Origin of the sequence: Pseudidiomarina sp. WS423 (assembly GCF_050750165.1) — a bacterium.
In the GTDB taxonomy this organism is placed as follows: Bacteria; Pseudomonadota; Gammaproteobacteria; order Enterobacterales; family Alteromonadaceae; genus Pseudidiomarina; species Pseudidiomarina fusca.
In genome coordinates this window covers 1-115343 of record NZ_JBOJLN010000005.1, presented here as the reverse complement: position 1 = coordinate 115343, position 115343 = coordinate 1, and the positions used below count along the sequence as shown (strand labels likewise).

103 protein-coding genes and 1 tRNA gene (1 of these 104 running past the window's edge) are annotated in these 115343 nt (G+C 47.2%); 63 read left to right on the top strand and 41 right to left on the bottom strand.

What is annotated here, in order from left to right; translation table 11 throughout:
* On the top strand, nt 1-1828 hold the 3' portion of the coding sequence (mrcB, locus tag ACQ661_RS06700; RefSeq protein WP_153826799.1) for a penicillin-binding protein 1B. Its footprint begins 437 nt before the window's first position; 1828 of the gene's 2265 nt are visible here — the last part of the coding sequence; its start codon lies beyond the left edge, outside the window; its stop codon occupies nt 1826-1828.
* Here the strand turns inward: mrcB and hemL are convergent.
* The 3 genes from hemL to ACQ661_RS06685 all read right to left on the bottom strand — a co-directional run bounded on the left by hemL (nt 1820) and on the right by ACQ661_RS06685 (nt 4660).
* Nucleotides 1820-3103 carry a glutamate-1-semialdehyde 2,1-aminomutase gene (hemL, locus tag ACQ661_RS06695; RefSeq protein WP_153826798.1) on the bottom strand — a complete coding sequence of 428 codons (1284 nt, stop codon included), beginning with the start codon at nt 3101-3103 and terminating at the stop codon, nt 1820-1822. The two genes, mrcB and hemL, sit on opposite strands and share 9 nt — an antisense overlap.
* A 32-nt stretch (nt 3104-3135) precedes the next feature.
* Nucleotides 3136-4152 (bottom strand): aspartate carbamoyltransferase, encoded by a 1017-nt coding sequence (locus tag ACQ661_RS06690; protein WP_110075882.1) that lies wholly within the window; start codon nt 4150-4152, stop codon nt 3136-3138.
* A gap of 79 nt (nt 4153-4231) precedes the next feature.
* Nucleotides 4232-4660, bottom strand: coding sequence for a CopD family protein (locus ACQ661_RS06685; protein ID WP_110075881.1), 429 nt, complete (start codon nt 4658-4660; stop codon nt 4232-4234).
* 89 nt (nt 4661-4749) lie between these two features.
* Between ACQ661_RS06685 and ACQ661_RS06680 the strand changes: the two genes are divergently transcribed.
* Genes ACQ661_RS06680 through pepQ form a run of 3 tightly spaced genes read left to right on the top strand, consistent with a single transcriptional unit; the run spans nt 4750 to nt 7276 of the window.
* The gene (locus ACQ661_RS06680) at nt 4750-5496 is read left to right on the top strand and encodes a DUF6776 family protein (RefSeq protein ID WP_153826797.1); all 747 of its coding nucleotides are present in this window, start codon (nt 4750-4752) and stop codon (nt 5494-5496) included.
* A gap of 58 nt (nt 5497-5554) precedes the next feature.
* A complete protein-coding gene (gene erpA / locus ACQ661_RS06675) occupies nt 5555-5899 on the top strand; it encodes an iron-sulfur cluster insertion protein ErpA (protein WP_153826796.1) in 345 nt (114 codons plus the stop codon).
* 60 nt (nt 5900-5959) lie between these two features.
* On the top strand, nt 5960-7276 hold the full coding sequence (gene pepQ / locus ACQ661_RS06670; RefSeq protein WP_153826795.1) for a Xaa-Pro dipeptidase: 1317 nt from the start codon (nt 5960-5962) through the stop codon (nt 7274-7276).
* Here pepQ and ACQ661_RS06665 read toward each other — a convergent pair.
* On the bottom strand, nt 7273-8412 hold the full coding sequence (locus ACQ661_RS06665; RefSeq protein WP_153826794.1) for an anhydro-N-acetylmuramic acid kinase: 1140 nt from the start codon (nt 8410-8412) through the stop codon (nt 7273-7275). The genes pepQ and ACQ661_RS06665 overlap by 4 nt on opposite strands.
* A complete protein-coding gene (locus tag ACQ661_RS06660) occupies nt 8412-9716 on the bottom strand; it encodes a peptidoglycan DD-metalloendopeptidase family protein (protein WP_375152909.1) in 1305 nt (434 codons plus the stop codon). Before ACQ661_RS06660 ends, ACQ661_RS06665 begins: the two co-directional genes overlap by 1 nt.
* A gap of 191 nt (nt 9717-9907) precedes the next feature.
* Between ACQ661_RS06660 and tyrS the strand changes: the two genes are divergently transcribed.
* Nucleotides 9908-11113, top strand: a complete 1206-nt coding sequence (gene tyrS / locus ACQ661_RS06655; protein WP_153826793.1) for a tyrosine--tRNA ligase — start codon at nt 9908-9910, stop codon at nt 11111-11113.
* Between the two features lie 67 nt (nt 11114-11180).
* On the opposite strand, the gene ACQ661_RS06650 is transcribed toward tyrS, so the two are convergent.
* Genes ACQ661_RS06650 through ACQ661_RS06625 form a run of 6 tightly spaced genes read right to left on the bottom strand, consistent with a single transcriptional unit; the run spans nt 11181 to nt 17778 of the window.
* On the bottom strand, nt 11181-12029 hold the full coding sequence (locus tag ACQ661_RS06650; RefSeq protein WP_153826792.1) for a symmetrical bis(5'-nucleosyl)-tetraphosphatase: 849 nt from the start codon (nt 12027-12029) through the stop codon (nt 11181-11183).
* 11 nt (nt 12030-12040) lie between these two features.
* A complete protein-coding gene (gene apaG / locus ACQ661_RS06645; protein WP_153826791.1) occupies nt 12041-12409 on the bottom strand; it encodes a Co2+/Mg2+ efflux protein ApaG in 369 nt (122 codons plus the stop codon).
* Nucleotides 12402-13211, bottom strand: a complete 810-nt coding sequence (rsmA, locus tag ACQ661_RS06640; protein ID WP_110075873.1) for a 16S rRNA (adenine(1518)-N(6)/adenine(1519)-N(6))-dimethyltransferase RsmA — start codon at nt 13209-13211, stop codon at nt 12402-12404. Before rsmA ends, apaG begins: the two co-directional genes overlap by 8 nt.
* Complete coding sequence (gene pdxA / locus ACQ661_RS06635; RefSeq protein ID WP_153826789.1) at nt 13208-14188, bottom strand: 4-hydroxythreonine-4-phosphate dehydrogenase PdxA; 981 nt, start codon at nt 14186-14188, stop codon at nt 13208-13210. The genes rsmA and pdxA overlap by 4 nt, the downstream gene beginning before the upstream one ends.
* Before the next feature lie 4 nt (nt 14189-14192).
* Entirely contained in the window at nt 14193-15485 is a 1293-nt protein-coding gene (gene surA / locus ACQ661_RS06630; RefSeq protein WP_153826788.1) for a peptidylprolyl isomerase SurA, read from the bottom strand.
* Nucleotides 15486-15498: 13 nt separating this feature from the next.
* Nucleotides 15499-17778, bottom strand: a complete 2280-nt coding sequence (locus tag ACQ661_RS06625) for an LPS-assembly protein LptD (RefSeq protein WP_153826787.1) — start codon at nt 17776-17778, stop codon at nt 15499-15501.
* 120 nt (nt 17779-17898) lie between these two features.
* On the opposite strand from ACQ661_RS06625, the gene ACQ661_RS06620 reads away from it, so the two are divergent.
* From ACQ661_RS06620 to djlA, 3 genes are read left to right on the top strand one after another with little or no spacing between them, the layout of a single operon-like run.
* Nucleotides 17899-18906: an aminoglycoside phosphotransferase family protein gene (locus ACQ661_RS06620; RefSeq protein WP_431667993.1), complete on the top strand. Its 1008-nt coding sequence runs from the start codon at nt 17899-17901 to the stop codon at nt 18904-18906.
* 5 nt (nt 18907-18911) lie between these two features.
* Nucleotides 18912-19583, top strand: coding sequence for an N-acetylmuramate alpha-1-phosphate uridylyltransferase MurU (gene murU, locus ACQ661_RS06615; protein ID WP_313932838.1), 672 nt, complete (start codon nt 18912-18914; stop codon nt 19581-19583).
* Nucleotides 19580-20371 carry a co-chaperone DjlA gene (gene djlA, locus ACQ661_RS06610; RefSeq protein WP_431667992.1) on the top strand — a complete coding sequence of 264 codons (792 nt, stop codon included), beginning with the start codon at nt 19580-19582 and terminating at the stop codon, nt 20369-20371. The genes murU and djlA overlap by 4 nt, the downstream gene beginning before the upstream one ends.
* Here the strand turns inward: djlA and ACQ661_RS06605 are convergent.
* Together ACQ661_RS06605 and ACQ661_RS06600 are read right to left on the bottom strand one after the other, a co-directional pair.
* Nucleotides 20349-21017, bottom strand: a complete 669-nt coding sequence (locus ACQ661_RS06605; RefSeq protein WP_431667991.1) for a pseudouridine synthase — start codon at nt 21015-21017, stop codon at nt 20349-20351. The genes djlA and ACQ661_RS06605 overlap by 23 nt on opposite strands.
* Nucleotides 21014-23707: an SNF2-related protein gene (locus ACQ661_RS06600; RefSeq protein ID WP_431667990.1), complete on the bottom strand. Its 2694-nt coding sequence runs from the start codon at nt 23705-23707 to the stop codon at nt 21014-21016. The genes ACQ661_RS06605 and ACQ661_RS06600 overlap by 4 nt, the downstream gene beginning before the upstream one ends.
* A gap of 173 nt (nt 23708-23880) precedes the next feature.
* Here ACQ661_RS06600 and ACQ661_RS06595 point away from each other — a divergent pair, with 173 nt between their 5' ends.
* Nucleotides 23881-25266: a PhoH family protein gene (locus ACQ661_RS06595; protein ID WP_153826815.1), complete on the top strand. Its 1386-nt coding sequence runs from the start codon at nt 23881-23883 to the stop codon at nt 25264-25266.
* 57 nt (nt 25267-25323) lie between these two features.
* Here the strand turns inward: ACQ661_RS06595 and ruvX are convergent, their stop codons facing one another.
* Genes ruvX through ACQ661_RS06575 form a run of 4 tightly spaced genes read right to left on the bottom strand, consistent with a single transcriptional unit; the run spans nt 25324 to nt 28031 of the window.
* The gene (gene ruvX / locus ACQ661_RS06590; protein ID WP_153826783.1) at nt 25324-25737 is read right to left on the bottom strand and encodes a Holliday junction resolvase RuvX; all 414 of its coding nucleotides are present in this window, start codon (nt 25735-25737) and stop codon (nt 25324-25326) included.
* Nucleotides 25734-26300, bottom strand: coding sequence for a YqgE/AlgH family protein (locus ACQ661_RS06585; RefSeq protein WP_110075863.1), 567 nt, complete (start codon nt 26298-26300; stop codon nt 25734-25736). The genes ruvX and ACQ661_RS06585 overlap by 4 nt, the downstream gene beginning before the upstream one ends.
* 14 nt (nt 26301-26314) lie before the next feature.
* A complete protein-coding gene (gene gshB, locus ACQ661_RS06580) occupies nt 26315-27262 on the bottom strand; it encodes a glutathione synthase (protein ID WP_153826782.1) in 948 nt (315 codons plus the stop codon).
* Between the two features lie 28 nt (nt 27263-27290).
* The gene (locus tag ACQ661_RS06575; protein ID WP_153826781.1) at nt 27291-28031 is read right to left on the bottom strand and encodes a 16S rRNA (uracil(1498)-N(3))-methyltransferase; all 741 of its coding nucleotides are present in this window, start codon (nt 28029-28031) and stop codon (nt 27291-27293) included.
* A gap of 146 nt (nt 28032-28177) precedes the next feature.
* Here ACQ661_RS06575 and ACQ661_RS06570 point away from each other — a divergent pair, with 146 nt between their 5' ends.
* The 8 genes from ACQ661_RS06570 to ACQ661_RS06535 all read left to right on the top strand — a co-directional run bounded on the left by ACQ661_RS06570 (nt 28178) and on the right by ACQ661_RS06535 (nt 38684).
* Nucleotides 28178-30019, top strand: coding sequence for a M1 family metallopeptidase (locus ACQ661_RS06570; protein ID WP_153826780.1), 1842 nt, complete (start codon nt 28178-28180; stop codon nt 30017-30019).
* Nucleotides 30020-30028: 9 nt separating this feature from the next.
* A complete protein-coding gene (locus ACQ661_RS06565) occupies nt 30029-31084 on the top strand; it encodes an NAD(P)-dependent alcohol dehydrogenase (protein ID WP_431667989.1) in 1056 nt (351 codons plus the stop codon).
* A 105-nt stretch (nt 31085-31189) separates the two neighbouring features.
* On the top strand, nt 31190-32338 hold the full coding sequence (gene metK, locus ACQ661_RS06560; protein ID WP_153826778.1) for a methionine adenosyltransferase: 1149 nt from the start codon (nt 31190-31192) through the stop codon (nt 32336-32338).
* Between the two features lie 80 nt (nt 32339-32418).
* Complete coding sequence (gene tkt, locus ACQ661_RS06555; protein WP_431667988.1) at nt 32419-34431, top strand: transketolase; 2013 nt, start codon at nt 32419-32421, stop codon at nt 34429-34431.
* Nucleotides 34428-35492, top strand: a complete 1065-nt coding sequence (epd, locus tag ACQ661_RS06550) for an erythrose-4-phosphate dehydrogenase (protein ID WP_110075856.1) — start codon at nt 34428-34430, stop codon at nt 35490-35492. The genes tkt and epd overlap by 4 nt, the downstream gene beginning before the upstream one ends.
* A 17-nt stretch (nt 35493-35509) precedes the next feature.
* The gene (locus ACQ661_RS06545; protein WP_153826775.1) at nt 35510-36694 is read left to right on the top strand and encodes a phosphoglycerate kinase; all 1185 of its coding nucleotides are present in this window, start codon (nt 35510-35512) and stop codon (nt 36692-36694) included.
* 49 nt (nt 36695-36743) lie between these two features.
* Nucleotides 36744-37808, top strand: a complete 1065-nt coding sequence (gene fba / locus ACQ661_RS06540) for a class II fructose-bisphosphate aldolase (RefSeq protein WP_110075854.1) — start codon at nt 36744-36746, stop codon at nt 37806-37808.
* An 84-nt stretch (nt 37809-37892) separates the two neighbouring features.
* On the top strand, nt 37893-38684 hold the full coding sequence (locus ACQ661_RS06535) for a DUF481 domain-containing protein (protein ID WP_228759534.1): 792 nt from the start codon (nt 37893-37895) through the stop codon (nt 38682-38684).
* A 49-nt stretch (nt 38685-38733) separates the two neighbouring features.
* Here the strand turns inward: ACQ661_RS06535 and ACQ661_RS06530 are convergent, their stop codons facing one another.
* Nucleotides 38734-39480, bottom strand: coding sequence for a TerC family protein (locus ACQ661_RS06530; protein WP_110075853.1), 747 nt, complete (start codon nt 39478-39480; stop codon nt 38734-38736).
* 166 nt (nt 39481-39646) lie between these two features.
* Between ACQ661_RS06530 and ACQ661_RS06525 the strand changes: the two genes are divergently transcribed.
* The 4 genes from ACQ661_RS06525 to tgt all read left to right on the top strand — a co-directional run bounded on the left by ACQ661_RS06525 (nt 39647) and on the right by tgt (nt 44131).
* The gene (locus ACQ661_RS06525) at nt 39647-40327 is read left to right on the top strand and encodes a TIGR00153 family protein (RefSeq protein ID WP_110075852.1); all 681 of its coding nucleotides are present in this window, start codon (nt 39647-39649) and stop codon (nt 40325-40327) included.
* 15 nt (nt 40328-40342) lie between these two features.
* Entirely contained in the window at nt 40343-41611 is a 1269-nt protein-coding gene (locus ACQ661_RS06520; protein WP_313932803.1) for an inorganic phosphate transporter, read from the top strand.
* A 300-nt stretch (nt 41612-41911) separates the two neighbouring features.
* The gene (queA, locus tag ACQ661_RS06515; RefSeq protein WP_110075850.1) at nt 41912-42958 is read left to right on the top strand and encodes a tRNA preQ1(34) S-adenosylmethionine ribosyltransferase-isomerase QueA; all 1047 of its coding nucleotides are present in this window, start codon (nt 41912-41914) and stop codon (nt 42956-42958) included.
* A 57-nt stretch (nt 42959-43015) separates the two neighbouring features.
* Nucleotides 43016-44131: a tRNA guanosine(34) transglycosylase Tgt gene (gene tgt, locus ACQ661_RS06510; RefSeq protein ID WP_431667987.1), complete on the top strand. Its 1116-nt coding sequence runs from the start codon at nt 43016-43018 to the stop codon at nt 44129-44131.
* Between the two features lie 93 nt (nt 44132-44224).
* Here tgt and ACQ661_RS06505 read toward each other — a convergent pair whose 3' ends face one another.
* Nucleotides 44225-44854: a MarC family protein gene (locus ACQ661_RS06505; RefSeq protein ID WP_110075848.1), complete on the bottom strand. Its 630-nt coding sequence runs from the start codon at nt 44852-44854 to the stop codon at nt 44225-44227.
* A 361-nt stretch (nt 44855-45215) separates the two neighbouring features.
* Between ACQ661_RS06505 and rpsU the strand changes: the two genes are divergently transcribed.
* The 6 genes from rpsU to ACQ661_RS06475 all read left to right on the top strand — a co-directional run bounded on the left by rpsU (nt 45216) and on the right by ACQ661_RS06475 (nt 51072).
* A complete protein-coding gene (gene rpsU / locus ACQ661_RS06500; protein ID WP_110075847.1) occupies nt 45216-45431 on the top strand; it encodes a 30S ribosomal protein S21 in 216 nt (71 codons plus the stop codon).
* Between the two features lie 261 nt (nt 45432-45692).
* On the top strand, nt 45693-47444 hold the full coding sequence (dnaG, locus tag ACQ661_RS06495; protein WP_110075846.1) for a DNA primase: 1752 nt from the start codon (nt 45693-45695) through the stop codon (nt 47442-47444).
* Nucleotides 47445-47598: 154 nt separating this feature from the next.
* The gene (locus ACQ661_RS06490; RefSeq protein ID WP_110075845.1) at nt 47599-47991 is read left to right on the top strand and encodes a DUF3192 domain-containing protein; all 393 of its coding nucleotides are present in this window, start codon (nt 47599-47601) and stop codon (nt 47989-47991) included.
* A gap of 157 nt (nt 47992-48148) precedes the next feature.
* Nucleotides 48149-49990 (top strand): RNA polymerase sigma factor RpoD, encoded by a 1842-nt coding sequence (rpoD, locus tag ACQ661_RS06485; RefSeq protein WP_110075844.1) that lies wholly within the window; start codon nt 48149-48151, stop codon nt 49988-49990.
* A 119-nt stretch (nt 49991-50109) separates the two neighbouring features.
* Nucleotides 50110-50904 carry an amidohydrolase family protein gene (locus ACQ661_RS06480; RefSeq protein WP_153826772.1) on the top strand — a complete coding sequence of 265 codons (795 nt, stop codon included), beginning with the start codon at nt 50110-50112 and terminating at the stop codon, nt 50902-50904.
* A 92-nt stretch (nt 50905-50996) separates the two neighbouring features.
* Nucleotides 50997-51072: transfer RNA gene (locus ACQ661_RS06475), tRNA-Ile, on the top strand.
* Between the two features lie 251 nt (nt 51073-51323).
* Here ACQ661_RS06475 and ACQ661_RS06470 read toward each other — a convergent pair.
* Nucleotides 51324-51428 (bottom strand): hypothetical protein, encoded by a 105-nt coding sequence (locus ACQ661_RS06470; RefSeq protein WP_238387086.1) that lies wholly within the window; start codon nt 51426-51428, stop codon nt 51324-51326.
* 31 nt (nt 51429-51459) lie between these two features.
* Between ACQ661_RS06470 and ACQ661_RS06465 the strand changes: the two genes are divergently transcribed.
* From ACQ661_RS06465 to ACQ661_RS06450, 4 genes are all read left to right on the top strand, one after another.
* Nucleotides 51460-52638, top strand: coding sequence for an RHS repeat-associated core domain-containing protein (locus ACQ661_RS06465; RefSeq protein WP_431667985.1), 1179 nt, complete (start codon nt 51460-51462; stop codon nt 52636-52638).
* 2 nt (nt 52639-52640) lie between these two features.
* Nucleotides 52641-52868, top strand: coding sequence for a hypothetical protein (locus ACQ661_RS06460; protein WP_153826217.1), 228 nt, complete (start codon nt 52641-52643; stop codon nt 52866-52868).
* A 234-nt stretch (nt 52869-53102) separates the two neighbouring features.
* Entirely contained in the window at nt 53103-53423 is a 321-nt protein-coding gene (locus tag ACQ661_RS06455) for a hypothetical protein (protein WP_431667983.1), read from the top strand.
* A gap of 32 nt (nt 53424-53455) precedes the next feature.
* Nucleotides 53456-55017 (top strand): IS3 family transposase gene (locus tag ACQ661_RS06450; RefSeq protein ID WP_431667982.1). Its coding sequence is split into 2 segments (ribosomal slippage): nt 53456-53909 and nt 53909-55017, totalling 1563 coding nucleotides; the frame shifts between segments, so codons are not numbered across the junction.
* Nucleotides 55018-55221: 204 nt separating this feature from the next.
* Here ACQ661_RS06450 and ACQ661_RS06445 read toward each other — a convergent pair.
* The gene (locus tag ACQ661_RS06445) at nt 55222-55521 is read right to left on the bottom strand and encodes a hypothetical protein (protein ID WP_110075841.1); all 300 of its coding nucleotides are present in this window, start codon (nt 55519-55521) and stop codon (nt 55222-55224) included.
* Nucleotides 55522-56250: 729 nt separating this feature from the next.
* Between ACQ661_RS06445 and ACQ661_RS06440 the strand changes: the two genes are divergently transcribed.
* Together ACQ661_RS06440 and ACQ661_RS06435 are read left to right on the top strand one after the other, a co-directional pair.
* Entirely contained in the window at nt 56251-57597 is a 1347-nt protein-coding gene (locus ACQ661_RS06440) for a sodium-dependent transporter (protein ID WP_431667980.1), read from the top strand.
* Between the two features lie 191 nt (nt 57598-57788).
* Nucleotides 57789-58733 (top strand): tetratricopeptide repeat protein, encoded by a 945-nt coding sequence (locus ACQ661_RS06435; RefSeq protein ID WP_431667979.1) that lies wholly within the window; start codon nt 57789-57791, stop codon nt 58731-58733.
* Here ACQ661_RS06435 and ACQ661_RS06430 read toward each other — a convergent pair.
* The 3 genes from ACQ661_RS06430 to ACQ661_RS06420 all read right to left on the bottom strand — a co-directional run bounded on the left by ACQ661_RS06430 (nt 58730) and on the right by ACQ661_RS06420 (nt 63268).
* Nucleotides 58730-60397 (bottom strand): SulP family inorganic anion transporter, encoded by a 1668-nt coding sequence (locus ACQ661_RS06430; RefSeq protein ID WP_431667977.1) that lies wholly within the window; start codon nt 60395-60397, stop codon nt 58730-58732. The genes ACQ661_RS06435 and ACQ661_RS06430 overlap by 4 nt on opposite strands.
* 33 nt (nt 60398-60430) lie before the next feature.
* Complete coding sequence (locus ACQ661_RS06425) at nt 60431-62623, bottom strand: OsmC domain/YcaO domain-containing protein (RefSeq protein WP_313932808.1); 2193 nt, start codon at nt 62621-62623, stop codon at nt 60431-60433.
* 93 nt (nt 62624-62716) lie between these two features.
* Nucleotides 62717-63268, bottom strand: a complete 552-nt coding sequence (locus ACQ661_RS06420) for a DUF3750 domain-containing protein (protein WP_153826212.1) — start codon at nt 63266-63268, stop codon at nt 62717-62719.
* An 84-nt stretch (nt 63269-63352) separates the two neighbouring features.
* Here ACQ661_RS06420 and elbB point away from each other — a divergent pair, with 84 nt between their 5' ends.
* Together elbB and ACQ661_RS06410 are read left to right on the top strand one after the other, a co-directional pair.
* A complete protein-coding gene (elbB, locus tag ACQ661_RS06415) occupies nt 63353-64003 on the top strand; it encodes an isoprenoid biosynthesis glyoxalase ElbB (RefSeq protein ID WP_110075836.1) in 651 nt (216 codons plus the stop codon).
* A gap of 15 nt (nt 64004-64018) precedes the next feature.
* Nucleotides 64019-66736 (top strand): putative bifunctional diguanylate cyclase/phosphodiesterase, encoded by a 2718-nt coding sequence (locus ACQ661_RS06410; RefSeq protein ID WP_431667975.1) that lies wholly within the window; start codon nt 64019-64021, stop codon nt 66734-66736.
* A gap of 21 nt (nt 66737-66757) precedes the next feature.
* Here ACQ661_RS06410 and ACQ661_RS06405 read toward each other — a convergent pair whose 3' ends face one another.
* Nucleotides 66758-67252, bottom strand: a complete 495-nt coding sequence (locus tag ACQ661_RS06405) for a DUF962 domain-containing protein (protein ID WP_431667973.1) — start codon at nt 67250-67252, stop codon at nt 66758-66760.
* Between the two features lie 65 nt (nt 67253-67317).
* Between ACQ661_RS06405 and ACQ661_RS06400 the strand changes: the two genes are divergently transcribed.
* Nucleotides 67318-68367, top strand: coding sequence for an AI-2E family transporter (locus tag ACQ661_RS06400; RefSeq protein ID WP_153826208.1), 1050 nt, complete (start codon nt 67318-67320; stop codon nt 68365-68367).
* 24 nt (nt 68368-68391) lie between these two features.
* Here ACQ661_RS06400 and ACQ661_RS06395 read toward each other — a convergent pair whose 3' ends face one another.
* Both ACQ661_RS06395 and ACQ661_RS06390 read right to left on the bottom strand, forming a co-directional pair.
* On the bottom strand, nt 68392-69564 hold the full coding sequence (locus tag ACQ661_RS06395) for an ammonium transporter (RefSeq protein ID WP_110075832.1): 1173 nt from the start codon (nt 69562-69564) through the stop codon (nt 68392-68394).
* Between the two features lie 12 nt (nt 69565-69576).
* On the bottom strand, nt 69577-69915 hold the full coding sequence (locus tag ACQ661_RS06390) for a P-II family nitrogen regulator (RefSeq protein WP_110075831.1): 339 nt from the start codon (nt 69913-69915) through the stop codon (nt 69577-69579).
* Between the two features lie 377 nt (nt 69916-70292).
* On the opposite strand from ACQ661_RS06390, the gene rcsF reads away from it, so the two are divergent.
* The 3 genes from rcsF to glpQ are packed head-to-tail and all read left to right on the top strand — an operon-like array spanning nt 70293 to nt 72881.
* Entirely contained in the window at nt 70293-70673 is a 381-nt protein-coding gene (rcsF, locus tag ACQ661_RS06385) for an Rcs stress response system protein RcsF (RefSeq protein WP_431667972.1), read from the top strand.
* A gap of 25 nt (nt 70674-70698) precedes the next feature.
* Nucleotides 70699-71742, top strand: a complete 1044-nt coding sequence (locus ACQ661_RS06380) for a cysteine synthase A (protein WP_153826205.1) — start codon at nt 70699-70701, stop codon at nt 71740-71742.
* Complete coding sequence (gene glpQ, locus ACQ661_RS06375; RefSeq protein ID WP_202912507.1) at nt 71724-72881, top strand: glycerophosphodiester phosphodiesterase; 1158 nt, start codon at nt 71724-71726, stop codon at nt 72879-72881. The genes ACQ661_RS06380 and glpQ overlap by 19 nt, the downstream gene beginning before the upstream one ends.
* Nucleotides 72882-72926: 45 nt before the next feature.
* Here glpQ and ACQ661_RS06370 read toward each other — a convergent pair whose 3' ends face one another.
* Nucleotides 72927-73454, bottom strand: coding sequence for a GNAT family N-acetyltransferase (locus ACQ661_RS06370; RefSeq protein ID WP_431667970.1), 528 nt, complete (start codon nt 73452-73454; stop codon nt 72927-72929).
* On the bottom strand, nt 73444-74907 hold the full coding sequence (locus tag ACQ661_RS06365; RefSeq protein WP_153826203.1) for a RimK family protein: 1464 nt from the start codon (nt 74905-74907) through the stop codon (nt 73444-73446). Before ACQ661_RS06365 ends, ACQ661_RS06370 begins: the two co-directional genes overlap by 11 nt.
* Nucleotides 74908-75067: 160 nt before the next feature.
* Here ACQ661_RS06365 and ACQ661_RS06360 point away from each other — a divergent pair, with 160 nt between their 5' ends.
* Nucleotides 75068-75574, top strand: a complete 507-nt coding sequence (locus tag ACQ661_RS06360; protein WP_313932814.1) for a TIGR03546 family protein — start codon at nt 75068-75070, stop codon at nt 75572-75574.
* Between the two features lie 4 nt (nt 75575-75578).
* Complete coding sequence (locus ACQ661_RS06355) at nt 75579-77363, top strand: TIGR03545 family protein (protein ID WP_431667969.1); 1785 nt, start codon at nt 75579-75581, stop codon at nt 77361-77363.
* An 85-nt stretch (nt 77364-77448) separates the two neighbouring features.
* On the opposite strand, the gene ACQ661_RS06350 is transcribed toward ACQ661_RS06355, so the two are convergent.
* The 3 genes from ACQ661_RS06350 to ACQ661_RS06340 are packed head-to-tail and all read right to left on the bottom strand — an operon-like array spanning nt 77449 to nt 81658.
* The gene (locus tag ACQ661_RS06350; protein WP_228759473.1) at nt 77449-78681 is read right to left on the bottom strand and encodes an E22 family MetX-like putative esterase; all 1233 of its coding nucleotides are present in this window, start codon (nt 78679-78681) and stop codon (nt 77449-77451) included.
* Entirely contained in the window at nt 78678-80345 is a 1668-nt protein-coding gene (locus ACQ661_RS06345) for a long-chain fatty acid--CoA ligase (protein ID WP_313932816.1), read from the bottom strand. The genes ACQ661_RS06350 and ACQ661_RS06345 overlap by 4 nt, the downstream gene beginning before the upstream one ends.
* A 17-nt stretch (nt 80346-80362) precedes the next feature.
* A complete protein-coding gene (locus tag ACQ661_RS06340) occupies nt 80363-81658 on the bottom strand; it encodes a GntP family permease (protein WP_431667967.1) in 1296 nt (431 codons plus the stop codon).
* A gap of 282 nt (nt 81659-81940) precedes the next feature.
* Here ACQ661_RS06340 and ACQ661_RS06335 point away from each other — a divergent pair, with 282 nt between their 5' ends.
* The gene (locus tag ACQ661_RS06335) at nt 81941-84169 is read left to right on the top strand and encodes a TonB-dependent receptor (RefSeq protein ID WP_313932818.1); all 2229 of its coding nucleotides are present in this window, start codon (nt 81941-81943) and stop codon (nt 84167-84169) included.
* A 67-nt stretch (nt 84170-84236) separates the two neighbouring features.
* Entirely contained in the window at nt 84237-84926 is a 690-nt protein-coding gene (locus ACQ661_RS06330; protein ID WP_431667966.1) for a response regulator, read from the top strand.
* Here the strand turns inward: ACQ661_RS06330 and ACQ661_RS06325 are convergent.
* Both ACQ661_RS06325 and ACQ661_RS06320 read right to left on the bottom strand, forming a co-directional pair.
* On the bottom strand, nt 84923-88297 hold the full coding sequence (locus ACQ661_RS06325) for a hybrid sensor histidine kinase/response regulator (RefSeq protein WP_153826199.1): 3375 nt from the start codon (nt 88295-88297) through the stop codon (nt 84923-84925). The two genes, ACQ661_RS06330 and ACQ661_RS06325, sit on opposite strands and share 4 nt — an antisense overlap.
* Before the next feature lie 2 nt (nt 88298-88299).
* Nucleotides 88300-88920 (bottom strand): trimeric intracellular cation channel family protein, encoded by a 621-nt coding sequence (locus ACQ661_RS06320; protein WP_431667997.1) that lies wholly within the window; start codon nt 88918-88920, stop codon nt 88300-88302.
* A gap of 197 nt (nt 88921-89117) precedes the next feature.
* Here ACQ661_RS06320 and yajC point away from each other — a divergent pair, with 197 nt between their 5' ends.
* From yajC to ACQ661_RS06270, 10 genes are all read left to right on the top strand, one after another.
* Nucleotides 89118-89453, top strand: coding sequence for a preprotein translocase subunit YajC (gene yajC / locus ACQ661_RS06315; protein ID WP_110075821.1), 336 nt, complete (start codon nt 89118-89120; stop codon nt 89451-89453).
* Nucleotides 89454-89473: 20 nt separating this feature from the next.
* Complete coding sequence (gene secD / locus ACQ661_RS06310; protein ID WP_162014554.1) at nt 89474-91321, top strand: protein translocase subunit SecD; 1848 nt, start codon at nt 89474-89476, stop codon at nt 91319-91321.
* 40 nt (nt 91322-91361) lie between these two features.
* Nucleotides 91362-92309 carry a protein translocase subunit SecF gene (gene secF / locus ACQ661_RS06305; RefSeq protein ID WP_110075819.1) on the top strand — a complete coding sequence of 316 codons (948 nt, stop codon included), beginning with the start codon at nt 91362-91364 and terminating at the stop codon, nt 92307-92309.
* Between the two features lie 55 nt (nt 92310-92364).
* A complete protein-coding gene (yaaA, locus tag ACQ661_RS06300; protein WP_153826196.1) occupies nt 92365-93147 on the top strand; it encodes a peroxide stress protein YaaA in 783 nt (260 codons plus the stop codon).
* 33 nt (nt 93148-93180) lie between these two features.
* Nucleotides 93181-94032 (top strand): DUF3014 domain-containing protein, encoded by an 852-nt coding sequence (locus ACQ661_RS06295; RefSeq protein WP_431667965.1) that lies wholly within the window; start codon nt 93181-93183, stop codon nt 94030-94032.
* A gap of 15 nt (nt 94033-94047) precedes the next feature.
* Nucleotides 94048-94686, top strand: a complete 639-nt coding sequence (locus ACQ661_RS06290; RefSeq protein ID WP_431667963.1) for a 1-acyl-sn-glycerol-3-phosphate acyltransferase — start codon at nt 94048-94050, stop codon at nt 94684-94686.
* A 51-nt stretch (nt 94687-94737) separates the two neighbouring features.
* The gene (ribH, locus tag ACQ661_RS06285; protein ID WP_110075815.1) at nt 94738-95202 is read left to right on the top strand and encodes a 6,7-dimethyl-8-ribityllumazine synthase; all 465 of its coding nucleotides are present in this window, start codon (nt 94738-94740) and stop codon (nt 95200-95202) included.
* 85 nt (nt 95203-95287) lie between these two features.
* The gene (gene nusB, locus ACQ661_RS06280) at nt 95288-95707 is read left to right on the top strand and encodes a transcription antitermination factor NusB (protein ID WP_153826193.1); all 420 of its coding nucleotides are present in this window, start codon (nt 95288-95290) and stop codon (nt 95705-95707) included.
* An 8-nt stretch (nt 95708-95715) separates the two neighbouring features.
* A complete protein-coding gene (gene thiL, locus ACQ661_RS06275) occupies nt 95716-96711 on the top strand; it encodes a thiamine-phosphate kinase (protein WP_431667962.1) in 996 nt (331 codons plus the stop codon).
* Nucleotides 96712-96716: 5 nt separating this feature from the next.
* Entirely contained in the window at nt 96717-97205 is a 489-nt protein-coding gene (locus tag ACQ661_RS06270; RefSeq protein WP_313932825.1) for a phosphatidylglycerophosphatase A family protein, read from the top strand.
* 7 nt (nt 97206-97212) lie between these two features.
* Here the strand turns inward: ACQ661_RS06270 and dxs are convergent, their stop codons facing one another.
* From dxs to ACQ661_RS06255, 3 genes are read right to left on the bottom strand one after another with little or no spacing between them, the layout of a single operon-like run.
* Nucleotides 97213-99135 carry a 1-deoxy-D-xylulose-5-phosphate synthase gene (dxs, locus tag ACQ661_RS06265; protein ID WP_431667961.1) on the bottom strand — a complete coding sequence of 641 codons (1923 nt, stop codon included), beginning with the start codon at nt 99133-99135 and terminating at the stop codon, nt 97213-97215.
* Nucleotides 99136-99139: 4 nt separating this feature from the next.
* On the bottom strand, nt 99140-100027 hold the full coding sequence (ispA, locus tag ACQ661_RS06260; RefSeq protein ID WP_431667960.1) for a (2E,6E)-farnesyl diphosphate synthase: 888 nt from the start codon (nt 100025-100027) through the stop codon (nt 99140-99142).
* Nucleotides 100024-100257, bottom strand: coding sequence for an exodeoxyribonuclease VII small subunit (locus tag ACQ661_RS06255; RefSeq protein ID WP_110075809.1), 234 nt, complete (start codon nt 100255-100257; stop codon nt 100024-100026). The genes ispA and ACQ661_RS06255 overlap by 4 nt, the downstream gene beginning before the upstream one ends.
* Before the next feature lie 116 nt (nt 100258-100373).
* On the opposite strand from ACQ661_RS06255, the gene thiI reads away from it, so the two are divergent.
* Together thiI and ACQ661_RS06245 are read left to right on the top strand one after the other, a co-directional pair.
* Nucleotides 100374-101864 carry a tRNA uracil 4-sulfurtransferase ThiI gene (gene thiI / locus ACQ661_RS06250; protein ID WP_431667959.1) on the top strand — a complete coding sequence of 497 codons (1491 nt, stop codon included), beginning with the start codon at nt 100374-100376 and terminating at the stop codon, nt 101862-101864.
* A 19-nt stretch (nt 101865-101883) separates the two neighbouring features.
* Nucleotides 101884-102255 (top strand): VanZ family protein, encoded by a 372-nt coding sequence (locus ACQ661_RS06245; protein WP_313932829.1) that lies wholly within the window; start codon nt 101884-101886, stop codon nt 102253-102255.
* A gap of 41 nt (nt 102256-102296) precedes the next feature.
* Here the strand turns inward: ACQ661_RS06245 and srmB are convergent, their stop codons facing one another.
* On the bottom strand, nt 102297-103511 hold the full coding sequence (gene srmB / locus ACQ661_RS06240) for an ATP-dependent RNA helicase SrmB (RefSeq protein WP_110075807.1): 1215 nt from the start codon (nt 103509-103511) through the stop codon (nt 102297-102299).
* Nucleotides 103512-103557: 46 nt separating this feature from the next.
* On the opposite strand from srmB, the gene ACQ661_RS06235 reads away from it, so the two are divergent.
* On the top strand, nt 103558-104307 hold the full coding sequence (locus tag ACQ661_RS06235) for a tRNA1(Val) (adenine(37)-N6)-methyltransferase (protein WP_431667957.1): 750 nt from the start codon (nt 103558-103560) through the stop codon (nt 104305-104307).
* On the opposite strand, the gene ACQ661_RS06230 is transcribed toward ACQ661_RS06235, so the two are convergent.
* Genes ACQ661_RS06230 through ACQ661_RS06220 form a run of 3 tightly spaced genes read right to left on the bottom strand, consistent with a single transcriptional unit; the run spans nt 104304 to nt 108650 of the window.
* Nucleotides 104304-105980: a dipeptidyl-peptidase 3 family protein gene (locus tag ACQ661_RS06230; protein ID WP_431667956.1), complete on the bottom strand. Its 1677-nt coding sequence runs from the start codon at nt 105978-105980 to the stop codon at nt 104304-104306. The genes ACQ661_RS06235 and ACQ661_RS06230 overlap by 4 nt on opposite strands.
* Nucleotides 105981-105999: 19 nt before the next feature.
* The gene (gene rdgC / locus ACQ661_RS06225; protein ID WP_110075804.1) at nt 106000-106884 is read right to left on the bottom strand and encodes a recombination-associated protein RdgC; all 885 of its coding nucleotides are present in this window, start codon (nt 106882-106884) and stop codon (nt 106000-106002) included.
* Between the two features lie 23 nt (nt 106885-106907).
* A complete protein-coding gene (locus ACQ661_RS06220; RefSeq protein WP_431667955.1) occupies nt 106908-108650 on the bottom strand; it encodes a sensor histidine kinase in 1743 nt (580 codons plus the stop codon).
* A 182-nt stretch (nt 108651-108832) separates the two neighbouring features.
* Between ACQ661_RS06220 and ACQ661_RS06215 the strand changes: the two genes are divergently transcribed.
* The 7 genes from ACQ661_RS06215 to ACQ661_RS06185 all read left to right on the top strand — a co-directional run bounded on the left by ACQ661_RS06215 (nt 108833) and on the right by ACQ661_RS06185 (nt 115176).
* Nucleotides 108833-110095: a mechanosensitive ion channel family protein gene (locus ACQ661_RS06215; protein ID WP_431667954.1), complete on the top strand. Its 1263-nt coding sequence runs from the start codon at nt 108833-108835 to the stop codon at nt 110093-110095.
* Between the two features lie 80 nt (nt 110096-110175).
* Entirely contained in the window at nt 110176-110949 is a 774-nt protein-coding gene (locus ACQ661_RS06210) for a DUF3450 domain-containing protein (RefSeq protein WP_153826187.1), read from the top strand.
* 3 nt (nt 110950-110952) lie between these two features.
* A complete protein-coding gene (locus tag ACQ661_RS06205; protein WP_431667953.1) occupies nt 110953-112320 on the top strand; it encodes a MotA/TolQ/ExbB proton channel family protein in 1368 nt (455 codons plus the stop codon).
* A gap of 8 nt (nt 112321-112328) precedes the next feature.
* Nucleotides 112329-112850, top strand: a complete 522-nt coding sequence (locus tag ACQ661_RS06200) for a MotA/TolQ/ExbB proton channel family protein (RefSeq protein ID WP_153826222.1) — start codon at nt 112329-112331, stop codon at nt 112848-112850.
* Nucleotides 112851-112862: 12 nt separating this feature from the next.
* Nucleotides 112863-113270: an ExbD/TolR family protein gene (locus ACQ661_RS06195; protein WP_110075798.1), complete on the top strand. Its 408-nt coding sequence runs from the start codon at nt 112863-112865 to the stop codon at nt 113268-113270.
* Nucleotides 113271-113272: 2 nt separating this feature from the next.
* Nucleotides 113273-113881, top strand: a complete 609-nt coding sequence (locus ACQ661_RS06190; protein ID WP_431667952.1) for an energy transducer TonB — start codon at nt 113273-113275, stop codon at nt 113879-113881.
* 26 nt (nt 113882-113907) lie between these two features.
* Entirely contained in the window at nt 113908-115176 is a 1269-nt protein-coding gene (locus ACQ661_RS06185) for a tetratricopeptide repeat protein (protein WP_431667951.1), read from the top strand.
* Nucleotides 115177-115343 lie beyond the last annotated feature (167 nt).

Here is a 115343-nt window from a genome sequence, read left to right as displayed (position 1 = left end):
GCTACTCGGGCGTTTAGCTGGTGGCAGTGATGAAGATCGGTTGTTGGTAGGGTTAGAGTTGGTGCCAAACTTACTGATTGAAACTCTCCTGTTAGTTGAAGACCGAGATTTTTATCATCATGCTGGTATCTCAGTCTCTTCGATTGCGCGTGCAGCGGTAGCCAATCTGATAGCGATGCGGACGGTACAAGGTGGCAGCACACTCACTCAGCAGCTGGTTAAAAATTTATACTTAACCCGCGAGCGTAGTTTGTGGCGCAAAGCAAATGAAGCGCTGATGGCGCTTATTATTGATTATCGCTTTAGTAAAAATGAAATCTTAGAAACCTATTTGAATGAGGTTTATTTTGGGCAAGACCGAGGCTCGGCGATTCATGGAATTGGCTTAGCCAGTCGCCTGTATTTTGGTAAACAAGTTCAAGAACTAACAGCTTCCGATATCGCGTTATTGGTTGGAGTCATTAAAGGTCCTTCTTATTATGACCCAAGGCGCTATCCAGAACGAGCGCTAGAGCGCCGAGATATGATCCTCCAATTAATGCTTGAGCATAATTTGCTAGACCCCAACAGCTATCAGATGGCAGTAGCAGCTAAGCTGATGCCAACTGGTTCAGGACAATTAGTTAAGGCCAGACTGCCTCATTATTTAGAACGCGTTCAGCAAGAACTGAGCCAAATTGCGTTACCTCATAATTGGCAGCAACAGGGTTTGCGAGTGTTCACTTACTTTGACCCCAATGCACAGCAAGCGGCTGAACAAGCACTGCAACAGCAACTGGCACAGGTCAGTAAAGATCCACTATTGCAAGGAGCTGTGGTGGTGGTTAACCATCAGCAAGCGGGGATAGCTGCGGTGGTGGGGGATCGGCAGCCTCGAGCGGTAGGATTTAACCGCGCCCTAAATGCGATGCGTCCTGTCGGTTCCCTGGTTAAACCACTGATTTATGCTGCCGCGTTTGAGCATCAAGGTCTAGAACTAGGGCAAGTGATTCGCGATGAGCCGATTGTGGTGCCACGTCAAGGACAAGCCGATTGGCAACCACAAAACTATGACGAAACTTTTTTGGGTGATTTATCGGTTTATGATGCCTTGGTGCAATCACGTAATGTGCCCGCCGTAAAGCTAGCTCAACAAGTAGGTATTAAGCAATTGGTGGCGATGTTGCAGGCAACCGGTGTGGACACCCCAATACCTGAGGTACCTGCCCTAGCGTTGGGGTCGGTGGCACTGTCGCCGCTGCAAGTGAGTGAAATCTATGCCATGTTGGCGCAGTCAGGCAAACATCGACCGGTGGCCGCGATTGCCGCTATGACGGATCACCAAGGGTTGAATTTATACCAACGTTCGCCGCAAACAGCCCAACAGGTGTTCAGTGCTGAGGTTGGCTATTTAATCAATTATGGTCTGCGGGGGGTGATCAACGAAGGCACCGGCAAAACCTTAGCGCAGCTTGTTGGTTCGCAACAGCTCGCTGGTAAAAGCGGTACTACCAATGATTATCGTGATAGTTGGTTTGTCGCCTACGATCAGCAGCATGTGTTTAGTGTCTGGGTAGGGCGAGATGATAATCAGCCGGTAGGACTTACAGGTAGTCGAGGCGCGTTACCTGTGGTAGCAGCCTTATTACAGCAATTTAAACCACAACCGCTGCAGTTAGAGATGCCAGCTACAGTGACTGTGGTGAATTTTCATCGCCAGCTTGGGGTGCCAATTCCCGACGATTGTGAGGCTGGCTTACGCGTACCTGCGCGCTTTAAAACAATGCCGGAAGACCAAGGGTGTTCCGGCACAGTAGAAAAGAAAAGCTGGTGGCAACGCTTATTTTAATTCAGCGAAAGCGACCTTAGCGGCTGCTAGTGTGGCCTCGATATCAGCGTCCGTGTGAGCTGCTGACATGAAACCAGCCTCAAACGCTGATGGCGCTAAGTAAACACCTTGGCGCAACATACTATGGTAGAACTTGCGGAAATGCTCAATGTTGCATTCGGTAGCTTGCTGGTAACTTGTTACTTGCGCTTCTTTGCTAAAGAAAAAGCCAAACATCGAGCCAGCGCGGTTGGTGGTAAATGGAATACCAGCCTCGTCAGCTAAGGCTTGCAAGCCATTCACTAATTGTTCAACTTTGGCTGTTAACCCAGGATACAGCTGTTCGTCATCCAATTGGTTTAAGGCAGCTAAGCCGGCCGCCATAGCCACTGGGTTGCCTGATAAGGTGCCAGCTTGGTAGACGGGACCAACAGGAGCAATGTAATCCATGATTTCACGTTTACCGCCAAAGGCACCTACTGGCATGCCACCGCCAATAACCTTACCTAGGGTGGTTAAATCTGGGATAACTTGGTAGTACTCTTGCGCACCGCCACGAGCCACACGGAAGCCTGTCATTACTTCATCAAAAATCAGCACGCTACCGTATTGATCACAGATCTCACGTAAGCCTTCAAGAAAACCTGGTACCGGTGGAATGCAGTTCATGTTGCCGGCTACGGGCTCAACGATGATGGTTGCGATTTGGTCGCCAACTTCGGCGAAAATCTGTTTCACCGAAGCTAAATCATTGTAGGTTACCGTTAAGGTATGCTTAGCAAAGTCCTCAGGGATCCCAGGTGAGTTAGGTACGCCCAGCGTTAATGCACCCGAGCCAGCTTTCACTAATAACGCGTCAGCATGACCGTGATAACAGCCTTCAAATTTCAAGATTTTATCGCGACCAGTATAACCACGGGCTAAACGAATAGCTGTCATGGTAGCTTCGGTACCGGAATTCACCATGCGCACCTTCTCAATCGATGGCACGATTTGCTTGATGCGCTCAGCCATAGTGATTTCGTTAGGGGTAGGGGTGCCAAAACTTAAACCACGATCGACAGCAGCATGAGTCGCTTCGCGAATTGCAGTGTTGTTATGGCCAAGAATCATCGGCCCCCAAGAGCCCACATAATCAATGTATTTGTTGCCATCAGCATCAAACATATAGGCGCCATCGGCACTTTCAATAAAGATTGGAGAGCCACCTACGCCATTAAAGGCACGTACCGGCGAGTTCACGCCACCGGGAATACTTTGTTGAGCTTGAGCAAATAATTCATCAGAACGAGACATGAGTTTCCTCTTATTTAACAGCTAATAGCGAATTAGTACGAGTTGCGTTTATCGCTGTACCAATTCACCTCGCAATCGTATTTTTCAACCTGCTCGGCTACCCCTAGCGTTAGTGCAAAGAGCGCCATACGAATCAGCACGCCGTTGTCCGCTTGGCGGAAAATAGCAAGGTTAGGATGTTGATTTAAATCGTTATCTAGTTCGTTTGCTTCTGCGCGTGAATCGCGCGGCAAAGGATGCATGATAACGGTATTAGGTTTGTAGTGCTTGGTATAGATTTCGCTATTTAAACGAAACTTACCGCGATATTGATCAGCCTCTTGAGGCGTAGTAAACCGCTCTTGCTGAATCCGGGTTTGATAAACAATATCAGCATCTGAACTACCACTGACTTGATCCGTGATAGTGACACGGTGACCGGCTTGGTCTAACACGGCTAACACACTATCAGGCATGGCCAATTCTTGGGGCGAAATCAAGGTGAAACGAATATTTTTATAGAGTGCGAGTAAGCGTGACAGCGAGTGCACGGTGCGCCCGTATTTTAAATCACCCATCATGCAAATATGCATCCCATCAATAAGATGACCATGGTAAGCCAGCTCTTTTTTAATAGTGTAGAGATCTAGCAAGGCTTGGGTAGGATGCTCGTTGGCTCCATCACCGCCGTTGATAACAGGCACCCGACTGCCTTGCGCAAACTCGGCAACAGAACCTGATTTAGGATGGCGCATGGCAATCACATCGCTGTAACTACTCAGCACTCGGGCGGTATCGTATAAAGATTCGCCTTTGGCCAGCGCTGAGCTTTCCATACCAGTGGTTTCACGAACTTCACCACCGAGCAGGTTAAACGCAGTACCAAAACTCACCCTAGTACGGGTTGAAGCTTCAAAAAATAAATTACCTAAGATGGCACCATCGAGAACTTTGGTACGTTTTTGCCTACGTGCGTATGGCTGCATGCGATCGGCCGTGGCAAAAATCTGCTGAATACTGTCGAGGTCAAACTGCTCGACTGAAAGGATATTAGAACCGGTAAAATTCATGATGGGTAGCCCTGCAGTGAAGGTAAACACTGGAGGGCTACTCTAGCAGATTTTGTGGTTAAAAAGAATGCTGGAGCGCTTAAAAGGGCTTCATCACCGCCAAAATAATAATGGCAAACAGAGCTAACACGGGCACTTCGTTAAAAACCCGATAAAAGCGATGGCTGCGAGTGTTCCGTTGGTGTTTAAAGTCAGCCAAAATCTTAAAACAGTAGCCATGGTAAACGTACAGTAAGGTAACGATCACGAGCTTAACGTGTAACCATCCCGAAGCTTTGAGCCAAGCACCACCATAAATCCACATCAACCATAAGCCAAAAATCAGCGTTAACAATGCAAATGGCGTGACAAAATAAAGCAACCGTCGTTCCATAATCTTAAACTGCTGATTAACCTCTTCAGAGGTATTCTGGGCATGATAGACGAAGAGGCGCGGCAGATAAAAAATGCCAGCAAACCAAGCCACCATAAAGGCAATGTGTAGTGCTTTAATGAGTAAAATAGACATCTAATCCTCGTTCAACTGCGATGATTTTTGGTTGCGCCACAAGCGCGGCCTGCGTAGCATGGCGAAGTTCCATCATAAGAAGTGTCACTATGAAAGAGAAGCAGAATATTATTATTGCCAGCCTTTTGCACCGATTTGGCGGTTGGTTGGTGCTAGCTGTGGTCCTTGGCCTTGGCGTTGCGGCTGGTTATTGGGGCGGCAATTGGCATCTAGTGCAGTTACAGCAGCAACTACAACAACAGCAAACAACCATAGCTGAGCTCTATGAACGCACCGAACGGTTTGATTATCAGCAACATATTGCACAAGTAGAATTGGGCATTGAGCAGGCTGCCAGTAAAGGTCTGCAGCAAGAACTGTTGATGGCGCAAGACGAGAACTTTGCGCTTCGGCGTGAGTTAGCCTTTTATCAAAAAATTATGGCACCTGAATTAGAGGCCAGTGGGGTGATGGTTGATTCGTTTGAATTACAGCCTAACCGCAGCCCCGGCCATTTTCATTTCAGGCTCGCCCTTGTACAAATGGACCGTCTACGTAATTTAACCAAAGGCTCAATTGAAATTAGATTAAGTGGACGCCTTCAAGATCAAGCACAGAGTTACGACCTATTGGAACTGGCGCACGTGGAAGCTAAAGACCGCCAATTCAGCATGCGCTACTTTACCGTTCAAGCCGGCGATTTCGTGGTGCCCGAGGGCTTTCTTCCCGAACGGATTGATGTGGTGGTGAACGTTAGCGGTAGCAAACAAAACTTAAGTCGTAGCTTTTATTGGGCCGACTTGTTGGCTGCGCGACCAACGGCTAGCAAAGCTGGCGATAGCAGCGACAATACTTGACCCTTTTACTCAGGTAAGCGAAAATAGCGGTCAGAATTTCTAAGAGGTACACAACATCATGAGTGACACAGCAGCAATGCCTATTCAGTTCACTGAATCTGCGGCCAACAAAGTAAAGAAACTTATTGCTGAAGAAGAAAATCCAGCCTTAAAATTGCGCGTCTATGTAACTGGTGGTGGTTGCTCTGGTTTCCAGTACGGTTTTACCTTTGATGAAAAGAGCAATCCTGGTGATACTGAAATCGAACGTAACGGTGTGACCTTAGTGGTTGATCCTATGAGTCTGCAGTATTTAGTTGGTGGTGTGGTTAATTATGAAGAAGGCTTGCAGGGCGCGCGATTCTTCGTTGATAACCCAAATGCGACCACTACCTGTGGTTGTGGGTCAAGTTTCTCCATCTGAGGATGAGATACACCTCGCTTTGCGGTAAGATGTTGCGACATTTTACAGGCGAGGTGTGTTATGAGTTCATACGCAAACCATATTGCGACCGTCCAAGCACGATTTGATGCAGCTTTAACTGCAACAGGTTTCGATTCGGTATTGATTTATGCGGGCCAACCGCGTGTAGCATTTCTTGACGACAATGCTGCTCCCTACAAAGTTAATCCTCTGTTCAAATACTGGATACCCGTACTAGAAAGTCCTAAAAGCGCGATTTATTACAAAGTGGGTGAAAAGCCAGTCGTGTTTTTATTTCAACCACGTGATTTTTGGCATGCTCAAGCTGAAGTTCCTCATGAAGAGTGGCAACAGCACGTTGAGTTAGTCGTGATTGATGAGCAAGAAAAAATGACGGCTTGGCTAGGCGACAAATTAGCAGCGGCCGCTTTCATTGGTGAGGATTTTGCTGAGCCAGTGGCAAGTTGGCAGGTAAAGGCACGTAACCCTCAAGCTTTGATCGATCATTTACACTTCCACCGTGCTATTAAAACCAGCTGGGAAATCGAGAATATGCGAGCAGCCAATAAATTGGCAGCTACCGCTCACTTAGCCGCTCGTGATGCATTTTTTGCTGGCGCCAGTGAGTTAGAAATTCATCATGCCTATCTAGCTGCGATTGCCGCCCGCGAAACCCAGTTGCCATACAATAGTATTGTGGCTCTGAACGAGCATGGAGCGATCTTACATTACGATATGTATCAAACAAAAGCCCCCGCACAAGCGCGCTCATTCCTGATTGATGCTGGCGCCCTCTATAAAGGCTACTGTGCTGATATTACCCGAACCTATGCCCGTGAGAGCGGCTTCTTTGCGGATCTGATTGCCGCGATGGATGATGCACAGCAAGCCTTGCTGAGTGAAATTAAACCGGGTATTAGCTATTACCAACTTCACGTATCTCAACACTTAAAGATTGCCCAAGTATTAAGTGAGTTTGGCTTTGTGAAAGGCTCAGCTGAAAGTATTTACGAGCAAGGTTATAGCAGTGCTTTCTTCCCGCATGGGTTGGGCCACTTTATCGGCCTACAAGTGCATGATGTCGGCGGTTTCTTAGCCAATGATCGTGGTGATGCTATTGCTCGTGATCCACGCCATCCGTTTTTACGCTTACTACGTGAAGTAGAGGCTGGCCAAGTATTTACAATTGAACCGGGTTTATACGTGGTCGATCAGTTGCTGGAAGCCCATGCTGGTAACAACGACTTTAATTGGCAGCGGATTGACGAGCTACGCCCATACGGCGGCGTGCGCATTGAAGATAGCATTGTTGTTGGCGAAGACGGCAATAACGAAAACCTAACTCGTGATGCTTTCGCTAGCTTAGCTAACCATTAAGGTAAGAAGAGACCGCCCAAAATAGTTGGGCGGCTAGCACCGGTAACAGCTGGGAGATTTCCCGGCTGTTTTTTTAGGTAGCAACGAGCTAACCAAGCAAAAGCCATAGCCTCTACATGTTGAGGGTTTACTCCTAACACAGCTGTCGAGTGCCAATGACACTGAGGTAAAGCGGCGGTTAGGGCACTCATTAGTAACGGGTTGTAAGCTCCCCCACCACAAACAAATAAGGTTTCTGGTAAGTTCGGCAGCCAGCTGTTTATTGCTTGGGCGACGGAGCGTGCGGTTAACTCAATCAGGGTTGCTTGCACATCGGCAGGCTTGAATTCAGATAATTGTCGTCCTGTTAACTGCGCCCGCGTAGCTAACCACGTGAGATTAAAATCGTCACGGCCGGTGCTTTTCGGTGGTTGCTTGGCAAAATAGTCATCAGCCAAACAGTGATCCAGTAAATCCTGCTGAACCTTGCCTTGGGCGGCAAAAGCGCCATGGCGATCAAAGCTATCAGGAGCCTCTGGATGGCAACGTCTAAACCAGCCATCAAGTAGTGTATTTGCTGGCCCCGTATCAAAGCCCATGACCCCATTAGCAGGGCCTGGCAGCCAAGTTACGTTGGCTATACCCCCCAAATTTAATATCGCCCGCGGTTGCTCAGAACTACTGAACAAAGCCTGATGAAATGCTGGTACTAAAGGAGCACCTTGCCCGCCTAAGGCAATATCTTTACGTCTAAAATCAGCAACCACGGGAATACCAGTTAACGCAGCTAAGGTATTAGCATCACCCAGTTGTAAGGTGTAACTTGGTTGTGCGGAGGGAGCATGACGCACGGTTTGTCCGTGACTGCCGATAGCGCAAATATCAGTGTGTGCTAGTTGCAGGTCAGCGAGAAATTGGTTTACGGCGGCTGCGCAGAATTCAGCGAAGGCTCTATCGGCAAGGGCATAGTGATGTAATTCATCGGCTAGTGCCTGCGGTTGACACAATAAGCTTAAACGTTCAACAAGCTCTTTTGGCAGTGGGCATTGGCGATGATGTAGAAGCTCAATCTGGTGCTCCTCAAAAGCCACCACGACCATGTCTAGGCCATCCATACTGGTACCTGACATAAGCCCAAGATAAAGATCTGCGGCCATTAGCGCATCGCCAAATAGAACCGCTTATTATCATTAAGTATGGCCAATCGCTCACCCACCAGATTCTTGAAGATAGGCAATTCATTCTTAGCCAAGGATTCCGCTTGAGGGAATTTGACTGTACGCGGATTGCGGTGCACACCATCGACCAAAAACTCATAGTGTAAATGAGCACCAGTAACACGGCCGGTAGCACCTACACGACCAATCAATTCACCCTGTTTGACGCGCTGCCCGGTTTTCACCAAGCGTTTGCTTAGATGTAGGTACTTGGTGACATAGCGTTCACCATGCTGAATAAATACATAGTGACCGTTGAGATTGTTGTAGGCACTGGCAATAACTTTACCATCCCCCGAGGACATCACCGGAGTACCGGTAGCTGCAGCATAATCAATCCCATTGTGGGCACGAACTTGGCCTGTGACTGGATGCAGTCGGCGTGGATTAAAGTTAGAGCTGATGTAATTGAATTTTACCGGCGAGCGTAAAAAGGATTTACGCATGGCGCGCCCTTCGGCGGTGTAATATTGGCCATTATCGTGTAGAAAGGCTTGAAAATGTTGGCCGCGGTTTACGAACTCGGCCGCCAAGACTCGGCCAAAACCAACAAAATCACCATCAACGTAGTTCTTTTCGAACAAAATACTGAATTCATCGCCGGCGCGGATATCTAGCGCAAAATCGATGTCCCAACCAAACATGTCAGCAATACTCATAATCTGGCCATCGGTAAGGCCGGCGTCTATACCTGCGTTCCAGAAGCTGCTAGAAATGGTCGCGTGGGCAAAGCTGGTTCTAACCTCAACACTTTTGCTCTCGATGCTACTTACATAGCCTTGCTCTTGCTGGGTGACAACTAAGGTATCGGTTTCGTTTAACTGGTAAGCAATTTGCACCAACTGATCTTGACTATCGCGGGCAAACCGCACGGTATCACCCGGGTGTAAATTAGTCAGGATTTTGGCGGCTTGTTGATCTTGGGTGACCCGATACAATTGCTGTGGGCTTAGTCCCATACGATCAAAAATACGCGCTAAACTATCACCGCTACGCACTTCATAACCGCTCCAACGAATATCGTCGTAGCTAGGAGCTACGTTGCTACTCGCTTCATTTAGCTGTAACTGCAATGGATAACGCTGGCCGAGAATCAACTCTGCTTGGCCTAGTTGGGGCTCACTGACATGCCGCGAAGCCGTGGCCGGCTCTGAGGGTAATAGCATAGCTAGCAGGGTTACACCGCCAGCAACGGATAGCATAACTTGATGACGCCTAGGCAGGCGCGCAAGCAGGGCTGTGATTCGCTTTGCAAGTGATGTCATAGAGTCTCGAACTGTTAGCGCAATTTTATTTTTGTCAATCATTATCGGCAGAATAATACGAAGAGCGACGTTTTTCCAGCTACTTTACGGTTAATTGCGCTTAAAACACTGCATTAAATAGCATACAATGCGGTGATTATCGGTCGAATCATCCTGTCAGGAGAAAGTTAATGAAGGCAGTATCTGCTGCAGAAGCCTTTGCTGAAATTGCACGAGGCACCGAAGAAATTCTTTTAGCTGAAGAACTTAAAGAAAAATTAGCCAGTGGTAAACCCTTAGTGGTTAAAGCTGGATTTGACCCAACCGCACCGGATTTACACTTAGGTCACACGGTACTCATTAATAAAATGCGGTTATTGCAAGATTTAGGTCATCAAATTATTTTCTTGATTGGTGACTTTACCGGCATGATTGGTGACCCTACCGGTAAAAACGTCACACGTAAGCCACTATCGCGCGAAGATGTGCTGGCGAACGCAGAAACCTATAAAGAACAAGTATTCAAGATCCTCGACCCAGCTAAAACCATCATTCGCTTTAATTCTGAGTGGATGAATGATTTAGGCGCAGCGGGCATGATTCGATTAGCTGCCCAACAAACGGTGGCACGGATGCTAGAGCGTGATGATTTTAAAAAGCGTTATGCCGGCGGACAGCCGATTGCTATTCATGAATTTTTATATCCGTTAGTACAAGGCTGGGATTCCGTTGCCCTGAAAGCCGATATTGAATTAGGTGGTACCGACCAGCGCTTTAATCTACTGATGGGGCGTGAGCTACAAAAAGCAGAAGGTATGGCGCCGCAAACAGTGATCATGATGCCATTATTAGAAGGCTTAGACGGCGTTCAAAAGATGTCGAAGTCACTCGGTAACTATATTGGTATTACTGAGCCTGCCAACGATATGTTCGGCAAAATGATGTCAATTTCTGATGAGTTAATGTGGCGTTACTATCAGCTATTAAGTTTCCGTCCTTTGGAAGAGATTGCGGGCTTTAAGCAGGCGATTGCTGATGGTGCTAACCCACGTGATTATAAAGTCTTGTTAGCTAAAGAAATCATCACTCGATTTCATGATGCTGCTGCGGCAGATGCAGCCGAGCAAGACTTTGTGCAGCGGTTCAGTAAAAATGCGATTCCTGATGACCTGCCTGAGCTAGAGTTAGTGGCTGCTGAAGGCAGTATCGCCATTGCTAATTTACTCCGTGAAGCTGACCTAGTAGCCTCCACCTCTGAAGCGATGCGGATGATCAAACAGGGTGGGGTGAAGATAGACGGCGCGAAAGTGGAAGATACCAAATTCGTTGTGACCGCTGGTAGCACCGCAGTTTATCAAGTAGGCAAACGCAAGTTCGCGCGTATTAGCGTGAAGTAATGGGTGTGCCAGGTCGTGCCGTAAGGTTCGGCCTGGCGTGTGTTTTGTGCAAGCCTCGCTGTGGCTGTTAGCAGTCACTTTGACAAGGCAAGCTAACGATCTCCCCCGTCGGCCAGCGCAGCAGCGTAAGCTGATTGCCCCAGACACAACCCGTATCTAAACCAATCACATCATCGCGCTGGGTCTGCCCCATGAGCGCCGCCCAATGGCCAAACACCAAGCAGTTATCGGTGACCTCGGTCAGCTCGTACCAAGGGACTAAATCGCTAGGATGTCGCTGTTGCTGTGGTGCGGTCTTACAAGTCAGCTCAAGTTCACCGTAATCATAGCTGGGGGTCACACGACAATACCGCATCCGAGTAAGCGCATTGATGATAAAACGATGTCGGTCCGCACCGCTTAGATCCGGATGCCAGCGATTTGGCTCATTCCCATACATACTCGCCAACCACTCGCCAAGTTGTTGCTGTTGCCAGGCTTGTTGTAACGCGGAGCTAGTTTCATCAGCATAATCCTGTGCTTCAGCCAAGGACCACCACGGATAGATACCGGCGTGACTCATCACTAAACCATCGTTACTGGTGAGCATTAAGGGCTGTTGCACTAGCCAAGCGAGCCAGTGCTGTTGTTCAAGCTGGGGAAGCGCCACGATGGCGTCGAGTTTATCGCTAGGATGAGCTGCGCGTACCCCCGCTAAAATCGCCATCAGGTTCAGATCGTGATTACCTAAGACGACCTTGGCACTGCTACCTAAATCGTGAAGAAATTGCAGACAAGCGAGAGAATCTGGGCCACGCCCAACCAAATCACCAACACACCAAAGCTGGTCGAAGCTAGGATCAAAGCCTACTTGCTGTAACAACAACTTCAGCTCGGTTGCACAGCCTTGGATGTCACCAACAATGTAGCGGCTCATCGGCGACTTACTTAATGGATGATATTGGGGATGGCAAGGCGAAACGAAGGGATCTGTACGTCGAATAACTCACCCTTGCTACCTTTCATGGTGTAAAAGCCTTCCATGGTACCAATCGGAGTCGCCAGCACAGTACCACTGGTGTAACTAAAGCTTTCACCTGGCGCCAATTGTGGTTGTTGCCCTACCACGCCATCACCAGCTACTCGAGTGATTTTATGTTCGGCATCGGTAATCTTCCAGGAGCGTTTTAGTAGTTGCACCGTCTCGGTCGATTGATTCTCTATAGTAATGGTGTAAGCAAACATATATTGCTCATCGGCAGCTACCGATTGTGCTGCTAAATATTGCGTGGTTACAGAAATAAGAATCTTACTCATGGGCTTGTTGTTGCTCCGTATACCAGTTAGCTAAGCGACAGTAATCTGCCACGCTGAGTGTTTCTGGGCGAGCATTAGGGTCGATGCCAAGTTGCTCTAATTGCTCGTCAGTGCAAAGCTGCTTGAGATTATTGCGGATGGTTTTGCGGCGCATGTTAAATGCCATCAAGCAGACTTTTTGTAGGTCGCTACGGCTGTGGACCGGGTAAGGCGACTCAGTGTAAGGAGTAAGACGCACCACGGCAGACTCTACCTTAGGAGGCGGAATAAAGGCTCCTGGCGGCACCATCAGCACCGGCTCTACGGCACAGGCTTGCTGAATAGCAACGCTAATACGTCCGTAGGCTTTACTATTGGGCTCTGCCGCTAGCCGCTCTACCACTTCTTTTTGTAGCATAAAATGCATATCGCCAATCACTTCTAGATGCTCTAGCAAATGAAAAATAATCGGCGTAGAAATGTTGTAGGGTAAGTTACCAAAGACGCGTAGCGGTTGGCCTTGATAGAACTGACGGAAATCGGTTTTTAATGCATCACCACGAAATACGTTAAGCTTACTGGCCAAAAACGGATGTTGTTCAAGCCGATCGGCAAGGTCACGGTCGAGCTCCACCACGGTCAAGTGTTGACTGCGCTCCACTACCGGTTCAGTGAGAGCTGCAAGGCCCGGACCGATTTCAATCAGGGCTTGGCCTGGCTGTGGATTAATGGCATCTACAATGTCATTAATCACAAACTCATCGTGTAAAAAGTTTTGTCCAAAACGCTTACGAGCGCGGTGTCCTAAATGTGTCTTTGTCATCGATTTACCATGTCAATAGCCGTCGTTAAAGCGAGTTTGGCGCTACTGATATCTACGTTTGCTGTTGCCGCTCGATCTAAGGCCGTGCCATGATCAACCGACGTTCGAATAAAGGGTAAGCCTAACGTAATGTTTATGGCGTTACCAAAGCCTTGGTATTTTAGCACGGGCAAACCTTGATCGTGGTACATCGCTAATACGGTATCGGCATGCGCTAAGTAACTGGGCTGAAATACGGTGTCGGCAGGGTAGGGGCCACTCGCGGCAATACCTTGCTGCTGTGCTGCGGCAATCGCAGGAATAATGTGGTCTAATTCTTCACGCCCTAGATGGCCTTGTTCACCGGCATGTGGATTAAGCCCACAGACTAAAATGCGTGGTTGCGCTAAGCCCCATTTTTGCTTCATGTCGGCATCAATGATTTCGATAACGCGCAATACTTTGTCATAAGTGATTGCCTCAGCAACCTCTTTTAAAGGTAAGTGCGTGGTTACTAAGCTAACCCGTAAGCCTTCAGTTGCTAGCATCATGACTACTTGCGGCGTCTGGCTTAGTTCTGCAAAAAACTCCGTGTGGCCACTAAAGGCTATACCAGCGTCATTAATTACGCCTTTGTGGACGGGGCCGGTTACAACAGCCGCAAACTCGCCGGTCATACAGCCCTGTCCAGCGCGAGCTAGGGTAGCCAACACATAGTCGGCATTAGCATTATTAAGCTGCTGTGGGATCACCTTAGCAGCGCAGGCAAGATGACAGACGGTTAGTGTTCCTGCGGCTTGTGGCTGGGGAGCTTGGTGAGGGTCGTAAGGAATAATCTGTAGCGGTAGTCCCAATGCCGCAGCCCGTTGTTGCAGCATGTTGCTATCAGCAATGGCTATCCAAGCCACGGGCCATTCGTATTGCGCTAACCGCACGGCTAAATCAGGGCCAATCCCGGCCGGTTCGCCTGGAGTAAACGCAATACGAGGCACAGACATAGCTCTAACCTTCTTGGTCAACTACTTCAATATAGGCTTGATCACGAATTTCTTGTTGCCAGTTTTCTAATTCTTCTTGGTACTTACGGCTAAAGAGTAACTGATAGGCGCGGTTTTCTTGGCTGCGCTTAGTAGCATCCTGTACGCGTCTATCTACTACTTCCATAATGTGCCAACCAAACTGAGTTTTAAATGGAGCACTTAGTTCGCCAACCGGCAGGGTGCGCGCTCGGTAAGCAAACTCTTCGGCATAAATACTTGGCTCACTCCAGTCTAGCTCGCCACCGTTAGCGGCAGAACCTGGATCGGCAGAATGCTCACGAGCAAGGTCGGCAAATTCAGCCTCGCCAGCCAGAATTTGCTCACGAAACTCAGCGAGCATTTCTTCAGTACGTCGCTCAGATAAGATAATCGATGGCTGAACTAGAATATGACGAACTTTCACTTCTTCAATTTCAACAGCTTCAACACCGCGCACATCGGTTACTTTGAGGATATGAAAGCCAACACCACTACGCAGCGGGCCCACCAATTCGCCTTTCTTTTTACCACGTACAACTTCAGCAAATAGGGTCGGCATAGCGTTGATGTTCATCCAGCCCAAGTCTCCGCCTTCTAATGCCCGTGAACCTGATGACGAGGTGATAGCTGCTTGGGCAAAATCCGCACCATCATTGAGTAACTTCAGGAGTTGCTCGGCGCGGTCGCGAGTTTCTTGAACTTCGTCAGCATTAGCACCATCGCGAATACCTACTAAGATGTGGCCTAAACGGTATTCCACTTCTTCTTCGCTGGCTTCAGTTAATAAATTAACCAAACCACTGATTTCTTGTGGTGAGATGTACACGCGACGTTGAACCGCAGCACGCTGTACTTCACCGGTGATGATTTCTTTACGAACACTTTCACGGTAATCATCCCAAGGAGTGCCCGATGCGGTGATCCGGCCACGCATCTCATCAACACTCATGCCTTCGTCACGGGCAATATTTTGGATAGTCTGTTGTAATTGCGTATCAGAAATAGTGATACCCATCCGGCTCGCCATTTGTAATTGCAACTGCTGCATCACCAGACGGTCGGTGGCTTGAACTCGCAAGACGCTGTCTTCTGGTAACTGCGCATCTCTGTTTGCAGCGTTATTTTTAACTTCGCGAAGGAGTTGTTGCACTTCGCTTTCTAATACGACGCCTTCGTTGACGATCACAGCAACACGGTCAAGTACCTGTTGTGCTACAGCCATGGATGTAACAGCTGTGAATGCTACTGCGACGACTAATTTAACCAGTTTACTCATGAATACTTACTACCTAGTTGCTTAAGTGGAATGGTTGACGATAACCAAACAAGCTCTGCTCGAGCAGATCTAGCAGACTTTGATTATCACTACCCAGCCCTTTTATTATGAATTGGAAACTCACGCCGGTATCAAATTCCGGTTCGCCAATTACCGGTTGCCCATTAAAAAATTCAAAACTGCGGTCGATGCGGCGATAGGCGCTAACACGCATGGCCCAACAGCAATCACTGTACTGTAACGCAATCAGCGCGTCGTTGGTACGGTTGTGATGCAAGTCGTAGTACCAATTTGAGGCTAACTGCCAACGCGGGCTCAGTTCAACCACACCTAACATACCAAATTGCTCGATGTTATCGTCAAGAATACTGGTGACGGTGCGATGACTTACTTGCATCAAGTTTTTCGAGTCTTTACGGTATTCTACCGAGGTCTGACTCTTACGAGTGCTATTCAGTTCCATGTCGTATTGAATTGCACTATCAACATACCAGCGATTGTTTAATCTAAAGCGAGTTTCTATGGCTAAATCTGAACGATCGGCGGCGATGGCGCCTTGTTGTTCGAGCAATTGGGTTTCGCTGTCCGAAAAATAGTAAATTTGCGCCAGGCTCAAGCGAGCAAGCTCACGCGCTTGGCTATCGAATAGGCTGGTAGAAGCACCCACGGCGACTTGGTTCGCATCGGCGATCCGGTCTAGTCCGGAAAAGCGCCGGGCTCTAAATAAGCCTTGGTAGTCGTCTTGCATCAGCGTCGAATCATAAATACCGATCCCCGCTTGGTCTCGATAAGGGGTGTATAAGTATTGAATCTGCGGTTGCAAGGTTTGTTGATAACTGGCGCCGTTAATTTCTAGTTGGCGTTCAAAATTCAAACGTCCGCGCCAGCGGAAATTCATCATGCCACGGCTTGGGTTTTCTAGCAGGCCTCGATCGAGATCTTCATTCTGGTCATAATAAGTGTAAGCATAGCCAAGCTCTGCCAGCCAATCAAAACCCGGTTGCTCAAGTGAAAAACGAACTTGCGGCTCTAAATGCAGCCGAGTGGCGTAATCTGAACTGAGTTCCTGATTGCGAAAGTGGCTAAGCTCAGAGAAGACGTCAAAATCAAGACCAAAGGGGCCCGTGTAGGTGTAGTAACTGCTTATTTGCGGCAGAGTTCGATAGGGTGAACGAAAGTTACCTAGTAGCTCAAAGTCTTCGCTGCGTAGCGTTACCTGCCATTGCTCCGATAAATAATCCACTTGCACGTGCCGATATAATTGTGCATCGGCGCGGCCAGCAAAATCACTACCGAAGTCGTTGAGGTAATCATCGTCGCTGATAAAGGTACCATTGGCATAGGCACGCCAATTTTCACCCCAAGTATGTTCTTGTTCTACGCGCCATAAGAAACGCGAATTATCACCAGTACGACTGCTATCATTCTCCAGCAAAGCTAGATTATATTGGCCGCGACTGCTTGCTGTAAGAAAGCGAAATTCGCCCTGCATTTGCAAGCCGCGTTCGGCCATGTAGCGCGGCGTGATGGTTGCATCCATATGCGGAGCAATATTGATGTAATAAGGTACTTCTAATTCAAAGCCATTTTTTTGCGATGAACGCACGGTTGGAAATAGAAAACCAGATTTACGTTCATCGGTAATCGGAAAGCTCATGTAAGGTATGTACACAACAGGTACGCCAAATAATTCAAATTTGGCATGCCAAGCTTCCCCAAAAGCTTCGTCTTCATTTAAAGAAATGGTCCGAGCGCTTAACTGCCAGGCCGGGTCCGTGGTTGGACAGGTGGTGAAAGTAGAGCCTTCTAATCGTACCGATTGTGGCGATAATGATAAAATATCGGCTTTGCCACGCGCCCCAGATGCTACTAATTGATATTGAGCGCCGCTAATATAAGCTTGGTTTTCAGCTGAGTTTAGGCGAAAATTTTCTGATTCTACTTGCACGTAACCATTGGTGTAGCGCGTGCGGCCACTGGCGTTAATAGCACCACTTTGCTGATTAATTTGCGCTTGTTCGGTACGCAGTTGTTGGTTATCCAACTGTACTTCAACATCACCAAAGAATGAGGCAACCTCGGTGCGATAATCTAGATCAGAACGCTCTGAGCGTACGCCGATAGCGCCTTTGGGCAAGTTTGCAATCGGCTCTATGGGGGGTTGAAATAACTCGGTCGGCAACGGACAGACACCCATCGGCAAGGGTTGCTTGGGTTGCGCCGATTGCGCCCATACTGGCGCAATGCTGCATAGGCCTATCGCCCAAACCCATGTCTGTAACAATTTACTCATGTAACTTTGATTCCGAGTTATCCTTCACAATGTGCAGGGTATGATAAAGCAATTTTTATTCGGCCGCCATTTGCTACACTTGATATTCTGTAAAAACCAATCAGTTGCCATGAGGTTCATGTGGAAAACCAACGAGAAATAGCACTGCAAGCTTGGTGTGAGTCTATCACCGGGCATGCGCAAAGACGTTTACAACCGGTATCAGGGGATGCCAGTTTTCGACGCTACTTTAGAACCAGTGATGGTCAGCGTAGCTTAATTGCGGTGGATGCACCGCCGCCGCAAGAATCATTGCAGCCATTTATGGCGATAGCAGCCAGTTATGCAGCCGCAGGTGTGACGGTACCCGAGGTGATTGCAGCAAATCAAGAGCAGGGTTTTATGTTGCTCTCGGATCTTGGTTCAACGTTACTGCTCTCGGAGTTAACAGAAACCAACATGAGCGTGTGGTATCAGCGGGCATTGCAGGATTTAATAGCCTTGATGCCAGTCACTAGCACTGAACTTGGGCCCTTACCTTGTTACGATGAAGCGCTATTACGGCGCGAATTAGCGCTATTTCATGACTGGCTAGTGAGTGAACACCTGCAACTAAAACTAAGCCGCGAAGAACAGCTTTTATGGCAAGAGTTTTGCGATAGCTTGGTTACCAATGCGTTAGAGCAGCCACAAGTGGGTGTGCATCGCGATTTTCATGCCCGCAACATCATGGTCGTGGGGCCACAACATCTGGCCTTTATCGACTTTCAAGATGCGGTAGTAGGGCCTATCACCTACGATGCTGTGAGCCTTTTGCGTGACTGCTATGTGCGCTGGCCGCTGGCGCAAGTGCGAGAATTGAGCCAGTACTTATACTTGCATTTGCAGCAACAAGGCCTTATTTCTCAACAAGTGTCGGCAGCTCAATGGCAACGTTGGTTCGATTTGATGGGACTGCAGCGACATACCAAAGCCGCTGGGATATTTGCACGACTTTATCACCGTGACGGTAAAGCCGGGTATTTAGCCGATATTCCGCGTACCGTGGGTTATCTGCATGATATTGCAGGCTTGTATCCAGAGTTTAGCGAGTATCAACGCTGGTTGGCGCGAGCCATACAACCCGCGTTACAGGAGTTATCAGCTTGAAAGCAATGATTTTGGCTGCCGGTCGTGGTAAACGGATGCAGCCATTAACGGATACAATACCTAAACCGCTGTTAGCAGTACGAGGTAAACCTCTGATTCAGTACCACCTCGAGAAACTAGCAGCATTAGGAGTTGAACAGGTAGTGATTAACCATGCCTGGTTAGGGCATCTGTTACAACAGCAGTTGGGAGATGGCAGCCAGTTTGGTTTACGTCTTTGTTACTCGGCTGAGCCACCGGGCGGTCTTGAAACTGCCGGAGGCATTATCAAAGCGCTGCCATGGTTAGGCGATGAACCTTTTTGGGTGATCAATGGCGATGTTTTTACGGACTTAGATTTCGGCAATTTACCGCGGCAGCTAGAGGCTGATGCGGACGCGCATTTGTTGTTAGTAGCAAACCCCGTACATCATCCGCGAGGGGATTTTGCGCTAGCTAGCTCAGGGTTATTAAGCACTGACGCACATGCATCAAATAGGTTAACCTACAGCGGTGTGGGCTTGTTTCATCCGCGTTTGTTTGCAGCTTATCCAGCCGGTAGTGAGCAGGTGCTCGCACTGCGCTCGTTATTTGAACAAGCGATTCAGCGACAAGCCTTATATGGTAGTTACATAACGGCGGCATGGACCGATGTGGGTACCCCCGAACGTTTAGCACAATTACAGGAGCCAGTATGATTTGGGGTAAAGTTTTAGGTGGTTTTTTCGGCTTTTTGCTGTTGCGCTGGGTCGGTATTGTGATTGGTGTGATGGTCGGCCACTGGTTTGATCAAGCATTACAAAAGAATATGAAGCAAGGGGGTAACCCTGCCAATCATCAGCAGTTTTTGGATACTTTGTTTGCGGTACTTGGGCATCTTGCAAAGTCGAAAGGCCGAGTTACTGAGCAAGATATTGGCTATATAAGCCAGTTGATGGCGCATTTGCGCCTATCCGAAGATGCTAAAGTGCGCGCACAAGCTGCGTTTCGCGAAGGTAAACAAGCTGACTACCCGTTAAACGAGCGGGTGCAGCAGTTTAAGCAACAGTTTGCTTGGCGCCGCGATGTACTTCAGTTCTTTTTGGAACAAGTACTAACGGTAGCCTTGATTGACGGTCAAGTAGACCAAGCAGAGTATCAAGTACTACAGCGGATAACCCAAAGCCTTGGCTTTCATAAAGCGCAACTTGATATGTTGTTGCAGATGGCGCAAGCCGGTCAACGCTTTCGTGGTGGGCGGCAAGGAGCAGCAGGCAACGCTCGCAGTAGTGCTAGCCAACTTGACGATGCTTATGCCGTACTGGGGGTACCACGCAGCGCCAATGCCGCTGAAGTGAAAAAGGCTTATCGCAAACTCATGTCGAAACATCATCCAGACAAGCTGGCGGCGCAAGGGTTGCCACCAGAAATGCGAGAGTCAGCGCAGGCAAAAGCCCAAGAAATTCAAGCGGCTTATGAGCTGATTAAAAGTCAGCAGAGGCAGTAAAACTCAGCCATTGCTGACTACTTGGCTGAAAAAAGCCGAGCTGTTGCGCATGCAGGAATAAGCGTTCAGCAGCTGCGTAGGCCTGCTCATGAGCGTAGAATTTATCTCCCAGAATAGGGGTGCCCAAGGCCTGCATGTGCACCCTTAATTGATGTGACCGCCCAGTAAAAGGTTCCAACTCTACCCGGCTAATCAGCTGCTGTTGCTGCTGGCGCTGGGCCAGCAATCGGTAGAAAGTTAAGGCTGGTTTACCAAGACTTAAATCAACCATTTGCCGGGGGCGATTGGGCCAGTCACAACGCATGGCAAGATCGATAGCCCCGGCCATGGCTGGTAAGGCTCCCCAGACTTCGGCAAGGTAGCGTTTGTAGACTCGACGTTGTTCAAATTGACGCTGTAAATGAGCTTGGGCTGTTTTATGCAAAGCAAACACCAGTAAGCCCGAAGTCGCCATATCCAACCTATGTACGACTCTAATATCGGGAAACACCCAAGCCAGCCGCGCCCAGCTTGAATCGCGATGAGCTGGGTCTTTGCCAGGTACACTCAATAATCCACTTGGCTTGTTAATAACCACCACATCATCGTCTCGATAGACAATGTCTAGAAAAGGGTGCTGTGGCGGGTTATAGGTAAGCAAAGTCATGCTGGAATATTCACCATAACTCGCACTGCATCTAATTGTAATACAGGCTGTGTCAGTGCTTGCAGTAATTGCTCGCGACGCTCTCGCACTGCATTAATTTCTGAGTCACGCACCAATGGGTTGTGTTGTTGCAACTGCTCTAAGCGGGCCAGCTGTTGCGCTAATTGCTGTTCGACAGCGGTTGCCGCGGCAGCAACAAAGCTAGATTGTGCTTGTTCGGCTGGTGACCAAGCCGTTTTGATTGCTTGCTGACAAGGGCCGCGCAATTGCTTCAATAGCCCTCGAGCTTGCTTTTTATCTAGCGGCAATAACTGTTTGTCTAGGCCTGCGGCGGCAACCTTAGCAGTCAAGTCGCGGCCTTGACTGTCTAAGAGCACGCGAATTCGCTGTTGCGGATAAAACTCATGGGCTTGTAGCGCTTTTGGTGCCATTAAAGTGCTGACAAACTGCAGTTCAATAAACCAAGTGCCGGCAGGTAGAGCACGGTTTTTGAGTTGTGCAACACAGGTACTGCCGTAACTATCGAAACTTAGCAACTCCAGTGCTTGTTGAACAAACGGGTGGTCCCAACTTAAGAACTCCACGTCTTCGTGCTGTAACGCATAACCGCGCGCAAAAGTAACGGTCACGCCCTCTTCTGGTAATCCCGCGATAGGCACACGCAGCTGTTCAGTGGGACGTAACCAACCGCTACTGTCGTTGAGCGCATCATAGTCGATACCAAACCGGTCCCAGAATTGCTCCATGAATGCCTGTAAGGCTTGATAGTCATCAGCAGCGCAAATGGCATCTAGCACGGGTTGTACTTGATGCGGTCGGCAGGCATTCAGTTCTTGCAGGCGATCGCGACCTGCTTGCACTTGTTCGCGCAAATCTGCCGCCATAGTCTCGGTGGCAATGATGAGCTCATCTAATAGCTGATTATCCTCACCTTCTGCATCAGTCATAGTGCTAGCTGCTAGCACTTGGTCGTGTAGCTGGTCATAGATGGCAGCTCCGACCGCATTCGGTTGGTTAAAAGCATCCATGGCTTGATACCAAGCAAAGAGTGCGGCTTCGGCGCTATCGGCAACAATAGGCACATGAAGATGAATGGTATCTTGCTGGCCAATCCTATCCAAACGGCCAATTCGTTGCTCCAGCAGATCAGGATGGTTAGGTAAATCAAACAAAATCAAATGCTGAGCACATTGGAAATTTCGTCCTTCGCTACCGATTTCAGAGCATATTAATAAGGGGCAGCCTTCTTCAGGGCTCGCAAAATAGGCTGCGGCTCGATCGCGTTCTAGTAACGTGAGTTGTTCATGAAACACAGCTGCATGGATGCCAGTTTTTACTCGCAATTGTTCTTGTAATAACAAGACCTGATCTGTGTGACGACAAATAAGCACAAACTTTTGCTGTTTGTGCTGCTTCAGTAGCTCGATTAACCAGTCTAGCTTGTTCTGCTCGGGCGTGAGTCGCTGTGGGTGCAAGACGCGTTGCGGAAACTGTCCAACATGACTGCGGCTATTACGAAACATGACCCGGCCGGTACCGTAGTGATCTAATAATTGGTCCAGCTCGGCATCTTTGCCAGCGACCGCTAAGGCAGCGGCTTGGGGGGCCAGTGTTTGGTAATGCTGCTGCTCTTGCTGAAAACTAGCGAAATCACTAAAACGATCCGGATCAAGTAATTGTAACCGAGCAAAATGAGCTTCGGCTCCCGCTTGTTCAGGGGTGGCGGTTAGCAAAATGACCGAACCAATCGCTTCGCAAAGCTCACTTAATTTGCTAAACGCAGGGGTAGCTGGGGTCAGTTGATGAGCCTCATCAACAAGCAGTAAATCCCAGTTTACCTCCAATAACTCTAAGCTCCAGAACTTATGGGTAAGTAGGGATTGCGGTACGATAACTAATTGCTCAGTGGCAAACACGCTATCGGCATCTAGCGCTGCCTGTTCACAGCGCTCTTGATCAAACAAGCTAAAACGCAAATTAAAGCGCCGTAACAGTTCGACAATCCACTGATGAGCTAAGCTATCAGGTACCACAATCAATACTCGCTCGCTGCGACCTGTCAGCAAACGGCGCTGCAAAATCAAGCCGGCTTCAATGGTTTTGCCAAGGCCCACTTCATCAGCTAAGAGCACTCGTGGATTGAAGCGATCGGCAACAGTTGCCGCAATAAAAATCTGATGGGCAAGAACATCAGCACGGGCCCCGAGTAACCCCGCAGCTGGATTTTGCTGCCATTGCTGTAAATACTGTTGTGCTTGGTGACGTAGCCGATACAAATCGAGCCGATCGACCTTACCAGCCAAGATCCGAGTTAAAGGGTGATTGGCCGCCACTTGGGCCGCTAGGTGCACTTCGGCGATAACCACAGTGTCACCGTTATCTTCACGTTGCGCCTGATAGTTGATGACACCATCTTGCACAGTCACCTCGGTTACCCGAAAGTACCAACCATCGGCGTGTTGACCGCGTTCATCAACCAGCAAGTGGTAGCGCGCTAGTGGCGCATCGCGGCGGGCATAGTGGCGCATTTCGCCGGTGGCAGGAAACAGTACCGCGACGGTGCGGTCTTGCACTTGGGTGATCACTCCCAAGCCTTGTTCCATTTCGGTTTCACTTAACCAGCGTTGACCCATTGCAAAATCGGCGGTTGTCACATCAGTTACCACATCAGTTACCACATCAGTTACCATAGTGTTGAAAGACCTTTACAGCATAGCGGAATATTGACCGCATAAAAAAGGGCGCACATGGTAACTAAAATTATTTGAATGTTCACATGATTTTCATAAAAGATGCGCTAATCTTAGAAAAGCAAGCTCGTGGTGATAGTACTTACCTTGATAACATCAACGCAGAGGTGCGCATGACCGAAACCCCCGCTAAATATTACCTACTCGACACAAATATTCTGCTACATGAACCCCTTGCCTTTTTAAACTTTGAAGAGCATCACGTGATTATTCCGATGGTGGTGCTAGAAGAGCTCGATAACATCAAAGATCGTCATAAAGATGTCAGTCGTGAAGCGCGGTTAGCTATTCGGTCGTTAGAAGATGCGTTAAAAGCAGCTACGCCTGAACAGATCTTAGCTGGGGTGCCGTTGAATCGAATGCAAGGTGCTCATCATGCCCAAGGCACGTTAGCTATCTATCCGGATTACCAATTAAAGCAACAAGATGCGGTATTAAACCTAAAAGAGAACGACCACCGCATTATTCAGTCTGCATTAGCGTTGCAAGCGCTGCATCAGCACACCAAAGTAGTGCTCGTGACCAAAGATATCAACATGCGCTTAAAGGCTAAGGGGGCCGGAGTTAATTATGTCGAAGACTATCGTACCGACCAGTTGATTGATGATATTCGTTTCTTATCCAAAGGTTTTGTTGAAATAGACGGTGATTTTTGGCAATCCGTAGGCGAGGTCACGAGCGTTCAGCAGGGGCGAGAAACATTTCATGAAATAGACCGTAAGTTATTGCCACATGTGTTTAGAAACCAATATTTAATTGATGATAGCGAGCACTTTGCCGCCAAGGTCGTAGCCTATGATACGGACCGTGTACGGCTGCAAGATCTGGGTTTTGAACGCATGATGAGTTATCGCGCCTGGGGCATTCATCCGAAGAACATTTATCAAGCGATGGCTTTGAATGCACTGTTAGATCCTCACATTGACTTGGTGATTTTAACTGGGCCTGCCGGCAGTGGAAAAACCTTGTTGGCACTGGCCGCTGCTCTAGAACTTGTGGTCGAGCAGGGCACCTATGAGAAAATCATCGTGACCAGAAATACCCCAGAAATTGCTGAATCTATTGGTTATTTGCCAGGTACAGAAGAAGAGAAAATGGCCCCGTGGCTAGCAGCTATTACAGATTCGTTAGAGGTCTTGCACAAACATGATGAAAGCATGGAAGCCAGCATGAACTACATCATGAACAAAGCGAACATTCAGTTTAAATCTTTGAATTTTATGCGTGGTCGCAGTATTCAAAATGCAATTGTAATACTCGACGAATCGCAAAATCTAACAGCTTCACAATTAAAGACCTTGCTAACTAGGTGTGGTACGGGCACTAAAATTGTATGTACTGGTAATTTGGCGCAGATTGATAGTTATTATCTGACCGCAGTAACCTCGGGCTTAACCTATATTGTAGAGCGTTTTAAAGATTACCCGGGCAGCGCGACGATTAATTTAAATGGGGTTGTAAGAAGCTCCTTAGCACAATACGCAGAAGAAAATCTGTAATGGCAGGAATGCATCTTTCGCGACTAGGTTTAGCTTTGATGACTTAGCTTGGATGACTCAGCTTTGATGACTAAGATAGTCTTCTAAAATTAACTGGGCGGCGGCGCTGTCAATTTTATCTTTTTGTAATTGCCGGTAGCCGCCACGCGCAAAGAGTTCCTCTTTGGCTGCGACCGTGGTTAGCCGTTCATCTTGCAGCTCTACCGGCAAGCCAAAGCGACCATGCAGGCGGTTAGCAAACTTACGAGCTAGATCCGTCAGCGGCTGTTCGCTGCCATCCATATTTAATGGCAGGCCAACCACTAGGAGTTTTGGTTGCCAAGTTTGGATCAACTTGGCAACCAAATCCCAATTAGGTTGACCATCTTTGGCTTTCAGGGCTGCCAGTGGTGAGGCTGTTCCTGTGATGGCTTGGCCAACTGCCACGCCAATGCTGTGGGTGCCAAAATCAAAACCAAGAACCTGGCTCATGCGTGGCCTACATCCGGACCTAATTGCCACAAATCGATGCCAAGTTTGGCCACCGCTTTTTGCCAACGCTCTTTGCTGGGAGTGTTGAACAAAATATCTGGGTCGGCAGGAATCGTTAACCAGCTATTACTGGCTAGTTCTTCTTCAAGCTGACCCGCATCCCAACCAGCATAGCCCAGTGTCATCAGGAACTTTTCAGGGGGGAACCCCTTTCCCATCGCCTCTAAAATATCCTTAGAGGTAGTAATACTCAACTCGTCACTGAGCTTAATTGAGCTACGCCAGTCATGATCTGGACTATGCAGCACAAAGCCGCGATCTTGGGCTAAGGGACCGCCAGAATATACGGGGCGTTGCAACGAGGGGCTATTATCAGGCACCACGATTTCTAGTTTGGTGAGTAAATCTTCCACACTAAGTTCAACCGGCTGATTAATCACCAAACCCATAGCCCCGTCTTTATTGTGCTCGCAAATATAAGTCACTGAGCGGGCAAAGAAAGGGTCGTCCATGGTTGGCATGGCAATTAAAAAGTGATTCTGTAAACTCTCTAGTGTTTCCATGAACTCACTACTCCTCAACACAAACCTAGCTGGCGCTCAATAGCATCAAATACTTTGGCGGCGATGTTAATAGAATATGCGTCCTCAATTTCGCGCATACAAGTGGGGCTGGTGACATTTATTTCTGTAATACGGTCGCCAATCACATCTAGCCCAACCAGCAATAAGCCACGGCGTTTTAGTTCAGGCCCCACGGCTTTGGCTAGTTCCCAATCGGATTCACTCAAAGGTTGTGGTCGACCGCTACCTCCGGCGGCAAGATTACCGCGAGTTTCGCCGGCTGATGGAATCCGAGCTAATGCGTATGGCATAGGCTCGCCATCAATGATAAGGATGCGCTTGTCGCCATCTTTAATAGCCGGTAAATAACGTTGCACCATGGCAAAGCGTTTGCCGTGGTCGGTGAGGGTTTCGATAATGACCCCAAGATTATTACCGTCAGCACCGACTCGGAAAATAGAGGCTCCACCCATGCCGTCCAGTGGTTTCAGGATGATATCTTGATGTTGCTGATGGAAGGCCCGAATCTGCTCCGCTCGCCGGGTGACTATCGTAGGAGGAGTTAACTCATTAAACCAAGCTGTGAATAGCTTTTCGTTACAATCGCGCAAGCTTTGTGGTTTGTTGGCAACCAATACGCCACGTCGCTCAGCCAGTTCTAGAATGTAAGTAGCGTACACATATTCGGTATCAAAGGGCGGATCTTTGCGCATCAAAATGATATCAAACTCAGCCAACGGCACCTCTTTAGCTGGTTCAAGATCGTAAAAATCTTCGGCTTGGTCGCGCACCGTCACTTGTCGAACAGTGGCCATGGGCTCGCCGGCCACAATCGATAGGTCACTCATTTCTAAATAAAAGCACTCATACTCACGAGCTTGAGCCTCCAGCAAGAGCCGAAAGCTGGTGTCTTTATATGTCTTGACCTGGGCGATTGGGTCCATAATCATGGCTAGTTTCATAAAACCTCCATTAACAGCAACACCGGCGTTAGGCCAGGTCACCAAATTGGTATTGAATAACGGTGATGGCAGCTAAGGCTGCGGTTTCAGTACGTAAAATTCGTGGTCCTAGTTTTACCGGTTGGAATGTATAAGCTTGTGCGACACCAACTTCCGTTTCTGTGAGCCCGCCTTCGGGACCTATCAGCAAACTCACATCAGTCGTTGCTGTCGGATTTAACTGCGCTAACGGAGTCGTAGCGTAGGGGTCTAAAGTTAACCTAAGGCCAGCGGTAAGTTGCTCACACCACTGCGCTAGTGACAGCGGTAAACACACCTCGGGTATGCTACTACGGCCACTTTGTTCGCAGGCAGCGATAACGATCTTTTGCCATTGCTGGCGCTTTTTTTCCAAACGCTCGCCACTGAGCTTAACACCGCAACGCTCGGTAAACAGTGGCGTGATTTTAGTCACTCCCAGTTCGACTGATTTTTGTAGCACAAAATCCATCCGGTCGCCGCGTGAAATACCTTGCCCTAGATGGATCGAAACCGCCGACTCGCTAGGATTGGGCTGCACCGCCTGGATTTCTGCCTGTACTTCTTTTTTGCTTACCAAAGTGAGAGCAGCCAGGTAGTTATTGCCATCGCCATTAAAGAGCTGCAACTGCTGGCCTACGGTCATGCGCAGGACTTTACCTACATGATGAGCCGCATCTTCTGCTAAGGTAATAGCGTTGCCAACCGTCCACGGCTGCTCGCTAGAAGTATAAATTCGCGGAATGCGCATAGGTCGCTGGTATCCTAAACTATCAAAATAAAATCATCTGGCGGTTATCTTAGCACTGCAAAAGCGCCATTGGCAGCGGGAAAATATTTGATTTTGTTGGCTGCGCAGTCGATCATGAAGCACGTGTGATTATTGGAGAGTTATCTATGTTGTTTAGTAAGCAATGGTTTTTGTTCATAGCTATGGCTATTGTCGGGCTATTTTCAAGCACTGCAGCAGCCGAAGATGCGCACAGTTATGCGCGTTTAGATGAAGTATCGACCCCACATTTAGAACTTGATTTAGCGATAGATTTTGATCGTAAACAGCTACGTGGTTTTGCTGAGTATAGTCTGCAACGTCATAGTAACAGTAACTTGCTGTATTTAGATTCGAGCCAGCTCACTATCGACAAAGCAGAAATTTGGCAACATGATCAGTGGCAGCCAACCAAGTTTAGTTTGGGCGACGTTCATCCAAGCCTAGGACAAGAATTGATCGTTGATATCGGTAGCACTGCCACTAAGGTTAGAATTCACTATCACACAGCAACCACTGCCAGTGGTCTACAGTGGCTAACGCCAGCACAAACGGCTGGGAAAAAACATCCGTTTATGTTTAGCCAATCTCAGCCGATTCACTCACGTAGCTGGATTCCTATTCAAGATACTCCAGCGCTGCGACTCACCTACAATGCCCGCTTAACAACGCCAGCAGGTTTGCTAGCAGTGATGAGTGCAGACAATAGTTTGAGTGATAATCGCGACGGTGAGTACTTTTTTAGTATGCCGCAAGCTATTCCGCCTTATTTGATTGCGATTGCTGCCGGTGATCTTGCTATTCAAGCCATTAGCGACAAAGTCGCGGTGTTTGCAGAGCAATACATTGTCGACCAAGCTGCATGGGAATTTGCTGACACCCCTGCCATGATTGAAGCTACTGAAGCCATGTACGGTCCGTACCGCTGGGATCGCTATGATTTATTGATTCTACCGCCAAGTTTTCCCTTCGGCGGGATGGAAAACCCACGCTTATCTTTCATAACACCCACGGTAGTTTCTGGCGATCGTAGCCTCATCAACCTGATTGCGCACGAATTGGCCCATTCTTGGTCAGGTAATTTAGTGACGAACGCTAGCTGGCGCGACTTATGGATTAACGAAGGTTTTACCAGCTACGTTGAAAACCGCATTATGGAAGCTTTATTCGGTACTGAGCGAGCAGTGATGGAACAGGCTTTAGGATACCAAGACTTGTTGGCAAACTTAGAACTGCTGGAGCCGAATGACACCATTCTTAATATCGATTTAGGTACTCGCCATCCAGATGATGTGTTCTCGCAGGTACCCTATGTGAAAGGCCAATTGTTTTTGATGTATTTAGAAGAACAGTTCGGCCGCGAAACCTTTGATAAGTTTTTACGCCAGTATTTTGATGACTTTGCCTTTCAGAGTATTTCTACGGCGCAGTTTAAGGCTTATCTACAACGTGAGCTGCTGGCAAAGCATCCGCAAGTGGTAAGCATGGATAAAATTAATGAATGGATCCATCAGCCAGGGTTACCGGAGGATGCACCTAAACCGCAGTCAGATGCCTTTGCGAAAGTTGAGCAGCAAATGAATCGTTGGCTCAAAGGCGGCGCATTACAAACCGACAGCTGGACCACGCATGAATGGTTACATTTTATCAATAACCTGCCGCTCGATATTTCTGCTGACAATATGGCGCGCTTGGATCGTCAGTTTAATTTAACCAGTATTCAAAATAGTGAAATTGCTCATGCTTGGTTAAAGCTCTCCATCATTAAAAAATATGAACCAGCTCGCGATAGATTGCGTAGTTACTTGCTAACTATTGGGCGCAACAAATTAGTCAGCCCGCTTTACCGTGAGTTAGCCAAAACACCGGATAACTTAAAGTGGGCTAGAGCCGTGTACGAGCAAGCTAAACCGGGTTATCACCCGCTGACGCAAACCGTTAACGAAGCCTTGCTTTACAACAAAGATTAGGAGTTTTACATGCCAAAAGCTATTGGATATGCAGCAAAAGCCGCTGATCAAGCCTTAGAATATTTTGAATTTGAACGCCGTGACCCAACCGCAACTGATGTTGAAATTGACATCTTATACTGTGGCGTTTGTCACTCAGATTTACACCAAGCCCGCAATGAGTGGGGTGGGACAGTTTTTCCGTGTGTACCGGGACACGAAATTGTCGGTAAAGTAACACGGGTGGGTAACCAAGTTAGTAAATTTAAAGTGGGCGATACCGTAGGTGTCGGCTGCATGGTCGATTCTTGCCAAAGTTGTGCCAATTGCGATGCGGGTTACGAGCAGTATTGCGATAACGGGTTTGTAGGTACTTACAATGGTGCAGACAAACATTCCGGTGGGCAAACTTTTGGTGGTTATTCAAATCGCATCACAGTCACCGAGAAGTTTGTGCTTAAAGTAGCTGACAATCTTGATTTAGCCGGTGTTGCACCCTTATTGTGCGCAGGTATCACAACCTACTCACCGTTGCGCCACTGGGGCGTAACTGAAGGCCATCGGGTTGGCGTAGTGGGCTTAGGTGGCTTAGGCCATATGGCTGTTAAAATTGCCAAAGCCATGGGTGCAGAAGTGGTGTTGTTCACCACGTCGCCAAGCAAGATTGATGATGGCAAGCGCCTAGGTGCCGATCATGTGGTGATTTCCAAGGATGCAGAGCAAATGCAGGCTTGGACCAATCAACTTGATTTTATTCTTAATACAGTAGCGGCGCCCCATGACTTAGACGCGTATCTAAGTTTATTACGCTTAAATGGCACCATGACTTTAGTTGGGGTTCCAGCTGAAGCGCACCCGTCACCAGCCGTTTACAATTTAATTGCGAAACGTCGTAGCTTAGCCGGTTCGTTAATTGGCGGCATCGCGGAAACTCAGGAGATGCTGGATTTTTGTGCCGAGCACAACATCATTTCTGATATTGAAATGATTGATATTGATAACATCAACGAAGCTTATGAACGGATGTTGAAAAGCGACGTGAAGTATCGTTTTGTTATCGACATGGCAAGTTTGAAACAGAAATAAAGACTTTTAGACGTCTAAATGTGGAAAAGTGGGCGAAGCTTAGGTAAACTACGCCCACTTTTTTGTTCAGTTTTGTATATCGTCCACTTATAGAGAAACGTAGCAATGGCACAGCACTTATTTACATCAGAATCAGTTTCTGAAGGTCATCCAGATAAAATCGCAGATCAAATTTCAGATGCGGTATTAGACGCGATTTTAACGCAAGATCCGCGTGCACGCGTGGCCTGCGAAACCTTCGTTAAAACCGGTATGGTGTTAGTGGGTGGTGAAATTACGACCAGTGCCTGGGTGGATATTGAAGAAATTACTCGTAATACCGTACGTGAGATTGGCTATGTTCACTCAGATATGGGATTTGATGGCTCATCTTGTGCTGTATTAAATGCCATTGGTAAACAGTCACCTGATATCAATCAAGGTGTTGACCGTGCGAACCCAGAAGAGCAGGGCGCTGGTGACCAAGGTTTAATGTTTGGTTATGCATCCAACGAGACGGATGTGTTGATGCCAGCACCTATTACTTACGCACACCGATTGGTACAACGCCAAGCAGAAGTTCGCAAAAGTGGTGAGCTTAGCTGGCTACGTCCGGATGCTAAAAGCCAGTTAACCTTTATTTACGAAGACGGCCGCCCAGTAGGTATCGATACCGTGGTGTTGTCTACTCAGCATGACGAACAAATCAGTCAAGCTGAGTTACGCGAAGCGGTGATTGAAACTATCATTAAGCCGGTGTTGCCCGTCGAATGGTTCCCAGCCAGCCAAGAACGAATTTTTATCAACCCCACGGGTAAATTTGTGATTGGTGGCCCGATGGGTGATTGTGGTCTTACAGGGCGCAAGATTATTGTTGATACCTACGGTGGTATGGCACGCCATGGAGGTGGTGCGTTCTCGGGTAAAGATCCTTCTAAAGTGGATCGTAGTGCCGCTTACGCCGCTCGTTACGTGGCGAAAAATATTGTCGCAGCAGGCTTGGCTGAGCGTTGCGAAATCCAGATTTCTTATGCTATCGGTGTGGCTGAACCAACCTCTATTAGTTTGGAGACCTTTGGTACCAGTCCTTACAGCGAAGAGAAACTGATTGCCTTAGTGCGTAAGCATTTTGATTTACGTCCGTATGGGTTGATTCAGATGTTAGATTTAGAGCGTCCGATTTACCAAGCTACCGCTGCATATGGACATTTTGGCCGCGCGGAGTTCCCGTGGGAGAAAACCGACCGCGCTGAAGCCTTACGCGCTGATATCTAATTTGCTTACAAGCCCCGAATTGTGGACAATACGCGCACCTTTTGTGCAAATATTCTTACCAGCTAATTCGGGGTTTTGTTATGACTACAGCAGTATCTGAGCGTAAGCACCTTGCCAATGCTATCCGTGCCCTTAGTATGGATGCGGTTCAGCAAGCAAATTCAGGCCATCCTGGCGCACCTATGGGTATGGCCGATATTGCTGAAGTTCTATGGCGCGACTTCCTTAAACATAATCCAGCCAACCCCAATTGGGCCGACCGTGACCGCTTTGTGCTGTCTAACGGCCATGGCTCGATGCTGATCTACTCGTTGTTACACCTCAGTGGCTACGATCTCAGCATTGACGATCTTAAGCAGTTCCGTCAGTTACATTCAAAAACGCCGGGCCATCCTGAGTACGGTTATGCGCCTGGAGTTGAGACCACAACAGGGCCACTGGGACAAGGGATTACCAACGCGGTAGGTATGGCTTTAGCTGAAAAAGTTTTAGCGGCACAATTCAATCGTCCACAGCACCACATTGTCGACCACTACACCTATACCTTTTTAGGTGACGGTTGTTTAATGGAAGGTATTTCACACGAAGCCTGCTCGTTAGCTGGTACTCTCGGCCTGGGTAAGTTGATTGCTTTTTATGATGATAATGGCATTTCTATTGATGGCGAAGTTGAAGGCTGGTTTACGGATAATACCGAGCAACGTTTTCATGCGTACAACTGGCATGTGATTGCCGATGTTGATGGTCACGATGCCGAAGCTATCAAAGCGGCTATTCATGCTGCCCAAGCGGTAACAGATAAACCTACGCTAATTATTTGCAAAACCATTATTGGTTTTGGTGCGCCCAACAAACAAGGCACAGAAAGCTGCCACGGCGCGCCATTAGGTGCCGATGAAATTACTGCGGCACGGGAGCAATTAGGTTGGTCGTACGGGCCGTTTGAAATTCCCGCCGATGTGTATGCTGCATGGTCTGCTAAAGCATCAGGTGCGGCCGCCGAACAACAATGGCAACAAGCCTTTGCTGCGTATGCACAAGCCTACCCTGAGCTGGCGGCAGAACTAGAACGTCGTTTAGCGGGCGAGTTACCGGCCGATTTTGCCGCCCAAGCGGATGCCTATATTGCTAGTTTACAAGCGGAGCCAGCTGCTATCGCTAGTCGTAAAGCTTCGCAGAATGCATTGAATGCCTATGGCCCTATGCTGCCAGAATTGCTTGGTGGTTCAGCAGATTTAGCTGGGTCAAACCTGACGCTTTGGAGCGGCGCTAAAGGTGTGAGCGCTGATGATGCCGTGGGTAACTATGTCTATTACGGGGTCCGTGAGTTTGGCATGTCGGCAATCATGAATGGGATTGCGTTACATGGTGGTTTTGTACCTTATGGCGCTACCTTCTTGATGTTTATGGAATATGCACGTAATGCGGTGCGTATGGCTGCGCTAATGAAGCAACGCAGTATTTTTGTTTACACTCACGATTCAATTGGTTTAGGCGAAGATGGCCCAACGCACCAACCGGTAGAGCAAACAGCGAGTTTGCGCATGACCCCAAACATGAGTACCTGGCGCCCGTGTGACCAAGTTGAGTCTGCGGTTGCTTGGAAAGCGGCTTTATTGCGTACCGATGGCCCTAGCGCTTTGATTTTTAGTCGTCAAAATTTAGCTCAGCAAATTCGTACCGAGGAGCAGGTTGCGGCGATCGAGAAAGGCGGTTATATCCTCCTTGATAGCGCTGGTCCGGCTGATTTGATTTTGCTGGCAACGGGCTCAGAAGTTGAACTAGCGATGCAAGCAGCACAGCAATTACAACAGCAAGGAACACAGGTACGCGTAGTATCTATGCCTTGTACCGACCTGTTTGACGCACAAAGTGCCGATTACAAAGAGTCGGTGTTACCTGCTCGGGTAACCCGTAGAATTGCTATTGAGGCAGGTATTGCTGATTACTGGTACAAGTATGTAGGGCTGCAAGGCCGCGTGGTTGGCATGACCAGCTTTGGCGAATCTGCTCCAGCCGGTGATTTGTTTAAGTTCTTCGGTTTCACGGTAGAGAATATTGTGAACCAAGCACAAGAGCTATTATCAGCATGAGCCAACCCCTAACCGAGCTGTTGAGCGCATCGGCAAGCCAGCCTAAACGTATTGCTATCAATGGGTTTGGGCGTATTGGCCGCAGTGTGTTGCGAGCCTTGTACGAACGCGGCTATCGTGACCAACTGCAGGTGGTTGCCATCAATGAATTAGCACCAGTTGCCAGTATGGCTCATTTACTCAAATATGATACCAGCCATGGCCGGTTCAGCGAGCAGGTTAGTGTTGCAGAAGATCAAAGTTTGCAGGTGGCCAAGGATCGAATTGTGGTTTCTTCTGCAGCTCAGTTAGAACAGCTCGAGTGGCAAGCGCTGCAGTTAGATGCCGTGCTTGATTGTACTGGCGTATTTGGTACTCGAGGCGATGGTGCTGCGTATCAACAGCAAGGCATTCCGCGGGTACTGTTTTCACAGCCTGGTGCTGCAGATCTCGATTTTACTGCTATTTATGGCGTGAATCATCAAGCCATCAAGGCTGACCATCAGTGGGTCTCGAACGGTTCTTGTACGACCAATTGTATTGTGCCGGTCATTGCTGTTTTAGATCAGGCCTTTGGTATCGACAGTGGTGCAATTACCACCATTCACGCAGCCATGCATGATCAGCAAGTGATTGATGCTTACCATACTGATCCGCGTTTAGCTCGAGCTGCTGGGCGCTCGATTATTCCTGTCGATACTCGATTAGCGCGCGGCATTGAACGGATCTTGCCGAAATTTGCCGGACGGTTTGAGGCTATTCAGGTACGGGTGCCAACCACTAACGTAACAGCTATGGATTTGAGTGTAACTGTGCATGCTGAGGTGAGTATAGAGCAGGTTAATCAAGTATTAGCAGAGGCCGCACAGGGCGCTTATGCTAACGTGCTAGGTTACACCGATGAGCCGCTGGTATCGATCGATTTTAATCACGACCCGCGCTCAAGCATTGTTGATGGCACCCAAACTCGGGTCGCCGATAAACGTTTAATTAAAGTGTTGTGCTGGTGCGACAACGAGTGGGGCTTTGCCAACCGCATGTTAGATACAGTGCAAGTGATGTTAGCAACAGATTCAAAATAATTAAGAAGGATTTTTTTATGGCTGCAGTCATTACTATGTCAGATTTAGATTTAGCCGGTTTACGGGTACTGATTAGAGAAGATCTGAATGTTCCAATTCAAGCTGGCAAAGTTAGTTCAGATGCACGTTTGCGTGCTGCGTTACCAACCATTCAAGCAGCCGTAGCGGCTGGCGCAAAGGTGATGGTGATGTCGCACTTAGGGCGCCCGGAAGAAGGTGTCTACGACGCCGAGTTTTCATTGCAGCCGGTGGTAGATTGGTTAAACGAACATCTTGATGTACCGGTTCGTTTAGCCACTGATTATCTGAACGGCGTAGACGTGGCTGTAAATGAAGTTGTGGTGTTTGAAAATATTCGCTTTAATGTAGGTGAGAAGAAAAACGATGATGCTTTAGCACAAAAGTTAGCCGCTTTGTGCGATGTCTTTGTGATGGATGCATTTGGTACCGCGCACCGTGCTCAAGCATCTACTCACGGTGTTGCTAAATACGCTGATGTGGCTTGCGCCGGACCGTTACTTGCAGCCGAATTAGATGCGCTAGGTAAAGCATTAGCAAATCCTGCGCGGCCGTTAGTGGCTATTGTTGGTGGCTCGAAGGTTTCGACCAAGTTGACGGTATTAGAATCGTTATCTACGGTAGTAGATCAATTGATTGTCGGTGGTGGTATTGCCAATACCTTTATTGCCGCAGCCGGACACGGGGTTGGCAAATCTCTGTATGAAGCCGATTTACAAGCAGAAGCTAGTCGCTTAGTAGCTGCGGCACAATCCAAAGGTGGTGATATTCCACTTCCTTCAGATGTGGTTACCGGTAAAGAATTTAGTGCCACTGCAACAGCAGAAACCAAGCCGGTAACAGCTATTGCAACGGACGACATGGTGTTTGATATTGGTCCGGATACCGCTCAAGCTTTTGCCAAGATGTTAGAACAGGCTGGTACCATTGTTTGGAATGGCCCCGTTGGCGTATTTGAGTTCGACCAGTTTGGTGAAGGTACGCGAGTTTTAGCTGAAGCTATTGCTAACAGTAAGGCATTTTCGATTGCTGGCGGTGGTGATACTCTAGCTGCCATTGATAAATACGGAATTGCCGACAAAATCAGCTATATTTCTACGGGTGGCGGCGCATTTTTAGAATTTTTAGAAGGTAAAGAACTGCCGGCTGTGGCGATTTTGGAAGAACGCGCACAACACGGCTAAGCAGCTATCTATAAGCCAAATTACACAAAAATATTAGGAGAGATATTACATGGCTTTGATTTCATTACGTCAGTTGCTCGACCATGCAGCTGAGCAAGGCTACGGGGTACCGGCCTTTAACGTCAACAACTTAGAACAAATGCGGGCCATTATGATGGCAGCTGATGCTACCGATAGCCCGGTAATTGTACAAGCGTCTGCCGGTGCTCGCAGCTACGCTGGTGCACCTTTTTTGCGTCACTTGATTTTAGCCGCAATTGAAGAATGGCCACATATTCCTGTTGTTATGCACCAAGATCACGGCACCTCACCGGCGGTTTGTCAGCGTTCGATTCAATTGGGTTTTAGCTCAGTAATGATGGATGGCTCATTGCGCGAAGACGGTAAGACTCCGGCGGATTACGACTATAACGTACAAGTTACTCAGCAAACGGTAGCTATGGCGCATGCCTGTGGCGTATCGGTTGAAGGTGAGTTGGGTGTATTGGGTAGTTTAGAAACTGGTGAAGCTGGTGAAGAAGATGGCGTAGGTGCTGAAGGCAAGCTCACACACGACCAGCTGTTAACGGACCCAGAAGAAGCAGCACAGTTCGTTCGTGCCACTAATGTAGATGCGTTAGCTATTGCTTGTGGTACGTCGCACGGTGCCTATAAGTTTTCACGCCCACCAACCGGTGATATTTTAGCGATTGATCGAATTAAAGAAATCCACAAACGGATTCCAAATACCCACTTGGTCATGCACGGTTCGTCGTCAGTACCGCAAGAATGGTTAAAAGTTATCAATGAATTTGGTGGTGAAATCCCAGAAACTTATGGGGTTCCGGTTGAGCAAATCGTTGAAGGTATCAAACACGGCGTACGTAAAGTAAATATTGATACCGATTTACGTTTGGCATCAACGGGTGCTATCCGTCGCCACTTGGCACAGAACACCAGCAATTTTGACCCACGTAAATATTTAAAAGCTTCGACCGATGCTATGTACGAGATTTGTAAAGCTCGCTATGAAGCCTTTGGTTGTGCCGGTCAAGCAAGCAAAATCAAGGTTATTTCGCTAGAAGATATGTTCGGGCGCTACGAACGGGGCGAATTAGACGCTAAAGTAAATTAATCCAGGGTTTAGAATGCCATATCAAGAGGTTATACTAAGGGTATGGCTTTCTTTAGGATTGAAGTACTACCAAAAGGGGAAAATATGCGCTTAACTCAAGCTACTATTGCGATAATTAGTTTATTTGCCGTTGCTGGAACTGCACAGGCAAGTATTTTTATGTACGATGATGCCAGTGATTTAGATACCACGGCAAAAAAAGAGTGGGATGCAAGTGCTGAGTTAGGTCTGTTATTCACCTCTGGTAACACCGAAACTGAAACACTAAAGGCTAAATTGAATTTAGCCCGCGATTTTGAGAACTGGCGTCATAAAGGCGTGATTGATTATTATCGCTCGGAGCAAGTTGATCAAAATACTGGCGATACCATCACGACGGGTGATAAAACCTTTTTGTCCGGCCAAAGTAACTATAAATTTAGTCCTGAAAGCCGTTCTTCGTTATTTGTGTTCGGCTCTTACGAAGAAGACAAGTTCAGTGGTTATGAATACCAAGGCACGTTAGCTATTGGTTACGGTGCTCGTTATCGTTACAACGAAAAAATTTATGCCGACTACGAGGTAGGTCCTGGTTACTCGATGAGCAAGCCTATTGTTGGCGGCTTACCACAAGAACAAGAAACCAGCGCAATTTTGCGTTTGGCTGGTAACTTGGTGTGGGATGTGAGCAAAAACTCTAAATTCAATGCATTGGCTTCTACGGAAGTGGGTTCTGATAATACTAAAACCCGTGCCGAGGCTTCTATTTCTGCCAATATTAATAGCTCGTTGGCACTGAAGCTTTCTATCGCAGGTACTCATAACTCATTTTTAGAAGACTCTACGAAAGAAAAATTAGATACCGAAACCGCTGTTACTTTGGTTTATACCTTCTAACTTAGTTGTACTAAGTGATTATAATGGCGTGAATAAGACTGGGCCTTGATTAACTATCATCGCCCAGTCTTTTTTTGAGGTGAACCGGCTCTCGCGCTTTTCTTATTTTAAGGTTAAGTAGCTCCACCACCAAACTGAATGCCATAGCAAAGTAAACATAGCCTTTAGGAACATGAAAGCCGAGTCCTTCCCCCATGAGCGTGAAGCCAATTAAGATCAGGAAGCTTAGTGCTAACATTTTTATGGTTGGATGATTATCCACAAAATCACCGATAGCTTTGGCGGCCACCATCATTACTAACACCGCAATAATAATAGCAATAATCATCACGGTCACGTAATCAACTAAACCGACCGCAGTAATGACTGAATCAAGTGAAAAAACGATATCAATCAGTGCAATTTGCACAATAATGGCACTGAAAGTAGCAGCTTTCGGAGTTTTTGTTTGATCGTGAGTGCCTTCTAGCGAGTGATGTATCTCAAGGGTACTTTTGGCTAATAAAAATAGGCCGCCACCAAACAAAATAAGATCTCTTCCTGAAAAACTTTGCCCGATGAGGCTGAACAGAGGTTCAGTTAACCCCATCACCCATACAATAGCTAGGAGCAAGGCAATACGCATGCCCATGGCCAGCATAAGTCCTAATTGCCTCGCGCGTTGTCGCTGCGCTGGCGGCAATCGACCGACCAAAATTGAAATAAAAATGATGTTATCTATGCCCAGAACTATCTCTAAAGCTGTGAGCGTGATTAGGGCGAGCCATGCCTCAGGTAGTAAAATCCATTCGAACATGATGAATTCTCTTTGTTGATTTGTTTTTAAATTACCATAAATCGGTTACTCTTTAAGCACAACTTTAATTTTTGCTTTGCGTGTACGAATAATCTTCGTTAGTATTCGCGCACCTCAATGAGGTTGTATAAAGCGTTTATTTCAGCAGCAACAAAGGCGAACTTTTATGTCTGCAAATTCGTTTCTTGGTATGTTTGCCAAGTCTCCGATCAAACCTATGATCGATCATATTGAGCAAGTGCACGATTGTGCCATGACGCTTAAACCCTTCTTTCAAGCCGTGTACTCAGGAAACTGGGACGAAGCAGAAATTCATCGCAAAGAAATCGTCAAAAAAGAGAAAGCAGCTGACGATATGAAGCGTGATATTCGCTTAAACCTTCCTAGCGGTTTGTTTATGCCGGTGGAACGTACCGATTTACTTGAGTTGGTATCGCAACAAGACCGCATTGCTAACAAAGCAAAAGATATCTCAGGCCTTATGACCGGCCGTGAAATGCAAATCCCTGCAGCTATGATAGAAGGCTTTGATGCTTATTTATCACGTTGTCTAGATGCTACTGATAAAGCAAAAGAAACCATTGGTGAATTTGACGATTTATTAGAAGTAGGCTTTAAAGGTCGTGAACGTCAAATCGTCGATAAAATGATTTCTGAGCTTGACGAAATTGAACAAGATACGGATGCCTTACAGGTGAAGTTACGTCGTCAATTACGTGCTCTCGAAAATGAAATGAGCCCATTAGATGCGATGTTCTTGTATCAAATTTTGGATTGGGTCGGTGACCTTGCAGATCTTGCTGAGCGCGTGGGTGCTCGCTTTGAATTGATGCTAGCCCGCGTCTAAGCCGGAGAATAATCAATGGATATTTTAACAACGTATAGCACGACGTTGATCTTGCTCGCCGCCGGTTTCGGCTTTTTTATGGCGTGGGGGATTGGTGCCAACGATGTCGCAAATGCGATGGGTACCTCGGTAGGTTCTAAAGCTTTAACCATCAAGCAAGCCATCATTGTAGCTATGATTTTTGAATTTGCTGGGGCTTACTTAGCTGGTGGTGAGGTTACCTCAACCATTCGTAAAGGTATTATCGACTCCGGTTATTTTGTCGATACACCAGAACTTTTGGTGTTTGGTATGATCGGCTCTTTGCTGGCAGCGGGAACCTGGCTACTTATCGCCTCTTGGGCCGGTTGGCCTGTATCAACCACTCATTCTATTATTGGCGCTATTGTTGGCTTCGCCGCAGTAGGTGTTGGCGTAGATTCAGTCTCTTGGGGCTCGGTGGTTGGTATTATCGGTAGTTGGGTTATTACCCCGATGATTGCCGGTTTAATTGCATACTTTGTATTCTTGAGTGCGCAAAAGCTTATCTTTGACCAAGAAAATCCGTTAGCTATGGCAAAACGCTATGTGCCTTTCTATATGGCTCTCACCGGCTTTATGATTTCGTTGGTGACGATCAAAAAAGGTTTAAAGCACGTTGGTATTGAAATGACCAGCACCGAAGGCTACTTAACGGCAATAGCCGTGGCAGTAGTGGTCGGGGTGCTAGGTAAAGTTGCCATTAGCCGCTTGAAATTTGATCCTGCTGCAGACCGCAACATGCATTACACCAACGTTGAGAAAGTCTTTGCGTTGTTAATGGTTGTTACTGCCTGTGCTATGGCCTTTGCCCACGGCTCAAACGATGTAGCCAATGCTATTGGTCCTGTTGCTGCAGTAGTAAGTATTGTTTCTAGTGGTGGCGAGATCTCCTCAAAAGCTGCATTAGCTTGGTGGGTGCTGCCGGTAGGTGCTGTAGGTATCGTGCTAGGCTTGGCCATGCTGGGGCGCCGTGTTATTGCGACTATTGGTAAAGGGATCACCCATTTAACCCCAAGTCGTGGCTTTGCGGCTGAGTTAGCTGCAGCTACCACCGTGGTCATCGCATCGGGTACTGGCTTACCTATTTCTACTACGCAAACTTTAGTTGGCGCAGTATTAGGGGTAGGCATGGCGCGTGGTATTGCGGCACTTAATTTAGGTGTGGTGCGCAATATCGTGGTGTCATGGGTAGTGACGCTACCTGCTGGTGCTATTATGTCGATTATTTTCTTCTATATTATTAAAGCTGCATTCGGCGCTTAATACTATTTTGAAAATAAACTGATAATCAGGTGATCTAATTGAATTGCCGTGAGCGTAATTAAAGCAACCGGTCTTGTATCGGTTGTCATCTCGTTTTAGCGCATCCTTAGTGATGCGCTTTTTTTTGCCCTGTTTGCAATGGCTAATAGTATGTCGTTCAGCCAAGGTTTGTGCGCGCTAAGTACCCGCCCGAGTTTTTTTTCTGCGATAAAAACGGTAAAGTACGCGCAATCTTAAACCGCCGTTCTTGATTGACGACGTATCGCCAAGGGTTTGGCCTAACTTAAATAAGTAACAGCTATGAATGTAAAAGATTTTGCCTTTGAATTACCCGATGAGCTAATCGCACGCTATCCACAACCCGAACGCAGTGCCAGCCGTTTGTTATGTTTAGATGGTCCTACGGGGCAAGTGCAGCACCAGCAGTTCAAGCAGATTGTAGAGCAACTGCAAGCCGGAGATTTACTGGTTTTCAATGATACTCGAGTTATTCCGGCACGGTTACTGGGCGAAAAAGTTTCGGGTGGCAAAGTTGAAGTCTTGGTTGAGCGCATTATCGATGAGCATCGAGCCTGGGTGCATTTGCGAAGTAATAGGTCACCGAAAGCGGGCGCACGAATGATTTTAGAAGGTGCGGTAGAAGTAGAAATGCTAGGGCGCAACGATGCCTTATTTGAATTGTACTTTCACACCGAGCAGCCGTTGTTAGAAGTGCTTGAGCAGTTCGGTCATATGCCCTTGCCACCTTATATTGATCGGCCTGACGAAGCGAGTGATAAAGAGCGCTATCAAACGGTCTACAATAAAAAGCCAGGAGCGGTGGCGGCGCCTACGGCTGGCTTACATTTTGATGAGACCATATTGCAGCAACTACGTGCTAAGGGAGTCGAGTTTGCTTATGTGACTTTGCACGTTGGGGCCGGAACTTTTCAGCCAGTACGAGTAGACAATATCACTGAACACCATATGCATAGTGAGTATGCCGAAGTGCCAGAGCAAACAGTGGCAGCGATTGCTGCTACCCGAGCTCGTGGTGGCCGTGTGATTGCCGTAGGTACCACCTCGGTACGGTCCTTAGAATCGGCAGCGCAAGCAGCAAAACAAGCGGGTACAGAGTTAGCGCCATTTTTTGCGGATACCGATATTTTTATCTATCCAGGTTATGAATTCCAACTAGTAGACGCCATGATTACGAATTTCCATTTACCGGAATCGACCCTGATCATGTTGGTTTCGGCATTTGCTGGGCAAGCTCAGGTGATGGCCGCTTACGCCGCAGCAGTAGCGGAAAAATATCGCTTCTTTAGCTACGGTGATGCAATGTTTGTGACCCGTCGCACCAGCTAAGGTATACTAAGCGCCTCGGACTGTTTTTCCGTGAACTACATAGATAGCGGTGATTAAATGAAATTTGAATTGTTAACAACCTCGGGCAAAGCGCGTCGTGGGCGTATGGTGTTTGAACGTGGCGTGGTGGAAACCCCAGCTTTTATGCCAGTAGGTACTGCCGGTACCGTTAAAGGTATGACCCCAGAAGAAGTTAAAGCAACAGGGGCCCAAATCTGTTTGGGTAATACCTTTCACTTAATGTTAAGACCAGGTACCTCAATCATCAAACAGCATGGTGATTTGCACGATTTTATGAATTGGGACAAACCGATTCTGACCGATTCTGGCGGCTTTCAGGTATTTAGCTTAGGTGAATTGCGCAAAATTACTGAAGAAGGCGTTACCTTCCGTTCGCCCATTAACGGCGAAAAGATATTGCTGACTCCAGAAAAGTCGATGGAAGTACAGCGTGATCTAGGCTCGGATATTGTCATGATCTTTGACGAATGTACTCCGTACCCAGCTACCCAAGCCGAAGCCCGTTCTTCGATGGAGCTGTCATTGCGCTGGGCTGAGCGCTCAAAAGCTGCGCACGGTGATAATCCTTCGGCGTTATTTGGCATCATTCAAGGTGGTATGTACGAAGAGTTACGTACCATTTCACTTGAGGGGCTTGCTGATATCGGTTTTGATGGCTATGCCATTGGCGGGCTATCGGTTGGTGAGCCGAAAGAAGATATGATGCGGGTGTTAGATTATATTACTCCTGCGATGCCGATTGATAAGCCTCGTTATTTGATGGGTGTTGGTAAGCCTGAAGATTTAGTTGAAGCTGTTCGTCGTGGTGTCGACATGTTTGATTGCGTGATGCCAACCCGTAACGCTCGTAACGGTCATTTATTTATCAGTACCGGAGTGGTAAAAATTCGTAACGCAGTGCATCGCACCGATACCGGGCCATTAGACCCTGAGTGCGATTGCTACACCTGTAAGAATTATTCTCGCGCCTACTTGCATCATTTGGATCGTTCTAATGAAATGCTAGGTGGTCGTTTGAATACCATTCACAACCTGCATTTTTATCAAAAAGTAATGCAGGATTTACGTGATGCTATAGAAGCCGATCGTCTAGAAGAACATGTCGCTGAATTTTATGCTAAGCGTGGTCTACCTGTCCCAGAGCTCAAGTAAGTTGGTTTTGTAACGGCTGCTTGTAAGCTAGAAGAAAGCCCCGCCAGTGTCACCACTGCGGGGCTTTTTAGTTGGTGCTTCGCGCATCAAGCACTAGATAGCGCGCGCAATATCTAAGATATAAGGCTTGATACCGGCAAAGAAGAATTCAACAGCAATCAGCATCACAATCAGGCCCATCAATCGCATCAAAATCTTACTGCCACTGCGTCCGAGTTTTGCCATAAATTGACGCCCACTAGCTAGAACGAAAGCAGTGAGAATACAAACTGCAACGATAGCAGCGAATAAGCTAATGGTGTTGCTAGTTGCGGGACTTTCCTGAATAAATAGAATCACCATGGTAATGGCGCCCGGGCCAGCAACCATGGGAATGCCGATTGGAGTTACCGCAACGTCAGAACCAAAATCAGCTTCGCTTTCACCATCAACGCGTTTAGGTACAGTGCGCCCACGCAACATTTCAAAGCCCATCACAAAGAATAAAATACCGCCGGCTACGCGCAATCCGTTAACAGATATATTAAAAAAGCTAAAAATAGCTTCGCCCACTAAGGCAAAAGTACAAAGTGCGATACAGGCTGTTATTGAGGCGCGCATGGCTACCCACCTAGCAGCCTTAGGTGTCATGGCTTCAGTTAAAGCAATATAAATGGGAATCGCCGCTATGGGATTGATCATGGTAAATAGCGAGGTAAACTGAAAGAGAAAGGTTTCTAGCATGGTGGCACTCCGGCAAATGGGTTGAGCTATTCTACCTGTTGCTCACAAAGTTAACAAAAAAATCATTCAATTCAGCAGGATTATCTTTGCTCCGACATTGTGTGTCGTAAGCTGATGGCATACTAACACGCAAGTCAGTTCTTTGGAGGTGGTAGGTTAAACTTCACCAGCTTTGTTCAGCCTTCGCTGATGAAACTACCACTTCCAATCCTCCCAAACGGTCAGCTGTGATTTAAATGCCAGATAGGCTTTACATCGCGATCTTAACTCGCTACAATTCAGCACCAATTTTGATCATCGTGGTTATATTTTAACCAGTACCGATAACCAACAACCGAATTTTCATTGAGGTGAGATTTTAATGCCAGTTGTTAAAGTAAAAGAAAACGAGCCGTTTGACGTAGCTTTACGTCGTTTTAAGCGCTCTTGCGAGAAAGCAGGTGTATTGTCTGAAGTACGTAGCCGTGAATTCTACGAGAAGCCTACTTCAGAGCGTAAGCGCAAGAAAGCCGCTGCGGTTAAGCGTCACGCGAAGAAATTATCTCGCGAGAACGCACGTCGTACTCGTCTGTACTAAGTAACTGGTACCGTAGCGGCGCAGCCGACGGCGGTGTCACTACAGCACAGACCTCAAAAGCCGGATTGAGTCTTCTCAGTTCGGTTTTTTTGTGGGCGTCATTCTCGAAGCTCTAACATCTAGATAAAGCGATTCAACCGTTACAACGAGTTCGTAGTTGGGGTACACTGACGCCATGATCTGAACTACCTCCACAGCAATGGTGTGCAGTACTTTTTACCTACTATGCTGTGCTTTAGGTGATGCCCAAATGGAACCTTTATGGCTGGTCTGATTCCCAAAAGCTTTATCCATGATCTATTGGATCGCGCTGATATTGTCGAGATTGTCGATAGCCGAGTGCCACTTAAGCGGGCTGGTAGAAATTACCAGGCCTGTTGTCCCTTTCATAGTGAAAAAAGCCCCAGTTTTACGGTGGCTCCAGATAAACAGTTCTATCACTGTTTTGGCTGTGGTGAACACGGTAATGCCATTGATTTTTTGATGAAATTTGATGGTCTCGAGTTTCCTGAAGCGGTTGAAGAATTAGCTGGAATCATGGGGGTTGAAGTGCCTCGCGAAACCAGCGCTAATCCACAAGCTGATGCCCGCCAACGAGCGCAAGCCGCTGATGATTATCAGCAAATGGAACAGGCGGCAAAGTATTTTGCGCATCAGTTACGTCATCATGCCAAGAGCAGCCAAGTTATCGACTACTTGAAAGGTCGTGGTTTAAGCGGTGCTGTGGTGAAAGACTTTCAGATCGGTTATGCCCCTGATGGCTGGGATGGACTACTACTCAGTTTGGCGAAAAATCACAAAGATCGTCAGCAGCTATTTGATCTTAAATTAGTGAATCGTAATGAAAACCAGCGCTACTACGACTTTTTTCGGGACCGCATTATGTTTCCGATCCGCGATCGTCGTGGTCGGGTGGTCGGTTTTGGTGGACGGATCATCACGGGTGATGGCCCAAAATATTTAAACTCGCCAGAAACACGAATTTTTCATAAAGGACGCGAACTCTATGGCTTTTATGAAGCCAAGAAAGCGCACAAACAATTAGCTCAGGTGGTCATAGTTGAGGGTTATATGGATGTGGTTGCCTTGGCTCAAGCCGGAATCACTTACGCGGTAGCATCCCTCGGTACGGCCACAACAGCAGACCAGTTACAGCTGTTATTTCGTGCCACCACACAAGTCACCTGTTGTTATGACGGTGATAGAGCTGGCCGAGATGCTGCTTGGCGGGCGCTAGAAAATGCACTGCCATTATTAAACGATGGATTAGCGTTAAACTTTTTGTTTTTACCCGATGGTGAAGACCCCGACACTATTGTGCGTAAAGAGGGAGCGGAGGCATTTAGCGCACGCTTGCAACAAGCACAGAGCTTCATAGACTACTTTTTTAGTCACCTCACAGAAACTATTGATGTGAGTAGTGATGCCGGCAAATCAATGCTATTGAAGCAAGCAACACCGTTGATAGAAAGAGTAGCAAGCGAATTTTATCGGGAAGAATTACTGAATCGATTGGCACGTTTGTTACGCCGCGAAACCTCGCAGCTTAAACAACAAATAAAAGCACCTACCAGCCAACACCGCCGCCCCGAGCAGCTTAAAATGACGCCTATGCGGCGCGCTATCGGGTTATTGGTACAGCACCCGCAGCTAGGGCGAGAGATTCCTTTGCATAAAGAGCTGATTGAATTAAAGCAACCAGGTATTGAATTGTTATTAGCCCTGCATGAACAGACACAGCAGCAACAGTTAACTACTGCGCAGTTACTCGAGTTGTGGCGCGATCAGCCCGAAGAAAAAGCATTGCGACAATTAGCAAGTTGGGAACATCACCTAGATGAAGAGCACGTTGCGCAAGAATTCTTTGATACCTTTCTCTATTTTATTGATCAATATATGGAACAGCGTGCTAGTGAGTTACTGGCCAAAGAGCAACAAGCACCGCTAAGCAAAGAAGAAAAGCAAGAGTACATGGTGTTATTGCAATACCGTTCGGATCGTGGAAAACGCTAATAAGTGGTGGAATAGCCTATTCCATGGCTCTTGATTTTAAACAAAAACGATGAAAAACAAAATGTTATTAGAGTTGGCACAAGCTTTGCTTTAGTTATCAAGTCAGTTTGACTTACTCACTTTATTAATAAAAAACAGATTACTAGGAGATGTTATGAGATCTTTTGTGGCACCTAAGCAGGTCGTTGCTTTGATGACTGTCGCGGCACTAAGCCTTGGTTTAAGTGGTTGTATTATCGTGACTGAAACCGAGCACCGGCAAAGCTCATCTGAAGTTGCAGATAAAGAGCAGCGCAATCGCCAGATTATTGCTTCATTGCAAGAAAGTACCAGCGTGGCTACCGTAGAAGCTGAGCTAGGTGTACCGGAATTTTCAGATCTAGTCACTCGTGATGGTAAGCGCTATCGAGTCCTTTACTATCGTACTCAACGGGTTCATGCCGATGGTAATACCACCCGCGATGAGTGCACTCCACTGGTATTTAAAGATGGCCAATTAATAGGCACTGGGGAACTCGCTGTCGCACAAATCCCCACAAACAACTGATTAATTTCTGGCTCAAAACGACAGTATCTGCTACAATTTCCGGTCTTGAATTTTACACCTCACGCACTTATTTAATTAAGGTAGTGGTCATACATTAATTAAGTCGCCGAAGTGAAGACCGGTTACTTTTCTATTTAATAACAGGTGGTAGATCTGTATGCAGCAGAGTCGTCAATCACAACTCAGACTTCTTATTGCCAAAGGCAAAGAGCAAGGGTATCTCACTTTTTCAGAAGTGAATGATCACCTTCCTTCTGAGATCGTTGATTCGGATCAAATCGAAGACATCATCGGCATGATCAATGATATGGGTATTCAGGTGTTCGAAAGTGCCCCTGATGCCGATGAATTGATGATGAGCGAAGATACCGCCGACGAAGATGCGGCAGAGGCTGCTGCGCAAGCTTTAGCAAGCGTTGACGGCGAGCTTGGTCGCACCACTGACCCCGTACGTATGTACATGCGTGAGATGGGTACCGTTGAGCTGTTAACTCGTGAAGGCGAGATTGACATTGCTAAGCGTATTGAAGATGGGATTAACCAAGTTCAGTGCTCAGTAGCAGAATATCCTGAAGCCATCAACTTCTTGCTAGAGCAATGGGATTCGTGTGAAGCGGAAGAAATGCGCTTAACCGATATTATCTCTGGTTTTATCGATCCTAACGAAGTGGATGCAGCGCCGGTTAGTGCTACTCACATCGGCTCAGAATTAAGCGAAGACGAGCTTGAAGACGATGATGATGATGCCGATGAAGACGACGATAGCGATGACGATAGCTCTGATAGCGGTATAGATCCTGAGTTTGCTCGTCAAAAGTTTGCCGAATTACGTGAACAGTACGAAAAAACTCGTACTGCTATCAGCAAGCATGGTCGTGAGCACGCCAAGGCCCGCACTGAAATTGAAGCCTTAAGTGAATTGTTTAAGCAGTTCCGCTTAGTACCTAAGCAGTTTGATCGCTTAGTTAAAGACATGCGTGACATGATGCATCGAGTGCGAGTGCAAGAGCGCTTGATCATGAAGATGTGTGTAGAGCAAGCGGCTATGCCAAAACGCTCATTCATGAAGGTTTTTGCCGGTAACGAAAATAGTACCAGCTGGTTAACAGCAGCGATTGCAGAAGGTGAGGCCTACTCGGCCGTCTTACAAGAGCTACAACCAGAGGTAGAACGTTGTATTCATAAGTTAGCCGAAGTTGAAGTTGAAACTGGGTTAACTATTGCCAAAGTAAAAGATATTAATCGTCGCATGTCGATTGGCGAAGCCAAAGCGCGTCGTGCTAAAAAGGAAATGGTTGAAGCTAACTTACGTTTGGTTATTTCCATCGCGAAAAAATACACCAACCGCGGTTTGCAGTTCCTTGATCTCATTCAGGAAGGGAACATCGGTTTGATGAAGGCCGTTGACAAGTTTGAATATCGCCGTGGTTATAAGTTCTCAACTTACGCTACATGGTGGATTCGTCAGGCGATTACTCGTTCAATTGCTGACCAAGCCCGTACCATCCGTATTCCTGTGCATATGATTGAGACTATCAATAAACTCAATCGTATTTCACGTCAAATGTTGCAAGAGATGGGGCGTGAGCCAAGTCCGGAAGAGCTTGCCGAACGTATGGTGATGCCTGAGGATAAGATTCGCAAAGTTCTGAAAATTGCGAAAGAGCCGATCTCAATGGAAACTCCTATCGGTGATGATGAAGATTCACATTTAGGTGATTTCATCGAGGATACTACCCTTGATTTACCAGTGGACTCGGCTACTTCAGAAAGCTTACGTAATGCCGTTCGCGAGGTGCTAGGTGGTTTAACTCAGCGCGAAGCGAAAGTTCTACGGATGCGTTTTGGGATTGATATGAATACCGATCATACCTTGGAAGAGGTAGGTAAGCAGTTTGACGTAACTCGTGAGAGGATTCGTCAAATAGAAGCTAAGGCGCTTCGTAAATTGCGTCATCCAAGTCGTTCAGAACAGTTGAAATCCTTCTTGGACGAATAACACGGAACGACTGAGATTTATATCGGTCATAAGAAGCTCTAGAGCTAGCTCTAGGGCTTTTTTTATTTTTGCGGCTAAATTTGCTAAAATAGCGGCAACTTCGCTGAAAAGGATGAATCATGATCGATATAGATCAGAGTAAAACCGTAACCCAGCAACCAGGACGCATTGTTGATGCGCACTTTCATATCTACAATGACGCATTTCCTTTAATCGAGAATCAAGGTTTTTTGCCATCGCAGTTTTTGATTGAAGACTACCTGCATCGTACTAAGCATTTTAACATCGTAGGTGGGGTGATTGTCTCTGGCTCGGTGCAAGGTTTTGACCAGAATTACTTGAAGGCCGCTTTAGCAGCCATGGGACCGAATTTTGTGGGTATCACTAATTTACCGAGTTCAGTCTCCGATGCCGAAATTTTGAAACTGCGTGAGCATCGTATTCGCGGTATCCGTGTTAATTTAAAACGTGGCGTGGTCAGTGGTTTAGATAATCTAGTAGATTTTGGGAAGAGGATATGGGATCTCGCTGGCTGGCATCTTGAAATGTATGTTGATAGCCGCGAACTCGATGAAGTGGTGCCGAAATTGATCAAATTGCCGAAGGCCTCGATAGACCATTTAGGTATGGCTCGGTCAGGTTTGTCGCAAGTGCAAAAGCTCGCCGAGCATGGGGTTAAGATTAAAGCGAGTGGTTTTGGTCGCACTGAAGTAGACGTAGCCAAAGCTGTTAAGGCTATTTATAGCGTTAATCCAGACAGTTTAATGTTTGGTACAGATTTGCCTTCAACCCGAGCAGAACGGCCATTTAATGTGCGCGATATTGAGACTGTGTGTGAAGCCCTAGGCGATACGAAAGCTATCGACAAAGTCTTTGCTCAAAACGCAGCTGATTTCTACCATTTAACCTTATAAAAAACTCGGCAAGGGTCATGACAAGCGGGTCGAAATTTCATATACTTGCGCCCGCTTTGTTAATCGCATAGGTTAACAACCATGTCTCGTATGGCCCCTTAGCTCAGTGGTTAGAGCAGCCGACTCATAATCGGTTGGTCCCCAGTTCAAATCTGGGAGGGGCCACCATCTTTAAAGCCTTTATGGCTGATGTTATCCGCGTACTTCAAATGCCCAGACTACTTTCGTACCGCAATGGTGCTGTAACCATTTGTGCATGGCCGCGCTAACGAATAGTGGATTTAGCGTTGCAAACTCAAATGCGTCCATTCATTCGGCGGCGGGAGGCCAAGTAGGAGGGTGTTCAATATTCTGTGTCAGCGAAGTTTTCATACCCGAACCTCACCGGGCAAGATAATTGTCGCTGAGGTGAACCTGTTTTACTCCGTTGCCACCGTATTCATGCTTAACGAGATATTCCACGGTAGTAGGTGCTCAAGATCATCTCCATCGCTTATCAGTGGTAATTGCTTGAATAGAGCCATAAGGTAATCTACCAGTATCAGGCCGTTGGCTTTGGCGGTTTCTAGTACGCTGGAAAGCGAAACCTTGACCGTACCGGGGCGCAGTGAACCGTTCACCGTTGATTATCGCTATAACAACGGCCTTGACCGACTCATTGGTACGTCGGGCAACCGTAAGGCGGGTAATGCATCAGTTGACTATGATGCACTGGGCAACATCACCAACAACAGCCATGTTGAGATGAGTTACAACCTAGCCAACCAGATGACCGCAGCGCTTGGCAAGAGCTATACCTACGACGGCCACAACCGCCGCGTTAAGGTGGCGGGCGATGGTGATACCCGCTACTATCTCTACAGCCAGTCGGGGCAGCTGTTATTGAGCGAAGATAACGGCGTTCAAACGAACTACATTTACCTTGGTAGCAAGCTTATCGCTGAGGACCGCCAGGCAACAACCACCTTTATCCATACAGATAGGTTGGGCAGCCCGGTGGCACGAACCAACAGCACAGGAAGGGTAGAGAGTCGCCGGCATTACCAACCTTTTGGTGACACTTACGAAGCGCCAAGCGACGACATCGGATACACTGGCCATAAGTACGATAATGACTCAGGCCTGAGTTATATGCAGGCACGATACTATGATCCAGTTATAGGGCGGTTTTATTCGAATGATCCGGTTGGATTTGATCCTAACAATATCGATAGCTTTGGCAGATATACCTATGGGAATAATAATCCCTATAAGTACAATGATCCTGATGGAAGAACTGCACACCCCGTAATTGAATTACCTGACTTAAGTACGATGATGGCTAAAGCATTTGGTTATGAGTCTACTACACAAGGGAACCAAAATTTTGCGAAAGATATGGGAAATGCTGCACAGCAAATAGGAATGGATGTTGCACACGGAACTACTGATATTTTAACTAGTAAACCTGTCCAGAATCTGGGTGATAAACTAGGCTATGTACCAATACCTCAAGCGCAAGCAGTTTCAACGGCTATTAACACTGCGGCTCTAGTTTTTGATGGAGATGCGGCTGGTTTATCGGGTGATTTGGCTGGTAATGCTGCTGGTGTTCAGGCTGAAAAGACTCACGCAGGTAGAGGCGGGAGCCTCAAAGCTCAAGCGTACAATTATGTTGTCGATAAAGCTGTCGGGACTGTTGTTAGTTCAGGGGTTGAAGTACTTCAAAACAATGACGACGAAAGGCAAAAATAGTTATGAGCTCAAAAAAATGGGTTTCACTAATAGCTTCAATTGTATTAGTAGGCCATGCAATTTTAGGACTTATTAATGGCGAGTTAATGCTTAAAGGTGGAGAAACCATTGAGTTTGATGCTGAACCATTATCGTTTTTGGCAATTGTAGCAATAGAAATCGCTGTTTCAATATATGTAGTGTGGGCATTTTTAATCGCAAAAGACGATAGTAGTAAAGAAAAAGAGTAGAGCGCAACATTAAAGTTAAAACATTTGAATCCAAAGCCTCGCCTCGCGGGGCAGGCAAAGTACCAAGTTTACAATTGGACATGAATCTTTGCACAATGCTGGATTAACACACCCTAAACATATCGGATTTGTGCCTTATCGGTTTGGTAGTTTTGGTCAAAGAATGTCCTACAAAAACCTACCAAAACACAAACAAGTTACAAATCCAGATCACGTTATGAGTCAGGTATTCCCATGATTAAGCTTACTTTTCTAATTTTAGTTAGCCTTATTAGTTTCGGCTGCAATGCAACAAATTGTGTAATTAGTGAGAAGTCTGTTTTCGAACAAAGCAAAAAGTACAAGAGTCTTGTTCAAATAGAAATTACTAAGAATGACGCTTTGCTAACCGTCGTTTTAAATGCGCCCCGTGAAATTGAGGGGGAAAGACTAGAAAGTGTTATCTTGCACAAGGAAATAAGTGACGACGGCGATGCTGTTTTTTCTATTCCGTTAAGAGCCACAGTTGAAGAGAGCAAAGCAGCCCCCTCTGGCAGGATAGTTGACACTACTTAAAAATTAACCAGTTGGGGCGTTAAGGTTTGATTGTGCCACGCTATTCAGAAGAACGTAAGCAAGCAGTTCTCAGTAAATTATTACCGCCGTTAAATATGACGGTAGCAGAAGTATCTCGAGTTGAGGGCATTGGCCAGCAAACTTTGTATAATTGGCGCGATAAAGCCAAATTACAGGGTCGACCCGTGCCAGGAAACAAACCAACACCAGACCAATGGTCACCAGAAGCAAAGCTTGCTGTCGTTATCGAAACAGGCGCTTTGAATGAAGCAGAGCTCAGTGAATACTGCCGTGCTAAAGGACTTTATGTCGAGCAAGTCAAAGCGTGGAAAGCAGACTCACTAAAAGGCTTTGCAAGTTCACGCGAGCAAGAGCTCGAAGCTAGGCAGCAACGCAAAGCAGATCGCAAAGAGATTAAACAACTTAAGCGCGAGCTTCGCCATAAAGAAAAAGCATTGGCTGAGACCGCAGCATTACTAGTATTGCGAAAAAAGCTGGATGCGCTTTGGGAGAACGACAGCGAGGACGATTGACCTCGGTCTCAGAGCGCACACAATATGTAACGTGGATACGTGAAGCAAAAGAATCAGGTGCTCGGTTGCCGTTGGCCTGCGAAGAAGCCGGTATCAGTTTACGTACTTATAAGCGTTGGTATCAGGATGGCAAAGTGCTTGCGGACAAACGTCCGGATGCTGTTCGTCCGGAGCCATCGAACAAACTCTCGGTGGCTGAGCAGGCGATTATATTAAACGTCAGCAATGAGAAGCGCTTTGCCAGTTTGCCGCCGACGCAGATTGTACCAACGTTGCTTGATGAGGGCCTTTATTATGGCTCCGAATCAACTTTTTACCGGGTGCTGAAGCTACATGGTCAATTGCATCATCGCGGTCGCAGTGCAGCGCCTAAGGGCCATAAAGCGCCGGAGACATTTGAAGCTACGGGACCTGGGCAAGTGTTCTGCTGGGACATCACCTATTTACCGAGCGCTGTACGTGGGCACTTTTATTATTGGTACATGCTCGAAGACTTGTTTAGTCGCAAAATCGTTGGTGATGAAGTTCACGAGCAGGAGTCCGGCGAGCTCGCGGCTGAACTCTTACAACGCACATTGTTGCGTGAAAACTGCTTACACACAGGCTTAGTGTTGCACTCTGATAATGGTGCGCCGATGAAGTCACAGACGATGCGGGCTAAAGCATATGAGCTAGGTGTGACCACCTCATACAGCCGCCCGCGAGTAAGTAATGACAACCCGTTTGCAGAGTCGCTATTTAGAACCTGCAAATACCGGCCAGAATGGCCATCAAGTGGCTTTAAGAGCCTCGATGAAGCACGACAGTGGGTGTTAAAGTTCACACGCTGGTACAACTACGAGCACAAACACAGTCAATTAAACTTTGTGACGCCTCATCAACGTCACACCGGCCAAGACAAAGCCATCTTGGCTCAACGGAAACGGTGCATGGAGGCTGCAAAAGCAGCAAATCCAAGTCGATGGGGTAAGCGCGATATACGCAATTGTGAGCCAGTCGGGCCAACAACATTAAACCCTGAGAAAAAGCCAGTTAAGCAGGAAGAAAAACAGGCTGCTTAAACGAGAAAAAAGTGTCAACTACCTTGAAAAACGCCGGCAGTGGCTTGGTTTAACATTGATGAAAAAACGGCAAATCATACTTTTTTGTCATTAGATTATGGCGAAGGGTGTGGGACATCAATACGGTACAATATTTCCAATTAATTTAAATCCAAAGCTTCGCCCTCGTGGAGCTTTTTTTCTCACATCAAGACAAGTAGCAGATCAATATTCAGATGAAATGATGCAAGGTTTGGTGTCAATGCCATGCTTGGTGGCAAAAGCCATCAGTTTCTTATCGTAAAAGTTCATATCCCGTTGGTAGCGGCAAAAAAATTTAACGACGGTGTTTTCTTGGTCATAGATAGCCCGAATATCATTTTCCCCGGCATCAATGGAGTAAGAGCCATCGTCTAGCTGATAAGCTGCACGGCCACCGACAAAGCATTCTCTCGTGAAAGTAGACAGCACGTTTTTAACCTGCTCTGGCTTCACAAGCTTAAATTCGGTGCGGCAGTAAGGCATGACTCAGGTCTCTTTTTATACTTATACTTGAGTATAGCAGAAGGAAATATTGCTCGGTGGGTATGCGGAGCTTTTGGAACATTCTGTGAGCGAGACGGAACGCGCCAATGAGTTTTGCCGGAACATTTGAAGAGTTCAGGTGAACGTTTTCATGAGCGTAATCATGTGAGTAGGCTTCTCGTTTGTCCCGTCTGGGCTTTTTTTCATACGCCACCAGACTTTTTTGTACGTTCCGTTTAAATTCTGAAATGTTCCACGTCTGCTATGGTTAGTGGCGGTGATAAGTAGCGATTAAGCCCAATTCGATAGATTGCCTTTGGGAAGAGAGCGTGATGAGTTGGAAACAGATACTTGGCCCTTTCCTGTTTGAAGTCTTATACCGTTACCCGTTGCCGCAAGTAGTGCGAGTAATCCTGACTTGCTCTGGAAATCGTGTGAATCCCTCATTCCGTAAACAAAATCAAGATCCGCTATTAGCTCGCTCATATCGACAAAAAATAAGCTCAGGCGAAGGCAATTAACCTATGAGCTGGAACGCTCTATTGATTACGCACCCGACAGGATTTTAACGGTTATTGACAGCACTTAGCCGTTGCTCATCTTTTTTTCTTTGATAACTATCAAACAAGTCTATTCATTCGTGCAAAAAATCTCTAAAGTGTAGCCTCAATAAAGCGCAGTAAGCACTGCCATACACATAATAAATACAATAACAAAGAGTTGATAGCTATGTCGGTAATGACTGATAACCGCGGATCTTGGGGATCAAAAATAGGATTTATCTTTGCTGCAGCGGGGTCTGCGGTGGGCCTAGGCGCCATTTGGAAGTTTCCATACATTGCCGGCCAAAATGGTGGCGGGGTGTTCTTATTGGTCTATTTGGCCTGCGTCTTTACCGTGGGTGCCGTGATGATGCTCTCGGAGATGATGATTGGCCGTCGCGCTAACAAATCAGCGACCTCAGCCTATCGAGCTTTAGGCGGCGGTTATTGGCATGTAGCAGGGTGGATCTCGGTACTCTGTGTCTTTTTGATTCTTGGCTTTTATTCAGTAGTCGGTGGTTGGACCATTGCTTACGTTTTTGAAGCCGTGCGAGGCGATGTACTGACAACTGACGGGGCTGCACTTGAAGCCGCCTTTGGACAATTTATTGGCGACCCTTTGCCTGCACTAGTTTATACCTTCTTATTCCTATCTATTACAGCTGGTATTGTTATTGCTGGGGTACAATCTGGTATCGAACGAATTTGTAAGATATTGATGCCAACGTTGTTTGTATTGATGTTGTTTTTGGTGGTGCGCAGTTTAACATTGCCCGGCGCTATTGACGGGTTACTCTATTTAATTACACCTGACTGGAGCAAACTGAGCATCCGGATGGTGTTAGACGCCCTCGGTTTGGCGGTATTCTCATTATCGGTAGGAGCTGGCTTAATGATAGCTTATGGCTCTTATTTAAATACAGAAACACGGGTGATCAACTCAGGCCTGTGGATTGCTTTTTTAGCTATCTTAGCATCGGTTTTAGCGGGCTTGATGATTTTGCCGGCGGTCTTCGCCTTTGACGTTGACCCGGCTGCGGGCCCCGGCTTAACTTTTATTACTATGCCAGCATTATTTGCACAGATGGCAGGTGGGCAGTTCCTTGCCATCATTTTCTTCTTATTGTTGTTATTTGCAGCAATCACCTCAGCTATTTCTATTCTAGAGCCGGTAGTGGCGTTTTTGATTGATGAATACAAGGTGTCGCGTAAGAAAGCCACTCTATGGGTTGCTGCCGTTAACTTCCTTCTGCTTGGGGTGCCGGCGGCGTTGAGTTTTGGTGGCGCAGCAGATAACTTAAGTCTGTTTGGCAAAACGCCGTTTGATTTAATGGATTTTATTGCATCGAATTTATTGATGCCATTAGGTGGTATGTTAGCTGCGGTGTTTGTTGGCTGGCGTATTTGGCCGGTTATTCGAGCTGAGTTAGAAAAAGAATGCCCGAATTGGTGTATTAAATTATTCCGCTTTGTTGCCGGTATACTGTCGCCGGTACTCATTGCAGCTGTGGCTTATTTCTTGATTTTTTCTTAGCTTAGCAGCTAAGCGATAGCTCTATATGAGTTAACAAGGCCCTTAATCTAAATAGGTTAAGGGCCTTTTTTGTGGTGCTTTCTGTAACAACTTTTACAAATGGTTACCATGCGCACCTGTATGCCTTGTGGCCTAAATGCTACATTGTTGCGTAATCGTTAGCATCATCAGTAACCAAAAGGTTTGCTCCTATGTCTCGTGTGTTATTAGTCACCGTAAGTTCGCTAAGTATCCTAGCTAGTCAATTTTGGTTCAGTGCAGCTTCCGCTGTGCCTCGGGTTGATGGCCAAGCTGCCTCCACTGAAGCTGTTTCTATCTGCAAAAGCGGTGATTGTGATAAAGAGCTCTCGGAACTTGAGCGTTTGGCCCGAAAAGGTAGTGGCGATGCGGCAGCTGTCGTTGCTTTAGCTTATGCCAGTGGTGATGGAGTCGAGCAAGATCTCGGTAAAGCTAAAGAGTTTATCGAGCATAGTGTACGTAAACGGAATCCATTGGCGATGTTTGTGATGGCTGATTGGTATGCGCGTGGTTTTGTGTTACCACAAAATACTGAGCAAGCTCAGCTGTGGTTAGATAGAGCTGCAGAAAAAGGCTATGCACCAGCCCAATATGATAAAGCCGTTAAGCTACTGGGCAGTACTGATAATGCCGAACAATTACAGGCATTACCGCTGTTACAAGCAGCTGCCGAGGCAAATTTAGTGAGTGCTATGTATGCACTGGCAAGGTTGCAGCATACTGGTACGTTGGTTGAGCAAGATCTTCCTGCAGCGGCAGAGCTCTATGCAAAATTAGCGCGCACCGGCCATACGGAAGCGCGTAACCATTTAAAACAAGTGAACCAACAGCTACAAGGCACCGAACTGATGAATTCCGCTAAAGGCAAAAGCTTATTAGCGGCAGAACAAGCTATGGAACGTATTAGCGTCACAGCCGAAGCAAATCGTTATCGTAGTCAGTTAGGTCGTTTGATTGACCAGATTGATGCTTCTGGTAGCTATGACAATCGCTCCATTGGTTCACGCATTAACGGCGTCGGTTGTGGTGACACTGGTAGCCCTTGTGGTATTAGTAAACCTAGCCGTGGCCAAGGTAGCCTCAATGATGTGTTAACGGGCGGCCAAGGTAATAATTAATGACGTGACTCGGCGCTGGTGGGTAATTCTGCCAGCGCTTTAGCTAAAGCCGGTTCAAAATTGCTAAACACCGAAGTAGCTCCTACTAAAGTAACAATCCCAGCTCGTTCAAGTTTTTTAAGCACCCGTTCATTAGCGCCCGAAATGAGTACTTGGGTATGTTGACGTTGAAAGCGCTGAATGACTTCTTCTAAGGTTTGTAGTGCCGTAATATCCATAAAGGGCACCCACTTAAACCGAAGGATCAATATATGTGGGCGTGCATGAATCGCGCCAAGGGTGCGCTCAAAGGTTTCTGCTGCAGCAAAAAAGAACGGTCCTTCAAGGGTATAAACTGAAATTCCTGGGGGTAATTCGGTTAATTGATGCTGCGCCAAAGCGGGTGCCAATTCTGGTTGAGTCTCAGCTTTCACTTCCACACTGCTAGCCATGCGCCGCACAAAATGTAACATGGCAATGATGACTCCAATGTTCACAGCTACCACCAGATCTGCAAACACGGTGAGTGAGAACGTGATTAATAAAATGGCGATATCAGCGCGCGGAGCACGGCGCAGCATTTTAAGAAAGTGAGGAGCATCGCTCATGTTCCATGCCACTACAAACAAGATGGCACTGAGCGCTGCTAAAGGGATAGCATCTGCCAGTGGCGCTAACGCCAGCAAAATGATCACCAACACTAGGCCATGTACAACACCTGCAATCGGACTATTACCGCCGTTACGAATATTAGTTGCCGTACGGGCAATGGCACCCGTTGCAGCAATACCGCCAAACAAGGGAGCAATGATGTTAGCAGCACCTTGGCCCATCAATTCTTGGTTAGAGTGGTGCTTGGTTCCTGCCATGCCATCAGCTACAACCGCTGATAATAGAGATTCAATCGCACCCAACATGGCGATGGCAAATGCTGGCCCAATAAGTGTCACTATCTGGCTGAAACTTAACTGAGGCAAGCTAAATTCTGGTAACCCCTGCGGAATGCCACCAAAGGCGGAGCCAATAGTTCGTACGCTGGCAAAATTGAATATCAGCTGTAGCAGGGTAGCCAGCACCAGAGCGATTAAAGGTCCGGGAATTTTTCTTAAATATGGCATTTTGGGAGTCACCAGTACTGCTAGAAGTGCGGCTATCGCGATACCAGTGGTGGCTAGGTCAAGCTGAGGTAATTGCTGTAGCAAGCCCCAGAACTGTTGATGGAAATGTTCAGCAGATACAGCGGTCACCCCAAAAAACTCTTGCCACTGTCCTACAAAGATAATCACTGCAATACCGCTGGTGAAACCAATAATCACTGGGTTCGGAATATAACGAATGATGCTACCGAGTTTAGCTGCTCCTAAGATGAGCAAGATCACACCAGCCATCATCGTGGCCACTTGTAAGCCAACGATGCCATGTTCAGCGACGATTCCAGCCAAAATAACAATAAAGGCCCCGGTAGGGCCTGCTATTTGTACCCGAGAACCACCGGCTAGGGAGACGATGATGCCGGCAATGATCGCGGTGTAGATACCTTGCTCGGGTTTAACTCCACTAGCGATAGCAAAGGCCATCGCTAGCGGCAACGCCACAATACCAACAATAACCCCAGCCAGAATATTCTGTGGCCAATGTCTAGCTTGCAATAATCCGGCTTGGTAGGCCTCTTTAATCGCGAACATGGGGTATTCCTTTGGTTAATTCCCTTGCTGGCCTCAACTCAGTTTAGCAGCAGCAGCTGCGCGTGCGTTATGCAGTTTTTGATAACTTTCTAGGAGGCGTAAATGACGGTCTAACCCTTCTAATTGAGAATTAGTTGGGGTGAGGCCGTAGAAACGCACGGTGCCATCGACACTACCGACAACCGCAGCCATGGTTTCTTCACCAAACATGCGTTGTAGATTTGGTAAATAATCGGCCAGCTCTAACTCATCATCTAAAGTGATATCTAACACGGCACTTACAGCGCGATAAAAGAGACCGCGGGCCACGGTGTTGTCATTGTATTGCAAAAAGGCTTCAACCAAATCATAAGCTTCTTCTGAACGGCCTAATGCTAAGTAGATCAAGATTTTTAGCTCTAAAATGGTTAATTGACCCCAGACCGTGTTTTCATCAAACTCAACCCCAATCAGGGTAATGATATCCATGTAGTTATCTAGCTGGCTGGCCTCTAAACGATCCACTAAATCGGTTAATTCAGCATCACTTAAACGATGTAGATTTAGAATATCATGACGATAATCTAGCGCTTTATTGGTGTTGTCCCAAATTAAATCTTCAATGGGGTAAACTTCAGAATAACCGGGCACTAAGATGCGACAGACTGGAGCACCAAGATCGGTATGCACCGCCATGTACGCCTCTAGTCCTAATTCAGCTAAAATACCAAATAACGCTGTAACCTCTTCGCTATTGCTGCCAGAAAAATCCCATTCAACAAACTCGTAGTCACTGCGGGCACTGAAGAAGCGCCATGAAATGACCCCAGAAGAATCGATAAAATGCTCGACATAGTTATTGGGTTCAGTTACCGCCATCGAATTGAAGGTAGGAGGCATAAAGTCATTCAGGCCCTCAAAACTACGCCCTTGCAACAACTCGGTAAGGCTGCGTTCTAATGCCACATGCAAACTAGGATGGGCGCCAAAGGAGGCAAACACACCACCAGTGCGGGGGTTCATTAAGGTGACACACATGACCGGGAATTGTCCGCCCAGCGATGCATCTTTCACCAACACAGGAAAGCCTTGTGCTTCTAATGCTTGAATACCTTCAACAATCGCTGGATATTTAGCCAGCACTTCAGCGGGCACATCAGGTAGCGCAATTTCCTCTTCTATAATGTACTTTTTGACCGCCCGTTCAAAAATCTCAGATAAGCATTGTACTTGAGCTTCTGGTAACGTATTGCCGGCGCTCATACCATTACTTAGGTAGAGATTTTCAATTAAGTTTGAAGGAAAATAAACAGTCTCACCATCACTCTGGCGCACATAGGGCAAAGCACAGATACCACGGTCACGGCGTCCTGAGTTTGTGTCAATTAGATGAGAACCAAGGAGTTCATCATCTGGGTTATAAATCGTTAAGCAATACTCATCAAGTAGCCCTTCTGGCAACTCATCGTTTGGTCCAGGCTGAAACCATCGTTCATTGGGATAGTGCACAAAATCTGCGTTAGCAATGGTTTCACCAAAATATTGGTCGTTGTAAAAGAAGTTGCAGTTCAGACGCTCAATAAATTCACCTAAGGCTGAGGCTAGGGCACTTTCTTTGGTGGCGCCTTTACCATTGGTAAAGCACATAGGAGAGGCTGCATCGCGAATATGTAACGACCAAACATGCGGTACTATATTGCGCCACGAAGCGATTTCTATTTTCATACCCAAATTAGCAAGGATCTGGGTCATATTCGCAATGGTTTGCTCTAAAGGTAGATCTTTACCTTCAATATAAGTCAGGCTGCCACCCTCTGGGGCACCCATTAATAAGGCTTGAGCATCTTCATCCAGATTCTCCACCACCTCAATTTGAAACTCAGGCCCAGTTTGCACTACTTTTTTGACGGTGCAACGATCGATAGAGCGTAAAATACCTTGGCGATCTTTGTCTGAGATATCTTCTGGTAGCTCAACTTGGATTTTAAAAATTTGGTTGTAGCGATTCTCAGGGTCAACAATATTGTTCTGTGATAAACGAATGTTATCGGTCGGAATATTGCGGGATAGGCAATAAACTTTCACAAAATAGGCAGCGCACATGGCTGAAGAGGCAAGAAAATAATCAAAGGGGCTAGGAGCTGAACCATCACCTTTGTACCGTATCGGTTGATCGGTCACTACGGTGAAGTCATCAAACTTCGCCTCAAGCCGTAAGTTATCGAGAAAGTTAACTTTAATTTCCATGGGTAGCCACCTAACCAACAAAAGAATGTATTTAGGTGGCTATTATCCCTTATTTAGCAAGTTTTGCTATGTTCAAGCTAGAATTAAGCTGAACTAATCAGCGTTGTTCGGATCCTTGTCGGCATAGCCGCTACCAATGGCACTGAAGGGTAACTGCAAGCCAAGCTCGGGTACTTGTTTCGCAATCCAAGCCGGAAAGGTATTACTATTAGGTCCAGGCACTGCGGTATATTCATTGGCCCATGGATAACGCTGTGCCGCTGCGGCGATTTGCGGTATCAACTGAGCTGCATTAGCACCTCTTAGTTCTAATAATTTTTCTGGCTTAGCACCGTACCAATAACGATCTGGGGTAGGGGTTTGATAGCTGTAGAGTGCCGGTTGCCCCCTATCCACGCGCCAGCCCACCACTTCATGTACGGTATACTCACGGGCATTTTCTGGCTTCACGGCAATCCAGGTATGCACGGCAAACCAGCCGCGCCAACCAAAAGCATCAGCCGCGTAAACTTCGATCACAGCCTCTGGATGTTGAGTTGGGTCGACAGCCAATCCGGCTGGCTCACGTGATGCGGTGCGCCAATCCGACCCAGAACAGCCAGCTAATAGCACAGTCAAAACTAGTAGCGTAATACGTAACAACATGATTCACCCTTGATCTCAGCTTTAATAACAATCAATCTATCAGCTATCTTATACGGTGATAACAGCATAAAGGAGTAGGAGCCGATGAAAAAAGTTGCAGTGATACTAGCTGGTAGCGGTGTTTTTGATGGCAGTGAAATTAATGAAGTGGTGTTAACTTTGCTGCATTTAACGAAAGCTAGCGCCAGCTACCAATGCTTTGCCCCTGATAAACCCCAGCATCATGTATTAAACCATCTGACAGGAGCTACCGAAGCTAGCTCACGGAACGTACTACAAGAATCAGCAAGGATTGCCCGAGGCGAGGTGCAGGCACTGACAGAATTGCAGGCAGAGGAATTTGATGCATTGATTATTCCAGGAGGCTTCGGGGTGGCGAAAAACTTGTGTGATTTTGCGCTGCAAGGCGCTGCTGCAACCCTTGATACTGAGGTAAAACGCGTGTGTACTGAGTTTGCGGAGCAAGGCAAGCCGGCTGGATACATGTGTATTGCCCCTGCGCTGCTTCCTCTAGTTTATCCGGCTGGAATTAAGTTAACGATAGGTAACGATGCTGATACTGCGGCTGCCTTGCAGCAAATGGGAGCTGAACATATTGAATGCACAGTAGATGACATAGTGGTGGATGCGGAACACAAGGTAGTAACGACGCCTGCTTATATGCTGGCGCAATCGGTCGCTGAAGCTGACGTGGGCATTGGTAAATTGGTCACGCAAGTACTGGCTTGGAGCTAATGTAATAGGTCATTTATGAAGATTGATTATTTCAGCCGTACCGCGGCCGCAGCCGTGTATATCACTATTACCAGTTTGTTCTGGATCGTCGGCTTGTTGGGCTTGGTCGAAGCGCTGGTTTATCAATCGGATCTGCTCCTCCATCTTATCCCTTTACCGTTAGCAACAGCTTGTTTATTAGTCTCCTTTGGGTTTTTCTTTACGCTGCTGCAATGGCGTTGGTGGGCGCGTTTGAGTGGTATCTTATTGTTAGCTACTGGCGCTATCAGTTTCTACTTGGTGATTGCGGGAGATAATCAATTATTAGCTAGTGCCCCAATGGGGCTGATCATCAGTTTAATCATGGGGGCAGCAGTGTCCTTTGTGGTGCAAGCAACAAGTGCTAGCGGTCGTATGATTTGGCGCCTTACAGCCGTGGCGGCGATGCTTGGTGGTTGCTACATGCAACTGCAATTGTGGTTTCCTATCCTGGCGCTTAAACCAGCTAATCCAATTACTATCTCGATTCTAAGCGTGGTGGTGCTATTAGGCGGAGTAGCGCTATGGATTCATTCACGATACAAACTATCAAATAAGCAGCAGCGTTTATCCAAAACTGCATTGATAGCAGCCTTGGTGATGCAGGCCGGCTATGCCATTTGGTTTGTGTTAACGCTCTTTAATGTGCAACATGAAACGACCCAAGCCGAGCTGAAAATTGCGACTGTATCGCAAGCCATTGTGGATAGATTAGAGTCAACCACACAGATGTTCCGCCGCGCCCAAGAGCGTTGGCTACAAGCCAGTGCCACTGAATTGCCAGCTATTATCAGCCGTGATGGTGAAGCTCTTAGCAGTGATTATCCTCTAATTGATGGGGTGTTATTACTTCGTCAAAATGGTGAACTAGTGCAAGTTCATGGTTTGAGTGATAGTGCGCTCGAACTGGATATGTTTAAAACCGATATGTTTGTAGGTTGGTTGCAGGATGCTGATAATAGTGTGCAACGAACCCTTCATGGCGGTTCTCTGCAAACTCCCCAGCCGTTGTTATTAATCAAGGTTCCGTTGCCAGCAGTAGCTGCCGAACCGCTGGTGGTGGTGGCGTTGATAAACGTTCAACGGATCACAAATTTAGATTATTTACGCGGTTTTCCTGGGTTAGATACATATGTCCAATTAACTCAAGAGGTGTTGGTTCCTCTTGATGCGGCTAGCTTCAAAACTTTCACTTTAAATGAATTACAGCAACAGTTTCCTTATTATCTGAGTAGGTTAGCCCCCGTCACCTACAACGCCAAACTGAATTTTGTTGCTTTTTTAACAAGCCAAGCAAGCGTGCGTGGCTTTGCCCAACTAAACCAACTAATTTTGTGGGCTAGCTTGGCATTCTGTTTCACTTTTATTTTAGCGGCAGATAGGTCCAAACAATTACGTCATGAAAAAAGTCGGTTTTACCAGTTAGCGCGCTACGACGAAATTACGGGGCTATTACGTCGTGATGCCCTGCGCGAAACTATGAACTCGAGTTTTGCGCAAGCCAACAATCAAAGCATGATTTTATTTATTGATCTTGATGGTTTTAAACCAGTTAATGACAGTTTAGGCCACTCGTTAGGTGATCAAGTATTAAAGATTATCGGCGCTCGGATCAGCCGGCAGTGCCCAATTAACTGTTCTATTGCTCGTTTCAGTAGTGATGAATTTATTGTATTTTCGGACCAGTTAGACGAGCAACAAACTCAACACCTAGCAGAAAATTTACTAGCTGCAGTGCGTCAACAAATTGATGTGGAAGGATTTGAATTACATCTTACCGCGAGTATTGGGATTGCTCATACGGCCATTGCCGCTCAGTCGCAACAACAGCTGATTCAATTAGCCGATGTAGCTATGTCGGCAGCCAAGCAAGCAGGTGGCAACACCTATCGCTTTTTTGTGGAAGAAATGGCAGATAATTATCGCACCATAGTATCCATTCGAAATGAACTTCAGAAAGCCCTGGATAGACGCCAGCTGAAAGTAGTTTATCAACCGATTATTGATCTCCAAACAGGAGCCATCGTTAGTGTTGAAAGTCTAGTTCGTTGGCAAACCGACACCGGTAGCCATATTTCACCCGCTGTATTTATTCCTATTGCAGAACGAACCGGTCAAATCATCCAACTAGGTGAATTAGTGGTACAGCAGGTATTAGCCGATATAGGGAGCCATAGCTGCTTACAATCACTGACTGTGGCGATAAACGTATCATCGCAGCAATTAAAGCGTTATCCATTTGCTGATTTCTTGGAGGTTCAGTTGCAGCGCTATGGAGTTAACGCAAACAAGCTAGTGCTTGAGCTCACAGAAAGTGACTTTATTGAGCACTCGGCAGGTTCGCAAACCAGCTTAGCATCGTTAACCGAGCTGGGATGTAGTATTGCTATTGATGATTTTGGTACCGGTTATTCAAGTCTATCTTATCTGTACCAGCTACCGGCTGATTGTATTAAGTTTGATCGGTCGTTCACGCAAGATGTTCTGGTAGATGCTAAACAGGCGCGAATTGTGACCATGCTGGTTACCATTTGCCAGGAAATTGGCAAACAAGTGGTCATAGAAGGCGTTGAGACGGCGGCTATGGCTAATTACTTTCGTGAGATTGGTTGCAACCGGGCTCAAGGTTATTTTTATGCACGCCCAATGACCATCAACGAACTTGAAGTCTTTTTGCAGAACCATTCAGCAGCAGCCGGGGGATCGTCGAGCTGATGCTGACATTCCCCTTTGCAGTCACGAGCTGAATCTTGCCTCAATGGCCTGATGCAGTGGTTTTTTTAAACCGAGCATGAAAACCACTTCAGCAACGACGAATAAAGGCCCGATAGCTAAGCCCATAATATCGTCTACGAATGCTGGTTTGCGTCCTTCGTAATAATGGCCAATGAACTGAAATACCCAGCCGATCACAAATGAGCCGATGCCCCAGCTGAGCCAAGCACTGGTAGGTAACAAGGCAACATGGCTGCCTAACCATACGGCTAAGCCTAGCAGCAACGTCATCAGTACTCCTAAAAACACATCTAATTTAAGATAGAAGAGTGCAGCTAGGGCACTGACAAGAATAGCAGGGGAGAGTGGTACCCCCATGATGATACCGCTGGGTCGCGACAGTAAGATCTCGATAGCGATAACAATCATCGGAATCCCTACCAAGTGAGTGTATATGTTTCTGCGATCGCGATGGTACGCAGCATAGCCGGCTAAATGGTCTGTTATTGTTTTCATAGCTTGCTCATCTCAAGGAATATTGCCAATATTAACTGTATTCTTTTACCCAACAAGGCGCAACCATGCGAGAAAAATTAGAATTTAGATCCTTTATTATTTTACTCATAGCAGTGACCTTCGCCTTTGGTATTATTCTCGAACCCTTTTGGTCCGCTATTTTTTGGGCTTGTGCCGTTGCTGTTATCTTTTCTCCGTTGCAGTTGCGCTTACGCGCTAAATTTGGTCATTATCCTAATACCCATGCATTTATCACCCTATTGATTTGCATGACCATAGTGGTGTTACCGTTGGTTTTTTTAGCTACTGCGTTTGTACAAGAAGGCCTCAAGTTTTACCAGCAACTAGATTCCGGTGAAATTGACCCGCGTGCTATCTTGCAGCAACTGCGGGATGCTTATCCGTTTGTAGACCAAGCGCTAGAAGAGCTGGGTATTAATCCTAATGATATTCGGGAACAAGTGGTCAGTGCTATCCAAGCGGTAAGCAAGTATCTTGCCAAAGAATCGTTGGTGATTGGGCAAAACACCTTTAGCTTTTTAATCAGTACTGCCTTAATGATGTACTTGGCATTTTTCTTATTACGAGATGGCCGTAAGTTACGGCGTTTGTTAATTAAAGCCTTGCCGCTAGGGGATGAACGTGAGCATCAGTTATTTCAAAAGTTTGTTGAAGTAACGCGAGCAACGGTAAAAGGTAATCTCGTGGTGGCCATCGTACAGGGAGCACTTGGCGGCATCATCTTTTGGATTTTGGATATTCCTGGCCCCTTGTTGTGGGGCGTTATTATGGCGTTTTTATCGCTGATTCCTGCGGTAGGAGCAGCACTTATTTGGCTGCCGGTTAGCCTTTATTTATATGCCACCGGAGCTTGGATAAGCGCCACCATCTTGCTTGCCTATGGCGCCATTATTATTGGCTTAGCGGACAATGTGTTACGCCCCATTTTGGTGGGCCGAGATACCAAGTTACCCGACTACATTGTGTTGTTTTCTACCCTAGGCGGAATTACTCTGTTTGGTATTAATGGGTTTGTGATTGGGCCACTCATTGCTGCTTTGTTTATGGCAACTTGGCAGATTTTTATGCAAGACTATAATAACAATACCCTGTAGGAGAGCTCCTACAGGGCGTTATCGTTACTTGGTTTTGCCGTAAACAAATTCAGGGTAGGCCTCAACTCCGCAATCAGCAATATCGGCGCCGCTGTATTCGTGTTCGGCACTTATTCTAATGCCCATGGTGACCCGCAATAGCCACCAAATAAGTAGGCTTAGGCTAAACACCCAAGCAAAAATCACCGCAATACCGTACAGCTGAGTTAGTAAAGTGGCTTCAGGATGGGTCATGCTGACCATCAGTAGGCCGTAGATGCCGCAAACCCCATGAACAGAAATGGCACCAACGGGGTCATCAATATGAGCTCGGTCAAGCCCAATGATGGCAACCACAACCAACACCCCAGCACCCAAGCCGATGAGGCTAGCGGTTATCGCTGAACTAGCACTTGGCTCAGCAGTGATAGCTACTAACCCAGCGAGAGCACCGTTTAAGATCATAGTCAGGTCTGATTTACGCCAGATGATACGCACCAGCAGAAATGCGGCAAGAGCTCCCGCTGCTGCCGCGGTATTAGTATTCACAAAAATTTGAGCTACCGCAGAGCTGTTGTTTTGGCCGACAATGCTTAGTTGAGAACCACCGTTAAAACCAAACCAGCCTAACCACAAAATCAAGGTTCCAAGGGCTGCAAGAGGCATATTGGCGCCAGGAATGGCATAAATATTGCCGCTGTGTCCGTATTTACCTTTGCGTGGGCCGAGTAGTAACACCCCAGCTAGCGCAGCTGCGGCGCCGGCAAGGTGAACAATACCCGAGCCAGCAAAATCAATAAAGCCAGCGTTAGCTAGAAACCCGCCACCCCAACTCCAAGCCCCTTGAATAGGATAAATGAAGCTAGTCATGACGACTGCAAAGAGTAAAAAACTAGTTAATTTCATTCTCTCGGCAACTGCACCAGATACAATCGACATAGCGGTTGCCACAAAAACGACTTGAAAGAAAAAGTTCGCCTGTGGCGCAAAGTCGGTGACATCTGGGCTGCCGTACATTAGCGTATAACCGATAAGTAAATAGCAGAGGCAGGCAATCGCATAAAGTAAGATGTTTTTAACTAGAATCTCGGTGGTGTTTTTGCTGCGTACGAGACCTGCTTCTAGCATGGCAAATCCAGCTGCCATCCACATGACTAGGGCAGCACTTACCAGTAGATAAAAAGTATTAAGAGCGTAACTTAAATCGGTGACTGTCATTGTCGGTTTCTCCTAAATAGCACTGCGGTCAGTTTCGCCAGTGCGAATACGAATCACATGGGTCAGTGGGCAGACAAAAATTTTGCCGTCGCCAGTATTACCGGTAAAAGCTGCATCACGGATGGTTTCCACCACGTTTTCTAGTTGTTCGTCGGTCACGGCAAGATCAATCCGTAATTTGGGTAAAAAATCGATGCGGTATTCAGCGCCCCGATATAATTCGGTATGCCCTTTTTGCCGACCAAAGCCTCGCACTTCGGTAATGGTCATGCCCTGACAACCAAGCTCAGCTAATGCTTCACGCACGTCGCTTAGCTTAGCGGGCTTGATGATTGCAATAACAAGTTGCATGGTGTAGCTCCTGTTTAGGTGAATAAAGGTTTACTGAGTTCATACATCCTGTTGCAAGCCATGTGCCAAGTTTTAGAAAAAATCAGCGCGTGCTGTTGCGGTGGGGCGTGGCGAGAAATAGTGAGGTGCAGATGAAGATAAAGGAAGATAACGCGTTGCTCACAAATCGAGCACGACTACCCGGAGAATAGGCGAATTCGCACCATGACAGTGCAGCGATCCGCTTGCCAACAGGTCTTTGTTAGTAGTGATTGCACTAAGATATAATCAAATAAACTAGATTAATTTAGCCGCAATGACTGTATGCGCTGCGTAGCTCACGTTATGATAAGTCAACAGATTTGGTTGCAAACTAACTTACTCGTATAGGAGTAGTGATGAATATCATTCATGCCATAGGGTTAAGCTTGATGCTGGCACTAGTCGTTGCCATCAGTGGTTGCGCCGCACCCGTCCCTGATACCACAGCACAGCAGCAACAGCTGCAGGATACGGTTGAGTTTATTCGACCTTACGAGTTATCTCGCACTGATGTTAGTTTTACGAGTTTAGGCGCTGTTGCTGGCGAATCTTGCCAAGCGCATTTTTGGAACCAAGAACCGAGCCAGCAGCAAGCTTTGTTGCAGTTAAAGCAAGCGGCTGCAGAGTTTGGAGCCAATGCACTAGTATTAAAGCAATGCATCAAAGCCGAATCAGCACAGTGTCGCTTGCGTTGGTTGTGTGAGGGTGACGCCTATCAAATGCAGCCACTAAACTAAAAGTGAAAAGAAGTAAGGAGCCATCATGAAAGTAGCAAAACGTAATGCTGATTTGATTGGACAAACCGATATGCTGCGTTTGAATGGTCTATCCGAGTTAACCGGCTGTGAGATTTTAGTGAAATTAGAATCACAAAATCCGGGTGGCTCGATAAAGGATAGAGCGGCATTGCAGATTATTAAAGATGCCCTAGCCAGCGGCGAATTACAGCCGGGTATGACCATTGTTGAAGGTACCGCAGGTAATACCGGAATCGGCTTAGCATTGGTTGCTAGTTCGTTTGGTTTGAAAATGTTGGCAGTGATGCCAAACGACCAGTCGAAAGAAAAAGAACGCATGATTACTCTACACGGCGCCCAGTTAAAAACCGTGGACCCAGTGCCTTTCAAAAATGACAATCACTTTTATCATACGGCGCGTCGCTTAGCTGAAAGCCGTGAGGATTATTGGTGGGCTAATCAGTTCGAAAATACGAGCAACGCCAGAGCGCATTACCTGATGACCGGGCCCGAAATTTGGCAGCAAACTCACGGGCAAGTGGATATTTTTGTTTCGGTAGCCGGTACCGGTGGCACCATTGCAGGTAACTCCATGTACTTAAAAGAGCAAAATCCAGATCTGCAAGTATGGTTAGCGGACCCGGATGGCTCAGGTATCTACAGCTATTTAAAACAAGGTGAGTACATCAGCCAAGGAAGTTCATTTACCGAGGGCATTGGTATCATGCGTTTGGTCGAAAACTTCAAGCAAGCACGAATAGACGCTGCCGTAAACTTACCTGACCAAGACCTCGTGAGCTTATCGCGCTATATTCGGGATACGGAAGGCTTAGTACTGGGTAGTAGCTCTTGTTTGAACGTTGCCGGCGCTTTGCAAGCTGCGGCGTTGCATGGTCCAGGTAAAACCATCGTAACTTTTGCTTGTGATTTGGGTGAGCGTTCAGCGAGTAAGTTGTACAACGATGATTATTTGCAGCAGCGTGGACTCGCGCTGCAGCCTGAACCTATCCATGAGTTGTTAGCTCGCTATCGCGACCAGGGAGATAAGGTATGGTATCGACAAGCGTGAAAGCATTGCCAGCTTTGGCAGTCACTTGGATGGGCCTTCTGAGTCTTTTTATTCTGCCTAGTTATGCCGCGATTTATGAAGCTGAGAATCAACCGCAAGCAGCGGCCGAGTCAGTTAAGAAAGGTGCGCCTTTAACCATCATCGCTCATCGCGGTGCATCTGGTTACGCACCGGAGCATAGTTTGGCTGCGGTTGCCATCGCATTTGCCCAGGGTGCGGACTATATTGAACAAGATGTGGTTTTAACCCGTGATCATGTGCCCGTGGTATTACATGACTTGCAATTAGACGCGGTGAGCAATGTTGCTGAGGTTTTTCCAGATAAAAAGCGCCCTAATGGTCACTACTATGCATTAGATTTTACCTTCGCAGAACTGCAGCAGCTTAATTTTCATGAACGTAGTGAGCATACTAAAGCCGGCGCAAAAGGCTCCGCTAAGCAACAATATCCTGCGCGCTTTCCTCACAATAAAGGGCGCTTTAGGGTGATGTCATTAGCTGAAAGTATTGAATTGGTGCAAGGCTTAAACCATAGTTTTAAGCGCAATACCGGCATCTATGTTGAACTAAAGAATGCGCCTTGGCATCAGCAACAGAACTACGACCTACCCGCGGCAGTGATGCAAGTGCTAGGTAAGTACGGTTATACTGATCCTGTACCCGCAACTCCCATTTATTTACAAAGTTTTGACCCTGAAGTTTTGCGCCGCTTGAAGCGCGAATTTTTGACTGAGATTCCGCTGATTCAATTGATTGCTGACAATCGTTGGAACCAAAGCTCGGTCGATTACAATCTTATGCTAACGGCTGCTGGCCTAGAAACATTGAGTTCGTACGCCGATGGTGTTGGCATATGGCTTGACCATTTGTATCAAGGGCCAGCGGTGCAAAGCACGGATGCGTTAGCACCGGCCGCCACTGCACAATCCTCAACAGCTCAGTCGTCATGGTTAGCAGCTGCCCAACGCTGGCGTTGGCGAGAAGTGGTGCCACACGCTCATCAAGCAGGTTTAAAAGTGCACGTGTATACCTTGCGAGCAGATCAACTGCCATCAGGGTTTGCTTCCTATGAAGAGCTAAAAAAAGCGTTGACTGAACTGGGTGTAGACGGGATTTTTACTGACTTTCCTGATTTATAGACCTATGAAAACTTGGCTGACACAGAATATTGACCACCCTCAGGGTTAATCCGCTAATTCGGCAAAAGTCACTTGCATTCGGTAGCCGTCGTTGCTGGCCTCAGTGCTGTCACCATCATCATAGTATCCCGGCAGCACATCAACGACCGCAAAGTGGTGCGCTTGATAGAGCCCGATAGCTGCATGATTATCGGTACGTACCTCAAGACTCAGCGCACTAGCGCCGGCTTGCTGCGCTAAGTGCATGGCGTGACGGAGCAAGGCTTTGCCAAGACCCGTACCACGTGCAGCTGCCGCAGTGGCAATAGAATAAATGCGCCACTTGCGGCTGTTCTTGCGAGTTAACAACAAATAATATCCCAACAGTTGCTGGCCATCATTGTAAGCAACATAGACTCGAGCGCTAGGGCGCTGAACCAAACGTCGAAAACTAGCTCGACCAATTCTGCTATAGTCAAACACTTGATGTTCTAGGGCGACTAGAGCAGGTACATCAGCCAACAGTGCTTGGCGAATGTGCCAAGCGCTGCTGTTGCGTGTGGTCGCCGCCGCCGCGGTTGATTTATTTTTCATCTAAACGCCGGGCAAAATCGCGCATAATAAGATGATATAACTCATCACCAAGCAGAAGATCCTCAACTCCCGAGTCGATGGACGGGTTATCGTTAATTTCTATTACTACCGGCCCTTTGTTGCTGAGTTTCATATCCACTCCATACAACCCATCCCCAATTAAGCGTGTTGCTTGCAGGGCTGTTTTGACCACATCCCGAGGTACTTGATGCACGCCTACGGTCTCAAAACCACCCGATTTAGCACGACTGGTGCTACTGGCATGGTTGTAAATTTGCCAATGATTACGTGCCATAAAGTATTTGCAAGCATAAATCGGGCGATTGTTGAGGACGCCAATGCGCCAGTCAAAATCGGTTTTGACAAACTCTTGAACCAGCAAGATGGTCGATTTTTTAAACAGCTCTAGCGCTACACGCCTAAATTCTTCAGCATTTTCTGCTTTCTCGACACCAATAGAAAATGACCCATCTGGAATTTTTAACACCACCGGATAGCCCAAGCGCTCACCGATCTTCTCGTAGTCAATCGCTTGTTGGCTCAATAATAGTTCAGTGCGAGGCGTAGGTATCTCGTGCTTATCGAGCAATTCTTTTAAGAACACTTTATTGGCGCACTGCAAGATGGAGTGGGGTGCATCAATAACCACCATGCCATTAGCCTCTGCTTTCTTGGCAAAGTGATAGGTGTAATGGTTGATCCGAGTCGTTTCTCGAATAAACAAAGCATCAAACTCTAATAGCCGATTAAAGTCATTAGCAGTAATCAACTCAGCTTCAATATCGGCATCTTTTGCCGCCCGAATAAACTTTTGCAGCGCCTTTTTATCGCTGGTAGGAATAGGCTCATCAGGATCGTGCAAAATAGCTAAATCGTAGCGATATTCTTTACGTGTGCGGGCTTTGCGCCAGACGCGCTTGCTAAAGCTATCAAGTGAATTACCAAAAAATGTCTGTTGCTGATCACTTAAATCAGCCAAGCTACCGGCATGTAACTGATTAATAAACCAACGGCCCTGATAGCTAAACTCGACCCAAATAATCGGACATGGGTAACGGTCAAATATTTGCCGCGCAAAATTATTAAGCAAGCTATGCTCGCTTTGTCCAAAGCAAATCAATACTTTAAAGGAACTGCTGCTGTCAGCTTTAGCTAAGAACTTATTGAGTTGTTTATCAGTATTGGCCAACAGCAATTGGTAATGAGAAAAGTTCGCTAGGTCGTTAATGGTCATCACTGAAGGTAAGACTCGCTGACCGCGTGCTTCAGCCAATAGACTAACGTAGTAACCGGTTGATAAATAGCTCAGGTCACCACATAAATTTAGAATTTGCGTGCGCGTTTTACTTGACTGTTGAAGTAAGTATTCACTAGCGGTAACAGTTGATTGGCTAGGGTAGTAGGGTTGCCAATCAGTAATATCATCAAGGATGATTAAAGCCGAGTTTTGCATGATAGCTCCAGTGCGAATTTGCTGCGCATATTTAGGCTTAATTTAGCAAAAATACAAGAGGTAAAAATGGGTATTTTTGGTAAATATTGTTTGTTTCCTTAGCTCTTAGATTTTAGTTAAGCTATTCTTGAGATTACCAATATAGCTTGGAGCTTAGATTATGTTGACGTTGTTAGCGAAATTTTTAAAGGCGCTCAACTCTGAATCGGGAGTATGGGCGCTCGCCTTCGCTTTTGTGTTAGGGATGATGATGGGGTTCACACCATTGTGGCGGGTGCATAATTTAGTGATTTTACTGATCGCTTTAATCTTTCGAGTAAACCTCACCGGTTTTATTTTAAGTTTTATCCTGTGTTCAGGCATTGCCTTTTTGCTTGATCCCCTGTTTCACCAATTTGGTTATTATTTACTAGCTCACGAAAGCTGGCAGCCACTTTGGCAAGCCATGTATCAATCGGCCTTTTGGCGGGTCGTACAATTCCAGCACACCATTACCTTGGGTAGCTTGTTACTCAGTTTAGCTTTTGCGCCAATTTTAGCCGTGGTTAGCGCTGTAATTGTGACCCAGTACCGGCATCGTATTCAGACTTGGTTTAATAAGTTACGCATTGTGCAACTGCTTAAAGCAAACAAGTTCTGGACCATTTACGCAAACTTGCGAGGGTAAGCTGATGACGACTAAAACAACTGCCAAACCCGTTCGTAAAAGTGCTATTCGTTGGCCTGGCTTAGCTGCTTTCGTGGTCATTTGTGCGCTGCTGGTGGCCTTTTCGTGGCTGCTGCTAGACACCATTTTACGTTGGACATTGGAACGCACGGTGGGCACTCTCAATGGCGCAGAAGTGAATATTGCTAAGGTCGAACATAGCTGGTCACCGCTCGGTCTAACAATAACTGGGATTGAAGTGACGGATCCTGGTCAGCCAGAGTTCAACCGTCTGCAAATTGGCCAAATCAGTGGCAATTTGAATGTCGAGCAATTGCTGTTGGGGCGGTTTCATTTTGAAGAAGTGGTGAGCAGTGGTATTCGGGTTCATCAACAACGAGCTAGTGCCGGTGAAGTTTACCAAGCACCAAGTAAAGATGAGCTGTCTACGTGGGCGAAACAAGGCTTAGACTCGCTTAATGTGAAATTGCCAGACGTTGACGAGATAGTGGCGCGGGTCGATTTACAGACACCGGCTGCGATTGCTGCAGCCAAGACAAACTTCGCTGAGCAAAAGGAGCGAGTCAAACAGGCGCAAGCTAATATTCCCAGCGAAGAAGACTTAAAGTCTTACCAAGCAGAACTAAAAGCACTTACAGATACCAAGGTTGAGACGCCCCAGCAATTACAACAATTGCGAGATAAATTAAAGGCGTTACAAGCTAAGTTTAAGGCCGATCGTGAGCGCTTGGTAGAGTTCAAAGCGGTAGTTGAGCAATCGGTAGAGGTGTTAAAAGCCGATGTTGAGCGCGTTAAAGATGCACCGGAACAAGATTTAGCGCGGGTTGAGCAACTGATTCAGCTCAATAGCGAAGGGTTGAATGAAATTACCGCAGTGTTATTTGGTGAACAAATGCGTCAGTGGAGCCAATATATTTTATTAGCTTACGAACAGTTGGCGCCGATGTTAGCCAAATCAGCAAATGAAGAATTGGTTAAACCACAACGAGGTGAGGGAATTTGGTTTGAGTTTACGGATAAGTCAGAGCCACCAAGCTTTTTAATCAAAAAAGCTATCACCGAATTTGTCTGGAATGACACCCTACTCGACGTGAATTGGAGCAATATCACGCATCAACATGAACAATTGGGACAGCCTACCACCTTTATTGCTCGAGCTGATAACTCGGCCTTGTGGCAAGCACTTAATCTTAATGGTGAAATGGCCTTTACCGTGGATGGATTAGATGCCAAACAACAATGGCAAGTGCAAGGGATTCAACTGCAGCAATTGGCGCTGAGCGAGCGTAGTGAGTTTGTCGCTTCTATTGCATCAGCGTTGCTTGATAGCGAGGGCTCTATTGGCTTGCGTAATAATCAATTTGATGGCGGCGGGGTAGTCAAGTTAACTCAACTAGAGGTGCTTGCTGAAGCTGATAATCGTTGGACTCAAGTTTTAGCTGATGCACTGAAAGGTCTACAACGGTTGGATATTCGTGCTGATATTGGTGGTGAATTGCTGCAGCCGTCGTTTAACTTAAGCTCAGATTTAGATCGTCAGTTAGGCGATGCGTTAAAGGCGTCCGCCATGGCTGCTGGAAAAGCCCAATTAGCTGAATTTAGTGGTAGCTTGCAGCAGCAAAGTGATGGATTTTTGGGTGAGAATCAGGCGGATCTAGAGCAATTAATAGGCCTGCTTGGTGATGCCGAGCAACGTGACCAGCAACTGCAAGAGATGCTACAGGCCAAAGTGGAAGACAAGCTCAAAGATTCGGTCAAGGATAAGCTAAAGGGCCTGTTTGGAGGCTAATGCCTTAACTAAGCCAGAAGTTAGTGACAATAAAAAGCCAGCTTGCCTGATGAGCTCGCTGGCTTTTTTATTGCGCATCTACTCTTTAGTTGCTAGTTGCGGTTGGAGAATTAATAAACTCAGCGAGCAGGTCTGCTTTACTGCTAATACTGTAAATACCATCTAAGTGTCCCCAAATACCTTCGATTTCAGCATACTGAGGATCTTTGCCTTGGGCTTGTAACAATTTAACGCTCTGCTGTGCCATATACGGCTGTAATAGCAAATCATTTTTGGCCGGTAAGAATAAGGTTTTAGCTTTGATTTTGGCCAGCCCAGTTGCTAAATCTTGCTCGTGCCCAGCTACAAACAATTGGTTAGCTCGTACAAGATAGAGAATATGGTTAGCATCGGCTAAGGGGGCTTGCCCAGCTGCAGCATTAAATAGAAAATCTAAGGCCGGTAAACTGTTGGTTACGCTGGCTAGACCTGCCTCAGGTAACACCGGCTGTTGCGGTGCTCGCATGTTCATACTAAGTGGATGCATGGCTTGCTGAGTGATCATAGCTAAGGTACTGGTGAGTCCTACTAGGGGTTTCTCGCCTTCATAATAGTCGCCTTGGTTCCAGTTTGGGTCCGCTTTGATCGGACGCGCCCAATGTTCAAGGGCTGTTATGGTCCAAGCATCCATAGCTCCGGTACCAATCACCGAAACCATACGTTCAACCATATCTGGATAGGCAGCTGCCCACTCAATCGCCTGCAAAGAGCCCATCGAGGCACCAATTACTGCGTGCAGCGAGGTTACTCCGAGGCTCTCTAATAACGCATGTTGTACATTAACAAAATCACGAATGGTGACCACCGGAAAATCTAAACCATAGGGCTTACCGGTAGCAGGGTTAAGCGAGGCTGGGCCGGTAGTAATCACATGGGGCAAGCCCGGAAAAGCATTGGCTAAAGTATCTGAGCTAACCACATAATACTTATTGGTATCAATGGCTTTGCCTGGGCCTATGATAGCGTCCCAATAACCTGGTAGGGGGTCTTCAGGAGTGTATTTGCCGGCGGCATGACTGTTACCTGAAAAAAAGTGGGTAATAAGAATCACATTGTCTTTGGCTGCATTGAGTTCGCCGTATGCCTCCCAGCCTACGGTTACTTCAGGAATCACCTCACCACTTACTGTAGCAAAATTGCGAGTAGTAAAGCTTTTCTTTTCAACCAGTAATGGCTCTGCAGCATCGGCGTTTGGGCTAACAGCGAGTAGCGCAACGGTTAGTAGCAAACCAACTACCGCAGTTAGGGGGGAACTTACACGTATACTTGCATTCATCATGAAGATTGCTCCATTAAGTAATATTGATACTGTCTGCGTAGCTCATTTTTAACGAGCTTGCCGGTACCGGTATGGGGTAGCTCTGTAACAATCAGAATATCATCAGGCAGCCACCACTTGGCAATGCGGTCTTGTAAGAATTGGTAAATGTCTTGCTTGTTCAACTCAGTATTGGCTTTGGGAACCACCAGCAATAACGGCCGTTCATCCCATTTCGGATGCTTGACGCCGATCACACAGCTTTCGTTGACGGCGGGATGTTGGCTGCAAATGTTTTCAATTTCTAATGAACTGATCCACTCACCGCCACTTTTGATCACATCTTTTTTGCGATCCACTACCTTCATGTAGCCATGCGGATCTATTACTGCGATATCGCCGGTAGCTAACCAGCCATCAACAAACACCTCAGGGTCTTCGCGTTGGTAGTAGCTAGCAGCAATCCAGGGGCCACGCACCCGTAACTCACCGCTACTTTCGCCGTCGTGAGGTAATGGCTTGCCGTCGGCATCGACGATGATCATATCAACCCCAAAACAGGCTCTACCAGCAGTGGTCTGAATGGCATAACGTTGCTCTTTGGGTAATGCCATAAGCTCCGGCTCTGGTGGTGCCGAACAAGCTAATGGACCCGTTTCAGTCATCCCCCAAATAGGTTGCCAGTAAATGTTATACCGCTCTGCGAAGGTTTTTACTAAGCCCAAGGGTGATGCAGCACCACCAACACAAACTCGCTGCAGTGATGGTACCGAGGCTTGCTGCTCGGCAAGGTAATTATGCAAGGTTAACCAAATAGTAGGCACCCCGAGACCAAGCGTAACCTGTTGCTCAGAAATAAGCTCATACATGGCTTCGCCGCTCATGCCAGCGCCAGGGAGGACTAATTTACAGCCGGCTAGCGGAGCTGCGTAGGGCGCACCCCAAGCCCCAGCATGATACATGGCTACCATCGGCATCAGTACGCTGTCACTTCGCAAGTCTAGCAGTTCATGGCTGACGGTAGCTTGGGCATGCAGCACCATAGCGCGATGAGAATTAAGCACGCCTTTGGGATTGCCTGTGGTGCCTGAGGTGTAGCACAACAAAGCAGCACTATCTTCATGCAGCGCTGGCCAGTCAAACTGGTTGGGTTGCGGTTGGATCAGTTGCTCGTAGTTGAGGACCTGTTGCGCTACTTTGGTGAGCGCAGGCTGGTGGGCGCTATCGGCTAACACGATAATCCCTTTGATACTACTAAGCTGGCTGGCTATCTCAGTGATTAAATCGATAAAGCTCAAATCAACAAACAACCAAGTATCTTTAGCATCATTGATAATCCAGCTGATTTGTTCAGCAAACAGGCGTGGGTTAACAGTATGCAAGACGGCACCGATACCACTAACGCCATAATAGAGTTCGACATGCCGATAAGTATTCCATGCGAGGCTGGCAATGTTATCGCCTGGCTGCACACCTAATTCGGTTAAAGCATGAGCCAACTGACAACTACGCTGATAACAGTCGACATAAGTGTAGCTATGAATATCTCCTTCTAATCGGCGCGATACAATCTTTTGCTGCGGATGACGCCGACAAGCGTGCCGGAGTAGATCGATAATAAGCAACTGGCTGCGTTGCATGGCAGCTGGGTGTTGCGGGGTTGCGTGAGTTGTTGTTTCAAACATAGTTATTCCTGCTTATCCTACCACCAAATGAATAAACCAATAGCCACCGCTAGCCCCATCAGCGGCACCACTACAGTGACTGCAGCAACCGACCAATAGGCAGCTTGATGAGTTTCTTTACAGATACCGCGAATGGTCGTGACCACGTAACCGTTGTGTGGCAAAGAGTCGAGTGCGCCAGAAGAAATCGCAACAATCCGGTGGAGTTGATCCGGATTAACGCCAGCGTCGATGTAGTGCGGGCCTAGTACCGGTAACGCAATAACTTGGCCACCAGAGGCAGAGCCTGTTAAGCCAGCGATAACACTGACAGCTACCGCGGCACCCACCAGTTCGTTGCCGGGTAAGTTGGTCATGATGGCAACTGCTTGCTCAAAAGCTGGGGTGATTTTTGCAATGCTACCAAAGCCCACCACAGCTGCCGTGTTACCGATAGCTACCAGAGCGCCGGTTGAAGCTTCACTGATAGCATTGGAAAGGTTCTGGAAGAATTTACGATTGATGATAGCAATGCTTAAGACGCCACCGGTAAGGGCGATGATTAACGCATTTTGTTTAAGCTCATCATGAAAGATAAAGCTTAACGTCAATACCACAATTAAGGGCACTAAACCGCTCAGCGGTGATGGTAATTCACGCTCTTGTTGCTGTGGGTCATCAGCGCGGCTATGAAAGGTTTCACCATTAGCAACGGCTTTGCTGATCAGGCGATTGAGCCACCAATAACCAAAGCTTGCCATCAACACGGCTACTAATAAGCTCACTTCCCAAGCGGCATAGGGAGAGGTGCCAAGGTATTGAATCGGGATCCAGTTTTGAATTTCTGGTGAGCCGGCCGAGGTCATGGTGAAAGTAACCGAGCCAAAAGCTAATGCGGCGGGAATAAATCGGCGCGGCAGATTGGCATCTTTAAACAGTGATAGAGCCATCGGATAAACCGAAAAGGCAACCACGAACACACTCACACCACCGTAAGTTAAAATAGCACAAGCCAGCACCACTGCCAGCATAGCTTGCTTGCGCCCGAGTTTGGTGATGATCCATTTGGCCACACTATCGGCGGCGCCGGTATCTTCCATGAACTTACCGAACATTGAGCCCAATAAAAACATAAAGAACCAAGCAGCGACAAAACTAGCGAAACCACTCATATAGGCGCTAACAAAGTTTACCTCGCCTTGAAACAATGGCACATTGCTGCACAAGGCCACGACCACCGCGCACAAAGGTGCGCTGATAAATAAGTTCATTCCCCGCAGGGTGAGAATAATAAGCAGAGCGAGCCCGCCTACTAAACCGATCATGCTTAACATGCAGTTACCTCGTTATCGAGTGAGCTATCAGGAAGGCCATGACCTGATTGACTTTGCACTTATGTGGCTGATGATGCGATATTGCCTCGCTAAATAACATAGTACTAACGTACAGAATACAAAGCTCAAACTTTAAGCTAGTTTAATCAGGCCATGACCTAACAATGCATACAAGCATCAGGTTGTAGCCAGCTTTCGCTCAACGGAGCCAGCAGCTACCACCGGGTAAATAAAATAACAATCTATCAATACAGCAACATAGACAACCGGGAGATCGACATCATGAGTCAACCCAAGTTTCGCCGCTCATTAGTAGCAATCGCCATTACATCGGTGATGATGATGCCAGCTATGGCACAGCAAGCCGATACCGCTGCTAGTGACGAGTTTAAAGGTTTAGAACGTATAGAAGTAACCGCACGTCGCAAGACAGAGAACCTGCAAGAGGTGCCCGTTTCAGTAAGTTCATTTAGTGCGAACGACTTAGAAGAGGTTGGTGTCGAGGATATTACCGAGCTCCAACAACGAGTTCCGAACGCTACCATACAGGTAAGCCGTGGTACTAACTCCACTCTAACTGCTTACATTCGTGGGGTGGGTCAGCAAGATCCGTTGTGGGGATTTGAGCCTGGTGTTGGCGTCTACATCGACGATGTTTATGTTGCGCGTCCACAAGGTGCGGTGTTAGAAGTGTTCGATCTTGAGCGTATTGAAGTATTGCGCGGTCCCCAAGGCACTTTGTACGGTAAAAACACCATCGGTGGTGCGGTGAAATATGTCACTAAAGAGTTGACTGGCTACAACGAGCTCAGCGTGCAGGGTACTGTGGGTAGCTTCAATCAACGTGACTTAAAACTATCCGGACAAACCGCCCTAAGCGATAATTTCTTTGTTGGTGGCGCACTAGCTTCGTTGCAGCGCGATGGTTTTGGTGAGTTCCGCAATACTGGTGAAGAAAACTATAACAAAGACTTAATGACGGGGCGCTTGAGTGCGAAGTGGCTAGCCACCGAAGATTTGAGTGTGAAGTTTTCTTATGACAAAACCAAAGATGAATCAAATTCTAAAGGCGGCCATCGCCTAGTGACGAGTTTAGTGACCGGGCAAACTCCTTACGATAACGTGTATGATTCAAATACCGCTATGCCTACGGATAACTTGGTTGAAACTGAAGGTTACTCGATGGTTGTTGATTGGGATATCAATGCCAATTGGGGCTTTAAATCAGTGACAGCCCGCCGTGAAGGCTACACCAATACTAATATTGACTTTAACTCTACCGGCGAGCCGATTTTCATGGTGCCTGCCATTTATGAAGATGACCAAACCACGCAAGAGTTTCAGTTAAACTACAGTAACAATGATAATTTTGACTTTGTGGGTGGAGTTTATTTCTACGATGGCGAAGCCTGTGGTGTGTTTGGTACCGTACTCCCCATGTACTTAGCCGCGTTGGGTGGGGTTACCATCGATAACGGCGGTTGTGTACAGACTGATAGTGTGGCGCTGTTTGGTCAAGGTAACTATCGCTTTACCGACCAGTTGACTCTGACCTTGGGTGGCCGTTATACCAAAGATGAGAAAGAGGCTGATGTATCACGGATCACCTACCTAGGTGTGCACTACATTAACCGAGATGACCAAAATATTGGCACACCTTTTGCCGTTAACTCAGACTTTACCACTAAAGCTGACTGGAGCCGTTTTTCACCGCACGTAGCGCTTAATTATAAGCTCAACGACGATATGATGGTGTACGGTAGCTACAGTAATGGCTTTAAGTCTGGTGGTGTTGACATGCGTGCTGACCAATCGCTAAACCCAACCATTTCTGAGCCTTATGATCCAGAAATCGTAGATACCTTTGAAGTAGGTATGAAATCTGAGTTAATGGATGGCATGATGCGCTTGAATGCCTCCGTGTTCTATTCAGATTACCAAGATATGCAAGTGACAGTACAGCGCGTGGTGCCATCAGGGGTATCTTCGCAAGTGCTTAATGCTGGTCAAGCAACGGTGCAAGGTTTTGAAGTGGAGAGTGTGATTGCGCTTTCTGACACCTTCAATATCACTGCTATGTTGGGTCATATCGACGCTGAATTTGATTCAGTCGTCTATACCGAGCCAGCCACGGGTGATACCACCGATGTTACCAATGCTTGGTCATTTGCCAATACGCCTGAATGGACCGGTAGCTTAGGTTTCAACAAGACCTTTGATACGGAAGTGGGCCAGATCGTGTGGTCAGCTAACTATTCTTATCGTGGCAAAACCCAAATGTTTGAAGCGCCATCAATGTTAGACCAAGGCAGTTACAGCTTAGTTAACACCAGCCTAGTTTGGTATCAGAACGGTGGTAACTGGCATGTGGGGCTACACGGTAAGAACCTAACCGATGAAGAATATCGTGTTGGTGGTTACAACTTTGGGCCAACCTTTGGCGATGATGCGATTGTTGCGTATTACGGCGACCCAAGAACAGTCTCCCTGACTGTGGGATACAAATTCTAATCCCACTTGGCGGTTATCAGTAGATAATTACTGGTAACCGCTGACTTTTTTAGCAGGACGCGCTAGCATGAGTGATTGTCTTTTGGTAACTGATAACTTAGCTATGGCTCGCGCAATTATTGCTGATGATCACCCTTTGTTTCGTGCGGCGTTAACTCAAGCCCTGCGTGATACCCTCTCAGATCCTATTTTAGAAGCCGCAAATTTTCAGCAACTACTGGAGTTACTGGCAAAAAACCCACAAATTGAATTGGTATTACTCGATTTAACCATGCCTGGTAACCGTGGTTTAACGGGGTTGGTGTCGTTGCGACATCGTTATCCAGAAGTGCTGGTGGTCGTGGTTTCAGCCAACGAGCAGGTTACCGTGATGCGCCAAGCGATGAATTATGGTGCTAGCGCTTATATCCCCAAATCCTTACCTTTAGTTGAATTACAGCAGGCTGTGCAAGTGGTGCTTGCCGGTGAAACCTGGTTACCAGAACACTTATTAGCTGCTGTGAGTGCTGATGAAACTGATGCCAGTGCTGATTTTGCGCAGCGCCTCGAGCAGCTCACTCCACATCAATACCGGGTGCTAGAATGTTTGGCAGACGGCATGTTGAACAAGCAAATCGCTTATGAACTGAATGTGCAAGAAACGACGATAAAGCAGCATGTGTCAGCCATTTTGCGTAAGCTGAATGTGATTAACCGCACCCAGGCTGGGGTCGTCTTTAAACAAATGCTTTATTCACCCGATGAACAGGATCATTAAGGTAGCAGGCGCTTAATCAGGCGTTTTAGAGCTGCAATCTTGGTTGGTTTACTAATAAAAAAGGCCTGTTCTGCGAAAACTTGCTCACGTAACACGTCATCTGGGTCGGCTGAGTTGATAATTGCCGGCAGGCTAGCATCTCGATAATGCCCTCGTAACCACACCAGTATATCGATTCCGGTATCGCCTTGGTCTAAATGGTAATCAAAAATAACTAAGTCGGGTGCTGTCTGGTTAAGTGGTAGCTCACTACGTTTACTCGCCGCTAAGACAGTAGCCCCCCAACTGCTGAGTAATTGTTGCATTGCGCTTAATACTTGAGGTTCGTTATCAACTAACCAAATATTACGTCCGCGTATAAATTGTTCGTTTAACGAGGCCGGAGTTGCGACTGGATGAATGTTAGCTGGCTGCCAACTTTCTAATGCTAAAGCTAAGCTAAAACACGTGCCTTGCCCCTCGCGCGAGTATAACTGTAACGGGATCTGCAAAAGTCGACACATCCGCTCAACAATCGCTAAACCTAAGCCAATGCCTGGATTATCGCCGGTTTGGTTGCCTTGATGAAACTCTCGAAAAATATCTGCCTGTTGGTCAACAGGAATACCACGACCAGTATCAATTACTTGAATATTGATCTGTGTCCCAGCGCGCTTAATACCCACTAACACCTTTCCCTGATCGGTGTACCGAACCGCGTTTGAGAGTAAATTTTGGAGAATTCGGCTCAGCATTTTACGATCGCTTACCACTACCGCAGAGCTTGGTACGTAACGAACTTCTAATTGTTTGTCGGCAGCAATCACCCGCTGATTATCAATCAGAGGTTGAATGATATCGTGTAATACTACGCGCTGCTTGCTGACCGGCAGGTTACCAGCTTCTAGGCGAGTCATTTCTAACAGCATGGTGAGTAATTCTTCTGCGTTACGCAACGATTGCTGTAGCTGTTGAGCCAACTGAGCCAGCTCAGTTGGAACCCGCTGCGACAACATATCGGCGAATAGGGTGGCCGCATTAAAAGGTTGCATCAGATCATGGCTTACGGCCGTAAAAAACCTTGTCTTACTCTGGTGAGCTCGCTCTTCAGCTTGCTTTGCTTGTAACAACTCAGCAGTACGCTCGTTGACACGCTGCTCTAATTCTTGGTTGGCTTGTTGCAGGGCGCGCTGTGCAGCAACGAGTTCGGTGATATCGGTATAAGTGGTGACAAAACCACCACCGGGCATGGGCGCACCCTGTAATTCAATTACTTGGTCTCCCTGTTCACGCTGGTAGCGATAGGCACTTCCTTGTCTCAAGTAATTCAGGCGTTTTTCTACTTCGTTAGCGATGGCTTGTTCATCTGCAACATTTATCAAGCCTCGTTCGGCGTTGTAGCGCAACAAATCAGCTACTGGCATTCCTGCTTGTAATAACCCCGGTGGGTATTTAAAAACTTCTAAATAACGTCGGTTCCAGGCAACGAGACGCAATTCTTGATCGATAACACTGATCCCTTGCGGAATGTTTTCTACCGAGGCCTGCAATAGTTCACGATTAAATTTATACAGCTGTGAGGCTTGGGTCGCCCAGGTTACCACTTGCGCAATTGGAACGCCCGGTTGTTGTGTTACTGCATCTAACAAAATGCGGCTAGCCGCGCTACCAATAACGGCCGATAGCTCACGTTCAATACGTGCTAATAACGCGCCAGGGACGAGTTCATCAGCAGCTGCCAAGCTTAGATCTTGTTGTAAACGCTCGCTCAAGCGTTCCAGCTCTAGGGCATCAAAAAACCGTGCCAACAGTTGCCGCATTCGACCCCAAGTAATGGGTTGGTGTTGGTATAACTCAGGATGACCGCCAGTAGGGTCGGTAAACTGACGACGTTGTTGGTGCTCAATCGTTGATGCTTTGAAAAGCCACGAGGCCACAACGTAGAGGAGCAAGTTACAGGCTAAACTTAAAAATACGCCATAACTTAGATCGCTATCGCTCAGGCTACGGTGGCTTTGGATGGAGGGTAGCAATAGGGCAAAAGCCCAAACCAGTGTACCTGCCAAAATACCAGCGCCGGCACCGATCCGGTTGCCCCGTTGCCAGAGCATCCCACCTAATAAAGCTGGCGCTAATTGAGCCAGTAAGGCGAGCGATAATAAACCGGCGTTAACTAAGGGCAAATTAGCTTCGGTAAGCTTATGAAATCCATAGGCTAAACTAATAATCACAATGATGGTACTGCGACGAATACGTAACACCCGCGCTGGGGTAAAGCTAAAGTTACGCAAGCGTTGATGAGAAGCCTTCAGCCACAAAGGCATCACCACATCGTTAGACATCATGATACTCAGCGCCAACGTGGCAATAATCACCATGCTGGTTGCTGAGGCTAGGCCACCAATAAAAGCTACCATAGTTATCAAAGGTTGTTCTGCTTGTAATAACAAGCTAATCATAAAGGTATCACTGCGACTCGCTTCTGGCACTAATAAAAGCCCCGCTAGAGCCACCGGTAGAATAAAAAGATTAATTGCGAATAAATACAGCGGAAAAGCCCAGCGAGCAGTACGAAGTTCTTCTGGGTCGGTATTTTCGATGTAGCTGACATGAAATTGTCGGGGTAAACAAAACATCGAGATCGCACCCAACAACACATGGGTAACGTAAACGAAGCCGCCTTCGGGTTGTCCTTGCAGAATAGGTTGAATGGCGGGGCTTTGCGCTGCCTGCATGACGATGTCGCTAACCCCATCAAACATCACATAGCTAACGTAGGCGCCCACGCCCATAAAAGCTAACAGCTTAACCACGGATTCAAACGCCACGGCATCCATGAGCCCCGAATGTTGCTCAGCTAAGCTCATGCGCCGAGTACCAAATAAAATAGCAAAGATCATCATGGCCAATGCCACCAAAGCGGCAACATCGCCAAACCATGGGATCGGCCGTTCTGCCAGACCTGTTACAGCGGCAAAGCTACCAGTAACGGCACGTAATTGCAGTGCAATATAGGGCACAATTCCGATCAATGCGATGCTGGCAACAGTAACTGCCAGCCACGATGACTTGCCGTATCTATGACTGATAACATCGGCAATAGAGGTTAAATTTTGTTGTTTACAGGCATGTAATAAACGCAATTGAAGGCGGTGTGCAAACAAGAACACCAGCATGGCACCGACGTAGGTTGGCGCCATGGCCCAACCAAAATAAGCCGACTGCGTAATGGTGCCGTAAAACGCCCAGGTCGTGCAGTGGATGCCCTGCGCTAAAGCGTAGCGATAAGGTTTAATTTGGTTGGGGGGTTTACGCTCGCCACGGTAGGCAATGCTATACAACACGGCAATATAGGTAATGGCGATTAAGATAGCGACGCTGGTGCTAAGCATGGCTAGCGATGCCCATCATGGTGCTCATGAAACACAACCAACGACCAATGCCAGCGGATGGCGCCTAAGCGTAACAGTAAAGTGGTGAGCAAGCCCAACACAATCGCAATGCTCTGCGAATAATTGGCCACCAGCACAAAGACTGAGCCACCGGCTAAACAGGTGATTGCATAAAGTTCACCTTTTAAAAGCATCGGGACATCGCGGGCAAGGACATCACGTAGCATGCCACCAAAGCACGCACTTACGGTACCCATAATGATGCATATTAAGGGATCAAAGCCGGCTTGCATGGCCTTTTGTGCGCCCATCACAGTAAAAAACGCCAACCCCACCGCATCCGCAATCAGTAAGGTCTTTTGATGAATGTAATCACGAAAACGTAACCACAGAATAGTTAATAATGCGGCCGTTAGAATCGTGTAGAGATAATAGGTATCGTAAACCCAGAACACGGGTAGATCTAAAATCAAATCGCGCGTGGTACCGCCACCGATAGCAGTTACGGCAGCCAAGACAATAACGCCAAAGCCATCCATGTTTTTACGAAAGGCCAATAAGGTTCCAGATACTGCGAAAACAGCAATACCCATGTGGTCTACCCAGTAGAATAATGTGTTGATATCCATTGCTTTAGCGCATAGTAATTGATTAATGAACGAATCTTAGCGATAGAGTGTACGCCAATTTACTCCCTATTTAAGCAGAAATTCGTTAGAATGCCTGCCATTCGTTAAAAATTGCCGAGTAGGGCTTGTTTGCTATACATTTAGCCCCATCTCTAATCAGATTCACTACAACTATAAACAAAGAGGGTTTTATGGATTTCTTGATTCCTACTGCTTATGCACAAGATGGCGCAGCTCCACAAGGTGGCGGCATGGAACTTATCTTCATGTTGGTCATGTTTGGTTTAATCTTCTATTTCATGATCTACCGTCCACAAGCAAAACGCGTAAAACAGCATAAAGAACTAATTAGCAGCATCAGCAAAGGTGATGAAGTACTGATGAATGGTGGTTTTGTTGGCCGTATCAGTAAAATTTCTGACGACAAAGATTTTATGGTGATTAGTGTTGCCGAAGGTATGGAAGTTACCGTACAGAAATCTGCTGTCACAGCTGTGTTGCCAAAAGGTACGATGAAATCTCTGTAAGCAGAGATTAAGGATACAACGTGTTAAATAAGTTTCCGCTCTGGAAAAACCTGCTGGTTGTTGTCATTTTGGCGATAGCCGCAGTGTACGCATTGCCAAACTTGTATGGTGAAGATTATGCCGTACAAATTTCAGCAAGCCGTAATGCCACGGTTGATATGAGCACGCTAAAAGAAGTCGAAGAGACGCTGGCCGAACAAGCTATTAGCCCCAAAGGGGTGGTGCTTGAAGATAGCCAGATTTTAGTACGCTTAAATTCAGACCAAGAACAGTTACAAGCTCGTGATGCTCTACTTAGAGCGTTAGGCACGGATTATATTGTTGCCTTGAACCTAGCGCCGGCGACTCCTGATTGGCTAGAAAGCCTAGGAGCTTCGCCAATGAAGTTAGGTTTGGATTTGCGTGGTGGGGTGCATTTCTTGATGGAAGTAGATATGCAAGAGGCCATGCGCAAAATTCAAGATCAACAACGTGATACCGTGCGGAGCGAGCTGCGCGAAGAGCGGATTCGTTATAGCAGTGTAGTGCGTGATGGTAATGATGTCGTCGTTACCTTACGTACTGCCGATGATTATGCGGCAGCGGAACGCTTTATCAACAATCGTTACCCTGGCTATACGGTACTTGATAACGAAGCGACGCAAGAGCTGCGCTTACGGATGACCGAAGCGAAATTGAAAGAAACGCAAGATTACGCGATTTCACAAAACGTAACTATTTTACGTAACCGGGTTAATGAACTTGGGGTTGCTGAACCGCTGGTACAACGTCAAGGCGCTGAACGGATTGTGGTGCAATTACCTGGGGTACAAGACACTGCTCGAGCCAAAGAAATCTTGGGTGCTACGGCCACTCTAGAGTTCCGGTTTGTTGACGATGAAAACAGCATCCGTGATGCTGAAATGGGTCGTGTACCTTTTGGTAGCGAGCTATTCAGTAACCGCAACGGTGGTAACGCCTTATTAAAACAAGACGTGATTCTTACCGGTGATCATATTATTAATGCCACCTCAGGCTTTGATGAGAACCAGCGTCCGCAAGTGAGCATTTCGCTTGATGGCCCGGGGGGTGACAAGATGTCACTAGCCACCCGCGATAACATTGGTAAACCAATGGCCACGCTGTTTATTGAGTTTAAAGCTACGGGCGAACGCGATGAAAACGGCCGTGCTAAGCTCGAGCGGTATGAAGAAGTTATCAACATTGCGACCATTCAAGCGCGTCTAGGTAGTAATTTCCGCATTACCGGTATTAGTTCGCAACAAGAAGCGCAAAACCTCGCCTTGCTATTGCGCGCAGGGGCGTTGATTGCACCTATTCAAATCGTAGAAGAACGCACCTTGGGCCCAAGTTTGGGTAAAGAAAATATTGCTTTAGGTACTCAAGCTATCGTTTGGGGCTTCCTCTTGGTGGTGTTGTTTATGGTGATCTACTACAAGAAATTCGGCATGGTCGCAAACTTAGCCCTGACCGCAAACTTGGTGTTGATCATTGGGGTTATGTCGATGATCCCAGGCGCTACCTTAACCTTGCCAGGTATGGCCGGTATTGTCTTGACGGTAGGTATGGCGGTAGATGCTAACGTGCTGATCTTCGAGCGAATTCGAGAAGAAATCAAAGACAAACGAAGTCCGCAGCAAGCGATCCATCATGGTTACGATAGTGCGTTCTCGACTATTCTAGACGCTAACATTACCACCTTGATTGTCGCGATTATTTTGTTTGCGGTAGGTACAGGGCCAGTTAAAGGCTTTGCGATTACGCTAGCTATCGGGATTATTACCTCGATGTTTACTGCGATTGTAGGAACCCGTGCTGTGATTAATGCAGTCTGGGGTGGCAAACGAATTGATAAGTTGTCGGTGTAAATTGTCGATGCAACAAGGTCGGCAATAGGAGGCCACACGAATGCATGAATTAATAAAAACTCATAAAACCATACCCTTTATGCGGTATCGTAAACTCAGCTGGTTATTTAGCGGATTGCTGCTGCTAGCGTCGATTTTTTCACTCAGCACCAACTCGCTGAACTGGGGATTGGATTTTACCGGTGGTACCGTAATCGAAGTAGGTTACGACCAGCCTGCTGATTTGTCTTCGATTCGACAAACACTGGATGCCAATGGTTTTGGCGGAGCTGTGGTACAGAACTTTGGCACCCAGCAAGATGTGTTGATTCGGATTGAGCCGCAAGAAGGTGTAAAGGCTCAAGAATTAGGTAGCCAAATACTTAATTTATTGCAAGCCGAGAGCTCGGGTTCGGTAGATATGCGCCGAATTGAATTCGTGGGTCCAAACGTAGGTGATGAGCTTACCGAACAGGGCGGTTTAGCTATGTTAGCGGCCCTACTCTGTATTCTTGTCTATATTGCGTTGCGCTTTGAGTGGCGCTTAGCCTTGGGCGCTGTCGGGGCATTGGCTCACGATGTGATCCTAACCTTAGGATTATTTTCGGTACTTGGATTAGAATTTGATTTAACGGTATTGGCAGCATTGCTAGCGGTTATCGGTTACTCCATTAACGACACCGTGGTGGTCTGTGACCGGATTAGGGAAAACTTTCGTAAATACCGTAATAGCACTTCAGAAGAAACCATTGATGGTGCCTTAACGGATACCATGAGCCGTACTGTGGTGACCTCGTTAACGACCATTTTAGTGCTGTTAGCCTTGTTCTTTATGGGTGGGCAACTGATTCATGGCTTTGCTACTGCATTGCTGTTTGGGGTTGTTGTTGGTACTTATTCATCGATTTACATTGCCAGCTCGTTAGCATTAGCGTTGGGCGTAAGTCGTGAAGATTTGATGCCACCAGAAATCGAGAAAGAAGGTGAAGACCTCGAGCCAATGCCTTAGAGCATTGGCTTTACCCTAGTTGCTGAACGGATAGCAGAAAGCTAAGGAGCTATTTATGCTGGTTGTATTATCGCCCGCTAAAAACCTAGATTATGACAGCGTCTTACCAACGACTGAGCACAGTCAGCCACGCATGCTTGAACGTGCGCAAGAGTTGGTAGATCGTTGCCAAGCACTGTCACCGCAGCAACTGAGTGAGTTAATGAAAATTAGCGATAAATTAGCTGGCTTAAATGCTGCGCGTTTTGCCGAGTGGCACACGCCGTTTAACAGCAGCAATGCACGGCCAGCAATTTATGCGTTTGACGGTGATGTGTACACCGGTTTAGCTGCAGAAAAACTTGATGCTGAGGCAATTGCATACGCTCAGGAACATTTACGTATCTTGTCTGGTCTATATGGAGTATTGCGGCCGTTAGATTTAATGCAACCCTATCGTTTAGAGATGGGGACCAAGTTAGACACCGCCCGGGGTAAGAGTCTTTATGAGTTTTGGGGGGATGAAATTACCGACCAACTCAACGAAGATTTAGCGGCGGCAGGCGATGACGTTTTAATCAACTTAGCTTCGCAAGAATACTTTGGTAGTGTCCAACCCAAGCGCTTGCACGCTCAAGTGATTACCCCAGTATTTAAAGATGAGAAAAACGGCACCTATAAAGTGATTAGTTTTTGGGCGAAGAAAGCACGCGGTATGATGGCGCGATATATTGTGAGTAAGCGTCCGCAATCAGTTGCTGAGCTAAAGCAGTTCAATGAGGCGGGTTACCGTTTTAATGCCGATCAATCTAGCGCTACCGAACTGGTATTTTGCCGCGCCGAGCGTGATCAACTATAACCTGACCATGTTAAAGCCAAATAGGGAAAGTAAATGACAGACACAAACCAACCACCTCAAGATCACAAAGGCAAAATTATTGTCGGTTTGATTATTGCGCTCGTGGTAGCGCTTGTAGTTGTCTTTTGGTTGGTTCGCGATGCTGATCAGCAGACCGTGGTTGCGCCACCGGTGCAACCTCAACCTGTGGTTACCGAGCCGGAAGTAATCACCCCAGTTGAGCCAGAAGTGGAGCCAGAACTCATTCCTGAGCCGAGTGACACGGTAGAATTAGAGCCTGAGCCAGAAACGCCGCCAGCACCGTCTTTACCAGCCTTGGCTGACAGCACTGCTCCGGTAGTTGCTGAATTGTCAGAAGCGGGTGTTGATGTAGCACCACTAAAATCACCACAACTGATTCGTGATGCTGTGGTCTTTATTGATAACTTGCGTAATGGCGCAGTGATTCGTGATAAAGCAGTGATTGAAGGCCCGACAGCCCAGTTCAAAGTGCTAGAGCAGAATGGCAAATTGTATATCGATCCTCGTAGTTATGATCGTTACAACACTCTGGTAGATTGGTTTGTAAGTTTAGACGGTGTGGTACTGACGAATATGATGGAGACTTATGAGCCACTGATTCAAGAGGCGTTGGATGAAATTGGTTACCCGGATCAATACCCACAACAAGTATTGTTAGATGCGATTGATACGTTGCTCGCAACTCCGTCGGTAGGCACTGTGATTGAATTGAATGATGACTCTGTGATGTACCGTTATGCGGACCCAACGCTTGAGGCCCTGCCTGATGCACAAAAACAGATGCTGCGCATGGGGCCTGATAATATCCGTCGGGTTAAGCTCAAGTTAGAGAGCTTACGCACGGCGTTGTTAGCGAAGGATTAAGGCAAAGGCCTTGGCATGACCGACCTGACAGTGACTAAGCCAACTGTGGCTGATGAGCAACAAACTCCAATCCCTGCGTCACTACGTGGGGATTTTCCGTTGCGTGGTAATGGTTTTAGCCGTTGGGTAGGGCGTGTCGGCTTGCGCCTATTGGGGGGATGGCAAGTGATTGGCGATTTACCCCAGGTGCGCAAAGGCATTTTTCCTGTCGCCCCCCATACCTCCAACTGGGATTTTTTTATTGGGGTATTTGGGATGCTGGCGTTAGGTCTAAACTTAAGCTACCTCGGTAAGCATACTATTTTTCGATTTCCTGTGAATGGCTTGCTGCGCTGGCTAGGGGGCATCCCTGTCGATCGCCGAACCGCGCACGGTGTGGTTGGCGAAATGGTCGAACAGTTTCAGCAACGCGAGCATCTGATATTAGCTTTATCCCCAGAGGGAACACGCACCAAAGTCACAGAATGGAAAAAAGGCTTTTTACATATGGCCAAAGCAGCGCAAGTGCCGGTAATCCCTGTGGCCCTAGACTTTTCTCGTAAAGTGATTGAAATCACTCCGGCCTATATGGTGACCGGAGATATCGACAGTGAACTTGCTAAGGTCAAAGCAAAACTTGCTCACGCCGTTGGCAAGAATCCTCAACATGCTTGAAACTGATTTTTGTGCTATTATCGCGCCAAAATTTGTAAAGGACAGCTCCCTATGAAAATCATTGAAGGTGGTATTGCCGCGCCGGGTAAGAAATTCGGTATTGTGGTTTCTCGGTTTAACCATTTTGTTGTTGATAGCCTATTAGAAGGCGCATTAACAACGTTGAAACACTACGGCCAAGTAAGCAGTGATGACATTACTGTCGTTCGCGTACCTGGTGCCTACGAAATTCCTTTAACAGTCAAAAAGTTAGCGAAAAGTGGCAACTTTGATGCAGTTATTGCGATTGGTGCTGTGATTCGCGGTGGTACGCCACACTTTGATTTTGTTGCCGGTGAGAGTAATAGCGGTTTAGGGCGAGTAGCGCTGGAGCATGAAATTCCGGTAGCTTTTGGCATTATTACCACAGATAGCATTGAGCAAGCGATTGAGCGTAGTGGCACCAAGGCTGGTAATAAAGGCTCTGAGGCTGCACTAAGCGCCCTTGAAATGGTCAATGTATTAGACCAGCTTTAAGCTTTACTATAAGCCCACGCAGGCTATTTATTCCTATTTAAAGGTTCAGTTAACGTAACCAGTTAACCCACAGAGAGTTAAAGTAATGAAACCAGCTGCACGCCGTAAAGCCAGAAAACTTGCCATCCAGGCAATTTACTCATGGCAGTTATCACAAAATAGTATGAGTGATATTGAGGCGCAATTTTTAACGGATAACGACACCAGCAAGATAGATGTAGATTATTTTTTAGCATTGGTGCGCGGTGTTGCCGGTCAGTCCAACAGCTTAGATCAAGCCGTTGAGCCCTTCTTAGATCGTCCATTAAAAGACTTAGATCAGGTGGAACGTGCGGTTTTACGTTTAGCTGCGTACGAATTGCGTGAACGTTTGGATGTGCCCTACAAGGTAGCTATTAACGAAGCGATTGAATTAGCTAAGTCCTTCGGTGCTGATGATAGTCATCGCTTTGTTAATGGTGTGCTTGATAAAGCCATTGATAGCCTGCGCCCCGCTCGTAAATAAGATATTTTATGGCCTTTGCTGAGTTTGATCTGATCGATACCTATTTCAGTCAACGCATGGAGCAACGAGATGACGTTGAGCTAGGCATTGGTGACGATGGGGCGGTGGTAACTGTCGATGCCGGCAACCAATTGGTGGTAGTTACCGATACCATGGTGGCCGGTGTGCACTTTGACCAAGATACTCCTGCGCGCGCTATTGGTCATAAAGTGGTAGCGGTGAATCTTAGTGATTTAGCTGCTATGGGGGCTGAGCCTACTTGGATCAGCCTTGCGCTAACCTTACCGTCTATTGATCAAGATTGGTTACAAGGCTTTACCCATGGCTTGCGCGAAATTTGTGAATACTACGGTTGTCAGTTAATCGGCGGTGATACCACTCAAGGCCCATTAGCGGTGACAGTCACTGCTCACGGGGTATTACCTCACGGCAGTGCCATCAAACGAACCGGTGCCAAGCCCGGCGATTGGTTGTATGTGACCGGAACTTTAGGCGATGCTGGCTTAGCCTTAGCTGCACGACAACACCGCCAGCAGGTCTCCGACGCACATTATCGCCGGATTACCGAACGCTTGTATTTTCCGTCGCCACGGGTTGCCTTAGGGCAATCGCTGCGGGGCGTAGCCAGTAGTGCCATTGATGTCTCTGATGGCCTGTTAGCGGATCTAAAGCACATACTCAAAGGCTCCCGCGTGGGTGCCAAAATCAGCTTGGATGAACTCCCTCTGTCGTTAGCTCTCACTGAAACGCTGACGCAAGACCAAGCCTTAGCCTATGCGCTCACCAGCGGTGACGATTATGAGCTTTGTTTTACTGTGCCAGAAAGCCAACGTGGTGTGTTTGATACCTTAGTGGCTCATACTGCAAGTAAACCTGTCTGCATTGGCCGAATCACTAACGAAGCTGAAGCATTGCAGCTGACCTTGCAAGGTGAACCTTGGCAGTTACCTGAAACAAACACCGGCTACGAGCACTTCGCTAGCCCCTTAGAGCCTAGTGTGTAACCATCATGAGCCGCGCTGTTTCTGGGCAATTACTTAAACATCCTGTTCATTTCTTAGCGCTTGGCTTTGGTAGCGGTTTGCTGCCCAAGGCGCCTGGCACCTTTGGTACACTAGCAGCCATTCCGTTAATATTGGCGATGCAGTATTTGCCGAGCTGGGGCTATTTGGCGGTGATGCTACTGGCTGCTTGGTTAGGGATTTATATCTGTCAGTTTACCGCAAAAGCGATGGGTGAACATGATCATCCAGCGATTGTGTGGGATGAAATTGCCGGGTACATGATTGCCATGTATGCGTTGCCCGCAACTTGGTATAACCTATTGGCTGCGTTCGTGCTCTTTAGATGGTTTGATATTCGCAAACCTAGTGTTATCGGCTGGTGCGATCGTCATCTGCACGGCGGTTTAGGCATTATGGCTGATGATTTAGTGGCTGGACTGGCTAGCGCCGCAGTTATCCATTTAAGTTATTTGGGTTGGGCGCTAGTAACTTAGCTGCTAATTAGTCACCTAAACAGCGTTTGATTTGAGCCATCATACCAGCTGCATCTAAGCCTAATTCGGCCATGATTTCAGCTTGCGTACCATGCTTAATAAACTCATCTGGTAAGCCTATTGGTAATACTCGTGCACGCTGCTGGTTGCTACTCACGGGCTGCGCGGCAAAGTATTCAAGGATGGCTGAACCGGCACCACCGGCCACGACGTTCTCTTCGACACTCACTAAAAGATCATGGCTGGCGGCTAACTCATCAAGCAGCTCGGTGTCTAGTGGTTTGACAAAGCGCATGTCAGCAACCGTTGCATCTAACTCCTCAGCACAGGTCATGACTTCGGCTAATAAGGTGCCAAAATTCAACAAGGCAATGCGTTTTCCAGAACGAACAATTCTGCCTTTACCCAGAGGTAACTGCTGCATGCTCTCGTCCATGGCAACGCCAGTACCATTGCCGCGGGGATAACGTACAGCGGCTGGTTGTTGCAGTAAATGGCCGGTATACAGCATATTACGGCATTCATTTTCGTCACTTGGGGTCATGATCACCAAGTTAGGAATACAACGCATAAAGCTGATGTCAAAAGCACCTTGGTGAGTAGGGCCGTCAGCACCAACAATGCCGGCTCTATCGATAGCAAATAATACCGGTAACTGTTGCAGGGCAACGTCATGAATAAGTTGGTCGTAGGCACGCTGTAAGAAGGTTGAGTAAATAGCTACTACCGGATTGTAACCACCGATAGCTAACCCCGCAGCAAAGGTCACCGCGTGTTGCTCGGCAATGGCTACATCAAAATACTGATGTGGATAACGTTGAGAAAAGGCAACCATGCCTGAACCTTCGCGCATCGCGGGAGTGACCGCCATCAGCTTGTCATCCTGTGCGGCCATTTCGCACAGCCAATCGCCAAAAACTTGTGAATACGATGGAGTTGAGGCTGGCTTGCTCGGTAAAGAGGTTTGACTCGGGTCAAACTTAGGCACGCCATGATAGCCAATAGGATCTTTCTCGGCCGGCGCATAACCTTTGCCTTTACGAGTTACCACATGCAAAAACTGTGGCCCCTTAAGGTTGCGCATATTCTGTAGGGTTTCTACCAGTAAGTTAACATCGTGACCATCAATAGGCCCAATGTAGTTAAACCCTAATTCTTCAAAAATCGTGCCGGGTGCGACCATGCCTTTCATATGTTCTTCGGCTCGGCTGGCAAGATGCTGAATGCCAGGCATGCCTTGCAGAAGCTTTTTACCGCTTTCACGAATAGAGGTATACACCTTACCCGAAAGCACTCGTGCTAAGTGATTATTCAGCGCACCCACGTTTTCTGAAATAGACATGTCGTTGTCATTCAGAATCACCAGCATATCAGGTTTGATATCACCAGCATGATTCATGGCTTCAAAAGCCATACCGGCAGTCATGGCGCCGTCACCAATAACCGCCACCACTTTTTGATTATTCTGCTCGCGCTGAGCTGCAGTCGCCATGCCTAAGGCCGCACTAATAGAAGTACTAGAGTGCCCGACACTTAAAGTGTCGTATTCACTTTCAGGACGCCATGGGAAGGGATGCAAACCGTCTTTTTGGCGAATGGTCGGCAATTGCTGTTTGCGGCCGGTCAGAATTTTGTGCGGATAGGCTTGATGACCAACATCCCAGACCAATTGGTCGTAGGGCGTTTGATAGACATAGTGCAAGGCTACTGTCAGTTCTACTGTGCCTAACCCTGACGCTAAATGACCGCTACTTTGACTCACTGAGTTAAGCAGGTATTCACGTACCTCAGCACACACTTGTGGCAGTTGCCGCGGGCTTAATAGCCTTAAATCGGCAGGCGTGTCGATGTGATCTAACAAACTAGCAGCCCCAGCGCGCTGGCTAGCTGCTGGTGCATTAGGTGATGCTGGCTTACGTGAAGACGTCATGATGTTAATGATTCCGGTTTAGCAGGTGATCTGCAAATGCTTCCAATACTTCGGTATTGTAAGGGATTCTCGCCAAGGCATGAAGTGCTTTCTGATGAAGTTGGTCACGTCGTTCAATCGCACCCTCTAGACCCAACAGGCGGACATAAGTCGCTTTATCTGCAGCTATGTCACTACCTTGCTGTTTACCTAGCGCGGCGGTATCGCCAATCACATCTAAAATATCATCTTGAACCTGAAAGGCTAAGCCGAGGTTATAGGCGAATTCGTCAAAATCAGCCAAATAGTGCTGTGCGGCAGGGCTGCCACACAGCACCCCCAGTTTTACCGCTGCTTGAATCAATGCACCCGTTTTATGAATGTGAACCTGAGCTAATTCGGTTTCGCTGAGGGCTTTACCGGTAGCACTTAAATCGAGCGCTTGACCACCGCACATACCTAAGTCGCCACTAGCCTGCGCAAGCATCTGTACCATTTGTAATTGTTGGGCTGGCGCTACTGCTGCATCAGCCTGACTAATGAGCTCAAAAGCTAAGGTTTGCAGGGCATCACCGGCTAAAATTGCGGTAGCTTCATCAAACGCAATATGGCAGGTAGGATGGCCACGGCGCAGGGCATCATCGTCCATCGCCGGTAAATCATCGTGTACTAATGAATAGGCATGGATGCATTCAATAGCTAAACTGGCTCGTTGTAGCATCGCCATTGGCGCCCCACAGATGGCTCCCACCTGTAAGGTCAAGAAAGGTCGTACCCGCTTGCCACCTAGCACTAAGGCGTAGTGCATCGCCTTATTTAATGGTGCAGCAACCGCCTGGCGTTGTTGTAACAACTGTTCAAGTTGCTGATTAATATCAGCCCGTGTTTGTGCTAACACTTGGCTAAGGTTCACACATTATCCTCTTGCGGTTTGAACTCAGCTAATTGCTCCTGACCTTGTTGGGCCAGTAGTTGACTTACTTTCTGTTCGGCTTGCTGTAATTTTTGTTGGCTTAAACGGGATAATTTTACCGCTTGTTCAAATTGCGCTAAGGCTTGCTCTAGAGGCAAATCGCCTTGTTCAAGTTGCACAACTATTTGTTCTAACTGTTTTATCGCTTGCTCAAATGAAACGTCGCTCATGGTGATTCATCGCTGTTGCTGGAGATAGAAGTATGGCGCACAAGTTACCTTGATTCCGCAGTAGGGTCAAATCAGGTATAATGCCCGATTTTTAAGCTTAGGCCCCCAAAAATATCATGAAATTTATTGTTCGACTGCACGCTGAAATCACCATCAAAAGTAAAGGCGTTCGTAAGCGCTATGGCAAAGTTCTGGTAAATAACCTGAAAAGCATCTTGCGCCGTAATCAACTAGACGCCAAAGTCATTTGGTGTTGGGATCGTATCGAAATTGTGGTGGCCGAAGGCGTAGCCGATGAACAGGCTGTGGCCGAGCACATCAGTCAGCTGCTGCAATGTGTGCCAGGAATTGCCTGGTTTAGTCGCTCGTACGAGCTACCTCTTAGTGAAGCGGACGGACAGGCTGATTTTGCCGCCATGGTGCCAACCCTGTTGCAAGTTTGGGGGCCGGAATTAGCGCACAAGAGCTTTGCGGTGCGAGTTAAGCGCAAGGGCACTCATAGCTTTCGTTCGATCGATTTAGAACGTTACATCGGTGGCGCCGTATTACAACAGGTGGCTGGTACCAAGGTCAATTTAGGTCGGCCTGACATTGATGTGCGGATTGAAGTAGACCAAGATATCGTACGGATTTTTGGTACTAAACAAGCTGGCTTAGGCGGCTTTCCGTTACCCACCCAAGAAACCGTATTAAGTTTGTTATCAGGGGGCTTTGATTCTAGTGTCGCCAGTTTTCAATTATTACGGCGCGGTGCACGGGTCCATTTTTGCTTTTTTAATCTTGGTGGCGCTCAGCATGAAACTGGGGTACGACAAACAGCCTATTACCTGTGGCAAAAATACGCCAGCTCTCATCCATTAAAATTTATCAGCATCGATTTCGCGCCTGTGGTAGAAGAAATTTTAACCAAGGTCGACAACGGCTTGATGGGGGTAGTGCTTAAACGCCAAATGTTACGAGCAGCTGAGCTGGTCGCAGATAAACTCAATACTGCGGCCATTGTTACCGGTGAAGCTTTAGGGCAAGTTTCTAGCCAAACGCTGAGTAACTTAAGTGTCATTGATGAGGCGACCCAGAAGTTGGTGTTGCGCCCATTGATTACCATGGACAAACAAGAAATCATTAACATTGCGCAACAAATTGGTACCGCCGATTTTGCCAAAAGTATGCCAGAATACTGTGGTGTGATTTCTAACAAGCCGACAGTGAAAGCTCAGCGCGATGCATTATTAGCGGCAGAAGCAGAGCTCAACCCTGAGTTGATTCAGCAGGTGGTGCGCCAGTCGGGAGTGCTTGATGTGAGCACCATTGGCGAGCAAGCTGCGGCAGCAGTGACCGCAGTCGCGAGCTTAACTGTAGCAGCCGCCGGGCAGTGTGAGATCATCGATATTCGTGCCGCCGATGAAGCTGAGTTGAAACCTTTTGTGGCGACGGATGCCAGTATCACTGTACGACATATTCCATTTTTTAAGTTAGCGACTAAATTTGCGGAGCTTGATCCGGATATTACTTATTTGCTGTACTGTGAAAAAGGGGTAATGAGTCAGCTACAGGCACTCTATTTACAGGAACAAGGCTACCAAAACGTAGCTATTTATAAACCTTAAGAGTCTAAGGATAGGATGCATGACAACAAAATTAGTGGTGGCCAGAATTGTCTTTGTGATGGTCTTAATTGCTTTGTCGATGGCTTTTTTGATGCAAGTATCAACGGGCGGTATACCGCGCTTTGAACATGCCGATAAAGTCGTGCACTTTGCTGCATTTTTTGTGTTAGCACTGACCTTTCATCGTGCATTTCCTATTCCTATCGGTGCCGCCCTAGTGGTCCTTACGCTGTACGGGTTAGCCATTGAGTGGGCACAACACCTGTTGCCTTATCGTAGTGCCAGTGCTGGCGATTTATTAGCTGACGCGGCTGGAGCTGTTAGCTATTACGGTTTATTTTGGTGGCGTTTTGAGCGTAAACGTAAGCGCAACCAACAAGTTGGTTCTTAGCATAAAAAAAGCCCTTAACTTGGTGGTTAAGGGCTTGTTAATTATTTCTTCTTCGTTGCAGCGGCTTTCTTCTTGGCCTTCTTCTTCTTGCTCTTACCTGGCATCGGAAACTTAAACTGAGGGCGCAGATCGTCAAACACCCGCCGTTCCATCTTCACTTTCTGATAGCGCTCAATCCTACCCAGTAAATCAGCATCATGGGCTTCAACAATAGCGATAGCTAAACCGCTCTTACCGGCACGACCGGTACGACCAATCCGATGCAGGTATACATCGGCTTGTTTGGGTAAATCTAAGTTAACTACCAACTCGATATCTTCAATATCAAGACCACGAGCAGCTACATCAGTCGCTATCAAAATACTGTCGTTGTAGGTTTCCATGCGTGCAATAATTTGCTGGCGTGCATCTTGTGGCATGTCGCCACGCAGGGTCATCACTTTAAAACCTTGTTGCTGAAGCTTACCGGCTAGCTCTTCTACTTTTTCACGAGTACGCACAAAAATCACCCGCCGCCCCGGTGTTGTTTCTAAAATACGAACCAGCAGTTTAAGTTTATGTGCCGCATCATCGGCTTGATACCAGCGCTGTAGAATTTTACCTTTTTCGCGTTTGGGCGGCTCAATGGTTAAGAGCTCCGGCTCTTTTTGAATTTCCGCAGAGAACTTGGTCACCCCTGGGCTTTCAAGAGTGGCTGAAAACAACATGGTTTGCTGAAGTTGACGCGCTTCGTTAACCAATTGTTTCACTGCAGTACTGAAGCCCATGTCCAACATCCGATCGGCTTCATCAATAATCAGCCACTCCACGTTATCGAGTTCGTATTGGTCAGCTCCAATAAGATCAAGTAAACGCCCAGGTGTTGCTACTAAAATGTCATGGTTAGCTTCGAGTTGGGCATGTTGACTACCATAATTGACGCCGCCAGTAATTAATACGGTGCTGAGCTCTGTGGTTTCATTAAATGCATCGGCTTGTTCGGCAATTTGTTGAGCTAGCTCACGAGTGGGCGCTAAAATAAGCACTCGCGCTGAGCCCGGTTTACGGCGTGGAAAATCCAGTAGATGTTGCAAGGCTGGCAGCAAAAATGCGAGGGTTTTGCCGGTGCCCGTAGGCGAACTTACGAGTAAGTCTTGACCACGTAAGGCGGCTGGAATAACTGCTTGCTGCACTTTTGCAGGCTTGTTAATGTCTGCGGCACGCAGCACATCGATGAGTTCGTCATCGAGTTCGAGTTGTTCCCAATCGGGTGTCATGATCCTATCCTGTGCAAAGCGCCTTAGCGCGGAGTCAAAAAGACAAATGAGTTTTCAATGCCGACAATTTTACCTCAAAGATGATCACTGTGCGATGAAAGTTAGCACTGATAGTCTTTTACTAGGGTCTTGGGCTGTCGTTCAGCCCCATGAAGCCACCTTAGATCTCGGCTGTGGTTGTGGTATTTTGGCATTGATGATGGCGCAACGAGGGGCTGCACCTGTGGTGGCACTAGAATTAGATGCTGCTGCTGCAGCGCAAGCGCGAACCAATGTGGCAGCTAGCCCATGGCCGCAAGTCGTGCAGGTAGAGCAGGCCGAGGTGGTGAATTGGTGTGTTCATCACGCTAGCTATGCCGCAGCTACTGAACAAGATGATGCTAGCAAGCTGCCGGCACAATTTGCTCATGTGATTTTTAATCCACCTTATTTTGCAGCTCACTTGGCTAGTGATGATCAACAGCGACGCTTGGCGCGCCAAGGGCAAGGAGCGGTTTGGTCAGATTGGTTACAGGCGGCGAGCCACGTACTAACGGCCACGGGGCGAGTCAGCTTCATTGCCCCAGTGCTAGCCTGGTCGGCTATCCTAACGGCAGCTAGCGCGGTGCAACTGCAGGTGAGCCGTTATTGTGAAGTTCAAGCAACGCCGAATAAGCCGGCACGCTTGCTGTTGATTGAATTGCAGCGGGGGAATCAAAGGGGCTTACCCCCGCCACAGCAACTTTGTATTCGTAATCAAACCAATCAATACACCGATGAGTTTAAACAACTCACCGGTGCATTTTACTTGAACTAATTCAAGCCAAGCACATGATTACCTTGATTAAAGGTGATATCTACTGGAATGTCAGCAGCAGCCAACCGGTCTAAATCAGCTTGTAATTGCGGGCCTACGTTACCCATGGTGTCAAATAACTCACCCACCCCTGCGTAATCGCCATCACCTTGTAAGGTCAGAATTTTCTCTGAAAGGCTGTTCATGGCGCTGCGCATGGCATCCATATTGACCGAATACAAACCATCGGCATTACGGCTAAAGGCGCCGGCTTGCTCAAAGTAATTGAAGCGAATCATATTGGCTTTACCATGAGCACTCGAAGCACCAAAGCGAACCGAACGGAAAATACCAGCTAAGAAAGTAGTGTAATAATCCTCGAGGGCACCTTCCGTGATCACGCCAGCTTCAAGCAACTGAGTGACCATATACAAACCAAGAATATCGGCTTTGCCTTCTTCGAGCGCTGATGCATGCTCTTTCAGTGCTTCACGAACAGTACCCGAAGCATTAACTAGGTTCTTAATCCCTAGTCCGTGTGCCACCTCGTGGAACATGGTGTTGGCAAAAAACGCATCAAACGTGATGTGTTGGCGTTGCTCTGGCACAATCAACTGCTCAGCAATAGGAACCAAAATGGCGTCAAACTTGGCGCGCATTGCATTTTTTAGTTGTAACCGCCGGGTGCCTTTTTCTAACTGAACTTGCTCATCGTTCGGTAAGTTAATCGCGATGGTTTTGCTACCGGCATTAGAATGGCCGGCATAATACACCACGTCATAGGCATTCAGTTGCGCACCTGCGCCAGGTACTTCAGCTTTATAAGCAGCTGGTACGGGGAGATTACGTTGTAATTCTGGCAAATGCTGAGCGTAAATGGCTAAACGCTCACTCCAAGCTAAGTCTTTGATCAGTACATATGACTCAAACGCAGCACGATAGCCGTACAGTTGATCTTCGTAGCTCTCGATAGGGCCAATAACCACATCAACCATGTTCTCGGTCATATCCATCCAAGCAAAATCAGAGGCTTGATAATCGTTACTTAAAAAAGCGTCGGCGCGCATTTCTAGGTATTGCTTAAACTGAGGGTCTTGGGCAAATTCAGCCGCTTCGCGCAGCAGTTCAGCGGCTTGCGTTAACTGCTCGCGGTACGCTTCATGGTAAGGTAGCGCATAGAGTTTACCTGCAGCATCGCGACGAACCAGCGTGTATAGGTCTATCTTGCCAGCGAAGTCCGCCGCCTCAAATTCGGCTTTCGTCATGTCGGCCGGATAAAAGTTAGCCCCAGCAGGTTTATCCGCAAACCCAGTCAGAAAAGGTTGATCGTTATTTAATCTATCCCAGGGGCCATAGTTGATTTCAGTAAAGCGTTTAACCTTGCTGTCATCCAATTGGCTTAGTAATTGGTCCTTATCACCGGCGTAAGCTTGTTGCCAAAATAAGTCATCCATGATCTCAGAGACTTCTATTAGCAGTTCCACCATATGACGTTGGCGGTCGGTTAAATGACTCAAATCCGCGGTGAGGTCCATCGGGTAATAAATATCTAAACGCTGCTCGGCGCCGCTTACTAGACTAGCGGTAACCTGGTCACTATTGGCTTTTTTTACTGGCGCTGGCTCGCTGCAGCCGGTCAAAGCTAGGCTGGTGGCAAGGGCTAAGCTAGACAGAGCAAGGGTGATTGGTTTCATGACTGGTCCTTGATATATGTTATTTAAATAAACCGACTAACTGCGGGAATAACGCTTTAATTTCGCCACTTAATAGCGCAAAGTCTGCGTCAATCTTCTGCTCTGCAGTGGCATCTACCAGTTTATCTTGTTCATCCAACATCAGATCGGTAGGTTTAAAACGTTTGATTGCTAGATCTTGTTCCAACACAAAGTTCACCCGCTGTTGCCATTCTAGCGCTATTTTGGTGGCTTGTTTACCATGTGCCAAATGGGTCTCGATTTCAGTTCCGGTTAGTTCGTGTTGACGGTAACGCACAATACCATCGTCGCTATCACGTAGCTCAACTTCAGCGCCGAAAGTAAAGCCGGGTGCAATTTCAGCTTGCTTTAACCATTCGGTAAAGTAGAGCTCCGTTGGCTGTTCACAAAACCAAGGTTTTACCGGTAAGCTCCCTAAGCTACTGCGCAGCAAGCCAAGGAAATCTTCTGCTTTGTTGGCTGCTGAAGCATCTACCACCACAATCCCTAAGTCGGTATCCAACATCCCCCAAGTATTGCGAAAACGGCTAAAGGCTTGAGGTAACAAGCGTTGCGTAATGTCTTCTTTGAGATTCTGTTTTTCTTTGCCGACAACTTTACGGCCTTGTTCTGCTTCAATGTGCTCTAAAGCTTCTTCTAGTTGGGCCTGAATAACTGCGCTGGGTAGCACTTTTTCTTCTTTACGGGCACAAAATAGATAACTGTTGCCAATTTGGTGCGATAGCACCTCATGCGCGGTGCCAAAGGGGGAGGTCCAGCCGAAACTGGCGAGCTCTTGGCGGCCGCAAGCACGAAATGGATGCTGCTGCAGGCGCTCGTCAAGGTTGTCAGGAAGGCTAAAATCATCGCCTAAGGTATAAATCCGTAAGTTACGGAACCACATAATAGATCCTTGTATGTATTAGGTTACTCGGTGGGGTCAAGAAACGTCAGCGGAAACTCAATAACGTAGCGTAAGCCTTGGTTAGGAGCACTTTCAGCACGAATCTCACCGGCTAACGTTTGGGTTACTAAATTGCGCACAATGTGCGTTCCTAGCCCACTACCACCTTGCTTTTGCTTGGTGGTAAAGAAGGGGTCGAACAATTGTTTTAACTGCTGCTGATCAAGGCCCTTACCGTTATCTTGGTAGATAACATGCAAGCGATCTTGGCTGCGGGTAATAGTAATGTCTATGTTACCTTTGGGTTTGGCCTCAAAGCCATGAATAACTGAGTTCATGATTAAATTAGTAAAGATCTGCGCCAGAGCTCCGGCGGGGCAGCGCGCTTCTAAATGTTCTGGGCAAGAAACGCTGATCCTGTGCTCGGTATGACGTAATTGCGGCTGTAAGGCCTGTATCACATCAGTTAGATACGCTTTAATATTTATATCACGAGTGGCTTCAGAGGTTTGATCCACGGCGACCTGTTTGAAGCTAGAAATCAAGTCAGAAGCTCGGGCTAAATTACGTTCAACCACGTTCAATGCTTCTTTGCCTTGCGCCAAGAAGGTTTCTAATTGCGTTTGCGTGAGCTCACGATTGTGCAACGCTTGCTCGGTATCTAACAAGCGATCGCGAATTAAGGTAGCAGCTGTTACCGAAACCCCAATGGGGGTATTCACATCGTGTGTGATACCCGCCACCAAGCCTCCTAGCGAAGCCATTTTTTCAGATTCTAACAGTTGATCTTGGGCTCGTTCTAGAGCACTTAATGATGTTTGTAGACGCTGATTGGTTTTTCGTAACTCAGACTCGACCGCTTGACGTTGACGAATTTCGTTTTCCAAAGAATCTTGGCGGGTCTCAAGTTCATGTTTGCGCCGCTCTAAATCAATCACAATACGCGTAATGTTGCTGGTTTTGCGGGCGACTTCTTGCTCTAGAATATTGTTTTGCTCGTCTAGCTTCTTGTTTGCTTGCAACAGTTGCTGTTCGGTTTGTTGTAGACCCTCTTGATAGTCGTAAAGGGTATCAATGAGTTGATTGTAGGCTTGCTCTAATAAAACAAACTCAGTGTTGCGTTGATCACGTAGGTGAACTTTTGAATGCTCGAGGTCATCCAGGCGGAAGTTTTTAATTTGATCGATTAAATCTGCCATAGGGCGGTTGAGCATGCGGCTAAAAGCTAAGCTGAACAGTAAGATCAGAAAAGTACTCTTAATCAAGGCACTGCCAATAATAAAGTACAAGCTGACTTTGATACGTTCGATGGCAATGTCGCGCGTTGAAAACAAAGTTACATCACCGACCAGCGTTGAATCGCCAGAAAATTCAAAAACTAGGGTAGAAAAATAGCCAAAGACGCCATCGCGTTCATTCAGTTCAAAGGCTTCAGTAGGGCCATTTGGCAATTGTGAGATAGGGATGGTTTGGCCGAGCTCAATCACCACTTTGCCAGTGTCGTCACGAATAATTAGGCCCGCAATGGCTGGAATATTGATAAGGCCGTCAGCAATGGCATCAATTTGTGGCGAGTTATATTCCCACAAGGAGCGTGCCAAGGGATAACTAAAGGTGCTCTGCTGATTCTGTAATTCTTGGATTAACACCGACTTAGTATCAAAATATTCACCCACCACTTGGATAGAGGTGACCAGCAATGTCAGTACAAAGTACACAGACAAGACGCTGGTTAACAGTGATTTTGAAATACTTGATGTTGACATGCAGGGTTCCGAGAATGCTTTCCTTCAAGGTAAATGATCTGGGTTGGTTTCGCAATCCTAAGTGACCCCTACGGACCTAGCTTTTTGCACTCAGTTTACAGTTACAGCCAGCGGTTGGCTTGCTAGTCTGTGTGCTTTGCGGAATACTATCGATATCAACTAACAAGACCGGAAGGTTCCTCATGGAGAAATATTTAGAGCAGATACAAACTTGGCTAACGGAGCATCCAGACATGGATACGTTAGTGAAGTTGAGCTTGCTTTTAATCGGTGCCTGGTTAGCAAATTTTATTGTCAAAAAAGTACTGTTACGCGGTGTGCTTACCGTGATGACTTATACTCCCGCCGGTAAAGATAGGGAGTTGTTAGAGCGAAATGTGATTGCGCGTATTTCGCATGTGGTGCCAGCGTTGGTGTTGTCCTACGGTATCTTTTCGGTGCCAGGATTACCTGAGGCTGCCGCCATAGTCGTCAGTAATGTCAGCAAAGCCTTTATTGTATTGACTATAGCGCGTGCCATTAGTGGCGTACTCAATGTGATTAATACGCTGTATGAGCGCCAACCGGATGCACACGAACGCCCCATCAAAGGGTATTTGCAGGTTGTTACGATAGCTATTTATGCCATTGCCACTATTTTAGTGATAGCTGCGTTGATTGATAAATCCCCAGTGATCTTGCTATCGGGCTTAGGCGCCATGGCAGCGGTATTGATGTTGGTGTTTCAGGATACCTTGCTATCTCTGGTGGCAAGCGTACAAATTTCTTCAAACGACATCATTCGCGTCGGTGACTGGGTAGAAATGCCTAACTTGAATGTCGATGGTGATGTGATTGACATCGCTTTGCATACGGTTAAGGTTCAGAACTGGGATAAAACCATTTCGACTATTCCTACTAAGCGCTTTATTTCGGATCCCTTTAAAAACTGGCGTGGCATGCAAGAGTCCGGTGGGCGGCGCGTTAAGCGTAGTTTGATGTTGGATCAAAACAGCGTGCACTTTTTAACAAAAGATGAGTTACAGGGGCTGCGCCGCTTCCGTCTCTTGAAAGACTACCTTGCCAATAAACAGCAAGAGATTGATGAGTGGAACCAAAAGCTCAAAGAAGAAGGCAAAGAGCCGGTCAACACCCGCCGCATTAGTAACATAGGTACCTTTCGAGCCTATTGCTTAAACTATTTGAAGAATCACCCGCGTATTCATCAACAGATGACGCTAATGGTGCGCCAACTCAATCCAACCGCAGATGGCTTACCGTTAGAAGTCTATTGTTTTACAGCAACCACCGAATGGGTTGCTTATGAAGGCATTCAGTCCGATATTTTTGACCATTTGATTTCGATCCTGCCTGAATTTGGCTTACGGGTATTTCAACATCCTAGTGGGGTGGATATGCGCGAAATGGTCACGCAACTTAAACAAAACCGTCACACTGAAACATAAGTGACATATTAGAGTCACTAAGCTGTCATATTTTTGCAGTATCTTGCGCCCATCAATCCTGACATGCGCAAGGTACTGTTATGAAACTTTCCTTTGGTCTTTCGGTGATTGCAGCAGCTCTCCTCGCTGTACCTGCAATTGCCCAAGATAAATCTCTCGAGCCGGTTGTTGATGCTGCTAATGCCATTAACTCAGCCGCTAAAAATTCTCAACTTACCATCGAAAAGATTGCTGATACCACGCAAGAGCGTATGGCTCAGTATAAGCAGATTAGTCGCCAAATAGAGGGACTAGAGGTTTATACCATGCAGTTGGAAAAGCAATTGCGAGCGCAACAGAACGAACAAGCTGAGCTGAATGCTTCTATTGATGAAGTAAGCGTGGTTGAACGACAAATTACTCCGTTGATGTTACGCATGATTGATGCCTTAGCTGCTTTTGTTGAGCTTGATGTGCCATTTTTACCTACCGAGCGAGCTGAACGGGTGGCTGGCTTGCGTGATTTGATGGACCGCGCTGACGTGGATGTTTCTGAGAAATTTCGACGGGTGATGGAAGCCTACCAAATTGAAGCAGATTACGGCCGTAATATTGAAGCCTACAATGGTGAAATGGACGTAGCTGGACAGGTGCAAGACGTTGAATTTTTGCGTATCGGTCGCACCGCACTGATCTACAAAACTCGTGATGGCAGTTCGTTAGGTTTATGGAATCAACAGCAACGCCAGTGGCAACCGCTTGATTCAAGCCATCAAAGTGCCGTGCAAGAAGCCTTACGTATTGCGCGTAAACAGCTAGCCCCAGACTTACTGATGCTTCCTATTTTTACCTCTGAATTAGCGGCGGGAGAATAAGCCATGATGAAACATTTGCTTGGCGCCGTAGCGCTATTGTTATCAACATCGTTAGCGGCGGCTCCAATCGTTAGCCCACAAGAGCCGATTAACTTAGACCAGTTGTTGCAGCAGTTGCAGCAAGGACAGTTCTCGCAGTCAAAAGAAAACCAAGAACGCGAAGCGCGTTTTCAAGCACAGGCAGATCAGCAAGCACAAATCTTGCGAGAAGCCATAGCGAAACGAGATCAACTTGAACGTTTAAGTGAGCAATTAGAAACCAACTTTGAACAAAACGAAGTCGCGTTAGCCAATCTAACCGATACCCTTACTCAGCGGATGGGGTCATTGCGAGAGCTGTTCGGGGTGTTACAGCAGGTTGCCGGCGATGCCAGCAGTAAATTGCAATCCTCTTATGTGTCCGTTGAATATCCAGGGCGCAGTGATCAATTAGCCGATTTAGCGCAAAAAATGGGATCAGCATCTAAGTTAGCATCTATCGAAGAAATTGAATCGGTTTGGTTAGCTTTACTACAAGAAATGACTGAAACCGGTAAGGTGAGTCAGTTTGAAACCAGTGTCACCTTAGCCAATGGTGAGAAAGTGGTGAAGCCGGTAGTTCGGGTGGGCGCTTTCAACATGGTTGCTGATGGCAAATACCTAGAGCTTGTGCCGGGCACTGACACAGTCGCAGAACTAGTTCGTCAGCCGGCAGCGCGCTATTTATCAAGTGCGGAACAGTTGCAGCAAGCGCAACAAAACCCAGTTACCTTTGGTTTAGATCCTACCGGCGGAGCTATTCTTGGGCTGTTAGTCCAAGCCCCTGATTTACAAGAACGTATCGATCAGGGCGGCACTGTGGGCTATATCATTTTGGCGCTAGGTGCAATTGGCCTACTAATTGCGCTGGAGCGCTTCGTTACCTTAACCCTGGTTGGCGGCAAAGTTAAACGTCAGTTAAAGCAGTCGGCACCGCAACAAGATAATCCGTTGGGCCGCGTGATGGCGGTACAACAGAAATACCCTGAGGTTGATACTGAAACCTTAGAGCTCAAACTCAGCGAAGCGATTTTACGTGAAATTCCGAAAATCTCGCGCAACCTAACCTTTATTAAGATCATTTCAGTGGTCGCGCCTTTAATGGGCTTACTAGGTACGGTAACCGGTATGATTAATACCTTCCAAGCCATTACCTTGTTTGGTACCGGCGACCCGAAACTGATGGCGGGCGGTATTTCGCAAGCCTTGGTTACCACCGTATTGGGCTTAGTTGTGGCAATTCCGATGACGCTATTATTTGCCACCCTTAACACCCGTAGCCGCAACATTGTGCACGTATTACAAGAGCAGGCGTCAGGCATTATTGCGGAGCGTTCTGAGCGAGGCCAGTAATCATGTTTATGGTTGAGTTCTATAGTGCAATCCAAGACTTTATCGAGACCGGCGGCCAAGTGTTGCTGGTTATCGGGGTCCTGATTTTTGTGATGTGGTTGATGATTCTGGAACGGATCTTTTACTACAGCAAAGGCCATCGTCAGCAAGTTAAACAGGCGGTGCAAAACTGGCAACAACGAAGTGATAAGTCGTCTTGGAATGCGGAACAAATACGGCAAGCGATGATTTCTCGAGTATCGCTGGCGCTAGGAGGCAATCTTGCCGTGTTACAAGCCATGGTGGCCCTGTGTCCGCTATTGGGCTTGATGGGTACTGTGACCGGCATGATTGAAGTTTTTGATGTGATGGCAGTGGCTGGCACCGGCAATGCAAGGTCGATGGCCGCTGGGGTATCGAAAGCAACCATACCTACCATGGCAGGCATGGTTGGGGCACTGTCTGGGGTTTTTGCGACCACCTGGCTTCAACGCACGGCAAAACGCGAACGTTTAAAGCTTGAAGACCGACTCTTGCTGGAACACCACTAAAGGTAATTTCTGATGAAACAACATTTTGCTAATTTGATGGATGAAGAAGAAGCGCAGATTGATATGACCCCGATGTTGGACGTGGTCTTTATTATGCTGATTTTCTTTATTGTGACTGCCAGCTTTGTAAAAGAGTCAGGGATTGATGTGAACCGCCCGGAAGCAGCCACAGCGGTGCAAAAAGACCGCGCTAATATTCTGGTAGCTATCAGTGATAGCGGTGAAATTTGGATTAACAAGCGCCAGGTAGATGCACGTGCTGTGCAAGCTAACATTGAGCGTTTATATGCTGAAAATCCGCAAGGTTCGGTGGTGATTCAAGCTGACAAAAAAGCTACTACTGAAACCTTGATCAAGGTGATGGATGCAGCTCGTGCTGCTGGTGTTTTTGATGTTTCAATTGCAACCCAAGAAGAATAGTTATGCTTAGATTTTTCGCAGCATTGTTGGTGGCGTTGGCGGTAACTGCGGGCCTGTTCTATCTGATGCAATCACTCATAGCCGGAGGTGAGGGAGCTATGAGCGAACCACCTAAAGGTAGTGTGTTGGACTTTGTCCGAGTCAAACCTGACGAAGTGGTGGAACAGAAAGAACGTAAACCCAAACGACCACCAGAGCCAGAGCAACCACCACCGGATATGCCTCAGCCGCAGCTATCTAATAGCGATCTGGATAGTAGCGCAGGAGCGATGGATTTCTCGGCAGATATTCAAGCTGATACCGGCTTGTCGGGCGGTATTGGCTTAGATACCAGCGATGGTGAGTACTTACCGATAGTTAAAGTACAAGCTGTGTACCCACGCCGGGCTTTGCAACGAGGGATTGAAGGCTACGTGGTGGTGGAATTTACAGTCACCAAGCAAGGCACGGTGCGTGACCCTTATGTGGTTGAAGCCAGTCCTGAAAGTATTTTTGACCAAGCAGCCTTAGACGCGGTGCTGAAATTTAAATACAAACCTCGAGTGGTTAACGGCGAGGCAGTAGAAGTTGCTGGGGTGCAAAACCGCTTAACGTTTGCGATTGACCGATAATTAAGGTCATGGTGAGGATAGTTATTATGGGTAAATTATTAAAAGTAGCCATTATTGCCACGGTGCTGTTAGCCGCAGTAAGCAATCAAGCTGCCTGGGCTCAAGAGCGTAAGAAAACACCTGCGCTAAGAGAACAGGTTTATAGTCAACTTGCCCGTGCCCAAGAACTCGCAGATGCAGGTGATGTGCCAGCAGGTCTGCAAGTATTGCAAGCGGTGGAGCAAAAACTAAGCAGCATGAACAGCTATGAACGTGCCATGTTGTGGAATTTTTATGCCTACATGCATTATGGCCAGGATAATATCGATCAAGCTATCGTCTATTTTGCCAAAGTTGTTGATGAAGAAGCACTGCCGCTAGCGCTCGAGCAAAATACCCTTTATAGCTTGGCGCAGTTGGCACTGGGGCAAGGTAACTATCAGCAAAGTTTAGGCTATCTAGAGCGCTGGCAGCAGTTGGTGCCGGTTGATCAGCATAGCAAAGCTTTTGTGTTAAAAGCCCAAGCGCTTTACCAGGCGGGCGATTATGCGGCGGCTTTAACGCCTATCACTCAGGCGATTGATGAAGCTGTTGATAAATCTCTGATTCCTGAAGAAAACTGGTTGGTGTTACAACGTGCTATTTATTTTGAGTTGAAGCAAACAGACCAGGTGGCCAAGGTCTTAGAGCAGATGGTGCGCTGGTATAATAAGCCGGAATATTGGGTTCAGCTAGCTGGAGTTTATGGTCAGCTAGGCGAAGAAGCCAAGCAACTGGCGATGTTAGAAGCAGCCTATCAACAGGGCTTCTTAGTGAAAGGCACCGATTTATTGAACCTAGCACAAACTTATTTCTTCAGTGACTTACCCTACAAATCCGGTCGAGTGTTAGAGCAAGCGTTAGCAGACCAGAAGGTTGAGCGCAACCTACGCAATTTGAAAATGTTGGCGCAAGCTTGGGTAGCAGCGCGTGAAACTGACAAAGCGGTAGAGGCCTTAGCTGCGGCAGCTGAGCTTAGCGACGACGGTGAATTAGATGCTCAACGTGCCACGGTGCTGCTCAATGCCGAGCGTCATCAAGCAGCGATTGCTGCGGCGCAAGCTGCGCTAACCAAGGGAAATCTGCAACAACCTGGCACCATGCACCTTGTGATAGGGATGGCTGAACTTAATCAGGAAAATTACAATGCGGCGTTGCAAGCTTTTGCACGTGCTAAAGAATTTGAGCAATCACGGCGCACCGCAAGCCAATGGCAACGTTATGCAGAAGCTGAACTTGAACAAGCGCAGCGGTTGGCTGAAATAAATCGGTCATGATTATTTCATAAAACTGACATACGGTAATGAAACTGTCATAAAGCTGACATAACATAGCTCTCCAGGTAGAAGATATGCTATATATCTTGTGTGAATCATCACTAAACTGGCGAGCTAAGTTATGGCAATCCGTGCTAAAGCAAACGTTATCTTTCCTTCACTAGGGC

Bases quoted from the DNA above. Each gene is read 5' to 3' on its own strand.
- ACQ661_RS06570 (WP_153826780.1), top strand. From the start codon at position 28,178: ATGTTGTTTAGTAAGCAATGGTTTTTGTTCATAGCTATGGCTATTGTC.
- ACQ661_RS06325 (WP_153826199.1), bottom strand. From the start codon at position 88,297: ATGCTTAGCACCAGCGTCGCTATCTTAATCGCCATTACCTATATTGCC.
- tkt (WP_431667988.1), top strand. From the start codon at position 32,419: ATGACTACAGCAGTATCTGAGCGTAAGCACCTTGCCAATGCTATCCGT.
- ACQ661_RS06690 (WP_110075882.1), bottom strand. From the start codon at position 4,152: ATGAATTTTACCGGTTCTAATATCCTTTCAGTCGAGCAGTTTGACCTC.
- ACQ661_RS06410 (WP_431667975.1), top strand. From the start codon at position 64,019: ATGAAGATTGATTATTTCAGCCGTACCGCGGCCGCAGCCGTGTATATC.
- elbB (WP_110075836.1), top strand. From the start codon at position 63,353: ATGAAAAAAGTTGCAGTGATACTAGCTGGTAGCGGTGTTTTTGATGGC.
- ACQ661_RS06685 (WP_110075881.1), bottom strand. From the start codon at position 4,660: ATGTCTATTTTACTCATTAAAGCACTACACATTGCCTTTATGGTGGCT.
- ACQ661_RS06340 (WP_431667967.1), bottom strand. From the start codon at position 81,658: ATGTTAAGCATGATCGGTTTAGTAGGCGGGCTCGCTCTGCTTATTATT.
- yaaA (WP_153826196.1), top strand. From the start codon at position 92,365: ATGCTGGTTGTATTATCGCCCGCTAAAAACCTAGATTATGACAGCGTC.
- srmB (WP_110075807.1), bottom strand. From the start codon at position 103,511: ATGACACCCGATTGGGAACAACTCGAACTCGATGACGAACTCATCGAT.
- ACQ661_RS06575 (WP_153826781.1), bottom strand. From the start codon at position 28,031: ATGCGCATTCCGCGAATTTATACTTCTAGCGAGCAGCCGTGGACGGTT.
- thiI (WP_431667959.1), top strand. From the start codon at position 100,374: ATGAAATTTATTGTTCGACTGCACGCTGAAATCACCATCAAAAGTAAA.
- apaG (WP_153826791.1), bottom strand. From the start codon at position 12,409: ATGAGTAAGATTCTTATTTCTGTAACCACGCAATATTTAGCAGCACAA.
- ACQ661_RS06360 (WP_313932814.1), top strand. From the start codon at position 75,068: ATGTTGACGTTGTTAGCGAAATTTTTAAAGGCGCTCAACTCTGAATCG.
- glpQ (WP_202912507.1), top strand. From the start codon at position 71,724: ATGGTATCGACAAGCGTGAAAGCATTGCCAGCTTTGGCAGTCACTTGG.
- ACQ661_RS06595 (WP_153826815.1), top strand. From the start codon at position 23,881: ATGACCGAAACCCCCGCTAAATATTACCTACTCGACACAAATATTCTG.
- ACQ661_RS06195 (WP_110075798.1), top strand. From the start codon at position 112,863: ATGAAACAACATTTTGCTAATTTGATGGATGAAGAAGAAGCGCAGATT.
- rpoD (WP_110075844.1), top strand. From the start codon at position 48,149: ATGCAGCAGAGTCGTCAATCACAACTCAGACTTCTTATTGCCAAAGGC.
- ACQ661_RS06270 (WP_313932825.1), top strand. From the start codon at position 96,717: ATGAGCCGCGCTGTTTCTGGGCAATTACTTAAACATCCTGTTCATTTC.
- ACQ661_RS06470 (WP_238387086.1), bottom strand. From the start codon at position 51,428: ATGGCTCTATTCAAGCAATTACCACTGATAAGCGATGGAGATGATCTT.
- ruvX (WP_153826783.1), bottom strand. From the start codon at position 25,737: ATGAGCCAGGTTCTTGGTTTTGATTTTGGCACCCACAGCATTGGCGTG.
- ACQ661_RS06230 (WP_431667956.1), bottom strand. From the start codon at position 105,980: ATGAAACCAATCACCCTTGCTCTGTCTAGCTTAGCCCTTGCCACCAGC.
- ACQ661_RS06200 (WP_153826222.1), top strand. From the start codon at position 112,329: ATGGTTGAGTTCTATAGTGCAATCCAAGACTTTATCGAGACCGGCGGC.
- rcsF (WP_431667972.1), top strand. From the start codon at position 70,293: ATGAATATCATTCATGCCATAGGGTTAAGCTTGATGCTGGCACTAGTC.
- epd (WP_110075856.1), top strand. From the start codon at position 34,428: ATGAGCCAACCCCTAACCGAGCTGTTGAGCGCATCGGCAAGCCAGCCT.
- ACQ661_RS06430 (WP_431667977.1), bottom strand. From the start codon at position 60,397: ATGTTCGCGATTAAAGAGGCCTACCAAGCCGGATTATTGCAAGCTAGA.
- ACQ661_RS06405 (WP_431667973.1), bottom strand. From the start codon at position 67,252: ATGAAAACAATAACAGACCATTTAGCCGGCTATGCTGCGTACCATCGC.
- ACQ661_RS06245 (WP_313932829.1), top strand. From the start codon at position 101,884: ATGACAACAAAATTAGTGGTGGCCAGAATTGTCTTTGTGATGGTCTTA.
- ACQ661_RS06480 (WP_153826772.1), top strand. From the start codon at position 50,110: ATGATCGATATAGATCAGAGTAAAACCGTAACCCAGCAACCAGGACGC.
- ACQ661_RS06600 (WP_431667990.1), bottom strand. From the start codon at position 23,707: ATGGTAACTGATGTGGTAACTGATGTGGTAACTGATGTGACAACCGCC.
- ACQ661_RS06365 (WP_153826203.1), bottom strand. From the start codon at position 74,907: ATGCAAAACTCGGCTTTAATCATCCTTGATGATATTACTGATTGGCAA.
- ACQ661_RS06650 (WP_153826792.1), bottom strand. From the start codon at position 12,029: ATGAGCCGCTACATTGTTGGTGACATCCAAGGCTGTGCAACCGAGCTG.
- ACQ661_RS06295 (WP_431667965.1), top strand. From the start codon at position 93,181: ATGACAGACACAAACCAACCACCTCAAGATCACAAAGGCAAAATTATT.
- surA (WP_153826788.1), bottom strand. From the start codon at position 15,485: ATGAGTAAACTGGTTAAATTAGTCGTCGCAGTAGCATTCACAGCTGTT.
- ACQ661_RS06460 (WP_153826217.1), top strand. From the start codon at position 52,641: ATGAGCTCAAAAAAATGGGTTTCACTAATAGCTTCAATTGTATTAGTA.
- dxs (WP_431667961.1), bottom strand. From the start codon at position 99,135: ATGACGTCTTCACGTAAGCCAGCATCACCTAATGCACCAGCAGCTAGC.
- ACQ661_RS06205 (WP_431667953.1), top strand. From the start codon at position 110,953: ATGATGAAACATTTGCTTGGCGCCGTAGCGCTATTGTTATCAACATCG.
- ACQ661_RS06335 (WP_313932818.1), top strand. From the start codon at position 81,941: ATGAGTCAACCCAAGTTTCGCCGCTCATTAGTAGCAATCGCCATTACA.
- ACQ661_RS06330 (WP_431667966.1), top strand. From the start codon at position 84,237: ATGAGTGATTGTCTTTTGGTAACTGATAACTTAGCTATGGCTCGCGCA.
- ACQ661_RS06390 (WP_110075831.1), bottom strand. From the start codon at position 69,915: ATGCAACTTGTTATTGCAATCATCAAGCCCGCTAAGCTAAGCGACGTG.
- murU (WP_313932838.1), top strand. From the start codon at position 18,912: ATGATTTTGGCTGCCGGTCGTGGTAAACGGATGCAGCCATTAACGGAT.
- ACQ661_RS06520 (WP_313932803.1), top strand. From the start codon at position 40,343: ATGGATATTTTAACAACGTATAGCACGACGTTGATCTTGCTCGCCGCC.
- ACQ661_RS06290 (WP_431667963.1), top strand. From the start codon at position 94,048: ATGACCGACCTGACAGTGACTAAGCCAACTGTGGCTGATGAGCAACAA.
- yajC (WP_110075821.1), top strand. From the start codon at position 89,118: ATGGATTTCTTGATTCCTACTGCTTATGCACAAGATGGCGCAGCTCCA.
- ACQ661_RS06665 (WP_153826794.1), bottom strand. From the start codon at position 8,412: ATGGCCGCAGATCTTTATCTTGGGCTTATGTCAGGTACCAGTATGGAT.
- ACQ661_RS06435 (WP_431667979.1), top strand. From the start codon at position 57,789: ATGTCTCGTGTGTTATTAGTCACCGTAAGTTCGCTAAGTATCCTAGCT.
- ACQ661_RS06455 (WP_431667983.1), top strand. From the start codon at position 53,103: ATGATTAAGCTTACTTTTCTAATTTTAGTTAGCCTTATTAGTTTCGGC.
- ACQ661_RS06425 (WP_313932808.1), bottom strand. From the start codon at position 62,623: ATGGAAATTAAAGTTAACTTTCTCGATAACTTACGGCTTGAGGCGAAG.
- ACQ661_RS06350 (WP_228759473.1), bottom strand. From the start codon at position 78,681: ATGATGAATGCAAGTATACGTGTAAGTTCCCCCCTAACTGCGGTAGTT.
- nusB (WP_153826193.1), top strand. From the start codon at position 95,288: ATGAAACCAGCTGCACGCCGTAAAGCCAGAAAACTTGCCATCCAGGCA.
- pdxA (WP_153826789.1), bottom strand. From the start codon at position 14,188: ATGTCTGTGCCTCGTATTGCGTTTACTCCAGGCGAACCGGCCGGGATT.
- pepQ (WP_153826795.1), top strand. From the start codon at position 5,960: ATGAGTTCATACGCAAACCATATTGCGACCGTCCAAGCACGATTTGAT.
- ACQ661_RS06395 (WP_110075832.1), bottom strand. From the start codon at position 69,564: ATGACAGTCACCGATTTAAGTTACGCTCTTAATACTTTTTATCTACTG.
- queA (WP_110075850.1), top strand. From the start codon at position 41,912: ATGAATGTAAAAGATTTTGCCTTTGAATTACCCGATGAGCTAATCGCA.
- ACQ661_RS06440 (WP_431667980.1), top strand. From the start codon at position 56,251: ATGTCGGTAATGACTGATAACCGCGGATCTTGGGGATCAAAAATAGGA.
- ACQ661_RS06530 (WP_110075853.1), bottom strand. From the start codon at position 39,480: ATGTTCGAATGGATTTTACTACCTGAGGCATGGCTCGCCCTAATCACG.
- ribH (WP_110075815.1), top strand. From the start codon at position 94,738: ATGAAAATCATTGAAGGTGGTATTGCCGCGCCGGGTAAGAAATTCGGT.
- ACQ661_RS06370 (WP_431667970.1), bottom strand. From the start codon at position 73,454: ATGAAAAATAAATCAACCGCGGCGGCGGCGACCACACGCAACAGCAGC.
- ACQ661_RS06625 (WP_153826787.1), bottom strand. From the start codon at position 17,778: ATGAGTAAATTGTTACAGACATGGGTTTGGGCGATAGGCCTATGCAGC.
- ACQ661_RS06355 (WP_431667969.1), top strand. From the start codon at position 75,579: ATGACGACTAAAACAACTGCCAAACCCGTTCGTAAAAGTGCTATTCGT.
- djlA (WP_431667992.1), top strand. From the start codon at position 19,580: ATGATTTGGGGTAAAGTTTTAGGTGGTTTTTTCGGCTTTTTGCTGTTG.
- ACQ661_RS06185 (WP_431667951.1), top strand. From the start codon at position 113,908: ATGGGTAAATTATTAAAAGTAGCCATTATTGCCACGGTGCTGTTAGCC.
- ACQ661_RS06445 (WP_110075841.1), bottom strand. From the start codon at position 55,521: ATGCCTTACTGCCGCACCGAATTTAAGCTTGTGAAGCCAGAGCAGGTT.
- hemL (WP_153826798.1), bottom strand. From the start codon at position 3,103: ATGTCTCGTTCTGATGAATTATTTGCTCAAGCTCAACAAAGTATTCCC.
- dnaG (WP_110075846.1), top strand. From the start codon at position 45,693: ATGGCTGGTCTGATTCCCAAAAGCTTTATCCATGATCTATTGGATCGC.
- secF (WP_110075819.1), top strand. From the start codon at position 91,362: ATGCATGAATTAATAAAAACTCATAAAACCATACCCTTTATGCGGTAT.
- ACQ661_RS06525 (WP_110075852.1), top strand. From the start codon at position 39,647: ATGTCTGCAAATTCGTTTCTTGGTATGTTTGCCAAGTCTCCGATCAAA.
- ACQ661_RS06190 (WP_431667952.1), top strand. From the start codon at position 113,273: ATGCTTAGATTTTTCGCAGCATTGTTGGTGGCGTTGGCGGTAACTGCG.
- ACQ661_RS06220 (WP_431667955.1), bottom strand. From the start codon at position 108,650: ATGTCAACATCAAGTATTTCAAAATCACTGTTAACCAGCGTCTTGTCT.
- tgt (WP_431667987.1), top strand. From the start codon at position 43,016: ATGAAATTTGAATTGTTAACAACCTCGGGCAAAGCGCGTCGTGGGCGT.
- ACQ661_RS06420 (WP_153826212.1), bottom strand. From the start codon at position 63,268: ATGTTGTTACGTATTACGCTACTAGTTTTGACTGTGCTATTAGCTGGC.
- thiL (WP_431667962.1), top strand. From the start codon at position 95,716: ATGGCCTTTGCTGAGTTTGATCTGATCGATACCTATTTCAGTCAACGC.
- ACQ661_RS06505 (WP_110075848.1), bottom strand. From the start codon at position 44,854: ATGCTAGAAACCTTTCTCTTTCAGTTTACCTCGCTATTTACCATGATC.
- ACQ661_RS06680 (WP_153826797.1), top strand. From the start codon at position 4,750: ATGAAAGAGAAGCAGAATATTATTATTGCCAGCCTTTTGCACCGATTT.
- ACQ661_RS06400 (WP_153826208.1), top strand. From the start codon at position 67,318: ATGCGAGAAAAATTAGAATTTAGATCCTTTATTATTTTACTCATAGCA.
- tyrS (WP_153826793.1), top strand. From the start codon at position 9,908: ATGAAGGCAGTATCTGCTGCAGAAGCCTTTGCTGAAATTGCACGAGGC.
- rpsU (WP_110075847.1), top strand. From the start codon at position 45,216: ATGCCAGTTGTTAAAGTAAAAGAAAACGAGCCGTTTGACGTAGCTTTA.
- ACQ661_RS06585 (WP_110075863.1), bottom strand. From the start codon at position 26,300: ATGGAAACACTAGAGAGTTTACAGAATCACTTTTTAATTGCCATGCCA.
- ACQ661_RS06235 (WP_431667957.1), top strand. From the start codon at position 103,558: ATGAGTTTTCAATGCCGACAATTTTACCTCAAAGATGATCACTGTGCG.
- ACQ661_RS06535 (WP_228759534.1), top strand. From the start codon at position 37,893: ATGCGCTTAACTCAAGCTACTATTGCGATAATTAGTTTATTTGCCGTT.
- fba (WP_110075854.1), top strand. From the start codon at position 36,744: ATGGCTTTGATTTCATTACGTCAGTTGCTCGACCATGCAGCTGAGCAA.
- ACQ661_RS06345 (WP_313932816.1), bottom strand. From the start codon at position 80,345: ATGTTTGAAACAACAACTCACGCAACCCCGCAACACCCAGCTGCCATG.
- erpA (WP_153826796.1), top strand. From the start codon at position 5,555: ATGAGTGACACAGCAGCAATGCCTATTCAGTTCACTGAATCTGCGGCC.
- ACQ661_RS06545 (WP_153826775.1), top strand. From the start codon at position 35,510: ATGGCTGCAGTCATTACTATGTCAGATTTAGATTTAGCCGGTTTACGG.
- rsmA (WP_110075873.1), bottom strand. From the start codon at position 13,211: ATGACAAAGACACATTTAGGACACCGCGCTCGTAAGCGTTTTGGACAA.
- ACQ661_RS06380 (WP_153826205.1), top strand. From the start codon at position 70,699: ATGAAAGTAGCAAAACGTAATGCTGATTTGATTGGACAAACCGATATG.
- ACQ661_RS06255 (WP_110075809.1), bottom strand. From the start codon at position 100,257: ATGAGCGACGTTTCATTTGAGCAAGCGATAAAACAGTTAGAACAAATA.
- ACQ661_RS06565 (WP_431667989.1), top strand. From the start codon at position 30,029: ATGCCAAAAGCTATTGGATATGCAGCAAAAGCCGCTGATCAAGCCTTA.
- ACQ661_RS06215 (WP_431667954.1), top strand. From the start codon at position 108,833: ATGGAGAAATATTTAGAGCAGATACAAACTTGGCTAACGGAGCATCCA.
- metK (WP_153826778.1), top strand. From the start codon at position 31,190: ATGGCACAGCACTTATTTACATCAGAATCAGTTTCTGAAGGTCATCCA.
- ACQ661_RS06605 (WP_431667991.1), bottom strand. From the start codon at position 21,017: ATGACTTTGCTTACCTATAACCCGCCACAGCACCCTTTTCTAGACATT.
- ACQ661_RS06490 (WP_110075845.1), top strand. From the start codon at position 47,599: ATGAGATCTTTTGTGGCACCTAAGCAGGTCGTTGCTTTGATGACTGTC.
- gshB (WP_153826782.1), bottom strand. From the start codon at position 27,262: ATGAAACTAGCCATGATTATGGACCCAATCGCCCAGGTCAAGACATAT.
- rdgC (WP_110075804.1), bottom strand. From the start codon at position 106,884: ATGTGGTTCCGTAACTTACGGATTTATACCTTAGGCGATGATTTTAGC.
- ACQ661_RS06210 (WP_153826187.1), top strand. From the start codon at position 110,176: ATGAAACTTTCCTTTGGTCTTTCGGTGATTGCAGCAGCTCTCCTCGCT.